Annotated in this window: 107 protein-coding genes, 3 tRNA genes and 1 other RNA gene (1 of these 111 running past the window's edge); 39 read left to right on the top strand and 72 right to left on the bottom strand. The window is 48.8% G+C overall.

Annotated features, from left to right (window positions below):
• From dapA to GO013_RS07080, 14 genes are all read right to left on the bottom strand, one after another.
• A protein-coding gene (dapA, locus tag GO013_RS07145; RefSeq protein WP_163809618.1) for a 4-hydroxy-tetrahydrodipicolinate synthase crosses the window boundary here: on the bottom strand, positions 1 to 538 show its 5' portion. It extends 344 nt beyond the left edge of the window; only the first 538 of its 882 coding nucleotides appear in the window; the start codon lies at positions 536 to 538; the stop codon falls past the left edge of the window.
• A 36-nt stretch (positions 539 to 574) separates the two neighbouring features.
• Positions 575 to 1,279 carry a hypothetical protein gene (locus GO013_RS07140; RefSeq protein ID WP_203529439.1) on the bottom strand — a complete coding sequence of 235 codons (705 nt, stop codon included), beginning with the start codon at positions 1,277 to 1,279 and terminating at the stop codon, positions 575 to 577.
• A 157-nt stretch (positions 1,280 to 1,436) separates the two neighbouring features.
• Positions 1,437 to 1,712 carry an HU family DNA-binding protein gene (locus tag GO013_RS07135; protein WP_163809614.1) on the bottom strand — a complete coding sequence of 92 codons (276 nt, stop codon included), beginning with the start codon at positions 1,710 to 1,712 and terminating at the stop codon, positions 1,437 to 1,439.
• 136 nt (positions 1,713 to 1,848) lie between these two features.
• Positions 1,849 to 2,658 (bottom strand): MinD/ParA family protein, encoded by an 810-nt coding sequence (locus tag GO013_RS07130; RefSeq protein WP_163809612.1) that lies wholly within the window; start codon positions 2,656 to 2,658, stop codon positions 1,849 to 1,851.
• Between the two features lie 12 nt (positions 2,659 to 2,670).
• Positions 2,671 to 3,525 carry a GGDEF domain-containing protein gene (locus GO013_RS07125; RefSeq protein ID WP_163809611.1) on the bottom strand — a complete coding sequence of 285 codons (855 nt, stop codon included), beginning with the start codon at positions 3,523 to 3,525 and terminating at the stop codon, positions 2,671 to 2,673.
• Positions 3,503 to 4,622 (bottom strand): peptide chain release factor 2 gene (prfB, locus tag GO013_RS07120; protein ID WP_163809609.1). Its coding sequence is split into 2 segments (ribosomal slippage): positions 3,503 to 4,546 and positions 4,548 to 4,622, totalling 1,119 coding nucleotides; the frame shifts between segments, so codons are not numbered across the junction. The genes GO013_RS07125 and prfB overlap by 23 nt, the downstream gene beginning before the upstream one ends.
• Entirely contained in the window at positions 4,622 to 6,139 is a 1,518-nt protein-coding gene (lnt, locus tag GO013_RS07115) for an apolipoprotein N-acyltransferase (RefSeq protein WP_163809607.1), read from the bottom strand. The genes prfB and lnt overlap by 1 nt, the downstream gene beginning before the upstream one ends.
• 3 nt (positions 6,140 to 6,142) lie before the next feature.
• Positions 6,143 to 6,964: a hemolysin family protein gene (locus tag GO013_RS07110; RefSeq protein WP_163809606.1), complete on the bottom strand. Its 822-nt coding sequence runs from the start codon at positions 6,962 to 6,964 to the stop codon at positions 6,143 to 6,145.
• Positions 6,965 to 7,094: 130 nt separating this feature from the next.
• A complete protein-coding gene (gene mnmG / locus GO013_RS07105; RefSeq protein ID WP_163809604.1) occupies positions 7,095 to 8,978 on the bottom strand; it encodes a tRNA uridine-5-carboxymethylaminomethyl(34) synthesis enzyme MnmG in 1,884 nt (627 codons plus the stop codon).
• A 17-nt stretch (positions 8,979 to 8,995) separates the two neighbouring features.
• Positions 8,996 to 10,219, bottom strand: coding sequence for a M20 family metallo-hydrolase (locus GO013_RS07100; RefSeq protein ID WP_163809602.1), 1,224 nt, complete (start codon positions 10,217 to 10,219; stop codon positions 8,996 to 8,998).
• A gap of 101 nt (positions 10,220 to 10,320) precedes the next feature.
• Positions 10,321 to 10,608, bottom strand: coding sequence for a PxxKW family cysteine-rich protein (locus GO013_RS07095; RefSeq protein ID WP_163809600.1), 288 nt, complete (start codon positions 10,606 to 10,608; stop codon positions 10,321 to 10,323).
• 129 nt (positions 10,609 to 10,737) lie between these two features.
• Positions 10,738 to 12,087, bottom strand: a complete 1,350-nt coding sequence (locus tag GO013_RS07090) for an amidohydrolase (RefSeq protein ID WP_163809598.1) — start codon at positions 12,085 to 12,087, stop codon at positions 10,738 to 10,740.
• A 5-nt stretch (positions 12,088 to 12,092) separates the two neighbouring features.
• Positions 12,093 to 12,842, bottom strand: a complete 750-nt coding sequence (gene mtnP / locus GO013_RS07085) for an S-methyl-5'-thioadenosine phosphorylase (RefSeq protein WP_163809596.1) — start codon at positions 12,840 to 12,842, stop codon at positions 12,093 to 12,095.
• A 14-nt stretch (positions 12,843 to 12,856) separates the two neighbouring features.
• The gene (locus GO013_RS07080) at positions 12,857 to 13,375 is read right to left on the bottom strand and encodes an adenine phosphoribosyltransferase (protein WP_163809594.1); all 519 of its coding nucleotides are present in this window, start codon (positions 13,373 to 13,375) and stop codon (positions 12,857 to 12,859) included.
• 114 nt (positions 13,376 to 13,489) lie between these two features.
• On the opposite strand from GO013_RS07080, the gene rsmA reads away from it, so the two are divergent.
• The 9 genes from rsmA (at position 13,490) to cbiB (ending at position 22,669) form a co-directional block, all read left to right on the top strand.
• Positions 13,490 to 14,272, top strand: coding sequence for a 16S rRNA (adenine(1518)-N(6)/adenine(1519)-N(6))-dimethyltransferase RsmA (gene rsmA, locus GO013_RS07075; RefSeq protein WP_163809592.1), 783 nt, complete (start codon positions 13,490 to 13,492; stop codon positions 14,270 to 14,272).
• Positions 14,273 to 14,549: 277 nt separating this feature from the next.
• On the top strand, positions 14,550 to 14,822 hold the full coding sequence (locus GO013_RS07070; RefSeq protein ID WP_163809590.1) for an HU family DNA-binding protein: 273 nt from the start codon (positions 14,550 to 14,552) through the stop codon (positions 14,820 to 14,822).
• 14 nt (positions 14,823 to 14,836) lie between these two features.
• Complete coding sequence (locus GO013_RS07065; RefSeq protein WP_163809414.1) at positions 14,837 to 15,007, top strand: hypothetical protein; 171 nt, start codon at positions 14,837 to 14,839, stop codon at positions 15,005 to 15,007.
• A gap of 184 nt (positions 15,008 to 15,191) precedes the next feature.
• Positions 15,192 to 15,392: a 30S ribosomal protein S21 gene (gene rpsU, locus GO013_RS07060; RefSeq protein WP_163809588.1), complete on the top strand. Its 201-nt coding sequence runs from the start codon at positions 15,192 to 15,194 to the stop codon at positions 15,390 to 15,392.
• 2 nt (positions 15,393 to 15,394) lie between these two features.
• Positions 15,395 to 15,841, top strand: coding sequence for a GatB/YqeY domain-containing protein (locus GO013_RS07055; RefSeq protein WP_163809586.1), 447 nt, complete (start codon positions 15,395 to 15,397; stop codon positions 15,839 to 15,841).
• Between the two features lie 23 nt (positions 15,842 to 15,864).
• The gene (locus GO013_RS07050) at positions 15,865 to 18,162 is read left to right on the top strand and encodes a Smr/MutS family protein (RefSeq protein ID WP_163809584.1); all 2,298 of its coding nucleotides are present in this window, start codon (positions 15,865 to 15,867) and stop codon (positions 18,160 to 18,162) included.
• Between the two features lie 24 nt (positions 18,163 to 18,186).
• Positions 18,187 to 19,938, top strand: a complete 1,752-nt coding sequence (gene dnaG, locus GO013_RS07045) for a DNA primase (RefSeq protein WP_163809582.1) — start codon at positions 18,187 to 18,189, stop codon at positions 19,936 to 19,938.
• Positions 19,925 to 21,667 (top strand): RNA polymerase sigma factor RpoD, encoded by a 1,743-nt coding sequence (gene rpoD, locus GO013_RS07040; protein WP_163809580.1) that lies wholly within the window; start codon positions 19,925 to 19,927, stop codon positions 21,665 to 21,667. Before dnaG ends, rpoD begins: the two co-directional genes overlap by 14 nt.
• A 51-nt stretch (positions 21,668 to 21,718) precedes the next feature.
• Positions 21,719 to 22,669 (top strand): adenosylcobinamide-phosphate synthase CbiB, encoded by a 951-nt coding sequence (gene cbiB, locus GO013_RS07035; RefSeq protein WP_163809578.1) that lies wholly within the window; start codon positions 21,719 to 21,721, stop codon positions 22,667 to 22,669.
• A gap of 52 nt (positions 22,670 to 22,721) precedes the next feature.
• Here the strand turns inward: cbiB and proC are convergent, their stop codons facing one another.
• From proC to GO013_RS17525, 15 genes are all read right to left on the bottom strand, one after another.
• Positions 22,722 to 23,525: a pyrroline-5-carboxylate reductase gene (proC, locus tag GO013_RS07030; RefSeq protein WP_163809576.1), complete on the bottom strand. Its 804-nt coding sequence runs from the start codon at positions 23,523 to 23,525 to the stop codon at positions 22,722 to 22,724.
• Positions 23,525 to 23,947 (bottom strand): nucleoside-diphosphate kinase, encoded by a 423-nt coding sequence (gene ndk, locus GO013_RS07025; protein ID WP_163809574.1) that lies wholly within the window; start codon positions 23,945 to 23,947, stop codon positions 23,525 to 23,527. Before ndk ends, proC begins: the two co-directional genes overlap by 1 nt.
• Before the next feature lie 84 nt (positions 23,948 to 24,031).
• Positions 24,032 to 24,826 (bottom strand): ATP-binding cassette domain-containing protein, encoded by a 795-nt coding sequence (locus tag GO013_RS07020; protein ID WP_163809572.1) that lies wholly within the window; start codon positions 24,824 to 24,826, stop codon positions 24,032 to 24,034.
• Positions 24,823 to 25,722 carry an ABC transporter permease gene (locus GO013_RS07015; protein ID WP_163809570.1) on the bottom strand — a complete coding sequence of 300 codons (900 nt, stop codon included), beginning with the start codon at positions 25,720 to 25,722 and terminating at the stop codon, positions 24,823 to 24,825. Before GO013_RS07015 ends, GO013_RS07020 begins: the two co-directional genes overlap by 4 nt.
• A 118-nt stretch (positions 25,723 to 25,840) precedes the next feature.
• Complete coding sequence (locus GO013_RS07010) at positions 25,841 to 26,791, bottom strand: ABC transporter substrate-binding protein (RefSeq protein WP_163809568.1); 951 nt, start codon at positions 26,789 to 26,791, stop codon at positions 25,841 to 25,843.
• A gap of 129 nt (positions 26,792 to 26,920) precedes the next feature.
• Positions 26,921 to 27,898, bottom strand: a complete 978-nt coding sequence (gene fliM / locus GO013_RS07005) for a flagellar motor switch protein FliM (protein ID WP_163809566.1) — start codon at positions 27,896 to 27,898, stop codon at positions 26,921 to 26,923.
• Positions 27,899 to 28,234: 336 nt separating this feature from the next.
• A complete protein-coding gene (locus tag GO013_RS07000) occupies positions 28,235 to 29,224 on the bottom strand; it encodes a divergent polysaccharide deacetylase family protein (protein WP_239057776.1) in 990 nt (329 codons plus the stop codon).
• 278 nt (positions 29,225 to 29,502) lie between these two features.
• The gene (locus GO013_RS06995; protein WP_163809545.1) at positions 29,503 to 30,789 is read right to left on the bottom strand and encodes a S41 family peptidase; all 1,287 of its coding nucleotides are present in this window, start codon (positions 30,787 to 30,789) and stop codon (positions 29,503 to 29,505) included.
• Between the two features lie 53 nt (positions 30,790 to 30,842).
• Positions 30,843 to 31,946 carry a peptidoglycan DD-metalloendopeptidase family protein gene (locus GO013_RS06990; protein WP_163809542.1) on the bottom strand — a complete coding sequence of 368 codons (1,104 nt, stop codon included), beginning with the start codon at positions 31,944 to 31,946 and terminating at the stop codon, positions 30,843 to 30,845.
• 8 nt (positions 31,947 to 31,954) lie between these two features.
• Entirely contained in the window at positions 31,955 to 32,605 is a 651-nt protein-coding gene (locus tag GO013_RS06985; RefSeq protein ID WP_163809540.1) for an endonuclease III domain-containing protein, read from the bottom strand.
• 5 nt (positions 32,606 to 32,610) lie between these two features.
• On the bottom strand, positions 32,611 to 33,474 hold the full coding sequence (locus GO013_RS06980) for a 50S ribosomal protein L11 methyltransferase (protein ID WP_163809538.1): 864 nt from the start codon (positions 33,472 to 33,474) through the stop codon (positions 32,611 to 32,613).
• 195 nt (positions 33,475 to 33,669) lie between these two features.
• Positions 33,670 to 34,887: an aspartate aminotransferase family protein gene (locus GO013_RS06975; protein WP_163809535.1), complete on the bottom strand. Its 1,218-nt coding sequence runs from the start codon at positions 34,885 to 34,887 to the stop codon at positions 33,670 to 33,672.
• 18 nt (positions 34,888 to 34,905) lie between these two features.
• Positions 34,906 to 35,364: a dUTP diphosphatase gene (dut, locus tag GO013_RS06970; protein WP_163809534.1), complete on the bottom strand. Its 459-nt coding sequence runs from the start codon at positions 35,362 to 35,364 to the stop codon at positions 34,906 to 34,908.
• A gap of 131 nt (positions 35,365 to 35,495) precedes the next feature.
• A complete protein-coding gene (locus tag GO013_RS06965) occupies positions 35,496 to 37,103 on the bottom strand; it encodes a sodium:solute symporter family protein (protein WP_163809532.1) in 1,608 nt (535 codons plus the stop codon).
• Positions 37,104 to 37,247 (bottom strand): symporter small accessory protein, encoded by a 144-nt coding sequence (locus GO013_RS17525; protein WP_343219545.1) that lies wholly within the window; start codon positions 37,245 to 37,247, stop codon positions 37,104 to 37,106.
• A 519-nt stretch (positions 37,248 to 37,766) separates the two neighbouring features.
• Here GO013_RS17525 and GO013_RS06960 point away from each other — a divergent pair.
• From GO013_RS06960 to secF, 8 genes are all read left to right on the top strand, one after another.
• Positions 37,767 to 39,296 (top strand): glutamate synthase-related protein, encoded by a 1,530-nt coding sequence (locus GO013_RS06960; RefSeq protein ID WP_163809531.1) that lies wholly within the window; start codon positions 37,767 to 37,769, stop codon positions 39,294 to 39,296.
• A gap of 12 nt (positions 39,297 to 39,308) precedes the next feature.
• Positions 39,309 to 39,755: a 4Fe-4S dicluster domain-containing protein gene (locus GO013_RS06955; protein WP_163809529.1), complete on the top strand. Its 447-nt coding sequence runs from the start codon at positions 39,309 to 39,311 to the stop codon at positions 39,753 to 39,755.
• A gap of 9 nt (positions 39,756 to 39,764) precedes the next feature.
• On the top strand, positions 39,765 to 41,039 hold the full coding sequence (locus tag GO013_RS06950; RefSeq protein ID WP_163809527.1) for an FAD-dependent oxidoreductase: 1,275 nt from the start codon (positions 39,765 to 39,767) through the stop codon (positions 41,037 to 41,039).
• A gap of 24 nt (positions 41,040 to 41,063) precedes the next feature.
• Positions 41,064 to 42,161: a glutamine amidotransferase family protein gene (locus GO013_RS06945; RefSeq protein WP_163809525.1), complete on the top strand. Its 1,098-nt coding sequence runs from the start codon at positions 41,064 to 41,066 to the stop codon at positions 42,159 to 42,161.
• A complete protein-coding gene (locus tag GO013_RS06940) occupies positions 42,162 to 42,923 on the top strand; it encodes a hypothetical protein (RefSeq protein WP_163809522.1) in 762 nt (253 codons plus the stop codon). It abuts the gene before it with no gap.
• A 46-nt stretch (positions 42,924 to 42,969) separates the two neighbouring features.
• On the top strand, positions 42,970 to 43,320 hold the full coding sequence (gene yajC / locus GO013_RS06935) for a preprotein translocase subunit YajC (protein ID WP_163809520.1): 351 nt from the start codon (positions 42,970 to 42,972) through the stop codon (positions 43,318 to 43,320).
• 129 nt (positions 43,321 to 43,449) lie between these two features.
• A complete protein-coding gene (gene secD, locus GO013_RS06930; RefSeq protein WP_163809518.1) occupies positions 43,450 to 45,045 on the top strand; it encodes a protein translocase subunit SecD in 1,596 nt (531 codons plus the stop codon).
• Positions 45,046 to 45,055: 10 nt separating this feature from the next.
• Positions 45,056 to 46,117, top strand: coding sequence for a protein translocase subunit SecF (gene secF, locus GO013_RS06925; RefSeq protein ID WP_163809516.1), 1,062 nt, complete (start codon positions 45,056 to 45,058; stop codon positions 46,115 to 46,117).
• A 230-nt stretch (positions 46,118 to 46,347) separates the two neighbouring features.
• On the opposite strand, the gene GO013_RS06920 is transcribed toward secF, so the two are convergent.
• The 6 genes from GO013_RS06920 to GO013_RS06895 all read right to left on the bottom strand — a co-directional run bounded on the left by GO013_RS06920 (position 46,348) and on the right by GO013_RS06895 (position 51,319).
• A complete protein-coding gene (locus GO013_RS06920; protein ID WP_163809514.1) occupies positions 46,348 to 47,013 on the bottom strand; it encodes an adenylate kinase in 666 nt (221 codons plus the stop codon).
• Between the two features lie 99 nt (positions 47,014 to 47,112).
• Positions 47,113 to 48,123, bottom strand: coding sequence for a tRNA lysidine(34) synthetase TilS (gene tilS / locus GO013_RS06915; RefSeq protein ID WP_163809512.1), 1,011 nt, complete (start codon positions 48,121 to 48,123; stop codon positions 47,113 to 47,115).
• A 2-nt stretch (positions 48,124 to 48,125) separates the two neighbouring features.
• A complete protein-coding gene (locus GO013_RS06910) occupies positions 48,126 to 48,473 on the bottom strand; it encodes a hypothetical protein (protein ID WP_163809510.1) in 348 nt (115 codons plus the stop codon).
• On the bottom strand, positions 48,473 to 49,846 hold the full coding sequence (hemA, locus tag GO013_RS06905; protein WP_163809508.1) for a glutamyl-tRNA reductase: 1,374 nt from the start codon (positions 49,844 to 49,846) through the stop codon (positions 48,473 to 48,475). The genes GO013_RS06910 and hemA overlap by 1 nt, the downstream gene beginning before the upstream one ends.
• Positions 49,843 to 50,727, bottom strand: a complete 885-nt coding sequence (gene ccsA / locus GO013_RS06900; protein ID WP_343219542.1) for a cytochrome c biogenesis protein CcsA — start codon at positions 50,725 to 50,727, stop codon at positions 49,843 to 49,845. The genes hemA and ccsA overlap by 4 nt, the downstream gene beginning before the upstream one ends.
• Positions 50,642 to 51,319 carry a bifunctional precorrin-2 dehydrogenase/sirohydrochlorin ferrochelatase gene (locus tag GO013_RS06895; protein WP_163809506.1) on the bottom strand — a complete coding sequence of 226 codons (678 nt, stop codon included), beginning with the start codon at positions 51,317 to 51,319 and terminating at the stop codon, positions 50,642 to 50,644. Before GO013_RS06895 ends, ccsA begins: the two co-directional genes overlap by 86 nt.
• Here GO013_RS06895 and GO013_RS06890 point away from each other — a divergent pair.
• A complete protein-coding gene (locus GO013_RS06890; RefSeq protein ID WP_239057775.1) occupies positions 51,318 to 52,685 on the top strand; it encodes a glycosyltransferase family 9 protein in 1,368 nt (455 codons plus the stop codon). The two genes, GO013_RS06895 and GO013_RS06890, sit on opposite strands and share 2 nt — an antisense overlap.
• On the top strand, positions 52,678 to 53,949 hold the full coding sequence (locus GO013_RS06885) for a glycosyltransferase (protein ID WP_163809504.1): 1,272 nt from the start codon (positions 52,678 to 52,680) through the stop codon (positions 53,947 to 53,949). Before GO013_RS06890 ends, GO013_RS06885 begins: the two co-directional genes overlap by 8 nt.
• A gap of 55 nt (positions 53,950 to 54,004) precedes the next feature.
• Here GO013_RS06885 and GO013_RS06880 read toward each other — a convergent pair whose 3' ends face one another.
• The 10 genes from GO013_RS06880 to xerD form a co-directional block, all read right to left on the bottom strand.
• Entirely contained in the window at positions 54,005 to 55,228 is a 1,224-nt protein-coding gene (locus tag GO013_RS06880; protein ID WP_163809502.1) for a replication-associated recombination protein A, read from the bottom strand.
• Positions 55,225 to 55,965 carry an RsmE family RNA methyltransferase gene (locus tag GO013_RS06875; protein WP_163809500.1) on the bottom strand — a complete coding sequence of 247 codons (741 nt, stop codon included), beginning with the start codon at positions 55,963 to 55,965 and terminating at the stop codon, positions 55,225 to 55,227. Before GO013_RS06875 ends, GO013_RS06880 begins: the two co-directional genes overlap by 4 nt.
• Positions 55,966 to 56,013: 48 nt before the next feature.
• Positions 56,014 to 57,252: a diaminopimelate decarboxylase gene (gene lysA, locus GO013_RS06870; protein WP_163809498.1), complete on the bottom strand. Its 1,239-nt coding sequence runs from the start codon at positions 57,250 to 57,252 to the stop codon at positions 56,014 to 56,016.
• Between the two features lie 92 nt (positions 57,253 to 57,344).
• The gene (locus tag GO013_RS06865; RefSeq protein WP_163809496.1) at positions 57,345 to 57,791 is read right to left on the bottom strand and encodes a hypothetical protein; all 447 of its coding nucleotides are present in this window, start codon (positions 57,789 to 57,791) and stop codon (positions 57,345 to 57,347) included.
• Between the two features lie 5 nt (positions 57,792 to 57,796).
• Positions 57,797 to 60,403 carry a DNA mismatch repair protein MutS gene (gene mutS, locus GO013_RS06860; protein ID WP_203529449.1) on the bottom strand — a complete coding sequence of 869 codons (2,607 nt, stop codon included), beginning with the start codon at positions 60,401 to 60,403 and terminating at the stop codon, positions 57,797 to 57,799.
• Between the two features lie 45 nt (positions 60,404 to 60,448).
• Positions 60,449 to 61,600, bottom strand: coding sequence for a tetratricopeptide repeat protein (locus GO013_RS06855; RefSeq protein ID WP_163809494.1), 1,152 nt, complete (start codon positions 61,598 to 61,600; stop codon positions 60,449 to 60,451).
• Positions 61,601 to 61,611: 11 nt separating this feature from the next.
• Positions 61,612 to 61,959: a LapA family protein gene (locus GO013_RS06850; RefSeq protein ID WP_163809493.1), complete on the bottom strand. Its 348-nt coding sequence runs from the start codon at positions 61,957 to 61,959 to the stop codon at positions 61,612 to 61,614.
• Positions 61,960 to 61,969: 10 nt separating this feature from the next.
• Positions 61,970 to 62,458, bottom strand: a complete 489-nt coding sequence (locus tag GO013_RS06845) for an HIT domain-containing protein (RefSeq protein ID WP_163809726.1) — start codon at positions 62,456 to 62,458, stop codon at positions 61,970 to 61,972.
• A gap of 136 nt (positions 62,459 to 62,594) precedes the next feature.
• The gene (locus tag GO013_RS06840) at positions 62,595 to 65,282 is read right to left on the bottom strand and encodes a CBS domain-containing protein (protein ID WP_163809489.1); all 2,688 of its coding nucleotides are present in this window, start codon (positions 65,280 to 65,282) and stop codon (positions 62,595 to 62,597) included.
• 16 nt (positions 65,283 to 65,298) lie between these two features.
• Positions 65,299 to 66,222, bottom strand: a complete 924-nt coding sequence (xerD, locus tag GO013_RS06835; RefSeq protein ID WP_163809487.1) for a site-specific tyrosine recombinase XerD — start codon at positions 66,220 to 66,222, stop codon at positions 65,299 to 65,301.
• Between the two features lie 209 nt (positions 66,223 to 66,431).
• On the opposite strand from xerD, the gene GO013_RS06830 reads away from it, so the two are divergent.
• The 4 genes from GO013_RS06830 to GO013_RS06815 all read left to right on the top strand — a co-directional run bounded on the left by GO013_RS06830 (position 66,432) and on the right by GO013_RS06815 (position 70,974).
• A complete protein-coding gene (locus GO013_RS06830) occupies positions 66,432 to 67,598 on the top strand; it encodes an LL-diaminopimelate aminotransferase (RefSeq protein ID WP_163809486.1) in 1,167 nt (388 codons plus the stop codon).
• Complete coding sequence (gene folK, locus GO013_RS06825; protein WP_203529436.1) at positions 67,598 to 68,098, top strand: 2-amino-4-hydroxy-6-hydroxymethyldihydropteridine diphosphokinase; 501 nt, start codon at positions 67,598 to 67,600, stop codon at positions 68,096 to 68,098. Before GO013_RS06830 ends, folK begins: the two co-directional genes overlap by 1 nt.
• Before the next feature lie 23 nt (positions 68,099 to 68,121).
• Entirely contained in the window at positions 68,122 to 68,400 is a 279-nt protein-coding gene (locus GO013_RS06820; protein WP_163809484.1) for a YHS domain-containing protein, read from the top strand.
• A gap of 486 nt (positions 68,401 to 68,886) precedes the next feature.
• Positions 68,887 to 70,974, top strand: coding sequence for a tetratricopeptide repeat protein (locus GO013_RS06815; RefSeq protein ID WP_163809482.1), 2,088 nt, complete (start codon positions 68,887 to 68,889; stop codon positions 70,972 to 70,974).
• Between the two features lie 236 nt (positions 70,975 to 71,210).
• On the opposite strand, the gene GO013_RS06810 is transcribed toward GO013_RS06815, so the two are convergent.
• The 8 genes from GO013_RS06810 to rimI all read right to left on the bottom strand — a co-directional run bounded on the left by GO013_RS06810 (position 71,211) and on the right by rimI (position 76,178).
• A complete protein-coding gene (locus GO013_RS06810) occupies positions 71,211 to 71,972 on the bottom strand; it encodes an outer membrane beta-barrel protein (RefSeq protein ID WP_163809480.1) in 762 nt (253 codons plus the stop codon).
• Between the two features lie 296 nt (positions 71,973 to 72,268).
• Positions 72,269 to 72,355 (bottom strand) — tRNA-Leu (locus GO013_RS06805).
• A gap of 130 nt (positions 72,356 to 72,485) precedes the next feature.
• Positions 72,486 to 73,067, bottom strand: coding sequence for a pentapeptide repeat-containing protein (locus GO013_RS06800; RefSeq protein WP_163809479.1), 582 nt, complete (start codon positions 73,065 to 73,067; stop codon positions 72,486 to 72,488).
• Between the two features lie 203 nt (positions 73,068 to 73,270).
• Positions 73,271 to 73,357 (bottom strand) — tRNA-Leu (locus GO013_RS06795).
• Positions 73,358 to 73,372: 15 nt separating this feature from the next.
• Positions 73,373 to 73,714 carry a preprotein translocase subunit SecG gene (gene secG / locus GO013_RS06790; protein ID WP_163809478.1) on the bottom strand — a complete coding sequence of 114 codons (342 nt, stop codon included), beginning with the start codon at positions 73,712 to 73,714 and terminating at the stop codon, positions 73,373 to 73,375.
• A gap of 40 nt (positions 73,715 to 73,754) precedes the next feature.
• Entirely contained in the window at positions 73,755 to 74,510 is a 756-nt protein-coding gene (tpiA, locus tag GO013_RS06785; protein ID WP_163809477.1) for a triose-phosphate isomerase, read from the bottom strand.
• Positions 74,507 to 75,706 (bottom strand): phosphoglycerate kinase, encoded by a 1,200-nt coding sequence (locus tag GO013_RS06780; RefSeq protein WP_163809476.1) that lies wholly within the window; start codon positions 75,704 to 75,706, stop codon positions 74,507 to 74,509. The genes tpiA and GO013_RS06780 overlap by 4 nt, the downstream gene beginning before the upstream one ends.
• Before the next feature lie 19 nt (positions 75,707 to 75,725).
• Positions 75,726 to 76,178 carry a ribosomal protein S18-alanine N-acetyltransferase gene (gene rimI / locus GO013_RS06775; RefSeq protein ID WP_163809474.1) on the bottom strand — a complete coding sequence of 151 codons (453 nt, stop codon included), beginning with the start codon at positions 76,176 to 76,178 and terminating at the stop codon, positions 75,726 to 75,728.
• Between the two features lie 97 nt (positions 76,179 to 76,275).
• On the opposite strand from rimI, the gene GO013_RS06770 reads away from it, so the two are divergent.
• A complete protein-coding gene (locus GO013_RS06770; RefSeq protein WP_163809472.1) occupies positions 76,276 to 76,815 on the top strand; it encodes an NUDIX domain-containing protein in 540 nt (179 codons plus the stop codon).
• Here the strand turns inward: GO013_RS06770 and GO013_RS06765 are convergent.
• Positions 76,812 to 77,600, bottom strand: a complete 789-nt coding sequence (locus GO013_RS06765; protein ID WP_343219541.1) for an inositol monophosphatase family protein — start codon at positions 77,598 to 77,600, stop codon at positions 76,812 to 76,814. The two genes, GO013_RS06770 and GO013_RS06765, sit on opposite strands and share 4 nt — an antisense overlap.
• A gap of 69 nt (positions 77,601 to 77,669) precedes the next feature.
• A complete protein-coding gene (locus GO013_RS17230; protein WP_239057773.1) occupies positions 77,670 to 77,873 on the bottom strand; it encodes a DUF6485 family protein in 204 nt (67 codons plus the stop codon).
• A 279-nt stretch (positions 77,874 to 78,152) separates the two neighbouring features.
• Here GO013_RS17230 and GO013_RS06760 point away from each other — a divergent pair, with 279 nt between their 5' ends.
• Both GO013_RS06760 and gcvT read left to right on the top strand, forming a co-directional pair.
• Complete coding sequence (locus GO013_RS06760; protein WP_163809470.1) at positions 78,153 to 79,895, top strand: hypothetical protein; 1,743 nt, start codon at positions 78,153 to 78,155, stop codon at positions 79,893 to 79,895.
• Positions 79,896 to 79,916: 21 nt separating this feature from the next.
• Positions 79,917 to 81,002 (top strand): glycine cleavage system aminomethyltransferase GcvT, encoded by a 1,086-nt coding sequence (gene gcvT / locus GO013_RS06755; RefSeq protein WP_163809469.1) that lies wholly within the window; start codon positions 79,917 to 79,919, stop codon positions 81,000 to 81,002.
• A gap of 17 nt (positions 81,003 to 81,019) precedes the next feature.
• Here the strand turns inward: gcvT and GO013_RS06750 are convergent, their stop codons facing one another.
• Complete coding sequence (locus GO013_RS06750; protein WP_163809467.1) at positions 81,020 to 81,685, bottom strand: lysophospholipid acyltransferase family protein; 666 nt, start codon at positions 81,683 to 81,685, stop codon at positions 81,020 to 81,022.
• 159 nt (positions 81,686 to 81,844) lie between these two features.
• Here GO013_RS06750 and yedF point away from each other — a divergent pair, with 159 nt between their 5' ends.
• Positions 81,845 to 82,459, top strand: coding sequence for a sulfurtransferase-like selenium metabolism protein YedF (gene yedF / locus GO013_RS06745; protein ID WP_163809466.1), 615 nt, complete (start codon positions 81,845 to 81,847; stop codon positions 82,457 to 82,459).
• A gap of 9 nt (positions 82,460 to 82,468) precedes the next feature.
• Positions 82,469 to 83,224 carry a pseudouridine synthase gene (locus GO013_RS06740; protein ID WP_163809464.1) on the top strand — a complete coding sequence of 252 codons (756 nt, stop codon included), beginning with the start codon at positions 82,469 to 82,471 and terminating at the stop codon, positions 83,222 to 83,224.
• Here the strand turns inward: GO013_RS06740 and GO013_RS06735 are convergent.
• The 4 genes from GO013_RS06735 to GO013_RS06720 form a co-directional block, all read right to left on the bottom strand.
• A complete protein-coding gene (locus tag GO013_RS06735) occupies positions 83,221 to 83,913 on the bottom strand; it encodes an outer membrane lipoprotein carrier protein LolA (protein WP_163809463.1) in 693 nt (230 codons plus the stop codon). The two genes, GO013_RS06740 and GO013_RS06735, sit on opposite strands and share 4 nt — an antisense overlap.
• A gap of 13 nt (positions 83,914 to 83,926) precedes the next feature.
• Entirely contained in the window at positions 83,927 to 86,140 is a 2,214-nt protein-coding gene (locus GO013_RS06730) for a DNA translocase FtsK (RefSeq protein WP_163809460.1), read from the bottom strand.
• Positions 86,141 to 86,228: 88 nt separating this feature from the next.
• Complete coding sequence (gene efp / locus GO013_RS06725) at positions 86,229 to 86,786, bottom strand: elongation factor P (RefSeq protein ID WP_163809458.1); 558 nt, start codon at positions 86,784 to 86,786, stop codon at positions 86,229 to 86,231.
• A gap of 44 nt (positions 86,787 to 86,830) precedes the next feature.
• Positions 86,831 to 87,298 carry a type II 3-dehydroquinate dehydratase gene (locus tag GO013_RS06720; RefSeq protein ID WP_163809457.1) on the bottom strand — a complete coding sequence of 156 codons (468 nt, stop codon included), beginning with the start codon at positions 87,296 to 87,298 and terminating at the stop codon, positions 86,831 to 86,833.
• 108 nt (positions 87,299 to 87,406) lie between these two features.
• Here GO013_RS06720 and yihA point away from each other — a divergent pair, with 108 nt between their 5' ends.
• Entirely contained in the window at positions 87,407 to 87,988 is a 582-nt protein-coding gene (gene yihA, locus GO013_RS06715) for a ribosome biogenesis GTP-binding protein YihA/YsxC (protein ID WP_163809454.1), read from the top strand.
• Here the strand turns inward: yihA and GO013_RS06710 are convergent, their stop codons facing one another.
• Genes GO013_RS06710 through GO013_RS06700 form a run of 3 tightly spaced genes read right to left on the bottom strand, consistent with a single transcriptional unit; the run spans position 87,989 to position 90,492 of the window.
• Positions 87,989 to 89,137, bottom strand: a complete 1,149-nt coding sequence (locus GO013_RS06710) for an LptF/LptG family permease (protein ID WP_163809453.1) — start codon at positions 89,135 to 89,137, stop codon at positions 87,989 to 87,991.
• On the bottom strand, positions 89,134 to 90,300 hold the full coding sequence (gene lptF / locus GO013_RS06705) for an LPS export ABC transporter permease LptF (protein WP_163809451.1): 1,167 nt from the start codon (positions 90,298 to 90,300) through the stop codon (positions 89,134 to 89,136). Before lptF ends, GO013_RS06710 begins: the two co-directional genes overlap by 4 nt.
• A gap of 9 nt (positions 90,301 to 90,309) precedes the next feature.
• A complete protein-coding gene (locus tag GO013_RS06700; protein WP_163809449.1) occupies positions 90,310 to 90,492 on the bottom strand; it encodes a hypothetical protein in 183 nt (60 codons plus the stop codon).
• 144 nt (positions 90,493 to 90,636) lie between these two features.
• Between GO013_RS06700 and GO013_RS06695 the strand changes: the two genes are divergently transcribed.
• From GO013_RS06695 to thiM, 7 genes are all read left to right on the top strand, one after another.
• The gene (locus GO013_RS06695) at positions 90,637 to 91,428 is read left to right on the top strand and encodes an undecaprenyl-diphosphate phosphatase (protein WP_163809447.1); all 792 of its coding nucleotides are present in this window, start codon (positions 90,637 to 90,639) and stop codon (positions 91,426 to 91,428) included.
• Between the two features lie 101 nt (positions 91,429 to 91,529).
• Positions 91,530 to 91,606: transfer RNA gene (locus tag GO013_RS06690), tRNA-Met, on the top strand.
• 177 nt (positions 91,607 to 91,783) lie between these two features.
• Positions 91,784 to 92,752, top strand: a complete 969-nt coding sequence (locus GO013_RS06685) for an HlyD family efflux transporter periplasmic adaptor subunit (protein WP_163809446.1) — start codon at positions 91,784 to 91,786, stop codon at positions 92,750 to 92,752.
• A 17-nt stretch (positions 92,753 to 92,769) separates the two neighbouring features.
• Positions 92,770 to 93,705: an ABC transporter ATP-binding protein gene (locus tag GO013_RS06680; RefSeq protein ID WP_163809444.1), complete on the top strand. Its 936-nt coding sequence runs from the start codon at positions 92,770 to 92,772 to the stop codon at positions 93,703 to 93,705.
• Positions 93,702 to 94,835 (top strand): ABC transporter permease, encoded by a 1,134-nt coding sequence (locus tag GO013_RS06675; RefSeq protein ID WP_163809442.1) that lies wholly within the window; start codon positions 93,702 to 93,704, stop codon positions 94,833 to 94,835. Before GO013_RS06680 ends, GO013_RS06675 begins: the two co-directional genes overlap by 4 nt.
• A gap of 227 nt (positions 94,836 to 95,062) precedes the next feature.
• Positions 95,063 to 95,446, top strand: a transfer-messenger RNA (tmRNA) gene (gene ssrA, locus GO013_RS06670).
• 299 nt (positions 95,447 to 95,745) lie between these two features.
• Entirely contained in the window at positions 95,746 to 96,546 is an 801-nt protein-coding gene (gene thiM, locus GO013_RS06665) for a hydroxyethylthiazole kinase (protein ID WP_163809440.1), read from the top strand.
• Positions 96,547 to 96,775: 229 nt separating this feature from the next.
• Here thiM and GO013_RS06660 read toward each other — a convergent pair whose 3' ends face one another.
• The 8 genes from GO013_RS06660 to GO013_RS06625 form a co-directional block, all read right to left on the bottom strand.
• Entirely contained in the window at positions 96,776 to 97,738 is a 963-nt protein-coding gene (locus tag GO013_RS06660; protein WP_163809437.1) for a pentapeptide repeat-containing protein, read from the bottom strand.
• A gap of 273 nt (positions 97,739 to 98,011) precedes the next feature.
• Positions 98,012 to 98,761: a flagellar motor protein MotB gene (locus GO013_RS06655; protein WP_163809436.1), complete on the bottom strand. Its 750-nt coding sequence runs from the start codon at positions 98,759 to 98,761 to the stop codon at positions 98,012 to 98,014.
• A gap of 8 nt (positions 98,762 to 98,769) precedes the next feature.
• Positions 98,770 to 99,534: a flagellar motor protein MotB gene (locus GO013_RS06650; protein WP_163809434.1), complete on the bottom strand. Its 765-nt coding sequence runs from the start codon at positions 99,532 to 99,534 to the stop codon at positions 98,770 to 98,772.
• Between the two features lie 23 nt (positions 99,535 to 99,557).
• Positions 99,558 to 100,313, bottom strand: coding sequence for a MotA/TolQ/ExbB proton channel family protein (locus GO013_RS06645; RefSeq protein ID WP_163809432.1), 756 nt, complete (start codon positions 100,311 to 100,313; stop codon positions 99,558 to 99,560).
• Between the two features lie 3 nt (positions 100,314 to 100,316).
• Positions 100,317 to 101,432: a FapA family protein gene (locus GO013_RS06640; protein ID WP_163809430.1), complete on the bottom strand. Its 1,116-nt coding sequence runs from the start codon at positions 101,430 to 101,432 to the stop codon at positions 100,317 to 100,319.
• Positions 101,433 to 101,772: 340 nt separating this feature from the next.
• Positions 101,773 to 105,354, bottom strand: a complete 3,582-nt coding sequence (locus tag GO013_RS06635) for a PEP/pyruvate-binding domain-containing protein (RefSeq protein WP_163809428.1) — start codon at positions 105,352 to 105,354, stop codon at positions 101,773 to 101,775.
• A gap of 361 nt (positions 105,355 to 105,715) precedes the next feature.
• Positions 105,716 to 109,417, bottom strand: coding sequence for a pyruvate carboxylase (locus GO013_RS06630; protein WP_163809720.1), 3,702 nt, complete (start codon positions 109,415 to 109,417; stop codon positions 105,716 to 105,718).
• A gap of 69 nt (positions 109,418 to 109,486) precedes the next feature.
• On the bottom strand, positions 109,487 to 110,383 hold the full coding sequence (locus GO013_RS06625) for a biotin--[acetyl-CoA-carboxylase] ligase (RefSeq protein ID WP_163809426.1): 897 nt from the start codon (positions 110,381 to 110,383) through the stop codon (positions 109,487 to 109,489).
• A gap of 27 nt (positions 110,384 to 110,410) precedes the next feature.
• Between GO013_RS06625 and GO013_RS06620 the strand changes: the two genes are divergently transcribed.
• From GO013_RS06620 to GO013_RS06610, 3 genes are all read left to right on the top strand, one after another.
• On the top strand, positions 110,411 to 111,523 hold the full coding sequence (locus GO013_RS06620) for a tRNA nucleotidyltransferase (protein ID WP_163809424.1): 1,113 nt from the start codon (positions 110,411 to 110,413) through the stop codon (positions 111,521 to 111,523).
• A 212-nt stretch (positions 111,524 to 111,735) separates the two neighbouring features.
• Positions 111,736 to 113,817 carry a succinate--CoA ligase subunit alpha gene (gene sucD, locus GO013_RS06615; RefSeq protein WP_163809421.1) on the top strand — a complete coding sequence of 694 codons (2,082 nt, stop codon included), beginning with the start codon at positions 111,736 to 111,738 and terminating at the stop codon, positions 113,815 to 113,817.
• 9 nt (positions 113,818 to 113,826) lie between these two features.
• On the top strand, positions 113,827 to 114,894 hold the full coding sequence (locus tag GO013_RS06610; RefSeq protein WP_163809418.1) for a glycosyltransferase: 1,068 nt from the start codon (positions 113,827 to 113,829) through the stop codon (positions 114,892 to 114,894).
• Positions 114,895 to 114,911: 17 nt separating this feature from the next.
• Here GO013_RS06610 and GO013_RS06605 read toward each other — a convergent pair whose 3' ends face one another.
• Positions 114,912 to 115,307: a metal-dependent hydrolase gene (locus GO013_RS06605; protein WP_163809417.1), complete on the bottom strand. Its 396-nt coding sequence runs from the start codon at positions 115,305 to 115,307 to the stop codon at positions 114,912 to 114,914.
• Between the last annotated feature and the right edge of the window lie 36 nt (positions 115,308 to 115,343).

Here is a 115,343-nt window from a genome sequence, read left to right as displayed (position 1 = left end):
TTCCACACTGTTCAATGACTTGTGCGGCCTGATTCAAATTACCGGTTGCCTCTTTGACGGCGATTGCTTCAGGAACAGCGTCAACGATCATTTTCAGGTGTGCCGGCAACAAATTGAGCCCCGTACGACCTGGAACATTATAAATAACGAACGGCAAGGATACTTCAGCGGCAATAGCCTTGAAATGTTCTACAAGTCCTTGCGGAGTGGGTTTGTTGTAATACGGCGTAATTTGCAGAGCGGCATCGGCTCCGGCGTCTTTGGCCATCTGAGTCAGAGCGATCGCTTCCTTGGTTGAGTTGGAACCGGCTCCTGCAATCACGGGCACGCGGCCTTTTGCTTGCTCAACGCAAATTCGAATGATTCGCCCCTGTTCTTCATGCGTCAAGGTTGCTGCTTCACCCGTGGTTCCACATGGGACCAAGCCGTTAATTCCTTGCTCGATTTGCCAATCGATAAATTCTCTGTACGCTGTTTCATCGATTTCCCCATTCACGAATGGGGTCGAGAGGGCGGTATAGGCTCCTCTGAATTCCATAGTCATCTCCTTGTGTATCTGTAAACCGAATACGCACTACTCAAAAAAAGCAGCCACGTCCGGATTGTCAGCATAGGTGTCGTTCAGTCCTATTGAGGATGTGTTATAGTTCTTTGAGACGCTCCATGCAAACGAATTCTTGCGTGTAGGCCATTCGAATATCTGGACCTTGCAGAGACTTCGTCCTTTGTCATAAGGACGAACCCAAATACATCTGTCTTCAGCGAGAAGACGGCCATTGAGACCCGAACCACGGCCACTTCCCAAAAGCACGTCAGGGACATAACGAGAATTGTTCCGTAAATATTCATTTTCACCAAGCCACCCCCAATCGGATATTCCGACAACCAGTTGAACCTGTGGGGTAACCGATTTGATGGATTGTTCGATGTGCGTGATCAATTGTGTATTCGGGGTGTCCTCACCAGGAGGCAGGGAAGGAAATCGGACAAACGCGACTTTATCTCCCGTTTTCGTTGTCAGAAAAGTAACCGGTGCCTCGTCATGCGATTGTTGCCATGACGGACGCTGCATTCCTTTTTGAGCAAGTATGTCCTTTTCTTCTTTAGATACAAAACCGATGTCGTACTGCATGAACGAGTACGCCCGAATATGCGAACGAAGCACAGAGGTGGATGCAAGCGTGCCCTGAGGCCGCATGAATTCCCACGCTCCCGAAATGAGAAACAGCGATGGTGTGGATGCCCGAGCATCAAAAAAATACGTGGCCCGACGGGCCATGCCACCGAGGGTTTTACCTCCTCAGGATGGGCATGGACGTACCGAGCCATACGTATTTGCCGAATAAAGTAACGTCAGAACTGGATCTTTCGCCCACGCAGTTGCGCTCGCGAATATCCAGACTGCCACCAAAAGGCAATATGAAATTCGTCGCATCCTATTGGTTGATAAATTCTTTCAACTCTTTACCAGGACGGAAGAAGGGAAGTTTTTTAGGTTTGACCTGAACAACGGTACCGGTCTTGGGATTGCGGCCGGTATAGCCTTCATAGTCTTTTATCTTGAAGCTGCCGAAACCTCTGATCTCGACACGATCACCGCGCCGCAAGGCTTCTTTGACAGAATCGACGAAAGCGCCGACCACTTTGGTGGCCTCGTCAACGTGCATTTTTTTTTCTTCCGACAGAGCCTTGATTAATTCGCTCTTGTTCATAGTTTCCCCCTGAAACTTTGCTTGAATCGCACAGCCATGTTCAGGCTCTGCGAAAAAATGGAAATTATGTCACTCTCCAAAATTCTCACTAACTATGCCGAAAAATGGCTCTTTTCGTCAACCTTTATTTATCTTTTCATTCACTTTGAAATTTTTTCAAAATTGGTCGTTCCGCGATTCGTTCAGAATTGCCTTTTCGATATCGCATAATCTTTCTGGCAAGACTGAAAATATCCTTACTGGCCGGAGCGTTAGGAGCATATTTCATCAACGGCGTTTGGCGTCGCACCGATTCAACCAACGTTGTGTCTTGGTGCACAAAACCGAGGTTTTGCAATTCAATATGCAAAAAATTCTTGCAGGCCGCAGCAAGTCGATCGAATGTTTGTCGGGCTTCTTGCGCGCTTAAGGCTTGATTGACCACGACAAGAAAGTCCTTGATTCCATAGTGTGTGGTCAGAACTTTTATCATCGCGTAGCTGTCGGTCAAAGAGGTCGGTTCCGGGGTAATGACAACGACTCGAAGTTGAGCCAACGCTGCCAGTGACAAAACCGTCGGACTGATTCCAGCCCCGAGATCGAGCATGAGGTAATCATATCGTCCTGCTATGGTCAGGAGTTTTTTGAACAGAATATCTTGAACGTCCTCGTCCATTTCAACCAATTCAGGGACACCGCTGGTTGCCGGGAGCATGTCAAAACCGGATTCTATTGGAACGAGGACATCGGCAGCATCAACATCTGATTGAAGTAGATCCCGCAAATTCAGTTCGGGCGAAATGCCGAGCAGTACATCGAGATTTGCCAGACCAAGATCACAATCCATGAGGACGGCCGTATTATCAGCCTGCTGAAGGGCATATCCTAAATTGAGAACAATATTAGTTTTTCCCACGCCACCTTTACCGCTCATGATGGCAAGGCTGAGGGTTTTGTTTGTATTCATGGCCTATCTCCGTTATTTCCCGCCAAACAAAAATTGTTTTTCGTTTGCCTGGACAAGTGTTTCGTTTGGTACGTCATCCACAAAGGGCAATCGTGAGACTTTGACTTGATTCTTGCCTGCCGTTTTGGCTTCATAAAGGGCTTCATCCGCAAGATTAACAAGGTCTTTATCTGTGACGTTCATGGCCCCTTTGAAACAGGTAAAGCCGACAGAACAGGTGACATTAAATGATTTTTTCTTGTCTGCGGACTGAAATTCTATCTGTTCGAATTCATGTAAAAGCCGTTGTAAAAGTTGAGAGGCCTTCACCACCCCGGACCCGGCTAGAATCAAGGCGAATTCCTCGCCGCCAAAGCGTGCGGCAAGATCGTATCGTCTGGTTGAAGCCTGCAAATGGTCGGCAAATCGCGTCAACACCTCATCCCCTTTGGAATGACCATAGGTGTCATTGACCAATTTAAAATCATCAAGATCGAAAATAGCCAAAGACAATGGTGTTTTTGCCCGCTTTGAGCGTTCGATTTCAATATCCAGAATGCGGTCGAAAGCGCGTCGGTTCGCCACTCCTGTCAGAGGGTCATGATCGGTCTGATACGCTAATTTTTCCAGTGTTTTTTGAAGATTTTCAAGGTGTGGAAAAGGGGCTTTTTCGAGAGGAATTGTCATCCATTGCCGCAGGTCGTGCTTGGCCGCCAGCTCATTCCATCTTTCCTGAGAACAATTTTCGAGCAGACGAAAAATACAGATGCCGTTTGTCTCAGGGCACGGCTGGTGCGTCTGGTACAAACATCGCAACTGTTTCTGAAGTTCGGAAAGTTCAGTAACAAGAGCTTGTTCCGAAAAATTAATCTTTTTTTCCTTGGGCATGAATATACAATAGGTGGTTTCGGATCATTTCGTCCAAATCTCCATCCAAGAAAGCGTCAACATTGCCGCTTTCGCTGTTTGAACGGTGATCTTTGACCAAACGATACGGTTGAAGCGTATAGGTCCGAATCTGACTTCCCCAGGCAATGGCTTCCTTGGCTTGGTAATCCTGCCTGCGACTTTCTTCGATTTTTTGTAACTCCTGTTCGTAGAGCCGGGCCTTCAAGAGACGCAGAGCTGTGGCCTTGTTCCGATGCTGCGACTTCTCGTTTTGACATTGGGCCACGATACCTGTCGGAATATGCGTAATGCGGACAGCCGAACTGGTTTTGTTGACCGATTGTCCTCCCGGACCACTTGATCGGAAGGTATCCACCCGTAAATCTTCATCTTTGACGTCAATTTCAATATCATCATCCAAATCAGGATACACGTCAACCGAGGCAAAAGAGGTGTGTCGTCTGCCTGATGAATCAAAAGGAGAAATTCGAATCAATCGATGAACACCAGCCTCGCCCTTGAGCAGGCCATAGGCAAACAGCCCTTCGATCTGTAATGTGACGGATTTGACGCCAGCTTCTTCCCCGGCTTGAAAATCAAGCTGGGATACTTTGAACCCCTTGCGTTCGGCATATCGGTTGTACATGCGCAACAGCATCTCTGCCCAATCCTGGGATTCCACGCCACCGGCTCCCGGATGAATTTCAAGAATAGCGTTACTCTTGTCATGCTCAAAAGCGAACATGGTCGCCAGTTCCGTCCCGGCCAGTCGTTCTTTCAGGAGAAGAACCTGACTGTTCAAAGCGGCCAGCGATTCTTCCTCAGGGGATTCCTGTGCCAATTCAAGCCATGCTTCAAGATCTTCTTTGGCCTCGGCCAACTTTTCGTACATGTCAAGCTTGGTGGATAGTTGACTTTTTTCTTTGAGAACAGGTGTGAGGGCTTCCGGCTTGTCCCAGGCCCCGGGCTTGGAGAGTTCTTTTTCTATGGCATCAAGCCGTTCTTTGGTCTGGGCAAAGTCAAAGTCGCCCCCAAAGTGTTGTAAATTGATCCAAAAGATCGTGAGAAGCTGCTTTAAGTTCGGGATATTCTAACATTATTTTCTATTTCCTTTCTCTCGAATGGCTATGTAGCCGATAAATCCGAATGCGGCAATGGTCATGATATATATGAATATATTTATGCTGCCGACATTTTGATGATAAAATGTCTTTGCCGTGAGCGGAGCAACATTCAAGGTCACACTTTCAGGCTGAAATTGCGTCCCTTTGGCCGCGATTCGTCCAACTGGGTCAATAAACGCTGAAATGCCGGTGTTGGTACTTCTCGCCAACCAACGTCCTTGTTCAACGGCGCGCATGATCGCGAGGTTGAGATGCTGCTGTGGAGCAGAGGTGTCCCCAAACCACGCGTCATTACTGATATTCACAAGGATTGACGCACCCCGTTCAACTTGTTTCTGTGCCAATTCCGGGAATATGGCTTCATAGCAGATAAGCATCCCGAGGGAAATACCATTGACCTTCAAAGGATGGTTTTCTTTTCCCGGACGAAAATTCCCCGCAGCCTGAACCAACTTTTCAAAGGGCATCCATTCCTCAAAGGGCATATATTCCCCAAACGGGACCAAATGCTCCTTGTCGTAAAATTGCGTTGTCCGGCCAGTGGTATCCATGAGCCACGCTCGATTATGCAACTCATACGTATTGGTCTTCATATCAGTGACACGGTAGGCTGGCGACCCCGTTATAAGGGCGACATCAACCTCTCTGGTCAAGGTCTCGACCTGTGCGCGCAAGGGGGTCATGTTCTGCAAATAAAAGGGCATTGCCGTTTCTGGCCAGATTGCGAGAACCGGGGCTGATTGCTGAACCGCATCACGCGTCAATCGTGCATACTTTTTAACGGTGGTTTCCTGATATTCAGGAGACCACTTTTTCCCTTGATCCACATTTCCCTGAATCAATGAAATCGGGAAATCGGCAACACCGACATCGAAAAAAACTGTTCGATGCAGTCCGAATCCTGTCAGGCAAATTGTCAGGCAGAGGGCGAACCAGAGCACACTTCTGTAGGTGCTGAGCAACAGCAAGGCAACGGCTAAGGAGACGAACACGCCGGAAAGACCATACGCGCCAAGAATTGACGCGCCTTGAATGGCAAAAGGCCACGAGGCGAATGCTGATGACAGTGTGGTCCAAGGAAAGCCGGAAAATAGCGTACCAATGAGCATTTCCATGGTTGCCCAGGCAAAGCCTGCCGTTAGACAAAGAGGAACACCATCAATTTGTCGGCCTGCATGATACATTCCCAGCGAGAAAAGGGCGAAATACAGACTGATGAAAGCGGCCAAAAGGACGGGACAGGGCAGGGCCAGAAACCACGGTAACCCGCCATAGGTCTGGATGGGGATAACCATCCAGTAATAACACCCAGTGACCGCCAAAGTCCCGGCCAACCAGCCGTATTGGAAGGCCTTTCTACCGGATGTAGCCCGCAGAGCAATCCAGGTCAGCCCCAAAGGGAAGGCCAAGACTGCCGCAGGAAAATGGAATATAGGGTTGGCAAACCCGATCCACGCTCCGACAGTTGCGATAAGAACCAGTGTGAGCACGATTTACTCGTGAGCGAGAGGTTCAATTTTGATGGACCAAATCTGTCGATCATCCGCTTCCAACACCGTGAACCGTCGATTATCAAACGTGTAGAATTCACCTTGTTTCGGGATATGTCCCGCCATATCGGCGATATATCCACCAATGGAATCCACTTCTTCACTTTCGAGGTCAAGAGAACACCGTTCGCCGATTTCATCGAGCGGCACACGACCGGAAACAATATAGGATCCATCAGGAAATTCCTGAATCTCTATGGGGCGTTCCTGGTCATATTCATCAGCGATTTCGCCCACGATTTCTTCCAGAACATCTTCCATGGTGACCATACCGGACGTTCCGCCATATTCGTCCTGAACAATGGCAATGTGGAGTCTTTCTCGTTTGAGTGCCGCGAGGACTTCATCAAGAGGTTCCTCAACATGAACGAAAAAAGGCGGTCGCATGAGCGTATCAACGGGGGTGTTGTCCAATCCGAGCAGAAGCGGTTCCAACAAGTCTTTGGCATGAACCAGGCCAAGAATGTGGTCTTTGGTTTCCTTGAAAATCGGGATGCGGGAATGTGCTCCTTGAGTGGCGATGAGCGTCGCGATGTCCTTGACTGAGCTGCCTAGCTCGGCACAGACCATATCTGTGCGTGGAACCATGATTTCCTTGACCTGTTTTTCATCGAGTTCCAAGACGTTGAGCAACATGGAAACTTCTTCGCTTTCAAGCTCTCCATCAGCCTTGGCATCAAGGATATGTTCCTCGATTTGTTGTTCGTTTGTGCCGAATACTTTTTTGAAAATGGTAAAAAATCGACTGTCAGATCCTTCGTCCAAGACCAGACTCCTTAAAATGGGTTGCGATGCAAAGAATATTTGATAAAACGCACATTCGCGTTTTCTTCATACTATGCTTTGTATTTAGACAGAGAGTTGCTCAGTGTCAATACACCGAATCGATACCGTCCTACAAGAGTCCCATTTTTTTGAGATGGACTTCGAGACACGTCAAAGCCGCTGGCGTGATGCCGGAAATTCGGCCTGCCTGGCCCAACGTGATGGGTTGCACGGCTGTCAGTTTTTCAACAACTTCGCGAGTGAGTCCTGAAACCTGTGAATATTCAAGATCATGCGGCAAAGGGACGCTTTCCAAAGTTTTGAATTTGTTGACCAGTTCCGCCTGTTTGACCAGATACCCTTCATACCGAACCTGTGTTTCAGCTTCGCGCAGAACATCGTCTTCCAGATCGGCAAGGGCAGGATAGAAAACATCCAGTTTCTCTATCGCCATCTGTGGCTGACGCAGCAGGGCAGCTAATTCTACAGCCTTACCCGGGACAGAGGCTCCAAGATTTTCTATTATGGATCGCGTGGCCGCATTAGGCCGAATACGAATAGAGTGAAGTGCTTCCAGTGTTGTCTGGAGATGTGCTTGTTTCGTAGAAAACATGGCCCACTGGTCGTCATCAACAAGGCCCAGATCTCTTCCCAACGGAGTCAATCGCTCGTCTGCGTTGCCTTCTCTCAACAAAAGCCGGTGTTCGGCTCTGGAGGTAAACATCCGATACGGTTCTTCGGTGCCCTTGGTGACGAGATCGTCTACCAAAACAGCCATATATGCCTGATCCCTGGATAACAAGAACGGTTCGCGTCCTAGAAGTTGGTTGGCCGCGTTGATCGCTGCCCACAGCCCTTGGGCTGCGGCTTCTTCGTACCCGGATGTCCCATTGATTTGACCGGCGCAATAGAGGCCCGGAACTTTTTTAGTTTCCAGTGTCGGTTTGAGCTGGGTGGGCGGGACAAAATCATATTCAATGGCATAGCCCGGTCGGACTATCTGCGCATTTTCCAGTCCGACAATGGCGGCAACCATTTTTTTTTGGATATCAAAGGGCAGACTGGTGGGAATACCACTGGGGTACATTTCCGCGCTGTCCAAGCCCTCGGGTTCCACGAAAATTTGATGCCGAGTCTTTTCCGGAAATCGGGCCACCTTATCTTCAATGGATGGACAGTATCGAGCACCGGTTCCTTCAATAATTCCGGTGAACATGGGCGACCGATCAAAACCGGACCGAATGGCCTCGTGTGCCTGCTCGTTGGTATAGGTCAGATAGCAGGGGACCTGCGGCATGGGCACGGTCTTGTTTCGAAAACTGAACGGTGCAGGAGGAGTATCTCCCTCCTGCTTCTGCATTTTCTCGAAGTTGATGGAATCTTTCAAAAGTCTCGGCGTGGTGCCGGTTTTGAGTCGTCCCAATTCAAATCCCAGCTCCCGAAGATTGTCGGACAACTGGTTGGACGCAGGATCGCCCATGCGACCGCCTGTGATGTGCTCCAACCCAATGTGCATTAGACCATGCAAAAATGTTCCGGTTGTCAAAAGGACCGAGCGAGTCGGTAGCACTTCACCAAGTTCTGTTTTGACACCACTAACCCGTCCATTTTTGGTCAGAACGGCAGCACCTGTGTCTTGGAAAACCCACAAATTCTCTTGTGAGAAAATGGACCGTTGCACCACACGCATGTACTCGGCACGATCAATCTGGGCACGACTGGATCGAACTGCCGGACCTTTACGGGTATTGAGAAGACGAAACTGGATACCCGCGGCATCGGCCCATAAACCCATCATGCCACCAAGCGCATCGATCTCCTTGACCATGTGGCCCTTGGCAAGCCCGCCAATAGCCGGATTACAGGACAAGTGACCGATTCTATCTGCATTGATGGTCAACAGCAGCGTTTTCAGTCCGAGTCGGGCAGCGGCCATGGCGGCTTCACAACCGGCATGACCTGCTCCCACGACAATAAGGTCAAATTGATTCGGAAAAGGGGCTTTACGCTGCATTGAGTGTCCGTTTCGAGCTATTTGGTCAACAAAATATCACCAATGACTTTAGCATCATTAATGGTATTTTGAATGGATGCCCACTCGTTGGGCTGATGTGCGCAATGATTCAAGGTTGCCCAGACAACAGCCTGATAGTCCTTGCGGCGCAGGATTGCGGCAACAGTCCCGCCGCCAACACCGGCTGTACGCGGATTGTTGTTATACACTTTTTTGATGGATTGAATGGCTTTGACCACAATCTCACTGTCAACAGGTGTGGCCGGAGCGGCCTGTTCCGCTTGAACCATCTCATAAGAAATGGTGACACCGTGTCCCTTTTCGACTTCGGTACCAAATCCTTTGATCGTTTCCATGACATCCTGAATATCGTATTCCGGCATGACTCGGCAATCGATATAAAAAATATCACGGCCGGGAAGGGTGTTGATATTGGCGACATTCGCTTCTTTCATGGTCGGCTGAAACGTCGATCGTGCCGGATTAAAAATCGGATCTTCGGCATCATAAATTTTTTCCAGTTCCTTGACGCGCAAGATGAAATCGGAAGCCGCAACCAATGAATTTATTCCCTGATCTGGAGAGGACGCGTGGCATTGTTGTCCCTCAACAATAACCTTCAACCAAAACATTGACTTTTCAGCGACTTCGACCATTTCTGAAGACGGTTCACCGCAGTCCGGCACAAGAAAATAATCATTTTTTGAAAAGATATCTTCGTGTTCATTAACGAGATATTCAAGGCCGTAACCACTTCCCGTTTCTTCGTCGGCGACAAAAATCATTCCGTAATTCACTTCGGGGGTGACTTTCAGGTCAAGCAAGGCCTGCGCTGTCAACAGCGATGAAACAATACCCTGCTGATTATCTTCGACGCCACGACCAATCACCTTGTCGCCATCTCGGACAACGGTGTACGGATCGGTATCCCACAAGGTCAAATCGCCCGGGGGCACGATGTCGATGTGGGAGATAACCCACAACGTTTTTTGGGTGTTTTTGCCAGGAATGACAGCAACGACGTTCGGACGGTATCCACAGGAAACATCCGAAGCAGGAGCGTTGTATTCACGGATATCCTCAATGCCCATGGATTTGAGATGAGCGATAAGGAAATCAGCCTTATCTTTTTCTCCGTCTCCACCATTCATTGGTCCGAGAGCGGGGATGGCCGTAAGTCGTGTTTCAAGATCAACAACGGTTTCTGTCTGTTTATCCAGTTCGGCAAAAAGAGTATCCATGGCGAGCCTCCGGTTAATTTTCCAATAAAATAACCAATAATTTCATTCACAGAAACAAAAAAAAGGCGGGGACTTGCCCCGCCTTTTTTCAAAACTGTAGCCTAACGACCGCGAGCGGCACGCTTGGAAGCTTTCAGCGGGTTGACCTTGACCTTACCGGCCTTGTCAACTCCAGCACGAGCGTGGGTGGCAAAGTTGCACACACCCTTGCTCCACTTCTGCGAGGGCTGGGCATAGGTCGGGCAATACTTTTTATCTTCAAAAGTGACTATGCGCTCACAACCTTCACATTTTTCATCAATGGGTTCCATGATGACGCCTTTGTAAGTCAGACCGGCATCGGTCATGACAGCGCCGTCCAGGGAAACTGTAACGTTCTTTTTGGCCATTTGGTGACTTCCTCCTAAAAATAATGCGGCTCACGGGATGCCAGCGGCATAAAGATTTTATATTAATGCAAGAGCAGAATTCGATATGCACTCACAGTGGGTGTTGTCAAGTTTTTTACATCTTTTTTTTCATCGTTCGGCCTTGGACCGAACCCATTCAACAGCCCGAAAAGCATTGCGTTTCAAGGCTTGCATGTCGATTGTTCTAAAATCGCCATAGAGATACAAAATTTCTCCAGCGACCATGGTCATGCACACTTCCATCCCCGTGGCCGCATACACGGCATGGGAAACGGGCGAGAACATGGGGACGAGATTCGGGCTTGCCAGGTCCAACGCAATCATATCGGCCGGACATCCAGCTTCGATACGGCCCAGTTCCGGCCAGCCCAGACATTGAGCCGAATTCACGGTTGCCATATCCAAAACAGTTTGGGCACTCATTGCCGAAGCATCATTATGGCGCACCTTGCCAATCAAAGCGGCCAGCGCCATGTCTCTGAACATATTTAACTGATTATTGCTTGATGCGCCGTCAGTTCCCAGCCCGACTGTCACTCCAGCCTCTATCATCTTTTGCACCGGAGAGACACCAGAACAGAGTTTTAGATTCGAAGCGGGGTTATGAACCACATTGACTGCGTTGTCTGCAAGAGCCGCGATTTCATCATCCGTAATATCGACACAATGATGCAACGTGGTCCGCGCCGTTAACAATCCAAGCGAACGAAGCAGTTCAACAGGGCGTTTGCCATGTTTTTCAAGACATAGCGTTGTTTCAGCCGGGGATTCCGCCAAATGCACCTGCCACGGAACATCCAAAGCTTCCGCCAATTCAAAACTGGCCTGCAATTCATCAGGGTTCACGGTAAATGCGGCATGAGGGGTGACAGCGGTCCGAATACGCTCGTTGCCTTCATATCGGGCATCAAGTGCTCGAATTGTTTGCCAGCAATCCTCGGCAGTGGGAAAATGAGGGGATGGGAAATGGAAAAATCCTTCGCCCAAAACAGCGCGCAAACCTGTGTCATAGGCGGCATTTCCCGTGACATATTCATTGAAATAGCCATTAAGAAACGTGGTACAGCCGGTTCTGATGAATTCACAGCAGCCGATGTTCGCACCGATTTCCAAGAGTTCGTCGGTGAGTTGCGTCTCAACTGGCCAGATATGTTTTTCAAGCCATTCCATAAGCGGAAGATCGTCCGCAAATCCCCGAAAAAGGGTCATCGGTAGATGGGTATGACCATTCACCAGGCCGGGCATGAGCATTTTGCCGCCCATGTCCAGTCGCTGCGTCGGGCGATAGGTCGCTTCGAGATGGGGGTATTCGGCGACGGCAACAACGAGACCGTCCGTAATCGCCACGCCGGCGTCATGCAGGACTCGTCGTTCAGCATCTTGTGTCACAATGATATCCGCCCGAACGAGCAGGTCGCACGGACGAGGAAAAAGAACTGATTCTTTTGATTGATTCATGAAAACTACTGTATATTTTTAATAACTTCGACGAGCAGGGAGGTTACTTTTTCTACATTTCCCTGAAAGACTTCAAGAATCTCATCCCAGGTTACTGGAGCTTCATCTGTCTTCCAGCAATCGTAGTCCGTGGACATGGCTACAGCTGCGTACGGAAGACCCGCTTCATTGGCGAGGATGCATTCTGGCGCGATAGACATGTTCAGAACGTCTCCACCCCACATACGGAACATGTTGGATTCCGCCCGGGTGGAAAAACGAGAACCTTCAACTGTGATGACTGTCCCTTTTTTATGATGGGTCAGGCCAAGGGCTTCACAGGTCTGGTTGAGTTGTTCGCGCAGTTTCGTGTCAAACGGTTCAGCCATGCCGGTGTGGACTGCACCATGCGGTTCAAATTCCTCATAAAAGGAAAGAGGGCGTCGCCGGGTAAAATCAATGAATTGATCGAGAATGATCAAATGGCCACGATCAATTTCCTCTCGCAGGGAACCACAGGCGGTCGTTGCGAGAATCAGGGTGCATCCGGCATCTTTCAGTGCCTGAATATTCGCCCGATAATTGACAAAAGTCGGGGGAATCGTGTGTTCCCGTCCATGTCTGGCAAGGAGAACAACCTCTTTACCGGCAATAGTGCCCACTTTAAGCGGAGCGGACGGTGCGCCAAAGGCGGTTTCGACTTCAACGTCGTGTGCATCCTGCATCAGATCTGGGTTATCCAGTCCGCTGCCGCCGATAATGCCTATTTTGGTCATGATGTGTCCTTGTCTTATACTTCAATCAGAAAATCGTGATCCACGCCAGCTGCTTTCATGACTTTGTCGCCATCAAGGAATCCAAGTTGAATGACAAATCCGCAACCAACAATTTCTCCACCAGCTTCTTTGACGAGCTGCACCATGCCTTCCGCAGTACCGCCGGTCGCCAACAGGTCATCAATCATCAAAATCTTGTCACCTTCGTCAATAGCATCGACATGCATACATAAGGTGTCTGATCCATATTCCAAATCATAGGTGACGCAGCGATTTTTGAAAGGCAGTTTGCCCGGTTTGCGGACAGGAATAAAAGGAATACCCAGCTGAAGGGCCAAAGGTGCGCCAAAAATGAATCCCCGAGCATCAGCGGCCACGATTTTGTCAGCACCGCAATCTTTGTATTTTTCGTACAGTTGATCCATAACATATTTAAATGCTTCTGGATTGCTGAGAATAGGGGTGATATCGTAAAAAGTGATCCCTTTTTTGGGGTAATCTGGAATATCTCGCACATAGTGACGTAAATTCATAAAATCCTCCTAAAGAAATAGATACCGAAGACTCATACGTTTTGATTTCGGATGGTGTCAATGATGTTGCCAGACAAATGGTGTTCCGCTATCCATGGCACACGGAGAAAAGAAATGCCTGAAGAACAACTGAGACACAGGGCCAAGAAAAGTCTGGGCCAGAATTTTTTGAAAGATCCAAACATCTGTCGAAAAATCGTGGACGCCATCAGTCCCGGCGAAAACGATTTTATTATAGAAATAGGTCCGGGGCAGGGGGCATTGACTGAATTTCTTGTTGAAACCAATGCCCGCAAACTGGTCGCTCTGGAAATGGACAACGCCTTGGCCGAACACCTTGCCACCCGGTGGCCGATGCTTGACGTTATTCGAACTGATGCCTTGCAATTTCCTTGGGCGGAGCTTGAAGACGGTCCGCACAAAATCATAGGCAACCTGCCATATAATGTCGGGTCCAAGCTCATTTGGGATATTGTCAGCACAGTGCCGCACCTGGAAAGAGCGGTCTTTATGGTTCAACACGAAGTCGCGACGCGGTTGACAGCCAAACCCGGATGCAAGGCGTTCGGAGGTCTAACCGCATGGGTCAATAACTTTTGTGAGACAACCTATCTCTTCAAGGTGCCGCCCACGGTTTTTCGTCCTCAACCGAAAGTTGATTCTGCTGTGGTGCGGTTCGAGCCTCTTCCTGTGGAGGACAGGCCCGCCAATCCCAAAAAACTGGCTGAACTTATCAAGCTTTTGTTTCAGCAACGAAGAAAACAAATTTCGACCATTCTGAAAAAACGATGGAATGATTCCATTGAATCATGGTTCGAAGTCGAAGGGGTCTCTCCTCAAATTCGACCTGAAAATTTGACGCCAAAACAGTTTTCAAGCCTGTCAGAACGACTTTAGTTCGTTTTTTCACGATAATTTGGCCCTTCCCTATTGACTTGAATGGGAAAATACTGTTTTTGAATGAAATCACTCCGGGATAAAATCCCAGAAACCGTGATGGGACATAGGTTTTTTCGTACTAAATAAGCAACCGGACTGGACACAGGCCGAAAGTTCATTTAAAGGCGAAGGGGTGAGTTGTTGAAGGAAACAAAGTGTGATTGTCGAAAATTTCTTGGCACCACTTTTATCCCAGATACGTATAAGGAATTATTCCATTGAGGAGGAAGGACAGATGACAAAGGCTGAATTGGTTGTCAAAATCGCAGAGAAGGCGAACCTGACCAAAGCAAATGCAGAGCGTGCTCTGAATGCTTTTCTGGACACCGTCGAGGGGACGTTGGTCAAGGATGGCAAGTTGACTCTGACAGGTTTCGGCACATTTGTTGTCGAAGAACGTAAAGCTCGTGTGGGTCGTAATCCCCGCACTGGTGCCGAAATCCAGATTCCGGCTACCAACATTGTCAAGTTCCGTCCTGGCAAGATCCTCAAGGATGCCGTTAAATAATTGGAGATAGACGTATGATGATTCCTGGTGAAACCGTTCATAGCCCACTTTTTCAGGACCTGCCGTGGTGGATGCCTGATCACTTTGTGTTTTTTGGCGTTCTGTACGCAGTCCTTGGTGTTCTTGGCGTTGCCCTGACTGTCACTGTCCTCCAGTCCGTGCGTGACGCAAAGAAAGCGCAATAATAAGAAAACGTATTTCTGGACACTCAAAGGCCTGCCGAAGTCTCGACAGGCCTTTGTCATTGACAAGGATACGGGATGTTTTTGCATTTATCTGTTGCAATCCCGTTTTGATACGTATATGTAGTATCTCTTATTTCGCTGGCCCACGAAATTAACGGGCCGTTCACCGAGGAGGTGATTTACTTTGCCGGGTGTTTACTTTGACGATAATGACAATTTCGATATCTCCCTGCGTCGCTTCAAGAAGCAGGTTGAGAAAGCCGGGATCTTGTCCGAGCTGAAAAAACGTCAGCACTACGAAAAGCCGAGCGTGCAGAAGAAGAAAAAGAAAGCTGCTGCTAAGAAAAGGCTTGCTAAAAAAATGCGCAAGATGCGCAATATGTAGTTATGAGTCTGTCACAAAAAATAGACAAAGACTACATCGAGGCCTACAAGGCTAAATCGAAGGTAAAAATAGCCGTCTTGAGACATCTCAAGACGGCTATCAAAAACCGGATGGTCGATGAAAGGTCCGATAGTCTTTCCGATGATGTCGTTCTTGATCTCATTGCCAAGCAGGTCAAACAGCGCAAGGATTCCTTCGAGCAATACACCAAAGCCGGTCGAGATGATCTGGCTCAGGTTGAAGCCGAAGAGCTTGCCGCTCTTGAGACCTATCTTCCGCAAGCCCTGTCCGATGAGGACCTTGAGAAGGCTATTGATAAAGCAATAGCCGATCTTGGCGCGTCCTCCATAGCGGATATGGGAAAGGTGATGCAAGCTGTCCTCAATGCCCACAAGGGGCAAGTTGACGGCAAAAAAGCCAGCGGACTGGTCAAGTCCAAGCTTTCCTAACTTTCCAACCAAACGGCTCACAGATGGAGTCCAGAACATTCCACGTATTGGAGTTTCCCAAAATTCTTGGGGTGCTGTCCGGTTTCGCTGTATCAGAACCCGGGGCTTTGTCGTGTCAAAAAATTAAACCTTTTTCGACATTTGACGAAGTTCATCATGCCAGAATCCTTTTTGAACAGGCCGCTCAATGGGTCGGTGAATCTGGTTTCAAAATTCGCCCATTTCCTGAAATGGACGGTGTTTTTCCTCATATTGAAAAAGAACAGGCCGTGCTCGACCAAGATGCGCTTTTTGCGCTCAAGGTCATACTTGACCAAGCGAAGACCGCTCGGGATTCGCTGGATCGTTTCAAAGAGCGGGCTTGGGAGACACTGAGAGACACCATTTTTGCCGATGCGTGGCCCCAAAAAACCGTTTCGGGAATTGGTCGATGTCTTGATGTAGAGGGGCAGATTCGGGATGAAAGTTCTCCCGATCTTCTCGCTGTTCGTCAAGAAATCCGTTCCATTCATCAGCGGTGTACCAAACGCGTCAAGGATTTTGTCCTTCAGGAAAATATGGGGTCGGCCATGCAGGATGAATTCATGACAATTTCATCCGACCGCTATGTCTTGCCCATCAAGGCAAATTACAAAAATAAAACCAAGGGCATCATTCACGATTATTCTCAAACCGGCGAAACCTGCTATTTTGAGCCAATGTTTCTCGTGGAGACCAACAACCGTCTTCAGGAATTGAAACGAGAAGAACGTGAAGAAGAATACAAGGTTCTTCAATACCTGACCGCACTTGTTCAAGACGAATTTAATGAGGTCTTCGAGGCATACCAGGGACTCGTTTCCCTTGATGTCCTGATGGCCAAGGTCTGTCTTGCCGAATCATATGACGGGCGTACCATTGAAGTCGTTGAAGAAGGCTCGCCAAACCTTATCAAGGCGCGTCATCCGCTTTTGGCATTGACTGATGATGCTGTTCAGCCACTCAGTATTGAATTGTTGGACGGCCAAAAGGCCATGATCGTGAGCGGCGGAAATGCCGGAGGCAAGACTGTCTGTCTAAAAACCGTTGGGTTGATTGGACTCATGGCTTTTGCTGGATTGCCAGTGCCTGTTGCGGAAGGAAGCCGATTGCCTTTCTGGTCTGAAATTTTTGTCATTATGGGTGATGAACAGAGCCTTGAAGAAAATGTCTCCACATTTACCGCACAGATTCAGTATTTGAAGCGAGTGTGGAACAATGTGAATCATTCGTCGCTTTTCATCCTTGACGAATTTGGTGCAGGCACCGACCCAACGCAAGGTGCGGCCTTGGCTCAAGCTGTCATTGATTCTTTGGTCGAACGAGAGACAACGACGTTTACCGCGACCCATTTTCCAGCCTTGAAGGCGTATGCCATGGCCAATACGTCTGTCCGTGCGGCGAGTGTGCTGTTTGATCCAGGTACAAAAAAACCCTTGTTCAAATTGGCATATGACCAAGTCGGCGCATCCATTGCCTTGGATGTGGCCAAAGAACACGGATTGCCTCCTGAGATTTTGACCCGTGCGGAAAAATATCTGCTCTTGGATGGCTCTGATACGACATCGGTTCTCGATCGACTCAATGCCATGGCCGTCAAGAAAGAAGATGAATTGGACGCCATTGAAAAAGAACGGGGTAAAATCGCACAAAAACGGGCAAAATTGGAAATAGCGTTTGAAAAAGAGCGGACACAGTTGCTCCACGACATTCAAAATCGTGCACAGAACGTCATTAAAGAATGGCAAGCCGATAAAATCGGTCGAAAACAGGCACGAAAAAAATTGGCCCAAGTGCGTATGGACGTTGAAGAACTTGGTGGACAACAAAAAAAAGTTCCCACCTTTTCCTTTGCAGACATTGTCCCAGGACAAAAAGTGTCGTATTTGGCGTGGAACAAGTCTGGCACTGTGCTTGAAGTCAATGCCAAGAAGAAACAAGCCAAGCTGGATATCAACGGGGTCGCCATGTGGGTCAAAGCCGATCATCTCGGGTCGGTTGCAGCCAAGCAGAAGGGCCCGGCAAAGGGACCAAAGGCGACTCCTGTCACCCCAGATGACCTCGTGGTTGAAGTGGATATAAGAGGACATCGGGCCGACGAAGCCTTGAGCGAATTGGACAGAGCTTTGGATGGAGCCTTGCGCAAAGGAGCCGGAAAGCTTGAGATTATCCATGGTCGAGGCACTGGCGCATTGCGGCGAGAGGTACATGAATTTTTGAAATATTATCCTGCGGTAGATAAATACACTCTGGCACCTGAAGATCGGGGTGGAGATGGTATGACCGAAGTAAAACTCAAGTAATGAGCTTGAGTTTGGAGGCAGTTGGTGGACAGAAGCGGTGTTGAGGCCGTCAAGGCCCGTATCAACATTTCGGACATTGTACGCCGTTATGTGGACTTGAAACCTGTATCTGGCCGATGGATGGGGGCATGTCCTTTTCATCAGGAGACCAAGCCTTCCATGTCTGTCAATGATGACGAAGGCTTTTTTTATTGTTTCGGGTGTCAGGCCTCTGGCGATGTTATTGATTTTTATGGCCGTATCAACGGTCTTGATTTTCGGGAATCCCTGGAACAACTGGCCGCAGAAGCCGGGGTCGAGTTGTCCAACGTGCCGCATGATCCCCATGCCGCGGAACGAAAAGCACGGAAACAGAAACTCCTGGACATGCACGATGAGTCCAGTGACTGGTTCCAGCGCAATTTGCGTATGGCAGCTGGCACACATGCCAGAAATTATCTGGCAGACAGGGGCATGACCCAGGAAATGATCGAAAAATTCGGTCTGGGCTACAGCCCGGAAGATTGGCACGGTTTGGACAATTTTCTCAAGACAAAGGGGAGATTGCCTGAAGATGGCGTTGAAGCCGGACTTTTATCAAAAAATGATAAAGGGAATATTTACGATAGGTTCCGAGGAAGATTGATCTTCCCCATCCAAAATTTATCAGGTCGGGTTATTGCCTTTGGCGGTAGAATAATTACTGAGGGAGAACCAAAGTATCTGAATAGTTCGGATACACCCATCTACAAGAAGGGCGACCACTTGTATGGATTGAATTTGGCGCGGTCCACAATGACCCGATCCAAACGGGCCATTTTGACCGAAGGATACATGGATGTCATTTCATTGCACCAATTCGGGTACACGGATTCGTGTGGTGTTTTAGGCACTGCGTTGACGCCGGATCAAGTCAAACGGTTAACAGGATTTTGTTCACGCGTGGATTTGGTTTTTGACGGCGATGGAGCCGGTCGCAAGGCCGCCCTGAAATCGAGCAGAATGATTTTGCTTCAAGGGGTGGCCTGCAAGGTTGTTCTCATGCCGGACGGTGAGGACGTGGATAGTCTGCTTCAAACCACGGGAGCGGACGGATTCGAAGCGTGCATGGATGCCGCTCCGGACGGACTTGATTTTTGTATGACAACTCTGCGGGACACGTTTGCCCCCAGAGATATTGTGGCGTGGGCCAAACAGTTTTTATCGGATTTGTCCGATGCATCCTTGCGGGCGTATTATCTGCCCCGACTCGCTGGCGGACTTGGTCTGTCGGAGGCTGACTTCAGACGCGATGCCGGTGCTTTGCCACCGACACGCACCAGGCAACAGCAGCCTCAACGACGCCAACCAGCCACGCAGCAGCAAACGGGTATGCCCGTCGGCAAGGACGATGCGGATGATCGGTATTTTTTACGATTTCCAATCCAGTATCCGGACTATACCCCGGAACTGTCCAAAAGAGGATTTGATCGTATTCTTCATACTGATTGGGCAAAGACATTTTGGGAAAAGCTCGTGAACACGCAGCCAAGCCATGTAGCAAGCTTGCTGAATGAACAGGAAAAAGGCTTTTTTTATAGATGTCGCGAAGAAGTACGAATACATGGACTCTCTGGTCGAGATTTACTGGACGAATGGAAACATATCTGTAATAAAATCAAGTTTGGGCAAGAAAAGATGAATAAACGGCAGCTCACAGAGGCCATACGTCAAGCGCAACAGAATGGCGACACCAAACGGGCAATGGAACTCTTGGCCTTGAAGGAATCTCGCAGGAGGGACGATGAGCAACATTAAGGAAATCCAACAGATCAAATCACTGATCGCCGCAGGAAAGAAAAAAGGATTCCTGACGTACGAGGAGTTGAGCAAGGCTTTGCCTTCTGACTACAACACCCCGGAACAGTTGGAAGAAATACACGCCATTTTCGATCAGATGGACATCGCTATTGTGGACTCGGAAGAGACCCACAAAAAGATGAATCCTGAAAAGGAACTGGCTCTGGACGAAAAGGATGATGATTCTGCGGAATACGCTTCTCGCAGCACAGATCCTGTCCGCATGTATCTGCGTGAAATGGGAGCCGTTGGACTTTTGGATCGGGAAGGCGAAGTTGTTATCGCCAAAAAGATCGAAAATGGCGAACTGGATGTCCTGTACTCGTTGATTGAGGTCCCTGTCGCTGTCGAAGAACTGATCGGTGTCGGGGAAGACCTTGAAGACGGGCGGGTCAAACTCAAAGACGTGGTTAAAACCATTGAGGAAGACGATCCTTCCGAAGATGAAATGAACCAGCGTCAACGAGTTATTTTCCTGCTTGCCGAAGTCAAAGAATTGTACACCAAAAAACGCAAGATTTACGCAAAATTGGACGAGTGCGCTTGTCTTGATAAACGGGTGTACGGCATTCAAAAAGAAATTCTTGATTACAAAGAAGAAGTCGTTTCCCGTCTGCGTGATATCAAGCTGGAAAAGACTCTCATTGATCGTATCATTGAAACGGTCAATGACTATGTGCGCCAGATGCACAATTGTCAGCGAGATTTTTCCGCCTATATTCTCTCTGTTGGAAAAACCAAAAGTGAAATTGAAGAATTGTTCAGACAGGTCGATGATCGGGATATTAATCCTGTTGTCGCTGCTGACCAGTTGGGCATGACGGTTGAAGAGTTTTTCTCTTTCAAGGAAATGCTGGCTGGCAAGCTGGAAATCATGAAACGTCTTCAGGACAAATGTTGCCATTCAGTTCATGACTTGGAAGAAGTTCTGTGGCGCATCAAAAGAGGGAACAGGACAGCCTTGCAGGCCAAGCAGGAATTGATCCGTGCCAACTTGCGTCTGGTTGTCTCAATTGCCAAAAAATATACCAACCGCGGGCTGCAATTCCTTGATCTGATTCAGGAAGGAAATATTGGCCTGATGAAAGCGGTTGATAAATTCGAATATCAGCGTGGATACAAATTCTCCACCTACGCAACTTGGTGGATTCGACAGGCCATTACCCGCGCCATCGCGGACCAGGCCAGGACAATTCGTATCCCGGTGCATATGATTGAGACCATCAACAAGCTGATCCGAACATCTCGGTATTTGGTTCAGGAATTGGGTCGTGATCCTTCTCCTGAAGAGATCGCTGAGCGCATGGACTATCCGCTTGAAAAGGTCAAAAAAGTCCTCAAGATTGCCAAAGAGCCTATTTCCCTTGAAACTCCAATCGGTGACGAGGAAGATTCGAGTTTGGGCGATTTCATTGAAGACAAGAAGGCTACCGCTCCTGCCGAAGAAGTTGTGTCAACCAAGTTGGGTGAACAGATTGCCTCTGTCCTGTCCGATTTGACACCACGAGAAGAGCAGGTCCTCAGAAAACGGTTTGGAATCGGTGAGAAATCCGATCATACCCTTGAGGAAGTCGGCAAACTCTTCAACGTTACCCGTGAACGTATTCGTCAGATCGAAGCCAAGGCCTTACGCAAATTGCGTCATCCCGTACGAAGCGCATTGCTACGGTCCTATTTTGAAAACTAGCCTCTAACGGGCCGGGGAGAGGAATACCTCTTCCCGGTTTTTTTATACATCATGACCACATACGCACTCATTTTTATCATTCCCACTCTGGCCGTCATGCTTGACACCCTCTTTGGTGATCCCAAACATTTACCGCATCCGGTCCGACTCATCGGCGCGGGCCTGGAATGGTGCGAAAAAACAATTCGGGCATCCGGCCTTGATTTGCGGTTGGCTGGTTGGCTGACCGTTTTTCTGTTTGCCGCAGGAGTTTGGGGTCTTGTCGAACTCCTGATGAATATTCCGTATCTCGGCGTTCTTATCGGGCTTTATCTGGCCTATGCCGGACTTGCTCGCGGATGTCTGATCCGGGAATCCCGCAAGGCTCTTTCCCTTATCGAATCGAACAATCTCGACGCTGCTCGAACCGCAGTTTCCATGCTGGTCAGTCGGGACACCCGAAATCTCGATGCCGAAGCACTCCGTCAGACGCTCGCAGAAACTGTCAGTGAAAATCTTAATGACGGATTTGTGGCCCCATTGTTTTATCTCTGCCTTTTGGGTCCAGGAGGACTATGGGCCTATAAAACGGTCAGCACCATGGATTCCATGTGGGGATATAGAACGGAAAGGTTCAATGACCTCGGACAGGGAGCTGCCAAAACCGATGATATTCTTGCCTGGATTCCCGCACGAATTACCGCATATTTGATGCTGATCGCAGCAATTGGGCGCGGTTTGGATATTTCGTCGGCAAAAAAACAGTATAAAAATGATGCCAGGAAAATGGAAAGTCCCAATGCAGGATGGCCTATGGCCACTGCGGCTTGGCTCCTTCGCGGCCACATGGGTGGACCAACCGTCTATTTCGGACAGATCAAGGATAAACCAAGCCTTGGACCTGTCGGAAAAGTTTGGAATGCAGCCATGGCCCAACGGCTTATTACCCTGTGTGACCGGACCGGAAGTTTGGCAGCCTGGGTCTTTATTCCTGTTCTTGGGATCTGTTCATTGATTTTTTAAGACTTGAAAAAAAGCATAAAAAAAGGGACTTCAATTGAAGTCCCTTTTTTTATTACTTTTTACCGAGTTCGATACTTCGGTGATAGGCTTCGAAAACTCCGTCGATGATATCACCTCTGACGGCTTGACGATCAAAGTGCATAAGCGCTTGAACCGTTGTTCCGGCAGGAGATGTGACCATTTCACGCAGTTGTGTGATCGGGAGATCACTTTCGGCAGCCAATTTTGATGAACCAAGAAAAAGCCCTTCGACCATCTCGGTCGCTTGGACTCGAGTCAGACCGAGTGCGACACCGGATTCGATCATTGCTTCCATAAAATAGAAGACATAGGCCGGGCCGGAACCAATGACGCCGGTGAAGGCATCGAATTGTTTTTCCGGCAAAACGTGGACCTGACCGATTCCCTGAAACAGTGCAGGGACAAATTCTTTCATCGTTTTGGACAGATTGGCGTTGTCCAGACAAATAGCTGATACGCCTTGATTCACCAAGGCCGGAGTGTTGGGCATAACCCGCACCACAGCACATCGGTTTTCTGTCCATTGCTCGAATTGCGACAGGGCAAGTCCTGCACAAATGGAAATGAGACATTTGGACGTGTCCAAAGCATCCACGATTTCCTTGAGCACGGGTTCGGCGTGCTGGGGCTTGACGGCCACAATGATGTAGTCGCATGACAAGACTAGATCCCGTGCGCTTGTGTGCGCGACGAATCCATATTCCTTGCTCGCCCGAACCAGACTGTCCGTATGCAGGTCGAATCCATGCAGTTCGATATCATCACGCGAGGTCAGCCCTTTGAGAATGGCTGTCCCCATATTGCCAACGCCTATGAACCCGATAGAATGTTGCATTACCCCACCAGCTCGTCAGAATTGAAGAAGTAGGCAATCTCTGTCTTGGCAGTTTCAGCAGCGTCGGAACCGTGACAGGAGTTGTTCTGGATGTTCTGGCCATACGCGGCACGAATGGTGCCTTCGGCCGCATCGGCAGGGTTGGTGGCTCCCATCAGTGCACGGTATGCTTCGATGGCGTTTTCACCTTCCAGACAAGAAACAACTACAGGGCCGGAAATCATGTAGTCAACTAATTCGCCGAAGAAAGGACGTTCCTTGTGAACGGCGTAGAAGCCTTCAGCCTTGGCACGATCCATGTGGATCATTTTCATGCCTTTGATTTTGAGGCCTGAATCAGTGATCATTTTGAGAATTTCAGCGATGAGACCGCGACCCACTGCGTCGGGTTTAATGATGGAAAATGTTTGTTCGATAGCCATAATAGCCTCCGTCTTGTCAGTTTGTATGTGTATTTAGATTGGCAGATTCTGCCAGTTCTTGCCAATAGATGGTGTCGAGCACCCCTAGCTCAACAACATCCGGTCGGAGACCCCGTCTTCACCACGCAACTTCGAGAAACGCGATAAGAGATCTTCAACCTTGAGATTTTGTTTTTCTTCGCCGCAAATATCCACGACGATTTCACCACGATGAAACATGATGAGTCGATTTCCCATGGAAATGGCCTGCTGCATGTTATGCGTGACCATGAGTGTGGTCAGCCCTTGAGAACTGACTATTTCTTTGGTCAATTCGAGAACCATGCTGCCGGTTTTCGGATCAAGGGCGGCAGTGTGTTCATCCAGCAGCAGCAGGCGAGGGCGGACCAATGTCGCCATGAGCATGGTTAGGGCTTGTCGTTGTCCACCGGAAAGCAGGCCTGTTTGCGCCTTGAGCCGATCTTCGAGTCCCAGACCAAGTATGGACAGTTTCTCTTTGAAAAACTCCCGATCTAACTTTTTTACTCCACGGGAAAGCCCTCTGGTGATTCCCCGTTTTTTCGCCAAGGCCAGATTCTGTTCAATCGTCGCGTGTGCGCAGGTTCCCAGCAGCGGATCTTGAAAGACCCGACCAATCAGGCTTGCGCGTTTATATTCCGGCCATTTGGTAATATCGATTTCACCCAGAATAATTTTGCCGGAATCAATAGGGAATGATCCGGCCAACGCATTGAGAAATGTTGATTTCCCTGCACCATTTGAACCGATAATGGTGATAAAGTCACCGTCTTTCACTTCAAGGTTGACCTTTTTCAGTGCGGTCACCTCATTGACATCGCCCTTGTTAAAGGCCTTATTCATTTCTGTTATGGTAATCATGCGGCTCTCCTGGCGAGGAATGTGCGCTTTATTCTTGGGGAGACCAAAGCCACAACAACAATGAGTGCAGTGATAAGATTCAAATCGCTTGGTGTGATTGAGAATGATCCAAGCTTGAGACCAAGGGCTAAACCAATGGCAATTCGATAGAGAGCAGACCCGAGAAGTGCGGCAATAAGCGCGCGTCCAATGGTTTTATCTCCAAAAATCGTTTCACCAAGGATGACTGAAGCCAGACCGGCAATGATGGTTCCCACGCCCATATTCACATCGGCCGCTCCTTGATTCTGGGCAACCAGTGCGCCGGAGGTGGCAACCAATGCGTTGGACAATCCCACTCCAAAAATGATGACCGTGTCCGTGTTGACACCTTGACTGGTAATCATCTGCATATTGTTGCCTGTCGCTAAAAAAGCCAATCCCTGCTCTGTGTGTAAGAACCAGATGAGGATAAAAACGATCACCAGACAGATGCACAGGAAAAGAAGGGGGTTGGAGTAGGAGGGGGATAACCCTGTCAATTTCATGAACCAATCAACGACCGTTTCCTGTCCCAGCAACGCTATATTTGGACGTCCCATGATACGCAAATTGATTGAATACAGCGCAATCATGGTCAAAATGGACGCAAGCAGATGGAGTATCTTGAATTTGGTGTTGAGAATCCCGGTCACCATACCCGCGAGAAAACCGGCTCCGGCTGCCATCAGAATCGCAAGAAGCGGTGAATAGCCTGAAGTGACCGCAACCGCAGACACTGCGGCCCCAAGAGGCAGGCTGCCATCGACCGTCAGATCCGGGAAGTCCAGTACTCGAAATGTCAGGTAGACGCCGATGACCATCAGGCCGTAGGCGAATCCTTGTTCCAAGGCTCCAAAAAAAGCATAACTTGTCATTTTTTTCCCTCAATTCATCGAGAACCAAACAGAAATATTCCTGTTCCACAGGAAACGAAAAGGCGCGTTTGAGCAACGCGCCTTTTATACTTATTGGATAAAATAAGCAAATGCGAGACTACTCAATAATTTTGGATGCCCGACTCAAAACAGTGTCCGGTATGGTCACACCCATGGATGCTGCGGCCGTCGTGTTCACGTGCAGATTGAGATCATTGAGGAACTCGACCGGCATTTTGGAAGGATCTGCCCCATCGACAAGAATTCGGGCGACCATATCGCCAGTTTGCAGTCCCATTTTATAATAATCCACAGCCACTGCAGCAAGAGCTCCACGGGCGACGGAATCTACATCTGCAACAATGAGGGGAAGTTGATTTTGTGTGCAGACTTTAATAGCGGATTCCAAGGCGGAAATGGCTGTATTATCCGTTGGGATATAAATGACATCGCATCGTCCGATCAAACTTTGAGCCGCTTGATACACGCCGCTCGAGTTCGCAATGGTAGCCTCTTCGACCGTGAGCCCGGCCTTGGCCGCATTTTCTCGCAAGGCACCCACCGATGCCACGGAATTCGGTTCACCTGCATTATAAATGACACCGATAGCCTGAGTGGACGGAACAATTTCCTGAATCAAGGCAACATGTTTGTCCATCGGACTGAAATCCGACATGCCGGTTACGTTTGTTGCATTTGAATTTTGCAGATCCTTGACCAAACCGGCTGTCACTGGATCGGTCACACCGGTAAACACGATGGGACGATCATGAATTTTCTGTGCCGCAGCCTGTGCTCCCGTCGTGGCAATTGCCAAAACCAAGTCAGGCTGTTCTCCAATGATTTGGCTGATAATTTGTACATTCGTTGCTGCATTTCCCTGGGCAATATGGACATTGAATGTGGCATCAATGCCTTTTTCCTCAAGTCTGTCAGCAACACCTTTTCGCATGGCGTCGAGGGACGGATGCTCAACAATTTGCGTCACTGAAATAGTATATGATTTTCCGGCTAAAACGGTTGTTGCACAGAGCAACACCGCCAACAGAGACAACAGTATTTTTTTCATGAGACAGGCTCCTTCTCTCAAATTAAGGCAAAATTTGACCAATTGGAGCGCGCAAAGTCAAGCTGTTTCGTTCATTGAACAAAAAAAAGGCCGCATGGTGCGGCCTGTATCTGTTTGGGAGACAAGGAACTAGAAACGGATTTCCTCTTCCTTGATGACTTGAAAAGATTTGTTGCCCTTGACTCGACCAGGCAGTCCTTGAAATTTACGAATTCCTTCAATTTCCGCTTCAAGCAATTCATCCTCATCCGTATCCAAAAGAATGATGTCGCCTTCCTGAAGGTAAAGCAGCTGCCGCCCTGTGATGGATGTTCGGCCCATGCGAACGACCATTTCCACTGGCGTTTCCATCAGACGTTCTTTGAATCGATTGATCCAGACATGGTCCACTTCAAGCCGTTCAGACTGGAAAGACGCGTGCAATTTTGAACGAATAGGTTCCATGGTCGCATAGGGGAGACACACGATAAGGGAGCCAATGGCGTTTTCCAACTCGACCTCAAAGGTGACGACAATGACAACGTCAGACGGCGGAACAATGGCTGCAAATTGTGGATTAACCTCGGTCCGCACCAGCTCGATATGTACTTCGTGGACCGGCTTCCAGGATTCTTCCATATTTGCCAAAGCGATTTTGACGACGCGTTCAACGATCGCCTGTTCGATGGGGGTAAAATCACGCCCCTCAACCTTGGGTTGACTTCCCGCACCACCAAAAAAATTTTCAACCAGGGCAAAGACCAGTCGGGAGTCAACGACCAGCAGGGCGTTTCCGCGAAGCGGGTCCATCTTGAAAATAGAGATAGATGTCGGAACCGGCAAGGAACGCATGAAATCGCCGAATTTGGACATGTCGATCGAAATGGGGTTGATATCTACCCGTTTGCGCATGGTGTTGGCCAACGCATTCGTGCATAGACGAGCGAATCGATCGTTGACAATTTCAAGAACAGGCATTCTTCCTCGAATGATCCTATCCTGGTTTGCCAAATCAAATGCGACGATTCCGGTTTCATCCTCCGGAATCTCTGTCTCTGTTTCGACATCCCCACCGGAAAGTCCCCGGAGCAGTGCGTCAACTTCATCTTGTTCGAGGATTTTGCTCATTTGGAAAAAGCCTCATCAAAGCCGAAAATCGGCCATTTTTTTACCGGCGGTGCCGGAAATTTGAATACCTTCAATATACAAGCAAAAAACGAGCCGGACATATGAAATTGTCTCAGTCAAATCGGGAAATTGCTTCAATGATTTTGTACACGGGTGTGACGCCAGAGGCAATAGAAAGCCGTAAATCCAAGCAGAAATCTCTAGAAAATTTCATGATTTTTTCAAAACGACTATAAACTTCCTGCGTTAACTATCTTAAATTATTGTTTTAGTGTCGTTCAATCTGCAAAAACGTCCAATTTGTCTTAAAAAAATTCTTCTTTGTAATCTTAATGTCTATTGAGGTGTCATTCGGGAAAGGGGAATAACAAGAATTGCGGATTTTTTTTCAGCCTGCCATTTTTGCAAGGCGGCAAGAGTGGCCTTGTATGGGTGCCCGATCGCAATGGCTGATCCGCGACGCAGGGCGACCCGTTCGGTTTTTTTCAACTGATGGACAATCGCGTTTACGTCTTTGACATTATCTAAAAAAATATCTCGTTTATAAAATGGAATACCAACATCGGTTGCGGTTTGACGTCCGACGCTTTGCCCAGAGGTCATGCTATCCAGAAAGAACAGCCCACGACGCTTGAATTCTTTCAAAGCGATTTCCATACCGGGAGAAAACGCGGTAAATCGAGACCCCATATGGTTGTTTGTACCAATGGCACCGGGAATTTGTCGCACATTTTCAGCAATCTGTTTTTGAATTTGTTCAGGTGTCATGGAGACAAATAATGCGTCATCCCCGGGTTTGACTTTTGGATATCCACGCGGCTCCATTGGGAAATGAATAAGCAGATCATGCTGCGCCTTAGTGATGAGGTGAACTGAGTCCTTGGTATGGCTTGCGTGAGGCCACACGGCAAAAGTCAGCGGTAAATCAAGCTGCAACAAACCTTTGAGAACTGCAAAATTTTCTCCAATATCGTCTATGACGATGGCCATAATCGCTTTTTGCGAATTCGGGCGAGCAATGACTTCAGGAGTAGGGCGTAAAACCAGACGATGCGTAGGAAGACCGTTAATCTGGATACAAAGCTCATTGGCGTCTTTCTCAAGCAGAATGGCGTCGGGGAGGCGTTCAAAAAGATACCGCCGCAACGTGACCAAAAAACTGTTTTTTTGAGGGAGACGGGGAAGTTGCAAAACCTGATAATGGTAAACATGATCCCGTTCTTTACGAACTTCCACATCCACCAAGTCCAAATCATGCATCGAAATTTTTTGCTCTCGCAATGTCTTTAAAATGGCAAAATCCGCCTGCTTGACGAAATCTTCCATTTCCGCACTTTCTTCTTCGAATTCTTTGGGAATTGACGTTTGTTCAACGTCATGGACAAAGGATGCGTCTTCCTCTGTTGAAACAGCCGAAATAATTGGCGGTGGGGGAGTCTTTTCGGTCAGCAGAAAATACCCGAAAGAAACAAGCCCAAAAAAGGCAAGTGAAAAGAAGACAACAAGCGGACCGGGCCGATAGAGTCCCCGAAGGAATCTACCGAACCCGGTCTTTTTTTCTGTATTATCGGAAGGTTGATCATCCATAATACTAATTTTCCGGGCTATCTGATCTCTCTCAATTTGGGCAGGCTCTTGACCAGTTCCAATGCCATCCGAAGCTGGTTGTCTCGAGCGAGCATCTCCTTGGCTTTTTCGGCATCAGCATCCTTGCCGATTTTTGACGACTTTGTTCCGTTTTCCAGATGCCGGTTCAGGTCTTTCTCGCGGACCATGAATCGATCACGCATATCAGACACATCGTCCGTGCTGGGGATCACGAAGGGTATCCGCAAATCCGGCTCGATTCCCGTGGCCTGGATGGAACGTCCACTGGGAGTGTAGTACAATGCGGTCGTCAATTTGATGCCGGACCCGTCAGACATGGGGATAATTGTTTGCACAGACCCCTTGCCAAACGACCGTTCGCCCACGATGAGAGAGCGTTTGTGGTCCTGAAGGGCACCAGCCACAATTTCAGAGGCCGAAGCAGACCCCGCGTTGATCAATGTGACCAGCGGCACCTTGACTTCATTGGAATTCTTTGTGGCATAAAAGTCTTTGCGATCGGCTTCATTTTTGCCTTGAATATACACGATCGTGCCATCTTCAATAAAGGTGTCAGCCACGGAAACGGCCTGTCCAAGCAAGCCGCCCGGATTATTTCTCAAATCAAAAACAATGCCCTTGAGGGTGTGTGTTTTCTGATATTTTTCAATTTCTTCACGAAGGTTCCGCGTTGAGGACTCCTGAAATTTCGTTAATCGCAAATAGAGATACCCGTCTTCAAGAGACTGAGTCTTGACGTTCACGATGGGAATCGTGCCGCGTGTAATGGGAACTTCCACGGGCTTGTTGGATTCCTTGTGCAAAATAAGCAGCGTGACGATCGTGCCTTTTTCTCCACGAATCCGTTTGACAGCATCCATCAACGTCATGCCTTGTGTCGGCTCTTCATTGATTTCAAGGATAATGTCTCCCGCCAACAATCCCGCCTTGTATGCCGGAGTGTCCTCAATTGGAGAAACGACAATTATTCGTCCTTGATCCTGACTTATCTCGATACCGATTCCACTGAATTTGCCAGCTGTTTCAACCTGCATTTCTTTGAAATCTTCGGCAGAAAGATACGCGGAATGAGGGTCGAGCTGCTCAATCATTCCCTTGATGGAATTGTCGATGAGTTCTTTTTTAGTGATTGGCTTGACATAATTTCCTTCCACCAAATCCAAAATCTGGGAAAACCGTTTGAGCGATTCAAAATGGTTATCCCGGCCTGCCATGGTCGGGGCAGGAGCGATAGTCATGGTGAAAAGAAGAAAAAAAGTAACGATCCAAAGCGTGACGCGCATGAAAGCCTCCCGAAAAACGGAGTCCTAAATATTAAATGGATAACCCTCTATCATTATGAAGCGGTTAACCAATTTCTTGGATTAATTGGTTTTTGATGAAAACGCAATTCAAAATACAATCCCGGCCCATCGGCCTTGGGATAATAACCGACTTTCCCCAAGGGTTCATCTTTTTCCACTTCTTGCCCATTTCTAACAAACGTATCAGATAAATATGCATAAAGACTATAGTAATCATACCCGTGATATACAATAATCACATGACCAAAACCCCGAAGCGTGTCATTATGCACGACTTTCCCCCAAAAAATGGACTGAACGTTGGCTCCATCTGAGGTCTTGATTCCCAAGCCTCGAATAGGGGGGGTTGCCCGCAGGTTGAACCGTGAGACCAAACGCCCTTGCACAGGCCAGGGGAGTGTCCTTTTATAGACGGAAAATCGTTTGGTTTTCTGGGATTGCAGCTGATATTTCAATGTTTCAATCGTTGAAAGAATATCTGTCAATTCAGATTCGGTATCCTGCCGCTGTTTGCGAATTTTCCGCAGATTTTTCCGAAGCGCATAGGTGTTTTTCAGCAACCTGTCCTTGCTTTTATTGATGCTGGCGAGTTGTTTTTCAGCCTCGACTTCCAAGAGTTGTTGATGTTCAAGATTTTCTGCAATGTGTTCGGCATTTTGGCGAGCTTCATCCAGCTTGTCACTGGTCGCACCGTATATTTTTGCCAACCAGTTGAACCGTCGATCAAACATGGCCCAATTTTCCACTCCGTCGAAACGTCCCTGCGCAGAGTGGAGATGGATGGGCCACAATGTGTGCATCAGGCCAGACAGTTCAAAGGAAATCTGTTTTTTTTGCGCTTCAAGGACAAAATAGTCTTTTCTGGCCTTGTGTTCCTCTTTTCTGATCGCTTCCAGCGCGGTCTCCTGCAAACGTATTTTTCGTTGAAGGAATTTGATATCATGTTCAACACCCGAAATACGGGTCGAAATCTGACCGGCTCGACGCGTCAATTCCCGCACTTTTTTTTCATTATCGTCAGCACGCTGATGTTCCTGCATGAGTGATTCGTGCAGGGTTTCTTCTGAATCCCGAGCGTTGACCACACTCGGAATCAAGACGAGTAAAAAGAAAATAACGAAAAAAGACTTATACATTCGATAGATTACTCGAGAAACGGTTGCAGGGGGCATGTTCCGCAATCCCCCTGTTTCTTTTTACACCATTTTTTGCCAACGCGAACAATAAGCGCATGGTACTCGTTGTATACTGCCACATCTTGCGGCAAAACGTCCATGAAAAGCGATTGCAGTTCGTAATAATCAATTCCTTCAAAGCCAAGGCCATGTCTGAGCACCATGCGAGCGGTGTACGCATCAATGACAAATGTCGGAAATCCAAGGGCGTATAAGAGAATCGCGTCCGCTGTTTCCGGCCCGATTCCATGAATATTCAGTATTTTTGGACGCAGGTCATCCAACGAGAAGGACTTGAGTGTTTCAAAGGAATATGCTGCTTCCTCTCTCATGAAGTCGAGAAAGTTGAAAATACGCCGAGCCTTGATGTTGAAATATCCGGCGGGACGAATCAATTCGGCAAAACGCTCGATAGGCAGGGAATGTATGGCCTCAGGCGACATCACCCCTGCTTCTTTGAGAGTGTCTATCGCCTTTTCAACATTTGTCCAGTTCGTATTTTGGGTCAAAATGGCACCAATGGAAATCTCAAAAGGCGTTTCGCCCGGCCACCAATGACTGTCGCCAAGCGCGGTTCGCATGGCCTCGTACATTCCCAGAATCATCTTGGCGTGCGACATGGTTGTTATCTCGTGATATTTTTCCACACAAGGCAGACCCATTCTCCGTCCACAAAGCGTGTCGGCAGACCTATGCCGCGTCGATCATAAACTTCCGAAACCGCATCCGATTGTTTTTCGGCAAGTATTCCAGACAGGATGAGTGTCCCGCCTGGTGCTATATGGGGCAGGATATTCGGGGCCATGTCAATAAGCGGGCCAGATAAAATATTCGCGACGATCAAATCGAATTGTCGTTTTTCATCCAGACAATCGAGTGTGCCTACCGCCATTTCCACGGCATCTGCAACGTCGTTATTTTCCAAGTTTTCAATGGCACAAGGAATGGCAAGCGGATCATAGTCCAATCCCAAACCAGTCAACCCAGCCTTGGCCAACCCGATGGACAGGATGCCTGAGCCAGTCCCGAGATCAAGAAACGTCTGTCCCGGATGGATCATCTTTTTTTTCGCCAATGTACCGATGGTGCCAAGGCACAAAGACGTGGTGGGGTGGTGCCCTGTTCCGAAAGCCATTTTGGGTTCAATGACGATATGGGTCACACCGTTTTGTTCTTTTTCGCTGAGCCACGGGGGAAAGATCTTGAATGTGTCACCACACACAACCGGGGTAAAAAATTCCTTCCAGGTGTCAACCCAATTCTGTGATTCTTCTTCCGAGCAGGCAACGGTGGCTTCCGGGAATTGTGTCTGAAATTCCTGGGCGACCTGCCTGCCAAGAGAGTGGTCCTCTAGATACAGGGTCATTCGATGTCCAGCCTCAGTCGTGGATTCTTCCCATCCTTGTGAAATTTTTGTGGAAATAAATCCTTCGGCTTCGTCGGCCTGTTCTTCAGTGACTGTCAATGCAACTTTTAAAAGGGTAGACATGTCGTGTATCTCCAGTGATTGTATACGGCAAGGCCGGGAATCATGTCCCGGCCTTGTTGATGCTATAGAGTGTTGAAGTCTTTTAAAAAAACATTTCAGCAATTTCGCTGATGCCCGTGAAATGCCACTGGCTGCATGTGCTTTTCATAAGACGATCTATCGTTCGTGCGAAGCTACTCCCTCGACAGAGGGTGGTCAAGCCGACTGGATTGTGACGGACTGCAAAATGCCATCCAAAACGTCCATGAAGGCTCTGATGTCGTCTTTGGTGATGGTAAGCGGCGGAACCAGCCGCAGGATGTTCCCCTGAGTCAAATTGCAGACCATTTTTTGGTCAAGCAACGCTTTCCATACTTCGGCTCCAGGGAAAGTCAATTCAATGCCGAACAGCAATCCAAGACCGCGAGTTCCCGCGATTTTATCAGGATGTTTTGCTTGAATCTTCTGCGCCTCTTCAGCCGCAAATGTCCCCATTTCCCATGCTCGTTCCGCCATTTTTTCTTCAAGCATGATATCCAGCACCTTGGAGGCCACTGCGGAAACAACCGCTCCTCCACCAAAAGTGGTCGCGTGAGAACCAGGCGTGAATCCCTTGGCAACTTCATCAGTGCAGAGCACGGCCCCCATGGGCAATCCATTGGCCAAAGCCTTGGCTGACGTGAAAATGTCAGGCGTGATATTGTAATGCTGATGCGCCCACATCCGTCCGGTCCGACACACGCCGGTCTGGACTTCATCCACGATAAGAAGGATACCGTTTTCCTTGCACAACTGGACAACTTCATTGACATAGTCGGCGGGCAAGGGACGGACGCCACCTTCGCCCTGAACCATTTCCAACATGATGGCCGCCGTGTGGGAACCGATGGCTCCGCGCAAGGCGTTCATATTGGCAAAAGGAACCGTAATGAAACCTTCAGGCAGGGGAGAAAATCCGTCCTTGATAGGGCCAGTCTGTCCCGTTGCTGTGAGCGTGGACAGTGTCCGACCATGGAAGGACCGTTCTAATGTGATGATTTCATACCGATCTTCATTTTTGACTGTTCGCAGGTACTTCCGTGCCAACTTGATGGCGCCTTCATTCGCTTCTGCTCCGGAATTACAAAAAAAGACCTTGTCGGCAGCGCAGGTGCCTAACAACTTTTCAGCCAGCTCAAGCTGTGGCTCCTGGTAGAACAGATTGGAAACATGGACCATTTTTTTGGCCTGTTCAGCCATGACTTCGGCCAAATCTTCACGACTGTGGCCAAGACTGCATACCGCAATCCCGGCAAGAAAATCACGATATTCATTGCCGTCCAAATCATACAACCTGCAATCCTTGGCCTTGGACAGGGCCAGAGGATACCGGCCATAGGTGTGACAGAGAAGGGCGTTTTCCTTTTTGACTATTTCGTCGAATGTACAACTCATTATTTTGCTCGATATGGATTAATTTTTTCCTGTAGACCCGAATCCTCCAGCTCCTCTATCCGTGTCGCCGAGTTCGTCAACAGGGAAAAGGGTCGCCTGGAAAATGGGCATGAACACCAACTGTGCGATGCGCTGTCCGCGCTTGATTCGTCGCACCTTGTCCGAGGTGTTGAGCAGGGAAACCTTGATTTCTCCACGATAATCAGGATCAATGACTCCCACGCCCTGGCTGACGGTCAAGCCGTCCTTGGTGCCGAGACCGCTCCGGGAAAAAACATATCCGGCAATACTCGGTTCGCGAATCTCTATGGCGACACCGGCGGGAATGGCGGCCTTTTCACCGGGGCCGATTTCAAGCTCTTCGGTTTCAAGGCAGGCGCGCAGGTCGAGTCCGGCGGAATATTCGGTTGCGTAAGCAAGTGTGTTTTCATCCCAGACGGGGTGCAGGAATTTGACGTTGACATCGATCTTTTTCATGTTTTTTTCCAATCCTTTTGTTCGTGAATGTTTTTTTATGTGCGGAATGCGCGCGGCTGTCAATTACTCATAAAAAAAGGGTGCCGGATTGATTGTGCCGACACCCAATTCCTTTTTTTACTATTCAGATGTTAACGCAATCCTTTCCAACAGAGATCAAGATGCTTTTGTTCCATCCGTCGGGTCACAAGACTGATACCTATGGCCAAGGCAAGTGACACTGGCAAAGCCACGACATTGGGATCAACCCATTGCAGCAGCCACACCCATGAACCACTTGGAGCATTTGCGACCAAAGTAACCTGTCCGGTCAAAGCCTGACACAGTCCGATAGGCCCTGCTTCCTTGAGATGAATGAACAAAAGCCAGAACATCGAAAAAATGAAGCCTCCAACCATGGAGATTTTGGCAGCGATTTTCGTCATTCCTTTCCAATACAAGCCCAAAAGATAGATGGGCAGAAAGGATGCCGCGCACAGGCCGAAGAAAAAAGCGGTGGCACGGGCAATGACGCCGCCTGGAAGCAACCAGGCCCAGACCAACGTGGCAATAACCGCTACAGTCACTCCCAATCGATTGAGTTTCATGGACGAACCACTATTGCCAATGGCGACATGTTGTTCCAGAAAATCGCGGGAAAGCGAGGTTCCCCCGACATGATACTGGGAACTCATCGTGGACATTGCTGCCGCGAACATGGCAACCAGGAAGAGTCCTGAGAACCAACCCGGCATGATCTTATCAATATATAAAGGAATGATCTTGTCAAAGTTCCCGCCAGCCATGGCAAGGGATGTCTTCCCATATTCATTAAAAAAGACCACGTTGGACAATGCACCGGCAAGAAATGCGACCCCGGTCATCAGAAGAATAAACACGCCACCGATCGCCACCGCCCGATTGAGTTCCCTGTCAGACGGCACAGTCATGAATCGAATGGCCAATTGGGGCTGGGCCAAAACACCAATGCCAACGCCATAGATAATCGTTGTATAGATGGTGAGTCCAATGGGCGATTGCAGATGCGGTCCAGTTGTCCACCCCACCAGTCCGCCGTGTTGCAATTTTGTCGGAATAAGATGGATCATATCGGTCAAAGCCTGATGGGCTTCGGTCACCCCTCCGAGAATCGAGTAGGTGGTCACCATCAGAATAAGCATCATCGCGGCCATGATGGTCCCCTGAAAGGCATCCGTATACATGACAGCCTTGAGTCCGCCGGTAATCACATACATGGCGACGATGGCGGTCACGATGAGTAACCATGCGCCGTAGCTCACCGCAGGAAAAGCGACTTCAAGCATTCGAGAAATCCCGATAAGGACTGCCGCAGCATAGACCGGGATAAAGACAAAAATGACAACGCCGGAAAATTGTTGAATGAATTTAGAATGATACCGTCGTCCCAAAAGTTCCGGGAACGTGTGGGCATTCAACGCTAATCCCATGCGACGTGTCCGTTTGCCAAAAAAGACCATGGCAATGAAAATACCGACGAATATAGTCAAAAATGTGAGCCACAGTAATGACATGCCAAACATGCCGGAAACACCGCCAAACCCAATAATGGCCGAAGTGGAAACAAACGTTGCTCCATAAGACATGGCCAAGACGAATGGATTCATTCCTCGCCCGGCAAGCATGTAATCAGTCGATTGCTTCGTTCGTTTCCATGCGTGATATCCGAGAAAAAAAACAACACACAAATACACGATAATCCCGAGGATTTTCCCTTCCATCTATGTATCCTCCCCGGGAGTGACCACTTTGGTCGAATCGCCAGAATTGTTCCAATTGACAATTCCGTAAACAACACACAACACGGTTGCGCCTATACTCAACCAAAACGCCAATGCAATCTCGATACTGCCAAAACCCAACATCATGATGATGCCCCTCAGTGTTTGGGACCAGGTTCTAAACCCACGACACTCAACAAATAAGGGCCGTAAGCTTATCGCCTACGGCCCTTGTTTGTGATGTGGTATATCTTTATGATATTATACAGACACTCCAAGACCGTAGGCGCCGCTAAAAAAGCGAAAATCCATAAAAAAGAAAAAGCGCAGACGGTTTTTGGATGTGTTCATGCCTGTCTTATTATGAAGAGATCCGTAAAAAGTCAAGCAGAGCAAGGAAGAGCTCATTTTGAAATAACAATTTTCAGCAAAAGACTCAATTTCACACCTTGACAATATGGTTTCGTCTTTACCAATTATATACAAACACAATAAAAACAGTTAGTTGACTCTTTTCTTGACAGACAAGCACCGCATGTGGTTTTATATTTTATCTTCAGAGGAAGCTTTGATTTCCCTGAATTGTGAAAAGTTCGAAGCCAACTTCAAGTCAGCCAGTTCGCAGAATGACTTTTTTGGCAAAAACGCAAAGAGGTGTCAGTTTTGCTTTTTCAGCCTATCAACAAGAACTATCATGAATTTAGTATTGAACGGGATAAGGACCTGTGCATCAATTGCAAAGTCTGTGTCCGACAATGCTCGTATGAAGCGCATTATTGGGATGAAACCCGACAAAAGGTCATGCATGACAATACCAAATGTGTCGGGTGCCATCGATGTGAAGCGTTGTGCCCGACAGCGGCCCTGAATATTGTCAATAAACGCTCAGACTTCAGGACAAACAACCTGTGGCGGCCAGTGTTTTTGCAAAACATTTACAAACAGGCTGACACCGGCGGCGTCTTGTTGGCTGGAATGGGGTCCCCTGTGGATATCCCGGTCTATTGGGACCGTATGTTACTGGATGCAAGCCAGGTAACCAATCCTTCGATTGACCCGCTGCGAGAACCGATGGAACTCAAGACATTTCTGGGTGCCAAGCCCAGAAAGCTGGACATCTCAACGGATAAAAAAACCGGCAAGCCCAAGCTCAACACCAAACTTACACCGCAGCTTGAATTGGACATTCCGATCATGTTCGCTGCCATGAGTTTTGGGGCTATCAACTTCAATCTGCACCGCGCCATGGCCCGTGCGGCCACCGAAACAGGGACTGCTTACAACACCGGAGAAGGGGGGCTGCACAAGTCCTTATATAAATATGGCAAGAATACGATCGTGCAGGTCGCATCTGGACGTTTCGGCGTTCACCTCGACTACCTCAAAGCCGGTGCCGGTATTGAAATCAAGGTTGGCCAAGGGGCAAAGCCGGGGATCGGCGGGCATTTGCCGGGTGAAAAAATTAATGACATGGTGTCTGAAACTCGAATGGTTCCCATTGGTTCGGACGCAATTTCACCAGCCCCACATCACGATATTTATTCCATTGAAGACCTGCTTCAGCTGATTTACGCATTGAAAGAAGCATCTGAATACAAGGTGCCAATTTCGGTCAAGATCGCGGCGGTTCATAATGTTGCCGCCATTGCTTCAGGTATTGCCCGAGCTGGGGCAGACATCATCACTGTTGATGGTATGCGCGGCGGGACGGGCGCGGCACCAGCCATGATCCGCGACAACGTGGGCATTCCCATTGAACTCGCTCTGGCCCAAGTCGATCAGCGACTTCGTGACGAAGGTATTCGGAACAATGTTTCGATCGTGGCGGCCGGTGGCATCCGGTGTTCCGGCGACGTGGTCAAGGCCATCGCTCTCGGCGCGGATGCGGTCTATATCGGAACAGCCACGCTGATCGCGGTCGGATGCACCATTTGCGGTCGCTGTTATACCGGCAAATGTCCCTGGGGTATCGCGACAAACGATCCCAAACTGTCCAAACGGCAAAATCCCGATATTGCGGCAAAAAAGCTGACAAATCTGATCCGGGCCTGGGGCCACGAAATCGAGGAAATGCTTGGCGGCATGGGATTGAACTCCATTGAATCACTGCGAGGCAACCGTGACAAACTGCGAGGCGTCGGTCTTTCCGAGACGGAACTCGACATTCTCGGCATCAAGCACGCCGGTCGGTAAGCGGAGGATATTATGAAAAGAGTCTATCCTGATAAAGATTTCTGTATTGGGTGTCATTTGTGCGAGTTGGCCTGTATCACGGCGCACTCGAAGTCTAAGGACCTGATCGTGGCTTTTCGAGAAGAGCAGGCCTCAGACGGTTTGTCCCCCTGCAAAAAAGTCTTTGAAAAAGGGGACACCTGTGTGGCCATCAGTTGCCGTCACTGTGATGAGCCGTCCTGTGTGGCGGCGTGCATTTCCGGTGGATTGTACAAAGACCCCGAAACAGGCCGGACCGTATACGATCGCAATAAATGCGTGGGCTGCTGGTCGTGTTTGATGGCCTGTCCATATGGGGCTATTCGACGGCATCCACTGGAAAACAAGATCGTCAAATGTGACTTGTGCGAAGGCCGGGAAGAAGGGCCAGCCTGTGTTCAGGCGTGTCCCAACCAGGCATTGAAATTTGAGGAAAGGTAGGAAGCGAGCATGAAATACGTCATCATCGGCAACGGCATCGCTTCCATCGGTGCCATCGAAGGCATCCGCAGGGTAGATGCCGACAATGAAATTCTGATTATCGGAGCCGAAGACGCTCCAGCGTATGGCCGTCCGCTCATTTCCTATCTTCTGGCAGGGAAAATTGGTCCGGACCGGCTGACCTTGCGACCGCAGGAATTCTATAAAAAAAGCAATGTCTCGCTTAAACTCGGAACAACGGTGACCGCCATTGATCCAGAGAACAAGACCGTCACCACGGACGCAGGCGAAACCATTGCTTTTGAAAATCTGCTCATTGCCACGGGGGGACTTCCTTTTACACCGCCCATTCCTGGTTCTGACGGATCAGATGTCTATAATTTCACCAATTTGGCACACGCTCAGACACTGATTTCCAAAGCCCAAAAGATAAAAAGAGCCGTGGTCATCGGTGGAGGACTTATCGGGTTGAAAGCCGGTGAATCCCTGTTTGATCGTGGTGTTGACGTCACGATTCTGGAACTGTCTCCGCGCATATTGAGCCTCGCGTTTGATGAAAATGCCGCTTCACTTGCCGGGAAAAGACTTGAGGAAGTCGGTCTCAATGTCCGCTGTGGCGTGTCGGCAAAAGAAATTCAACGAGATGCGGATGGGCTGCTTAAAGGCGTTCATCTGACTGATGGCAACTTTTTGCAAACCGACGTGGTGGTTATCGCCATTGGCGTTGTACCGAACTATGGATTGGCCAAGGACGCCGGTATCGAAGTGGATCGAGGGATTCATGTGGATGACCACATGCGCACCACCGCAGAGGGCATTTTTGCCGCTGGTGATGTGGCCCAAGCCAAAGACCTGCTGTTTGGCGACGATCGCGTCATTCCCATTTGGACAAACGCGTATAATCAGGGTTTTTGCGCCGGGAAAAACATGACAGGCACTGATATCGAATTCAAAGGTTCACTCGCCATGAATTCCATCTCCTTTTACGGTCTGCCTACCATCTCCGTTGGAACGGTCAATCCACCTGAAGATGACACAGCCTATACGTCCGCCGTCACATTGGATGAAAAGAAAAAGAGCTATCGCAAATTGGTTTTTCACAACGATCATCTGGTGGGATACGTCCTGGTCGGCGATATCGATATGGCTGGCATGTACACGGCGTTTGTCAAATTCCAGATGCCCATTCCGGAAGAGACCAAAAAACAATTGCTGTCCGGCGAACCCGATGTCCTGATGTGGCCGGATGATTTCTTTCGGGAAACCTGGAACCCTGAAGCGTAAGTCTTGTTTTTTTGAGAGGATTATATGAAAGCCCCTGATAAATATTATGATTTTGAAAAGGATATCTCCGGTTGCGGAATATTCGGCGTCATTCACAAGAAACGCGGCTCGATCCCGGGCGAAATGCCCATTCAGGCCATGGCCTGTATGCACGATCGTGGAAATGGCCTCGGTGGTGGATTCGCCGCCTACGGCATTTACCCCGACCATGCGGATAAATACTGCTTTCACATGATGTGTGATGACGACGGCGCAATCAAGGGTTCCGAAGAAATGATCAAGAAATACTTTGATCTGCATTATTATGAACCCATTCCAACCCGACGGACGCTGGCGATTCCCAATCCGCCAAAGTTCAATCGGTATTTTGTGACTGTTCCCGAAAAACCGGACAATGAATTCTGGGAACTGCCCGAAGAAGACTACATCGTGGCAGTCGTCATGAAAATCAACACCGTTGTTCCCGGTGCGTTTGTCGTTTCAAGCGGTAAAAACATGGGCGCATTCAAAGGCGTTGGATTTCCAGAAGATATTGCGGAATTTTTTCGTCTTGACGAATACTCGGCATACATCTGGACCGGACATAACCGATTCCCGACCAATACGCCGGGTTGGTGGGGCGGAGCGCATCCGTTCACCATCCTGAACTGGTCCATTGTCCACAACGGCGAAATCTCGTCATACGGTATCAATCGCCGATATCTGTGTGAACACGATTATCTGTGTACCATGATGACGGATACGGAAGTCGTGGCCTATGAATTGGATATGCTCATTCGCAAACACGGTTTGTCATGGGAAATGACCGCCAAATGCTTTGCGCCGCCATTCTGGGATGAAATCGAACGTATGGATGACGAGGACAAGGAATTGTACACCGCACTTCGGGCTACCTATGGTCCCGGAATGCTCAACGGCCCGTTTGCCATTTTGGTGGCTGACAATACCCGTCTCATGGGGTTGAACGATCGCATCAAGTTACGCCCTCTGCTGGTTGCGGAAAAGGATGATATGGTCTTCATGTCATCCGAAGAATCCGCCGTGCGTGACGTTTGCCCCGATCTGGACAGAGTCTGGATGCCCAAGGCCGGTGAACCTGTCATCGTGGATCTGGAGGATTAAATGACACCCAACAAAAAAAAGGTGACCCTGACAGCAGGGCGGACTTATTATAAAGAATTCAACGAAAAGATACGGCAGCTTATCAATGAAGGGGTGACGGATTTCACCCTCAAGGAATGCAATGGGCAGCGGTATATTGCGACAGCATTGGAAGGCGACCTGACATTCGACGTCTACGGCGTACCGGGCCAGGATTTGGGCGCGTTCATGCGTGGGCCGAAAATTCGTATCCATAACAACGCACAGGATGGCGTTGGCAACACCATGGATAATGGCCGTGTGATTATCGAAGGCATTGCCGGTGATGTGATCGGATATGCCATGCGTGGCGGCGAAATATTCATCAAGGGCGATGTCGGCTACCGCGTTGGTATCCATATGAAAGCCTATCTGGATCAACAGCCGAAAATTGTTGTGGGCGGCAAGGCCGGAGACTTTCTCGGAGAATATATGGCTGGCGGAATTATTTTGCTCTTGGGCATGTTTTCTGATAAGTCTGATGCGCCTGTAGCGGGACGAAGTCTCGGGACAGGAATGCATGGCGGTGTAATCTATGTTCGCGGGACTGTTCACGAGAACCAACTCGGTCCAGGGCTGAATGCTCAACCCGTGAACTCAGAAGATTTGAATATTATTCAAGATCTGGTTACAGATTACGCCAACGAATTGAAGCTGGACAGCACGGAAATTATGAGTGAGAACTTTGTCAAGATTCGACCGTTCTCGCATCGGCCATACGGCAACCTGTATGTTCCCTGCTAGACAGTTCAAAACACTGCAACAATATTAACCTTTTCTGGAGGAACCTATGTTCTTCGATTCCGTAGCCTATGCCATGGCTCCGCCTGCGGGCGGTGGCGAGGCAGGCGGTCTGGGCAGCATTCTCGGCGGTCCACTGCCCATGCTGGTCCTTATGTTCGCCATTTTCTACTTCCTGCTTATTCGCCCTCAGCAAAAAAAGCAGAAAACCCATAGGGCCATGCTTGAAGCCCTCAAAAAAGGCGACAAAGTATGGACCAACGGCGGCATTCGCGGTTCCATCGTAGACATTGACGGCGACAACCTCACCATTGAGATTGCCCCCGACGTCAACGTCGTCATCAAACGCGGATTCGTCGCTGACAAAGACGGTGGCGCACCAGCTGCTGGCAAAAAGTAGGTTTTTGCAACCATTCTTTGACACACCCAAACGGATCGGACCACGGAAATCCGTGGCCCGGTCCGTACTTGCGTTTATCGTCAGGGTCGTGCAAAGAGGGTGCAAATAGTTCGTATTAAGGGAGTTTTCATGCAAAGTTTGCGTTGGAGAGCCATTGCGGCCCTCGTCGTTCTGGTGCTTGGACTGGCGTACATGCTGCCGTCCATACCAGGCGTCAAGGACTCGGCAATTGGCAAGATTCTGCCGGGCGACTCCGTCAACCTCGGCCTTGACCTCAAAGGTGGTATCAACCTCACTCTTGGAGTGGATATGGATACCGCCATGGATAACAACCTCGCCCGACTCGGCGACGACCTCAAAGCCGTAGCTCGCGACAAAGAAATTTTTGTTTTGCGCCCCAACGTTTTGAATGAATCGCAAATCGAAGTCGTGCTGCTCAAAAGTGAACAGAAAGACGCTTTTGAAGACGTCATCAACAAGTACACGCAATTCGCGATTGAAAACACGCATCTCATGGACGGCGGCAAGGAAAAGTATGTCCTTACCATCTCTCCTCAATATCGAAAGGATATTGAGAAGCTGACCATGGAGCAGGCCATCAAAACCATCCGTAACAGAATTGACCAGTTTGGTGTCGCCGAACCGGATATTCGCAGGCAGCAAGACAACCGCATTCAGGTGCAGTTGCCCGGTTTGCAAGATCCTGAACGCGCCATCAAAATCATTGGTCAGACCGCCCACCTCGAATTCAAAATGGTGGACGATGCCGCCGACGTTGCCAAAGCCCAACAGGGAATTCTGGCACCCGGTCGTGAACTGGCGGTCCTGCTCAAGAAATTGCCCAATGGCCAATATGCCGAATCTCCCATCGTCCTGAAACGGGACGCTGTCCTGACTGGTGAATATGTAACGGATGCCAAAGTCCAACTCGACAATTGGAATTCGCCGTATGTCGCTATCACATTCAATGCGCGGGGCGGTGCCATCTTCACCAATCTGACCACAGAAAATGTGAACAAACGGATGGCCATTGTTCTGGATGGCAAAGTTTATTCAGCACCAGTGATTCAGGAACGCATTTCCGGTGGCCGCGCATCGATCACCGGTCAATTCAACCGGGAAGAAGCTCGTGACCTTGCGGTTGTGCTTCGTGCCGGTTCTCTGCCAGCTCCGGTTGAAATTCTGGAACAGCGCAGTGTCGGCCCGTCCCTGGGACAGGAATCCATTGACAACGGCGTTATGTCTGCTTTCATCGGCATGGCCATGGTGCTCGGTTTCATGGTGATCTATTACAGCTTTGCCGGGCTTGTCGCGGATATCGTGCTCTGCCTGAACATCATGCTCATTTTGGCAGGTTTGGCGGCATTCGGTGCCACACTGACCTTGCCAGGTATTGCCGGTATCATTTTGACGATCGGTATGGCTGTGGATGCAAACGTCATCATTTTCGAACGTATTCGAGAAGAACTGCGACGCGGACTTTCCGCATCACAGGCTGTTGCTGAGGGATATGGCAGGGCGACCCTGACCATTCTTGATGCCAACGTGACGACCGTTATCGCAGCTGTGATTCTGTATCAGTTCGGTACCGGACCTGTTCGCGGCTTTGCAGTCACGCTGACCCTGGGTATCATTACATCTATGTTCACGGCGATTTTCGTATCGCGCATTTTGTTCGAGCTGTACTTGAAGAGCCGTTCCGATAGCGCCAAGCTGAGCATCTAAGGGGAAGACAATGGGACTTCAAATAATCAAACCTGATACAAAAATTGATTTCATCGGACTCAGGAAATTTGCCTTTATTCTTTCGGCAATCATCATCCTGGCCGGTGTTGCCTCTCTTCTCATCAAGGGAGGCCCCAAATACGGTATCGACTTTGCTGGCGGCATGATCGTTCAAGTGAAGATCGATAAAACAACAGACGTTGAAATGGTCAAGGACGCAGTCAGGGGAGTTGAACTGCCCGGCCTTGTCGTCCAGACACTTGGACTGGACGGGGATCATGAATACCTCATTCGTACCTCCAGCTCCAACATCACTTCGGAAGATGTCCGAAGTCGGGTGACCACGGCATTGTCTGACAATCTGGATGGAGCGCATTTCGAGATTCAACGTCTTGAAATGGTCGGTCCAAAAGTCGGAGCGGATTTGCGTACCAAAGCATTGGAAGCCCTGTTTTACGCAGTGCTCCTCATTGCCGTGTACATCTCCGGCCGGTTCGAACAGCGGTGGACTATTGCCGGAGTCATGGCCGCAGCCCTTGGATTCGGTGTCTACGGCATCGGGCTCCTTGGCTTGGAAATGGGCTGGCTGATTATCGCAGCCCTGATTATTACCGTTGCCCTTTGCTGGTATCTCAAACTGAACTACGCCCTCGGAGCCGTTGCCGCACTCATTCATGACGTTATCATTACGATCGGCATATTCTCCATACTCGGCAAGGAGTTCGACCTGACCATCATTGCGGCTTTGTTGACTATTATCGGATATTCGCTCAACGATACCATTATCGTGTTTGACCGTATCCGTGAAAACAACAACGCCCGTAAAGGCAACACCACCTTTGCCGCGGTTATCAACACCGCAGTCAACCAAACCCTGTCCCGGACAATCATGACCTCTGTCACAACCTTGTTGGTTGTCTTTTGTCTGTTCGTTTTGGGCGGTAGTGTTATCCATGACTTTGCCTTGGCCCTGCTCATCGGCGTCGGCGTCGGAACATATTCCTCCGTCTTCGTGGCAAGCCCGATCCTGTTGGGATTTGGCCCGAGTGCTCAGGAAACAAGCGAAGCATAGCTTCTATTCCATTCAATACCTAAAAGGGAAGGACCTGATGGTCCTTCCCTTTTTTCCGTTGTTGTCCCGCCATAAAGATGGTTTTACGACATGGTACACTCAATGTACAACGCTCCGTCCACCAGTCTCTTGTACGAAAACAGCTTCATTTGGCAAAGACACAGTCGATGCAAAAGAAAAAGCCTCTTCCACAACAATGGAAGAGGCCTTTTATTAATTGTAGAATAAAACTATACGAGCTGGCTCATCAGGTAATCCTTGATGGCGTCAATGGAGTCTTCTCCATTCAGTTCGATGAATTTGAAACCACCGTCTGTCATATTCTTGTAGAAATTGCAGGCAGCCATGGTGCCGGTCGTTTCATCATAATAAATGTTATGACGGACATCGATTGCAGCTTCGTCCTGATCGTCTTCACGAGCGGACAATGCGCCACCACAGACACGGCACTTGTCACCGTCAGGAGCAATAACCGGAATACCCACGTTGTTCGGATGATTCGGGTTGTTTTCACACAGACGACGACCCATGATACGGGCCTTGGCGATTTCACGTGGCAATTTGATTTCGATCACATAGTCAAGCTTTTCACCATCTTTCTGAAGGGCTTCCCACAATTTTTCGCCCTGAACCAAAGAGCGGGGGAACCCATCAAGCAACCAACCGTTTTTGGAGTTGGACAACACATCCAACACCATCGGGATGGTGATATCATCAGGAACGAGTTCGCCCTTGTTGATGAATTCTTTGGCTTTCATGCCGAGTTCGGTACCGCCACCAATGTGTTTCCGGAAAATAGCACCGGACTCGATGTGATCCAGACCATACTTGTCTTTGGCCAGGGTTCCCTGGGTACCTTTACCGGAGCCGTTAGGGCCGAAAATCAGAATATTCATAGTGTACTCCTCCTGATGATGAAAAAAACACAACGTCGCATACCAATTCAACACATTGTGCAAAAGATCACATGCTTTTATACCGGGGAAATGCGGAAGTCAATGGGTCGTCGAAAATATGACACCTGTTGCCACTATTTTCGCGACCTTTTCTCCGGGAAATTGAAACGTGGAACCAACACGCTTTTCCAACCACGCTTCATCGAGTTTAAACAGGGTATCAGCCAGGGCCTGTCCCGGGCCAAGCCGGTCAAGTGCGGCTTTGTACAATCGGAGACGGACTGCTTGGTGAGTGTTAAAAAGTCGTGTATTCTCAATGGAATCAGAAATATCAGCGGTCATTGATTTCCAATAATCCTGCTCAATGCGACCAATTTTCCACAATCGGCTCACAGATTGCCAAAAATTTGGATTTTCTTTTTGAATCAAGGGAAGAATGCTGTTTCGAACCCTATTTCGCGTCCAATTCGAGTCCGCATTGGTGGCATCTTCGCGCCATTGCACCCCTGTTTTAGTCACAAAGGCAATCAGTGTCGATTTTGGAATCATGAGCAAAGGGCGAATGAGTTGTCGCTGGGGATCAAACCCTGTCATACCGGACAAGCCGGGCCAGCCAGTACCACGGATAAGCCGCATGACAACGTCCTCGCTGAGGTCATCAAGCTGATGGCCAAGGGCCAGAACATTTGCGCTTGTGCTCTTTTTCACAGAGTCAAACAGAGCGTATCGAACCTGTCGCCCAGCTTCTTCGACTCCAAGATTGTGCTCTATTGCATAAGACCCCACATCACGGGAAGCCACAACGCATTGAATGCCAAGAAAATGACAAAAAGCATCACACCATGCCGCGTCATCTGCCGCTTCAGGTCGTAATTGATGATTCAAATGAACTGCGGTCAACGAATAGTCATTTCGTTGGGAAAGATAATGAAGAACCAGGAGCAGGGCGGTTGAATCAACACCGCCAGAAAAACCGACCAAGACATGTTTCCCCGCCAGATCCTGTTGCAATTCGCCAGTGATGAATTTCTCGACATACAGACAGAAATGCGCCCATTTGGGGAGCAAGTCCTGAAGCGTGTCAGGAAAATTCTCAGGCACGCTGAACATGGTTAGACAGCGACCTCCAGCTCATCAAGGAACTGATCCAAATAGTCAATCATGTGCGCGCGTTGTTCTGGTGTGGCGTAGGCAATGCAGGAACACCGCATTTTTTTGCGGCCCCGAACCAATAATTCCAATTTCAATGAATTTTCGTCTTCTTTTTCAAGACATTCAAGGGCCATGAAATAGGGACCACACTCAGTTTGATGGGCCTGTTGCTCTTTTTGAAGCAATTCCACTGGAAGGGGGAGATAATAAATTCCATCCAAAGCCCCTTTGAAACCGAGCTCGTCGAATGCGGTCATGACGGCCTGACACGCGGCATCACTCAAGTCTTCAATAAGATAACTCCGCATTATTGTTCCTTGTTTTTTGAGGCTTCAATGAGGTCACTGATGTCTTGCGATGAACACGTCTTGTTCTTTCGATCAAGGTGGGCTTCCGCTGGGATGGACTCATCATCCAGATTGAACATCCGGCGGGCCAAATCAATAAATCGTTCGGCAGCACCTTCTTCCTGTGTCCGACGTTTTAAAAAACAAATTGGCTCATGCATGGATTTGTGAGCCACCGAGAGAACCAGTGTTTCCAAAGCCTTTCGAGTGACGGCATCCACTGGACCTATTCGTTTCAACGTTTTGCGCAGTTCCCGATGCGCCACGTCTTCGGTCTTTTCCACCATATCCACAATGGTCGGCTGTAAATTCAATGAATGGAGCCAGTTTCCAAAAGTTTCGGTCTCATGATCAACGACCGTCAAGGCCTTGGCCGCTTCTTCATGGCGTTGTGCCATGTTGTCTTCGACAACTTCCTTGAGATCATCAATATCATAGAGATAGACGTTATCCAGAATATTGACATCAGGGTCGATATCACGGGGCACGGCAATGTCGATGAAAAACATGGGCTTGTTCTTGCGCCGCTTGAGCACGGCCTTGACGTCCTTTGCCTTGATGACCGCAACCGGGGATCCGGTTGAACTGATAACAATATCAACTTCAGGCAAGCGGTCCGACATGTTCTCAATCTGAATGGGTTCCCCACCAAGAGTGTCCGCCAGTTCCTTGGCCCGACTCAGTGTCCTATTCGCGATAATGACGTCTTGAACTCCGTTGCGTAACAAATGTGTGGCCGCCAGTTCAGCCATTTCACCGGCACCGACGAGCATGGCCCGAGTCCCTTTCAGGTCGCCAAAAATTTTTCTCGCCAATTCAACAGCGGCAAAACTGATGGAAACGGCACTGGACGCGATAGCCGTTTCAGTACGGATGCGCTTGGCGACGGAAAACGATTTGTGCAGCAACCGATTCACAATAGTTTTGGCCGTTCCCTTGGTGACCGCTGCGCGGTAGGCATCTTTGAGCTGACCGAGAATCTGAGGTTCTCCCATCACCATGGAATCCAGACTACTCGCGACTGTAAAAACATGCTTTACTGCTTCAAGCCCGGAATAATTGTAGGTATTCTCCCAAAGAAGCTCGGCTTTTCCTTTACAGATCGCGGCCCAATATTGAATGACGGCGTCCACGACTTCGCGTTCGGCATTGTTTTTGGCGACCACGATGATCTCCACCCGGTTACAGGTGGAGAGGGCCATACATTCGAGTACAGGACAGTGCGCCATCAGTCCTTGTTCGAAATTATCAATATCGGTCAATGCGAATCTTTCCCGGATATCGACACTGGCGGTTCGGTGGTTAAGCCCTATGAGAATAATCTGTCTATTCATGGCATGACTCGAAAAGTAATGGTGTGATGGATGAGAGAAATGCACATGCCGACAAAAACCCAGATGGCAAGGATTGCGGGTTTGCGTCCCCGCCAGCCAAGCACAATGCGTTGATGAAATAAAAATGCATAGAGAAACCAGACGGCTAAAGAGCCGATTTTCATGATATCCCAGGTAAAATGTTTATCGGGGGCAATCCAATACCAAAAGAATGTTGAGAAAAGTCCCAATGTGTACAAGGGAAATCCCACGGCAACCGCCCAGCGATTGACGGTATCGAACTTGTCCAAAGACGGTACAGCACTGCCCATGCTGGCGAGTCCTGCCTTGGTCTTCAGTTTTCGATTGTAATAAATAAAAGCAAATCCAGCCCCCAAAGCCATCATGAGCGCGCCAAGCGTCAACACCAGCGATCCGATATGCAACCCGAAGAAGAGGGCGGTCAATTGTGGAGGCATGATAACCCGGATTCCACCAAGGGCCATCGATGAGACAAAAAGCAGAAGTGCCAATGGTAAAGCCGTGATAGCCAGAAATTCAAGCCGCAAGCGCCACCATAAGAAAAAATAGATGGCCAAAACGCTCCACGCCAAAATGTTGAAATAGAAAGTCCCACCGCTCAAGGCCAATGGATCGCTTGCTAAAATGAGTCCTAAGTCAACGGTATTCAAAGAAAAACCGATGACAGCAAACCAAATTGCGATTCGTTTAAGTTTGGCATTGCTGGTGATTATTCCAGTCAAAAAAAGGACTGTACCCAATGCGTACAGTGCAATAATAAAAATATGGAGCGTATTAAATAAGCCCATCAAGCATCTCCGGGATGTTGTCGTACAACGGTTCGGGCAAAGATTCTTTAAGTATTTCTTTGGCAGCGTCAAGGTTCTTGTTCTTCAAAGTCTCCAACAAGTCGGAATTGACCAAAGAACGGAAAACCGCTGTATTAGACGTTGTTTCTCGATGAAGAGCAAGCATCAAGGGACGGACTCGTCCCAAGAGGGTCAACAACGCGGCATATTCATCGCCGAAGCTGTTTTGCAGGTCTCGACGAATGCGTTTGGCCATAGCTGGACTTTGTCCACCAGTCGAAATAGCCACAGTCAGGTCACCTTGTTTGACCGTTGCTGGAACAATAAAACTGCATTTTTCCGGCTGGTCGACCACATTACATAAAATATGCCGTTCAGCGCACAGGTCACTAATCCGTTCATTAACCGTCCCTGACGAAGTGCAAACGATAACCAGAAATTGTCCCTCAAGGTCACTTTCCTGGAATTCACGGCACACATAATTAACAGTTTTACTTGAACAAAGTGATTGTATGTATTCGTCAGCTTTACGGGTATCAATGATGGAGACAAAACCAGCCCCCGCATCGATCAAAGATCGAATCTTTCGCTTGCCGACATCGCCGGCACCGACGACAAGACACGATCTGTTTTCCAGATTTACAAAGATGGGATAGTATCGCATGGCTCTTGATACCGAATGCGCCGGAACAAGTAAAATGGGAATTGCCCGGTTCTTGCAAGATTCACTCAAGTTGCGCTACATTTCTGACGCCGTGAAAAAACATATGAAAAAATACCTTGTTATCCAACTGGCCCGTTTCGGGGATTTGATCCAGACAAAACGACTCATACAGAGCCTTGCTTCATGCCAAAATAGTGAAGTGCATCTGTGTCTTGATACATCGCTGGCACCGTTGGCCCGTTTGGTTTATCCGCATGTCATCATCCATCCAATAACCGCACATGGGACAGGAAGGAATGCTTCGACAATGCTCCAGCGTCTGTTGATTGACAACCGACAAACATTCGCTTCGCTTCAAGCTCTTGACTTTGATACCATTTATAATCTCAATTTTTCAGGACTCAATTTCCGATTGGCGGCGCTGTTTGACGCGAAAAAAGTCCGGGGATACTCATGGCGAAACGGACAGGAATGCACAGAAACATGGCCCGCCATGGCCATGCGATGGTCCTCTTTGCGACGGCTGGGCATCAACCTCATGGATTTTTGGGCCGGATATTGTCCAGAGAGGATCAAACCGGAATCAGTCAATCCTCCCGCAACACCGAAAGGGAACGGAATAGGTGTAGTGCTGGCCGGTCGAGAATCCAGACGCTCACTCCCTCCAACAACGCTTGCGACGATTGTTTCAACACTCGGAACCGTCCAAAAAACAGACTCGATCGTCTTGCTTGGCGGACAAACAGAGCAGGCAGCAGGGCACGCTGTTTTTAAAAATCTCTCTCCTGCGCTTCAAAAGAAGACCCGAAATCTTGCAGGCAAAACCGATTGGAATGATCTGGTCGAAATAGTTGATTCACTTGACGTGCTGATGACACCGGATACAGGGACCATGCACCTGGCTGCTCACTTAGGCACACCGGTGATGGCCTTTTTTCTCTCTTCGGCATGGTGTTTTGAAACAGGTCCGTATGGGGCAGGGCACACGGTCTATCAGGCGATAACCCACTGCCTTCCCTGTTTGGAAACTCGACCGTGCGAGCTTGACGTTGCCTGCCTCGCCCCGTTTGAATCGCCGGAATTCAAACGATTTCTCGTCACACGGAAAAAAGAACATCTCCCTGACAATCTCATTAAATTCCAGTCTGATTTTGACACGTTGGGACAAATCTACACGCCCTTAGCCGGAACAGACTCGGACACAGCTTCTCGAACGGTATTCAGAAATTTCATCGCACAATACCTGCTCAAAACCGGCACTCAATTCCAGGCAGACGAACAGGTATTCGCCCAAAGAATCCAACGGGAAAAAGACTGGATGACCCAAATGCAACATTTTGAACCCCATGGACATTGCAATGACTAATTTGCGTATTCTCGTCGTATTGCCGCTGTATGGCGGTTCTCTTCCCATTGGTCGATATGTGGCATCGGCTTTGAAACAGGATGGGCATCTGGTCGAAATATTTGAAGCTCCTGATTTTTATCCGGCATATACCGCGCTAAAAGATCTCAAGGTCACTTCGGACCGTTTGGATTATCTGCAAAACTCCTTGCTGAATGTGGTCAGCCAATCCATTCTCGCAAAGGTTGAAACCTTCGAACCCGATATGGTTTTATGTCTGGCACAGGCTCCACTCAATCGACAGGCGCTTAAACGACTTCGTCGAGATGGCGTTGCCACGGCCATGTGGTTCGTCGAAGACTATCGGCTTTTCACCTACTGGAAAGCCTTTGCACCACTGTACGATATTTTTGCGGTTATCCAAAAAGGACAATGCGTTGAAGATATTCAAGCTATTGGGCAGCCAAATGTTCTGTATTTGCCCCTTGCCGCCCAACCCGATTTTCACAGACCGCTTTCGTTGTCGTCCATTGAACAACGCAAATTCGGATCAGACATCTCATTCATGGGAGCAGGCTACCCAAACCGCCGGGAAGCATTTAAAGAATTGGTTTCTCATGATTTCAAAATATGGGGAACAGAATGGGATGGGGATCATGTGCTCGAACCATTGGTCCAATGCAAAGGCGCACGGATATCGCCCGAAGAATGTGTCAAAATTTTCAATGCCACCACCATCAACTTGAATTTGCATTCCAGCGTTCAGGCTGAGTCATTGGTCACAGGCGGCGATTTCGTCAATCCGCGCACATTCGAACTGGCGGCCTGTGGTGCATTTCAATTGGTGGACACCAGAAGTCTTTTGGGAGAAGCGTTTGAAAATAACGAACTAGCCACTTTCAACAGCATCAAGGAATTGACGGATAAAATTGACCTTTTCCTCAATGATCCCGCTGCTCGCACACAGTTCGCCATGCGGGGCAGGGCACGAGTGCTCAAAGACCATACATATGTACAGCGAATGCGGACACTCATTGATTTCACGACACACCGTCTTTCGGGATGGCCTCACCCCCGGTCAGACACGTCGCTTTTCGCCGCCGACTATCCCCCTGAACTTCAACGAGATATCAGAGCATTGATCGAGCAACTAGGCCTCCCGGACGATGTCTCTTTCAAGGATCTCATCTGGGCCGTGCGACAACAGCAGGGCAAATTATCGGATTTGGATACCGCATTACTTTTTTTGGATGAATGGCAAAAATTGTACACCTCGTCCTCATAAATAAACAAAAAAACGGCTCCCTCTGTTGTGACAGCGGGAGCCGTTTTCAATCATCTTATCGACCTCGACGAAATTGTTTTAACCATGCAAGCAGTTTTGGTTCTTCTCCCTGATCTTTCGGATGATAAAATTTTCGGCCTGTTAACTCGGTGGGAAGATACTCCTGATCTGCCCACGCCTTGGGGAAATTGTGTGGATAGAGATAGCCTCGACCATAGCCCCATTCCCGCTGGAGAGACGTGGTTGCATTCCGTAGATGTAACGGAACAGATTTCGGCCCGTTTTCCCGTACTTCCTTTTGCGCGGTTCGATAGGCCGCATAGGTCGAATTACTCTTGGGAGCCAGGGCCAAATAGACTGCGGTCTGAGACATGGGGATGAATCCTTCAGGCATCCCAATCGCTTCAACCGCCTGGTGGCAGGCCATGGCATGGCTCAGGGCATGGGGATCGCCAAGTCCAATATCCTCGGAGGCGGAGATAATCAAACGACGAGTGATGAACCGGGGGTCTTCACCGCTTTCAATAAGACACGCCAAATAGTACAAGGCCGCGTCAGGGTCACTGCCTCGGATGGATTTAATCAACGCGGAAACCAATTCATAATGAGAATCCCCGTCCCTGTCGCCACGAACAACAATTTCCGGCAACGATTCCCGCAAACAGTCCGGGCATCGTTTTTCCTTGGGCAACTCGGCAGTATATTCCAATAAATTCAATAAGGCACGGGCATCGCCACCAGCCATCGCAGCCAACATTTTATGACTTTCTTCTTCAAGCTCTACACTCAGCTCTTCCGCACCCCGTTGACTGACGTCAATTAATTCTTCACGACTCAACTGACGGAGCCGAAGCACATGCAACCGCGACAACAGTTGCCGAGTCACGCTAAAAGACGGATTTTCCGTGGTGGTGGCCAACAACGTGATTTCACCAGTTTCCAAAATGGGAAGGAAAAAATCTTGTTGCGCCTTGGAAAAACGGTGTAATTCGTCCAAGATAAGAATGTCTTGCCCGGGTAACCTTTTACGTAAGGAAGTCAGTCCGGCTTCAGGCGCACTGACCCGCAGATATTTTTTGCCGGTCAATTGGGCAAGCAATAAAGCCAATGTGGATTTTCCACATCCGGGAGGGCCAAACAGTAACAAGCTGGGCATTCTCTTGGATTTGGAAAAAGCCTCGATTCGATTTCTAATATGTCCTTGTCCAACAAATTCATCCAATGATGTCGGACGAATCCTATCCGCCAAGGGATGCGTTTCTTCTATTTCTAATTTCATGATGCTTCCTGTATACCAAACATGGCCAGACTGAGACAATAGGTGGCAGCCGTTTCCCAACGGAGAATCGACTGTCCAAATGTCACCGGCACGAAATTCGCTTGTATCAACCGCTGCGCTTCATCGTCGTCAAAACCGCCTTCCGGACCAATGACGACAAGTGTACGGCCTCGCGCAAGCATATCGGGCGACAAGCGTGTTGCAATCGAGTCTGATTCCCATGCGACAACAACATGGTCATACGAATCTCGCAAAGTGATCAAGGTGTCAATGCCGCCCGGAGCGGTCTGTATTTTCGGAAGAAATGTCGCTCCACATTGTTTGGCTGCCTGAATGGTTGTGTCCACCCACGCGTCTTTAACCGCAGCCGGGACCAAACCTTGACTGCGGTTTGCCTGCCAAAAAACAATCCCAGCCCCTTGAAGTTCAACACTTTTTTCTAAAAGATATTTGCGACGTTTGGATTTTCCCCAACCGATGGCCACGGTTATCCCATTGACAGGAGCAGCGTGTTCGTCAAGTTGAACAGCGTCAAGCACAGCGCGTCGTTTGCCAGCTTCTCGAATGGAAAAAAGTCCATCATGCCCTTGTCCATCAAAAAGACGAACGGTCTGATTCGGCACAGTTCGCAAAACCGTTCCCATATGGCGAGCCTCCGGCCCGTCCAAAACAACGGTTTCGCCGATTGCTGTCGGCCAATTCTGTGGGGATACGAAAAAAGAATTGAGTCTGGGCATCATGGGTCCTGCAATAAAAAAGCCGGGAGCGAACTCCCGGCTTTTCTTTTAGAGTTCGTTTGCAACAAGATCTTCATATGTTTCCCGTTTCCGGGCAACATGGACGGTATCCCCATCCACAAGCAACTCACAGGCACGGGGACGGGTGTTGTAATTCGACGCCATAGTAAATCCATACGCTCCAGCGGAGTAGACGACCAGTCGTTCTCCCTGATCCACGGCAGGCAACTCTCGATCTCGAGCAAGAAAATCGCCGGATTCACAAATGGGACCAACGACATCAAACGGTTTATGCTGACGACCACTGAGTTCGACTTCACCGATACGATGATACGAACCATACAAACTCGGACGAATCAAATCGTTCATACCGGCATCAACAATAAGGAAATTCTTTGTTGGGTTTGATTTCGTATATACCACTTTGGTCACAAGAATACCTGCATTCCCCGCAATAACACGGCCAGGTTCAAAAATAACCTTCAAAGGAAGACCCTGTAATTTTTCACTAAGAGCCTGACCAAATTCAGACGGGTGGGGCGGTTCTTCGGCATCATATGCAATACCCAATCCTCCGCCAAGATCAAGATACTGAATGATTATTCCCATTTTTTTCAATTGGGAATTGAAATGCAGCAATTTGTCCAACGCTTCAAGAAATGGCTCAATACTTGTGAGCTGTGAACCGATATGACAATCCATACCGACAGGTTCAACATGATCCATTTCTGCTGCGCGTTGATACGCTTTCAAAGAATTTTCAATATCCAATCCGAACTTATTTTCTTTCATGCCAGTTGAAATATACGGGTGAGTCTGCGGATCAACATCCGGGTTGATTCTGAAACTCACATTAGCTTTCATCCCCAATTCTCCGGCAACACTGTTGATACGTTCAAGCTCGGCAACGGATTCCACGTTGAACATCAAAATACCGGCTTTTAAAGCATCACGAATTTCCGAATCGCGTTTTCCCACTCCGGAATACACAATTTTCTCTGGCGAAACGCCGGCCTTGAGGGCTCGAAACAACTCGCCACCGGAAACGATATCCATGCCGGCACCCTCAGCAGCCAACAATTTAAGAATCGACAAATTCGAGTTGGCTTTGACGGAATAGCAGGTCAAATGATCCAACCCTTTAAAGGCGGAATCAAAAGCCTTGAAATGACGCCTGAAAGTAGCGGCAGAATAAATATACAATGGGGTTCCATACTCTTCGGCCAAAGCGGTCACACTGACGTCTTCGGCAAAAAGGACGCCGTCGCGGTATTCAAAATGATGCATATATGATCTCCTCAAAAATGATATGCTGTCTTTCTACACTGTCTTTGTGTGTATCATCCAATACTTTCCACATATCAAATGAAATCTTGAAATTATGGCACGGCCTGAAAGACATCGGTGTATTCAATCGGCATGACGGAGAGTTCACTTTTCCCGGCAACTCTGAATCGATACTCAATCCCTGGCTCAAGACCACAGATACTCAATTGAAGCGTCTGTCCTTTCAGATTGAATCCGTCCTGATCTCGGGTGAAATGAACCGCATTCCGGGGAACAAAGGGACATCCCTCACATCCTTGGCCCGGTGCTGTTCCAACCGCTTCATATTGCACACTGGCGCGCCAAAGCCGATGAGTGGCTCCGGTGACCGCTATCTGCAACAAAAGGCACTCATCTTGCCTGACTCCATCCATGAGCTTCAAACCAAAGGCGTCTTCACTGTTTACGGATGCAGGCCATTCCTTGCGGCCCAGAGCACACCCGGAAACAATGGTCAGAACACTGACAAGCACAAGGGTTCGGACAAATATTGTACGCATCCATCTTATCCTTTTATCATGTCTTTCCACTGATTGAGCAACATCAACGCCTGAATTGGCGTCATGCCGTCCACATCGAGATCGACGAGCTGCGTGATGATCGGGTGTTCGACCAATTTTTCAGGCACCTCAATAGGGGGCGCACCAAATCCGGGCAACAATGTCTGGGAAGCCCGTTCCACAGCACCCTTGGAATGAGTATCCTGCGACTTTTCTTCAAGCTTCGCAAGAATTTCCCGCGCCCGTTCAACAACACCGCGCGGCACACCGGCCAATTTGGCCACTTCAATACCATAGCTCCTGTCAGCAGGACCGGGAACAAGTCTGCGCAAAAAGACGATATCACCTTTCCACTCCTTGACCGCGATATTGAGATTACGCAATCCTTCAATCTTTCCTTCAAGGCTGGTCAATTCATGGTAATGTGTAGCGAAAAGCGTTCGGATACCACCACTGGCACGAGAGGAGAGTTCTTCTACCACGGCCCAGGCCAAAGAAAGTCCATCATAAGTGCTGGTTCCCCGACCTATTTCATCTAAAATAACCAGACTCCGTTTAGTGGCCTGGCGCAAAATTCGGGCAGTTTCCGTCATTTCAACCATAAAGGTCGAATGGCCTTGTGCCAGATTATCCGAAGCCCCAACACGAGAAAAAACCCGATCGGCCAAACCGATTCGTGCAGACTTGGCCGGAACAAATGAACCGATCTGCGCCATGATCGTCTGGATGGCGACCTGTCGCAAGACTGTGGACTTACCCGCCATATTTGGGCCGGTAATGAGCAAAATCCGTCGATCCTTGTCCATTTTCAGATCACCGGGGATGTAATTTGACGCTCCCATTGCCTCTTCGACAACCGGATGTCGTCCTGCTTCAATCTCGATTTCCATGCCATCATGAAGCACAGGGCGGCACCATTCGTTGACACGAGCTGATTCAGCCAGCCCTTGCCAATAATCCAGTGCTGCCACGATATCAGCCATGAATAAAAAACGTTGCCGAGCCTTGGCGAGAACCTCTCGCAACTCCTGAAATAATTTGTATTCCAGACTCTTGCGCTCTTCAGAGGCCGAGATGATCCGGTCCTCCATTTCCTTGAGTTCCGGGGTGATATACCGTTCGCTGTTGACGAGGGTCTGACGACGAACAAAATGCTCAGGCACTTGTCCCTTATAGGCTTTTGACACTTCGAAATAATAGCCAAAGACCTTGTTGAAACCGAGCTTGAGTTTGGGAATATCGTTGGTCTTCAATTCTTTTTCATGCAATTCCCGAAGTTTGTCTTCGCCATGTTCATTCAATTCAATAAACTCATCCAAATCGGCATTATAGCCTTTCTTGAATAATCCACCATCGGTGATGACCGGAGGAGGGCTATCGACAAATGCGGACTCAAGCAGTGTCGCCAGATCATCCATCGCATCCCATTTCTTGAATATCTTGCGTAACTCCGGGGCGGTTTCAAAGTTGTGCTTGATAAGACAGGCTTTGAGCACGGGCAGCATGGATAGACTTTTCCGCAGCGCAATAAAATCCTTTGGCATTGCCCGGCCAAGAAAAATTCGAGTGGAAAGTCGTTCCAGATCATACACGGAATTCAACGCATGACGGACATCGGAACGAAATTGGTCATGTTCAAAGAAAAAGGTCACGCAATCAAGGGTCTTTTCTATGGGAGAAAGATGTCGCCACGGTTGTCGCAAACGGGCTTCCAATAGCCGACCACCCATTGGTGTCAGCGTTCGGTCAAGAACATGCCACACTGTTCCCAGGCCGGTTTTACCATCAAGTCGTCGAAAAATTTCAAGATTTCTTTCGGTGATTTCATCGAGAAGAAGATGTTTTCCCAAATTCAACGGCTTGAATTCGCCCAAATGCCCAAAATTGCCTTTTTGCGTTTGCTCAAGATATTTCAGCAGAGCACCACAGGCGCGAACCAACTCATTTTTCCCACCCAATCCGAGACTTTCTAAATCAGGAACAGACTGCATTTCCAACACTCTGTTGGCTGAAGCCGAAAGATCGAAATACGCCCCAGTTGCAACACTGGTCACCTGTGCCCCCAATTCGGAAAATTGTGGCGGCACTTTTTTCCCTTGTGGGAGCAATAACTCTCTCGGACCAATTTTGGTCATCCATTGCCAGAGTTCCACCTCTCGCCGACTCGATAACCCAGCCCATTGACCCGTGGAAAAATCGAGCCAGGCAATACCACCGGCATCACGGGCATCATCCCAAAAAAGGGCACCAAGATAGTTGTTCGCCTTGGACGTCAGGTTGGAATCCTCCACAACAGTCCCCGGGGTGAGAACACGAGTCACATCCCGTTTCACCAACCCCTTGGCTTCCTTGGGATCTTCCACCTGATCACAGATGGCAATTTTATATCCTTTATCGAGCAATTGGCTCAAGTACGGCTCCACGGAGTGGTGAGGCATTCCGCACATGGGGATAGGGTTTTCATCATTGGGATTCCGACTTGTCAGAGTGATTTGAACAGCTCTGGCCACGGTTTCGGCATCTTCGAAGAACAACTCGTAAAAGTCGCCCATACGAAAGAACAACAGGCAGCCTGGATTCTCCTCTTTGAAGCGGAGATACTGCTCAAGCATTGGCGTCAGTTTTTTCTTTGCCACGATATATCTGGGAAGTTAAATTTATTCGGAAATGTCCGTGCGAAACGCAATGGAATGCCAGCTTCGACAACGGGGACAGTTGAAGAATAATTGGTCTCTCTTCAAGCCACACCGACGGCAGACAAAACGACGGACGTTCCGCGCGCGGTGAATGAAGAAAGTCAATTGTTCTTTATAGAACGGCGTCAATGTCTGGTCAGCCCGGGACAATTCAAACAACTCAAGTCGAGCCATCCAAAAATCTGGCAATAGCATCAATGCCTTTTCCAACCAATCCTGGGCGTCTTCAAATTCTTCAATACGGAGCAGGAACATGGCTCCGTAATACAAAAGAAGGATATCCGGATCCTGCCTTTCTATGACAGGGAGAATCGCATGGACCAACTTTTCATCAGGGCACACTCGAGACCACTCATGATCTTCGCCGAGTGATGATTCCTTGGCCTTTTCCGCTCGTCGAACCGAGAGGAACAGACCTTCAAAAAGGACAAACCGCAAATCAGGAGCGACCCGTTCCAATCCCTGACCAAGGATGTCCGCAACCTTTGTAGCGTTGCCGGTTTTATACGCCTGAACAATTTGTTCCAGCCACGCCTCGACAGCACCGGGATACGCACGAATCGCGTGACGCAAGGCTCGATGTGCCTGAGAGTTATTGCCATCGGCAAAACGGTCAAGTGCGAGTCGGACAAGATAATGGGCCTGAGGCAAGGGCAGATTCAATTGACCATAGGACTCGGCCGCCTTTTCAAAATCACCACGTTCAGCGGCCAACCGGGCCACTTCCTTGTGGATCGCCGTAGGATCCTGCCCATGAGAACGCGCTTCCTGAAAGGCTTTTTCCGCCCGATCCAAAAATCCGGCACGCCTGAAATCCCGGCCTAATTCAAACCAGGCTCTGGCCTTGAACTTTCGATCAAGACCAGGCCTGACAATAAGACTGTTTCGAATCTGGATGGCACGCTCGATTTCTCCTTGCGAGCGGTACAAACTGCCGAGTGCAAGGTAAATCTCAACCGCTTCAGGGTCATTTTTAACAACCTGACTGAGCTCTTCAATCGCCGCACGGGTGTCTTGAACCGGCAGAGAGACACCTCCGCCAGCTTCACGTGCTGCTTTGAAATTCTTGTCAAAGGTTGCGACCTTTTTGCGTTTAAAAAGCTGCCAACTCATACAATTCCTTATTATTTGTCTTCTTCGTTTTCAGAATACGGCTGATCGGCACTGATGGGCAGATTCCGCAGGGAATTCAATTCCTGCTCCAGGCTCGACATACGGGTCCGACACTCTTTGAGCTTTGAGCCTGAACGGAATTTATCAATAATGAAATAGACCATGGTCAACAGAGACCCTACCACAAAAGCCAACAGGATCAAGACACTAAAAGGCAGGGGGATGGAATGCAACGTCACAACATACGGTATGTCTAAAATCAACGTTAATTCCTGCTGTAACACTTCTATGTTTTGACTGAAGAAAAGAATGGAAAAAACAAAAAGAGCCAACAGAAACAGGACTTTGATAAAACGCATGAACATCTCCTTAAGCAGTTATTTCATCAAATAGCGGCTTGAGTTTGCTGTAAGTTGAATTCAAGTGCTCCGGGATAACCGTCGTTTCCCCGAAAACAGCCATGAATGAAGCATCTCCATTCCACCGAGGAACTATCTGAAAATGCAAATGCTGAGCGATTCCAGCACCTGCCGCCTCTCCCAGATTCAGTCCCATATTTATTCCCTGAGGGTTGAAAATTGTCTCGAGGACAGCTGTACAATGCCTGAGCCACAACATACAATCATTGGATTCTTCAAGCGTCAAATCCGTCAAATGACTGACATGCCGGTATGGCGTTACCATGAGATGCCCATTGTTATACGGGAATTTGTTCATGATGACAAAACAGTGTTTTCCTCGCGCCAGAATATATCGTTCTTCATCTTCAGACGAATCGTCTGGAATACAAAAAACACATTCATCCGGCTTGGGTCCAAGTATGTAATTCAGACGCCACGGCGCCCACAACACGTCCACCATTATCTTTCAATCCTTTGCGTCCGTTCTCGATCACACCAGCCGTCAGGCTGTCCCTATGTCAACGAAAACAAAGACACCATAAATATCGTTTTTTTCTACACCGCTTGTTTCAAGAGAGCAAGCCAGAAACACATCATTTTTCAGTAGAATTCTGTTCCTCGGTACGGTAATCTTCATACCTTTTTTGAGCAAAGGCCAACTGTTCTTCATAGGTCTCGACCTGATTGTCTATCCTGGCACACATGAGCGCATCAAGAATTAAGGCATAAATAGGACCTGGCTCAAGCCCCATCTTTAGCAAATCTTTACCGTCGACATCAATCTCGATATACCGCAACCGAGCGAGATATTGTGAAATATGGCGGCGGATATGTTCCTTTTGACTCCGTGCCATGAGAAACAACACGCCTTCCACGGGAAGCGGGTGCAGGATGGTATACAACTGACTGAGTTTAGATGAGCCTTCACGCCAACTCATAAGCTTCATCAGGGCGTCGCCGATCATATCACGCAACTGAATAAAATCTCGCTCTTCCTTTTTGGTAAAATGCAAACGGGTCGTGATCTGCTCGATATCCTTGTGTTTGATCCCCAATGTCATGCCGAGAATGTACAGTTTCCACGGCGTCACTTCCGGTTCCAGATACAACAACTTGTACCAACTATGGACCTTACCCAATTCCGTCAGAATCTGGACCCGATCTCGGGTCAATTTGAGGAGCGGATGAATGGCGGCCATGATCCCCAGCTCCTGCATCCTGACAAAACAGGCGAGCGGGTCATCTTCATTCATGATCCACTGCAATTCATGCATGACTCTGGTGCCAGACAATTTGCTGAACAGCTCCAGATTGAGCGCATTTTTTATCAGCCGCATGGTCTGTCCGCCAATGCGAAAATCAAAACGGCGTTCAAATCGAATAGCCCGCAAAATTCGTGTGGGGTCTTCGACAAAACTCAATGAATGCAACACGCGGATGGTTCGGTTTTTCAAATCCCGTTCTGCGCCGAAAAAATCAACGAGTTGTCCAAATTTTCCAGGATTGATCCGCAGAGCCAAGGCGTTGACAGTAAAATCGCGTCGATACAAATCCATCTTGATGGATGACAGCTCCACAGTTGGCAATGCGGCTGGGTATTCATAATATTCAAGCCGAGCGGTCGCCACATCCACCCGTTGACCGTCATCAAGAATGACCACGGCGGTCTTGAATTTGGAATGCGCCTTGACCCGACCTCCTGCAAGACTGGCAAATTTGCGGGCAAAGGCGATACCATCGCCTTCAACCACCAGATCAAGATCAAAATTGGGCCGACCCAAAAGGATATCGCGAACAAACCCGCCCACAGCGTATATTTCCCAGCCCAGACTGAGTCCAAGTTCTCCCGCAGTCTTTAAAAGTTCAAGCATTTTTTGTGGAAGACGATTTCGCACTTGCCCCACGATACTGCGTTCTCGACGTCGGTCCGGCAACAACGAATCCGGGATACGAGCCGGTTCATCAATCAGCATGTTCATCAAATCTGTTCGAGTGATGACTCCAACCAATACCTTATTATCAACGACAGGCAACATTCGCTGTCGATTGCTCAAAATGATCTCCATGACACGGTACAAATCCGTCTTCACTTCGACGGTATCAAAGGACCGGGTCATGTATTCACACAGGCTCACCTGTCCCAAATGATGCGAAAGAGCCTTGTCTGCGATCTTGTGTCCCATAATACCAACACATTCCATGGTCTCGGTCTCCACGACCGGGACATCTTTCAATCCATACCGGGTCATCAGCTCCACGGCATCCGCGATATTTTTGTCACTGCCGATAACAACAGGAGGGCGGGACATCAGCCCCTCGACCACGATTTGCGGATTAATCTGGGAATAGAACAGGGCAAACAGATCATCCCGCAATTCGGCCAGAGTCTTGTCTTTCACTGTGGCCGAAGCCGCAGCTTCATGGCCGCCACCTCCAAGCGAAGAACAGATCTGTCCGACGTTCACGTCAGGATTTCTTGACCGAGCGACCACATGAATCCGATCAGCCATACGGCCCAGAGCGAAAACCACCTTGATTTTTTCCATGTCCATCAATTTATGCACCAACAAGGCAAAATCCGGGACGAAACGGTCGGTGGAAATTTCAGTGATGATAACGTCAACACCATGGATATCATACGTCGTTGCATTTTTGAGCAAATCGCCGAGATACGTGACTTGTGCGGCAGACAGTTCCCGAGTCAGGAGTTCTGAGACTGCCTCGATATCCATTCCCTGCATCTTGAGCCAGCCTGCGGCCTCAAAGTCATGCGGGGTCGTGGTATTGAACGCAAAAGACCCGGTGTCTTCATATATGCCAAGACCGAGGAGGGTGGCTTCCTCTCGATTGACCGATAATCCCTGTTTCCGAATCTCGTCCACGATGATTGACGTTGTCGCTCCCCACGATCTGACCACACTTTTTTCCGCAGGCAAATCTTCTTCACTGTCAGGATGGTGGTCATAGACATGAATACGCAAATTGGGATTATCCAGCACGGGACGAACATGCGGAATCCGCGAACGCTGTCGGGTATCCACCACGACGAGCAATTCCACAGACGTAGGATCAATGTCCTTGAACGCCTTGAAATTAAAAAGATATATTGTGCTTTCAATGAAAAAATTCCGGAGATTTGTTTCCTGACTGCCTGGAAAAATAAGCACGGCATCAGGATATAATTTACTCGCGGCGACCATCGCGGCCAAAGCGTCAAAATCCGCATTGGCATGTCCTGTGATGACGATTGGTGCGGACAATTTCGGTGTTTTTTTACTCATTCTATTTCACTTCAGCCTACATTGAGGAGCGGGGATGATACCGCTGATGCAAACTTTTCAACCTGTTCGACTCCACATGGGTATAAATTTCCGTCGCACTGATATCCGCGTGCCCCAAAAGCAATTGGACCGTTCGCAAATCAGCACCACCTTCCAAAAGATGCGTGGCAAAAGAATGGCGGAAGGTATGTGGCGATATTGGTCGCTTTATCTGGGCCAATGTAGCAAATTTCTTGATGAGCTTCCAGACACCTTGACGGGTCAGCCCCTTGCCCGAACGATTCAAAAACATGAAATCTTCGACAGGCTTGAACGAAGGGCGTGTGAATTCAATGTATTGCGATAAATATTCCTGAGCGGTGTAGTGAATCGGAATCAGCCGTTCCTTGGCTCCCTTGCCAAAGATCTTGAGAAGTCCCACCTGGGGATCAAAATCCAACACTTTCATGGCGATCAATTCAGATACTCGTAATCCGGCCGCGTAGAGCAGCTCCAGGATAACCTTGTCCCGCATCCCAAGCTTTGTGGACGTGTCGGGAAGGGCGAGAATTCGAGAGATTTCCTCTTTTGTCAGAAATTCCGGAAGTTTTTTGGGTAATTTAGGATTTTCCAAAAGATGACCGGGGTCTTTCTTGTACCATTTTTCATTCACCGCAAAGGTAAAAAAGCCACGCAACGAGGACAGATGCCGAGCCAGTGAACGACTTTTCAAACCTTTGGCCCGCAGATACGTCAGGTATAAAAAAAGCGTTTTGTCAGAAAGATCTTCAAGGGAAAAAGATTTTTCGCTCAAAAACGTCAACAAAGAATGCAGGTCGTCGGCATACCCGGACAGACTATTCTCAGAGAGTCCTTTTTCGATCAGGACAAATTCCAGATACCGATCAACCCATGGATGCGTGACATTTTTCGATGATTTTTCAAATTTTTTGTGATTCACGAAAACACTCGGGTCATATTTATATATTTAAAGTATTGGATGATACCTTTTCAAAAAAGATACAGCCAGAAAGAATTTGAATATCTGGTTCCGCCACTCTCAAGAGTGCTACCAAGGGACCGCTCAAAGCGCAACAGTTCGGATTGACACCGGGTCAAGCCGCAATTATGAAAGTGTTTGTATTGAAGAAATTTAAGGAGAATTCATACATGTCTCATTTTACATTGGCTGACCGCCTTTCCTCGCTGCCCCCATATCTTTTCGCGGCCATCGACAAGGCCAAAGCGGAAGTGGCCGCCAACGGTATGGATATTATCAGTCTGGGAATTGGTGATCCCGATCTGCCCACCCCTGAATTCATCATTGAGGCGCTGTACGAAGGGGCGAAAAAGCCTGTCAATCACCAATATCCGTCCTATGTCGGAATGCCCGCCTATCGTCAGGCTGTGGCAGACTGGTACAAACAACGTTTTGACGTGGACCTTGATGCCCAGACAGAAGTTGTCAGTCTGATCGGTTCCAAGGAAGGCATTGCCCATTTCCCGTTGGCATATATCAACCCCGGGGACTTGGCTCTCGTTGCGACTCCCAATTACCCGGTTTACGGCGTTGCCACGGAATTCGCCGGTGGAGTTGTTGAATACCTGCCTTTGTTGGAAGAAAACGATTTCCTAGTCGACCTGGATGCAATCAGCAACGACACCTGGGCCAAGGCCAAGATGATTTTCGTGTGCTATCCGAATAATCCGACTGCCGCCACAGCGACCAAGGAATTTTATGATCGGCTGATTGAAAAGGCCCGGGAATTCAACGTCATCGTCATTTCCGATGCCGCCTACACGGAAATCTACTATGATCCGAAAAACCGTCCCATTTCCATCATGGAATGCGAGCACGCAAAAGACGTGTGCATCGAATTCCATTCCCTGTCCAAAACCTACAACATGACCGGCTGGCGCGTCGGCATGGCAGTGGGGAATAGTGATCTCGTTGCCGGACTGGGCAAAATCAAGGAAAATGTGGATTCCGGCATTTTTCAGGCGGTTCAGGAAGCCGGTATTGCCGCGCTTCGTCATGGCGAACCCCATGCGGAAAAATTTCGCGCCATCTACAAGGAACGCAGGGATGTGGTCAGCGCCGCTTTGAACAAAGCGGGCATCAAGCACCGTGTTCCCGACGCATCCTTTTATCTTTGGTGCAATGTTCCTGAAGGAAACAACTCGTCGGAATTCGTGACGAACGTTCTGAAACAGACAGGCGTTGTCCTCACACCCGGCAATGGTTTCGGCACGCCAGGGGAGGGATATTTCCGTATTTCCCTGACTGTCAATAACGATCTGCTTGAGGAGGCGGTATCCAGAATATCGAAACTATAATGTGCTATGTCAGCCTTGGCTCCAACGTCGGAGACACGGAAGACAATCTGAACGAAGCACTGATAAAGCTCGAAGACTATGGCGATGAAATTCGTCTCAGAGGCGTCTCTGAATACTACACGACCGAACCGCAAGGCGAAGTCACGGATCAACCATGGTTCACCAACCAGATAATCGGCCTTGAAATCGACGCTGAAATCTGGTCGGCACAGGGATTCCTGTCCACATGTATGGCCATTGAAGCAAAAATGGGCCGAGAACGATCCGTAAAGGGTGGTCCACGACCTCTGGACATGGATATTATCGCCTGGGGTGACGTCACCATGGAGATGGACTTTTTGACGTTGCCGCATCCACGGGCCAAGGAAAGGGCGTTTGTTCTGGTTCCTTTGAAGGAAATCGCACCGAACTTCATTTTCCCGGACGGAACATCCATTGATGCGGCTCTGGATGCCATCGAGTACAAACTCGATGGCCACACCATTTGGCAAAAAGCTTAAACCATTACATAAAGAGACATACCATGCTGAAATTCCTGGTCATTGGCGCAGCTATTTTCCTTGTTTACAAGCTCTTCATGGGAGACAAAAAGAAAAAGGAAATGAACAACGAAAAGGTCATCAAAGATAAAGTGGCCTCCGGTGAAATGGTCAAAGACCCGGTATGCGGCACCTATGTCGAAAAAGACAGCTCCATTCGAGTCCGGGAAGGGGACACGGTCCACATGTTTTGTTCCTATGAATGCCGGGACAAGTTTTTGAAGCAAATTCAGGCACCGAGCATCGAAAAAGACGAAGAATAAGCACCAAAACACATCACAAAGAGAGAAAGGCCCATCCCAGGGCCTTTTTTTTGGCCCAGGAATCCCCCCAGACGCATTTGCGCCCAAGTATCGACCAGCAATTCATAAAAACCCTCAAAACGACGCATATACGAAATGAGACAGTGAGTACGACTTATCAATAAGCACACGAAGAGTATAACGACAGAACCTCCGACGTTAAATTCAAATTAATATCGATATATCAAGTATTTATATATTTGTCTCATAATGTAAATTATGTAAACTTTTAACAAATTGAGACCGAATTGGCCATTTAAAATTGGTCCACCGATTGCCCCATTGTTTTTTGAACACATGGACAATCGCTATTCCCTTGCGTCTTCTTTTTTACGGCCTCAAAATGGGTTTTGTGTCATAAACTCCCCATTGAGAGTTTTTTTCGAGCCTGATACAGCTGTCGCATCAAAGACACTCCAAATAGCCGTTCTCGGCACTTGAGGGACAATGAAACTTTCACTCTCCTTTTGCGCTTCACTGCTCTGTTTATTTGTTTTCGGGACTAATAGTCTGGCCGCCCCACAACAAAGCTTTCAACAATGGCTTGAACATTATCGAGCTTGGGATCGGCTGGAAAAAGAATACGCTGCTGAAAAGACAGACGAAACACCCCAAGACGTTTTAAAACGGGCGCAGGTGTATCTCAATCTGAATTCTCCGGCTCAGGCTCTTGAAATCATTGAAATGACCGCTGCCTTCGACGACAAAAAACTCGAAGCCGAACGTCTGTGGATCGGCGGACAGGCATTCAGAGGTCTTGGAGACCTCTCCAAAGCGGTCCTGTGGTTTACCCAGGCCACACGGTTCATGGATGCATCAACAAGCAATAAACGGCTCAAAGCAGAACCACAACTTGAAACTATCTGGCATGATGTCTGGCTCAAAATGTATTGGTCCTATACGGCCAATCACACACTATCCCGAGCTTCTCAAAAGGAAGCCCTTCTTCAGGTTCTCTCTGTCGGGCAACAGGTTTGGAAAGATTCTTTCTGGGACAAGGCTCAGGTTCTTCTTGAAGGTAAGTCTTTACAATTAAAAGAAGAAAACAAGGAAAATACAGAAGTCACCCTGGCTCAAGCCCCTTTTCTCTCCGTTGACGAGACCAACATCATCGCCCAGTCCATGGCATCGGTTTCCTTGAGCAAATTTGAGGCTGCCAACAAACAGCTCGATCAGCTTTCCCTGGATCCTGTACGATTTTTTTGGAAAGCCGTGGTCCTTTTCCTTGAAAACGGAACACTTCCCGCTGACCTAGCCCCTTTTATTTCAGGCAATTATCTCAAAGCACACGCATTCTGGGCCGGCAATATGCTAGCTCCTTATTCTACATCTAAAGAGACATGGTTTCTCGGCAATCCTCATTCCGGGCCATGGAATCAATTCAAAAACAATTTGTTGGCCATGCCACTTGATGATGCCAATAAAGCTATTGATAATGAATTACGGTCCATGTTGATTTCCGAACAGACAACCGCCCTGCTTTCAAACTTCAAATTGGCGTTAACGCTCTCGAATGGGGATTTTTCCACAGCAAAGAATGTCTGGAATTCCCTGAATAAACGAACACTTCCGATTTCATTACAATTGGCAGGACTTCTTTCCTTCAAGGAAAACTTGAACAATGTTCTCCCCTCAAATCCCACTGAAGCCTATGCACTCTCCCCTATTCTCACAGCCCTGTCCGGAGCCGCTGGTCATGACATCCATCCATTGACAGAAGCTCCCTTCTGGATGGCGTTTTCTCCCAAGGAACTTGCTCAACTGTCAAACGAGCTATTCCCTTTGGACAAATTATTGTTGCTTGCCCACTGGCAGAAACGTTTCGAGAAAAAACCCTCCCAATCCTTGGCCAAACGTGCCGCATTCCTTTTTGAAAATGCATCATTCGGGATTCAAGGATTGCTCTATCTGGCCAACGACGCGGCCAAGGCAAAACATTTGCAGCTCAGTGCCTTTTACTTGAATAAAATCGAGGAACCAGCACTTCCGGCGAATCTAAAGGTATCCTGGTTGGATATCAAAACTCGCATTGAATTAAATGCCGGTCGACAGGGAGCGGCCTTGCAAACTTACCAGGATATGGTTGCAACGGGAGAACCGATCCCAGTCATGACTCGTTTGCGCATGGCCCTGCTTTATCAGCAGAGAAAGGATTACAAAACCGCACAGAAGGAACTTTTGGCCATGTGGGATGTCAAAGAATCCATGACAACCGCGTTGCAGGCAGAAACCCTTTTCTGGCTTGGCGAGGGAGAATACGGCATGCGTCATCCGGAAAAGGCCCTGGACTATTACCTCAAACTGGCCTGGCAGTATCCAAAGGAGAACATCTGGGCACTGACAGCGATGTATCGTGCTGCCCTGATTTACGAAAAGCGAGGCAAATACGACACGGCCAAACGGTTGCTTGGTACGGTTGTCCGCAATGCCGGTCGCAAGGAGCAGCGCGAAGCTGCCAAGGCACGCATTGATGCCATCGAAAAGAAAAGTGGCACGAAAAAGGCCAGCACAAGTGCTTTAGTCTACCCTTTCTGATTCCATTGTAACAATTCGGTTTCACACTGTTTGAACACGAAAACCCGATGCTCTTCAAAGAGCATCGGGTTTTTTCTCATTTATACAGAATGAAAACACACTTGAATCCTGTCTCTCGAAAATCCAAACGGATAAATGAAATCAAATGTCCAGAAACATGACCATGTATCCAGCGGCGCGTCTGTTGCTTCAACCTAGACGATAATCCGAAGAGGCCCTGAACGCCTATTTTTTTACTAGAATCGTTTGGATATACCGATGCACAGGCTGTGTTCGGTGAAGTCCAGGTCGTGTTTGAACCCGTCTTCCGGATAGCTTGCCAATCGAGAGTCGCCATCAATAATATTCGTGTAGGTGGAGAACAGGTATTCGGTTCTGACAGACCAGTCGTTCAGAAGCTTATGTTCGTAGCCGAGTCCTCCGATAAGCCCCAGTTTCCATGCTTCTTTATTGAAGTGTAGCGATTTGCCACCACCTTCTGTGTCGGTAAAGGTAAAGTCGTATTCAAAACGCCTGAGGATCGGTCCGGCAGTTATGTAAATCAGGGATTTCTCAAGGGCATAGCCTACGCGGGGCCGGATGCTGACTGCCCAGTCGGATTTGACTTTGGTGGTGATGGAAAAGGAGTCGGTGGGCAAGGTCAGGTAAGTAACATTTCCAGAGTGGTGGGTCTCGTCATACTTGCTCAAGGACAAATTTCCCTCGACCCCATATACAAATCTATCTTTCTGGCCGTTGAATCCAAAAAAAACGTTTCCGCTCAGATCGGAGCCGTACATATTGCGCGAGCCTTCCGGGTCCAATTGGTCAGGGTCAGTTGTGATGAAATAAGTGCCTTTCTGGGTCTGGACTTCAGGATCGGCTTTTCCCCAAGCTCCACCGATTCCAAACCCCACGTACTGCCCGTCCCAGGATGCGATGTCGTTGGATTGGGCGGCTGCAAAGCCTGCGTTGAAAATGACAAGAAACAGGATAGTGCTAACAGCGCGAAATCTCATGAACAACCTCGTATGCTGCTTGGTACAATGAAACGTTTATAAAAATAGGCCCAAACCACCTTTGAGATGATTACCCTATAAAGCAAAATTGAACAAACAAATTTATCTGCCCATGAGAACTGGTTCATCCCCAATGTTAGGGATATATGCGCTGTAGAATGGGGTCGTCGCCTTGCAGGTCGAACGCGTGGGAGCTGGGCGCACATGCGTTTTCGACGAAAAATCGAACGTGCTGACGGAGAAAAAGAGGAAGGCTCCCAGCTGTTTAGCTAGAAGCCTTTTGATATCCTTTTGGATGGTGCCGAGGGGGGGATTCGAACCCCCACGGAATTTCTTCCACTGCCCCCTCAAGACAGCGTGTCTACCAATTCCACCACCTCGGCGTCGTGCCGGAAAAGAGTTTTTGACTTATATCGAGAAAAAGTCAACAAAAAAATGAAGATACATTCATTTTTTTTTCATTTAACCCTGTTCAACGTCTTTTTTTACCTTTTTTGTCATAAATACATGCAATTATTTAAGAACAATTCCCAAATTAGCGAGCAAAGAAACAGCTTCTGGCAATGAATATTGTGTCTTATGAAGCGTATTGGTCGTCGAATTCATATAATAATTATATGCCGTAGTGAAATCCGCAAAACTCAAATCAGCTTGATGGAACTGGCATCGTTTCAAATCACAGTCATCAAACACCGAGTACCGCATTTTCACGCTGGAAAAAGATGCTTCAACCAACGAACAGTTCGAAAACTTGAATCGAGTGAGATTCATATCGGCAAAAAGGGAATTGTCCATGAGGCATCCGTCATACGATGCCGACAAAAATCCTCCTGTGCCGCTCCAATTCACCCCAAGCATCTTACAATCCATGAACCGGACACCCAAAAAAGACGTTGAAGGTATTTCGATCAGGGAGAGATTGCATCGAATAAATTCGCAATTGTCAAAAGAACATTCAACGAACCGACAGGATTGAAACGAGGAATTCGTGAATGTACAATTGTAGAATTCAACACCAGTCACGGTCTCGGTCTCGGTCAGTTTGATCTCTTCGAAAACCGTGTTTTCATAGGTATTGTCTTGAAAAAAAACCACAGTTACGCACCCACGGATTAGAGTTGAACAACTCCGCAATACTGTCACGAATGCCGGCAATGAGCCATACAAAAAAACGAGATGTGAACCACAAAAAACGAAATTGACATCACGTAAAGACAGGCTACGTCCATGATTGCCCCCCCCTCCCAAACCAAAAGAGGAAGGGTTGCAACCTGTTGGTTGCAACCCTTTTATATTCGTGGTGCCGAGGGGGGGATTCGAACCCCCACGGAATTTCTTCCACTGCCCCCTCAAGACAGCGTGTCTACCAATTCCACCACCTCGGCACTGTATGCTGTGAGCTATTCGCTCTTGGCGTCTCCAGTATCCTGGAACGTAATACCCGGCTTCACAGGTTCGGCCGGAGCTGTTGTCTCTACCGTGTCGCTTTGCAACATGATGGAGTCTTCATCAGCGACCTTGTTTCCACTCAGGATATTGTATCCCAATGACGTAACAAGGAAAACCGTTGCCAGACCTGCGGTGACTTTCACTAAAAGTCCACCCGCGCCGGAGCTTCCAAACATTGTACTGCTTCCGCCGCCGAAAATGACTCCCATCCCTTCGTGGCCGGATTGCAGCATTACTGCACCGATCAAAAAGATGCAAGCCAAAACATGAATGACTATGACCAAGGTATCCACAATTATATCCTTCTCTTATTCCACATTAACATGCGCTCTCTCAGGCCAAAGCAATCTGACTGAAGCTTTCACCGTCTAAGCTCGCGCCTCCTACCAATACTCCATCGACATTGTCAAGCGCAATAATCTCCGAGCAATTGGCCGGTTTGACACTTCCACCATATAATATCCTCATTTCATTGGCTTTTTTTCCAAAAACAGAAATAAGGATTTTCCTGACAAAAGCATGGGCATCTTCAATTTCACGAGGTCCAGCGACTTCTCCGGTACCGATCGCCCAAACAGGTTCATAGGCAATACTGAGTCGATTCGGCGCAATATCTGTCGGGACATCTTTCACTCCGGCTCGGATTTGTCTTTCGAGAACAGCCTCGACCGAACCGCCCTTTCGTTCTTCGATTTTTTCTCCGACACACAAAATGACGTTGAGTCCGTTGGCAAGTCCATACGCTGTTTTTTGCCCGATATACGCATCATCCTCACCCAGAATGTGCCGCCGTTCAGAGTGTCCCGTCAGCCCATATGAGGCCCCGGCATCTTCAAGCATTCCGGGAGAAATTTCTCCGGTAAAAGCCCCTTCTTCCGCACTATAAAAATCTTGACCGCCAACAAAAAAACCTTTTTGACCGGCCACAATGTCGGCCACACCTTTCAATGCGGTAAATGGCGGAAAAACGAGCACTTCCCTGTCATCAGAAAGGGCTGGAGCCGTCAGTTTGACCAACGCTTCCGCCGTGTCCCGGGCTTCGTCCCAAGTCTTGTACATTTTCCAATTGGCAGCCATGAGTTTTTTCATGAATTCAAGCTCTCCTTCAGTGCCGTGAAAGCGGGTAATTCCTTTCCTTCGAGAAACTCAAGGAAGGACCCTCCTCCTGTTGAAATGAAACTCACTTTGTCAGCGAGGTGCATGGAATGGACAACCGCGTCTGTGTCGCCACCTCCCACAATGCTCAATGCGTCATCAAGGTTGGCAATGGCTTCACACACTGCCTGCGACCCTTTGGCAAAGGCTGGTGTTTCAAATAATCCCATAGGACCATTCCACACCACGGTCTTGGATCGGGCAAGAACAACCACGAATCGCTTGATCGTTTCCGGGCCGATATCAAGAACGACGGCATCAGCAGGGATGGCGTCCGCAGCGCAGACTCCGCCAGCTTCAGTCGCACCAACCGAGTCAGCATACACATAATCCACGGGTAAATGAAGCCGTGACCCCATTGATTCCGCCTTGTCCATAATGGCTCGGGCGTTATCAACCAGATCCTTTTCCACCAAAGAACGGCCAACTTCGTATCCCTTGGCGAGCATGAAGGTATTCGCCATGGCACCGCCAATGATGATATCATCAACCTTGCCCAGCAGATTCGTCAAAATTCCCAGCTTGGTAGAAACCTTTGCCCCACCAGAAATACAGACATATGGTCGTTTGGGATCAAGCAGGGCGTCACCAAGAAATTCCTGTTCTTTTTTCAACAGGAAGCCACCGCAACTCGGGATAAATTGGGGAATATCCACGACTGAAGCGTTTTCACGATGGGCAACGCCAAACGCGTCATTGACATAGATATCGGCAAGTGCGGCAAGTCGTTGACCAAAATCGCCCCGCTCGGCCGCGGTCTTCCCTGTCTCTTCAGGATTATACCGGAGATTGTCCACCATCAAAACCTGACCAGGCTGAAGCACAGCCGCTTTTTCAACCGCGCTGGCTCCCAGCAGGCCGGGAATCAACTCGATGTCAACGCCAAGCAATTCCCCAGTGCGTTGCGCAACCGGAGCCAAAGAGAGTTCCGGCACCACCTGCCCTTTGGGTTTCCCCAAATGTGCGCAAATGATGATCGAAGCCCCTTTGTCCAACGCATATTTCAGCGTTGGGATTGCAGCCTGAATACGGTTGTCATCCGTAATCACGCCATTTTCAAGCGGGACATTGAAGTCCACACGAAAAAGCAATTTTTTCCCCGCAATCGCAACTTGATCTATAAAAAGCATTTTCTTCCTCGTTTCTCGTTCAATCTTTCGTTGGGAAATCATACCTGAAAAGTAACGCGTCTTCCTTGGTGTCCGGATAGTATTTTTTACGCACACCAATTTTTTTGTACCCGAATTTCCTATACAGTGACAAGGCTGGTTCATTGGATATCTTGACATCCAGAAAACTTTTCGTGATGTGATGCTCCTCGCATGCCGCCAAACTTTTCGCCAACAATTTCGCAGCCAAACCGCGCCTTCTGTACTGGGGACGGACTGCAATATTGAGAATTTCCATCTCGTCTTCAATCATTGAAAAAGCAATGTACCCGGATAAGACGGCACGGTCTCGAATGCCGAGCACGACAAAAGCCTTTCGCGACAGCCCCAAAAGAAACTGCTCTCGCGTCCAATGGTAGGCGAAACACAGGGCCTCCAATTCAATGAGGTCCTGCACATCCTTTTCTCCCAACACAACAACATCATCGTACATTCCAAACCTCATCGACCATTTTTGAACACTGGCAAAATACCTGTATCAAGTGTATACCGATTGCAGTGGCACATCATACACTCTTGGAGCCAACATCATGATTTTCAATAAAAAACCGCTCGGCACAGAACGTGATACCCAACCACTTGAAGTGGTCGACGCACACAATCGCCCGCTGGCAGTCCTTCCAAAAACAGCCATTCATCGCCAGCTTTTGAAGCACCGTTCGGTCCAAGTCATTGTCTTGGACCCCGTCGGCAAAATTTTTCTGCAAAAACGAAACACCATGAAGCCCTTTTTCCCCGGGCGATGGGATATTTCAGTCCGAACCCATCCCCGAGCTGGAGAAGCTTCATACGACGCAGGACTTCGCGCACTAAAAAATGAACTCAATCTGGACGTTGAACGCCTTCAATTCTTGAAGGAACTTCCGGCTGGGCCGGAAACTGGATTCGAGCATATCAGCCTGTATACCGTGCCCAAGAACACCCACCCAATCACACCCAATCCGGATGAAGTCGCTGAAGGATTTTATTATTCCCAGGAAGAACTCAATTGTCTGATCAAAGAATTTCGAGAACTTTTAACACCCAATCTGGTTGTTCTCTGGGAAACAGGGCTTCTCGCGACCCTTTAATCCTGACAAAGCAACGAGCTGATCTTCTCATGAAGCAATGTATTGGTTGCCAGTATCGACGGAGCACCCAACGAATACGGGGTATCCGCCGCGAATTCGCTGATCCGTCCTCCGGCTTCTTCAACAAGTAAAATTCCAGCCGCCGTGTCCCACGGATTCAAAGCACTTTCAAAAAAACCATCATACCGACCACATGCGATATATGCCAAATCCAATGCAGCAGCACCGGGTCTCCGCAATCCCTGCGTCACTGGCAAGACGGCCTTCAAATGAGAAAGGACCGTTTCCAGATGTGTTTCAATATCATATGGGAATCCCGTCGCAAGCAAAGCGTGTTCAAGATCGGATGTGCTCGAAACAGCGATAGGTTGACCATTCATGAAAGCCCCCCCGCCCTTGACGGCGGTAAAGACTTCGCCCAAAAGCGGAAGATTGATAACACCCAAGATCATCTGGTCCTTATGCCAAAGCCCGATGGAATTGGCAACAAACGGCAACCCGTGCGCAAAATTCGTAGTGCCATCAATAGGGTCGATAATCCAAGTACATTCTCCCGGGATCGTTGCGTTGGCCGTTTCTTCGGCCAAGAAATCCGACCCTGGCAAAAGAGTCCCAAGTGCCTCTTTCAACATGGTTTCAACGGCAAGATCAGTCTCAGTCACCAAATCAATTCGGCCTTTATACTGAATTTTCTTGGTTTTTTTTGCCGCTTCACACACCATGTCTCCAGCTCGATCAACGATCGGCAAAAGGTCTTCCAGCAGGTGTTGTCCATCAAAATGCACGAGTATCCCCTTATGATAAAAAACAGGGGCACATCGTTGTCACGAATCCCCCTGCACTCTCCTCGAATCTCAAACTCTCCGTCGAATGAAAAATTCCACAGACCGATTAAATGTCCGCTCTTCTTCTTTTGTAAAATAACACGCGGGGAGTTCCCCTCGCTGTCGATGATAATGCAAACACTCACAACACAGCCCATGCTTGTCACAGTCATCAGTGCATGTACAATACTGTTCGTTCAATTGTGCCCTGGGACATTGGTCTTTTTTTTTCATGAATCGCCTCGTTTAGTCGCAGAGTCCGACTGTATCCAGACTCCCTCAAAAGCACAAATCAACTACGTAAAAAAACAGAGAATGTCAATTATTCAGGACTATTGTTTCATTCCAATCAGACGATTTCAGTCAAAGGTGTCCTAAAACCACACGGAGTTGAAAGAGCTGGAATCATGTTCCTTATCATTGTATTTCATCTAATATCCCTATATAGATAAGAAATCGTTGCCTGAACGAGGCGCTCTTGTAATTATTGACCTGATCCCGGGACAACTCTTCATGTGGAAAAAAGCATTCAGCAAAGCACCTGATTTTCAAGAATCAGATGGTGAAACAGCCAAGAAGCGCACACTCAAGACGCTTGAAGACTTGAAGACATTTATTGACTTCAAACACATAAAGTATTGTCTGCTCAAACCGTATTTTGAAGTCAAAGACTATCCACTTGTCCAAGCGCGGGAATTGCTGCCATCTTTTGAAGTCGACCTGTATGAATACAAGGCATTACCTGGCTTTTCCATGGTCGCGTTTGAGCGACAACTCAACTCATTTCAAGAAGTCTTTCAATACGACGCCTTACATGCTCCCTCAGATTGGGAAGAGATGCAACGACATGATAATTGTACCATAGAAGAAAATGTTATTTCACATAATGTTCAGACCTTCCAAAGTCGTCTTTCAAAACGATATCATTCTGAATTCATAGATGAATTTGAAGGGAAAGACGTCTGCTCGATGGCAGCGTATCCCAAAATTCTCCCCTTTTTGCTGGAACTTGAACGCGCCCATGTGCTCGCGCATGACAGTTCCGGTGAATTTACTCTTCAAGGGGTTTACGCCTCTCTCCCCTCCAATCTGGACAGTGAACTCAAACAATTCGGACTGAGAATCGGCAAATTCAAACCCGGCAACAACCTCATGTACGAATGCAATCGCCTCTTCGTGTACCAGTTCATGATGGAATTGCATGGATTTCCCATTGTTTCGGAACGCCGCACGTCTTCAGCCATGTTTGCCATTCGCCTTCTCCGGCAAAATGAACGATTTATTGTTCGAGTACTGGGCCAAAGCGACCGAACGATCACGACCATGATGTCTCCGCCGCCCGGCACACCCAAAAAGTTGTTGAAATACCCACGAATCGAAAAAACCGCATTAGTCCAAATCAATGAGAATCAAAAAGACCTTATCGAATTGCTAAAGGATCAGGGCTTCTTCATTGACGACAAGAAGCATGTCGTCATTCTCAGAGTCATTTACCAGCAGCACGACTACAGTCCTAAAAACGTCCGGGAAAACCGTGCGTTGTCCGTACTCAAACAAGAAATCATTCATCCGATAACCGGACGGGTAAACGACAGCCTGAATATCATTCAAAATGTCCGAAACATGATTCTCCGTCTCAATGACATTGTCCGAGGTGAATATCGAATCCCCGTCAACTACAAGCGAACTGAAGTCATTACGGACACGGACACCCATGAAAGACGGCTCAAAGTACTTTTCATGTGGCTCTCCAAACACATGCACCGAATTGTTGATTATTCAGACAACTATTATTCTCAAATAGTACGCGTCCTTGACGGTTATCTCCTCGCACCTGATAACTATGACGTTTTCAATGACCATTACGCTTTGCATCAGGAAGTCTGGGCCAGATATGGTCAAATTCAGCAGGCGCGCAAGGTGCGTATCCTTGAAGATCTCCGCTACAGACAATACAAGGGAGAACATATCTCCTACCGTCGAATGCTCATACTCATGACGGAAATCCTCAGTGAGCTCAAATTTGAAATCGTTAATTACTTCGACAACCTCGTCGTAAAAGTATTGATTATTGGCAATGATGTGGTCTCGGATGCCTATCTCCGCAGAAAATACATCAATATCGATGAAAAAAGCCTTTCACCATATGGCCGAGATATCAGGAAGCTCTACCAAGAACTGGTCATGCTCCTCGATGAATTTCGGTCCATCAGAAAATCCCGGGTCGCGAGTAAACCGACTTCCGGCACCATCTAGCACCTCAAAAAGGAGTATACATTGGAATCTCTTGCTACAACACCGCTCTCAGAGTGGCATCGGGAAAACGGTGCCAAAATGGCCCCCTTTGCCGGGTTTGATATGCCAGTGCAATACAAAGGTATTATTGTCGAACACAAACACACCCGTTCCAAAGCCGGTATCTTTGACATTTGCCATATGGGTGAATTCAAACTGTCGGGGGCCGGAGCCAAAGCCGGGTTGAATACCGTTGTCTCTCATGATTTGGAAACCCTGGCACCCGGGAAATGCCGCTACGGTTTTTTGTTGAACGAAGCTGGTGGCATCAATGACGATCTCATCATTTATTGTCTCGCAGAAGACGAATACATGCTCGTGGTCAATGGAGCCTGTCGTCAAAAGGATTTCAACCACATTGCGGCCAATCTTCCAAAGGGCCTGACTTTCACGGATGTCAGCGATGAAACGGGTAAAATCGACATTCAAGGACCAGAAAGTCTGGATGTTTTGAACACCCTTCTTGGATCATCCTGGAATCATCTGAAATATTTCAACTTTGAAGTCACAGACTGTGCGGGTTTCCCCATGATTATCAGCCGAACGGGCTATACCGGCGAGCTTGGCTATGAACTGTATCTCCCCGCGTCCAAAGCGTTGGAAATATGGAAAAAACTTGCAGCAGATGACCGTGTCGAACCGATTGGCCTCGGCGCACGCGACACGCTCCGTTTGGAAATCGGCTATCCTCTCTATGGTCAGGACTTGGATGAAAACCACACTCCCAAAGAAGCAGGAGCCGGATTTTTTCTAAAAAAAGAAACAGAATATATTGGAAAATCTGGTCTGGCAGACGTCAAGGAATCACTCGTCGCCTTGAGCATCGACGGACGTCGTACCGCTCGCCATCATGACGAAGTCTTGTTGCCCAACGGTGAAAAGACAGGGGTCATCACCAGTGGTTCCTTTGCTCCCAGTCTGGGACATTGTATTGCTCTGGCCTATGTTCGGGCCGAAGACGCAGAGCAAAAGGAGTTCATTGTCAAAACGGCTCGTGCGGAATTGCCGGCGCATCAGTCGTCACTGCCTTTCTTCACCGAGGGAACTGCGAGACAAAAAACCGACTAACGTTCAAAGGGGGATGCTCAGGCGTCCCCCTCTCCTTCTTGATCCTTTCCCAAATCGAATAAACGACGCTCCAAGCGTTCACGTTCTCGCTTGAGCACGTCCTTCCCCAATTTCTCTTTTGTGACTTCCAGAGGTTCCCCAATCCGAAGCTGACAGGTGGCAAAAGGATAGGGAAGTACAAAGCGATCCCATGATTGAAATCGTTTCGCTCGATTGGCAAATGCTCGGACGGGAAGAATCTGCGCTCCAGTTTTTTGGGCGAGAAGAAAAATACCATTTTTCACGGTATGACGTGGTCCACGTGGGCCATCAACGGTAATCGCTCCCAAATATTTTTCTTTTAACATTAGATGCTTAGCCTTAATCAAGGCCTGAACACCTCCACGAGAACTCGAACCACGAACCGTGATATGCCCATTGCGTTCCAGAAACCTGGAGATAAGTTCTCCATCCTTGCTTTGACTGACCATAATGACAAATGAACAATCCACATTCTGAACATACGCGGCCAGCGGGAATAATTCACCATGCCACAAGGCAACAATGAATGGAGTGCCTTCTTTGCTCTTTTCCAGAAAAGCCTTCACATCGCCATCGACGTCAAAACGCAACGTTTTTTGCCATCCTTTATAAAGAGCGGAAACAAGTGGGACCAACCGCAATGGATCAATAGGTATTTTCATGATGCATCTCTCTCCGTTCTGCCTTCATAGCGACTCAAGGCAGGCAGGACAAGAAAAGATCCTGTATCAAAAAAATCTTTCCATGATTCAAATTAAATACAGTTTATCTATTTGACCTCTCACAGTTCCTGTGGTGCTCTTCCGTTCAAAGGAGAAATCATGTCCGAAATTTCACTCGATTGCCAGGGACTACCCTGCCCTCAACCTGTTCTGAAAACAAAAGAAGTTCTGGAGAATCAAGCCCCTGAACTGCTGACGGTCTGTGTTGACAATGAAGCGGCCAAGGAAAATGTTTCCCGCTTTCTGACAATGCAGGGTTACGACGTTACCTCGTCACATGAAGGGACTGAATTTACCGTGACAGCCCATCGATCCAAAACGGCTGAATGCGAAGTCTGTACCATCATGTCACATCAGGACATTGAAAATCTCGATGCCCAGAAAATCCTGGTTTTCATTTCCGCCGAGACCATGGGCACTGGCGACGACACACTCGGTTCCAGCCTCATGTTCAATTTCGTGAGCACATTGAAAGAACTCGGGACCGACTTGTGGCGTATTGTCATGGTTAACGGCGGCGTCAAGCTGGCAGTTGAGGGCAGCAAGAGTCTTGCAGCCTTGCAAGAGCTTGAAAAAGAAGGTGTTTCCATCCTTGTCTGTGGAACATGTCTGGAATTTTTTGGACTGACGGCCAACAAACAAGTGGGCGATGTCACCAATATGCTCGATATTGTCACGAGTTTCCAGCTTGCCACAAAGACCATTCATGTCTAAGAACAACGAATGCCCAATGAAACACATCATATTCGACTGAATAAATATATCGCCCAATGCGGAATATCTTCCCGTCGCGGCGCAGATGAACTGGTCTTCAATGGCCAGGTCTCCGTTAATGGAACCCTCGCGGATTCTCCTGGAATCAAGGTTGATCCACAGCGAGATTCCGTCACTGTCAGAGGGAAGAAAATAGCCCTCCCCGGCATGGGGACCACAATGACAGTCCTTTTGCACAAGCCCATTGAAACGGTTTCAACCGTCAAGGACCCGCAGGGACGCCAAACAGTTCTCGATCTGCTTCCAAAAGAAATTCAGAAGTTACGCCCCTTTCCTGTGGGACGGCTCGACTATTTTTCTGAAGGATTGCTTTTGCTGACCACGGATGGGGACCTGTGTTATCGCCTCACCCATCCCAAGTATCACCTGCCAAAAGTCTACCAGGTCACTGTACGCGGAACGATTCCGGCATCAGCGGCCAAACAGATGCGACAGGGAATGACTTTGCCTGAAGGTGACACTTTGGCTCCGGCCAAAGTTGAGCTCAAAAAACCGGTCGCTGGCACACAGCAAATGGAAATCACCCTGATTCAGGGGATCAACCGACAAATTCGCCGGATGTGCGATGAATTTGGTCTGACCATTCTTCATTTGAGACGGATCAAGCAAGGCCCGATACATCTGGCCAACCTCAAACGAGGCATGTGGCGAGAGCTGACATCCGGTGAACTCAAGACCCTGAAAAAAGCGGTAAAACTCGACTAGAATCCCTGCGTATTGTCTTCCACTTGAGTCCCTTGCGGGGGAACAAAAGTAAACATTTCAGGAAGCAAGTCCACATTCAAGGCAACGTTGGACAACGTAACTTCATTGCCATTGCCATAAAAATCCACAATCATGACCTGGCGAAGTAGGCCGGTGTCTGGTTCAACGCCAATAAAGGCCAGAACCATTCCCGGTTCCGCTTCCTTGGGAATTAATTGCAAAACCGTCAGGTCCTTTGCCCACCGTTCTCGAACAGCGGCAGCCCCTTCCCATTCGGTTTTGACCACAAAATCTTCCTTGATGTTGGCCTGTCCGGAAATGAACCGCAAAATCGTTTTTGAATCCAACAATTGAGAAACATTGTATTTGATGGCGAACGCTTCGTCCTCAACGTAGTTCCATGCGTGATCCGGCCCGACAACCAACAATTCCTTTGCCGGTTTTTGCGTCTCCCAACGAACCTGAGACGGCTGGCTAAACCAGATTTTCCCCGCATTGGTGGCCACGTCACCGCTGGCAACATTGGTCAATTCCTGCACAAAATCAGCCTTGAATGTTTTCAGGGTTTCATATCGTTGCTGCATCAGGTCAGGAAGTTCTTCAGGAGCAAGAGGCTCCTTTGCCACAGCAACAGATGCCAACACAAGACAACACACCAGTGCAACGCATGAAAAAAACACTTTATACATTCAATTTCTCCAATTATTCCGACTTGAGAACCTTGCGAGGTTTACTGCCTTCCTGAGGACCAAGAATTCCTTCGCTTTCCATTTGCTCGATAAAACGAGCCGCGCGGTTGAATCCAATTCTAAACCGACGCTGCAACAGCGAAATGGAGGCCTTACCCTGGGTCAGGACGAATTGAACCGCTTCGTCATACACGGGATCATCGGATTGCCCGGCTGGGCCAGCTCCATTCCCGCCTCCGGATTGCTGTTTCCAATCCGAAAAATCAAGATCGAATTCCTGCGGTACCGAATCCTTCCAAAACTTCACAACATGTGCAATTTCCGTCTCATCCACATACGCGCCATGCATTCGTTTCAGTTTGCCACCACTGGGCTTGAACAACATATCGCCCTTGCCAAGCAGTCGCTCGGCTCCAACGCCATCCAGAATGGTCCGTGAATCAAATTTTGACGTGACAAAAAACGAAATACGTGTGGGGAAGTTCGCCTTGATAATACCTGTCACCACATCCACACTGGGACGCTGTGTTGCCAGAATCATATGGATACCGGCAGCACGGGCCAATTGCGCCAGTCGAACAATGCACTGCTCGACTTCCTTGGCAGCCGTCATCATCAAATCAGCCAACTCGTCAATAATAATGACAAGATACGGCATCGGTTTCATGTGCTGAAATTCTTCGGGAAGCGATTCCCCCATGGACGCCAGCTTGGTATTGTATCCTTCAATATTACGGACGCCGAGTTGCGCCATTTTCTTGTACCGGCAATCCATTTCAAAAACAGCCCACTCCAACGCGCTTTTGGCAAGATTCATGTCCGTCACAACCGGATGCACCAGATGGGGCAATTCGGCATATGGCGCCAATTCGATCCGTTTGGGGTCAACCAGCAATAATTTCACTTCATCAGGACCGGCCTTGTACAAAAGGCTCAACAAAAAACCGTTGATGCCAACAGACTTACCAGCTCCCGTTGCTCCTGCGACCAAAAGATGCGGCATTTTTGCCAGATCTGCGACCTTGGTCGATCCATGGATGTCCTTTCCCAAAGCCATGGTCAATGGGGACTTCGAATTGGTAAACTCTTCGGACTCAATGACTTCCCGCAAATAGACCATTTCTCGGTCAATATTGGGAATCTCGATGCCCACGGAATCCTTTCCGGGAATGGGTGCTTCAATTCGAACGGATTCGGCCCGCAAGGCCAATGCGATGTCATCTGTCAAATTTTCAATTTTGCTGACCTTGATACCAGGCGCTGGTTTGAATTCAAACATGGTCACCACCGGACCAGGGACAACTTGTTGTATTTCACCTTGCACGTTGAAATCATTCAGACATTCTTTCAATCTCTCAGCCAAAGGCTGCAAAACTTCCTGTGTCTGACTCGTCTTTTTTGAAGCAGGAGGCGTCAAAAGTTCGGTTTCAGGCAATGCTCCATCACCGACTGAAACGGACGATGCGACTTTTGCTCGAGGTTGTGCCTTTGGTTGAGAAACCTTTTTCGGCTTGGTCGGGGACTTTTGCTCCAAATTAACAAACTGCAAATCCAGATCATCGGCTGTCTTTTGTGTTTTTTCCCGTCGGATCGAAACCTTGTCCTTTTTCCGTTTCTTCCGCATTTCCTGCCGCTTAAGGGCACCGTCACGGTATATTCCCCACCACACCAACAAACGGTTCCAAACCGAGGCCCAGGTAAAACCAATCACCCCTTGCAAAGAGACGATCGTGACAAAAAGCCATAACAGAAACGAACCAACTGGACGCAGATACGGCAAAGTGAATCGGGTGATGATCTCACGGCCGAAATACCCGCCACCTATCAGGCCATAGGCATCGTGCGGCACCGAGGAAAACCACGGATGCATGGCCCACGCTTCAAAGGCAACAAACAACCCGGCAAGCCCGAACCAACGGGTCGAGGACAGTTTCAATCTGGAAACGAATTTGGCCAATCCGAGATACAGAAAATATACCGGCCAGAATAACGCTCCGAGTCCAAAAATGGTCACAAGGAAACCGGCACAATATGCACCGGCATATCCGACCACATTTTGGACGGATGCCCCTGATGTCACCGCCTGATTGAAACTCGGGTCTCCTGGACTGAAGGAGAGAAGACTCAGGAAAAGGAACGCGGACATAAAGAGAAAAAACAACCCCAAAATTTCAGGGCCACGTCCTTTTTTGCCATGCTGTACTATTTTTTGCCGCTTTTTTGCCATGAACTCTCACTTTGTAAAAAAAGGTCCTGGACAGCACGCTGTCCACGACCCTTTTTACCCAATTTTCACAACGTGTTGCAAGTCCGCTTTATTCGCGTCCCAGATATTCTCCGCTGCGGGTGTCAACTTTGATCGTCTCACCTTCATTAATGAAGAGCGGTACGTTGATCTTCAAGCCGGTTTCAAGGGTGGCAGGCTTGGTCGCGTTGCTCACACGGTCTCCCTGGATACCAGGGTCGGTCTGGGAAACAACCAGACTGACATTGGCGGGCAGGTCAACACCAATCAGCTCACCATTATACAACAGGACTTTGACGGTGTCTCCTTCCTTGACGTATCCACCCTTTTCGCCAACGTTCTCACCAGGAACGTTCATTTGGTCATAGGTATCAAGATCCATGAACACAAAGTCTGTGCCATCTTTATAAATATATTGCATTTCAACAACCGCCATGTCCGGCTTTTTCACCTTTTCGCCAGAGCGAAAGGTCTTGTCCAGAACCTGACCCGTTCTCATATGACGGAGTTTCGTGCGCATCATGGCGCCACCTTTGCCCGGTTTGAAATGCTGAAATTCAACAATTTCAAAAGGCTTTCCGTCTATTTCAATCTTCAGGCCAGTCCTGAAATCTTTGGTTGCAATCATGTCTACTCCACAATGTTTACCCGGTCAGTCCGGTCATTTTCATACTATTTTTTGTCCTCAGTCAGACGTTCATAGACCGCCTGAACACCGAGGGCATACCCCAGAATGCCAAATCCGGCAATGACGCCGATGCACTGCTCCCCCATGAGCGATCGCTGCCTGAGGGGTTGATCGGTGCGCGCCCAAATGTTGCTGATATGCACTTCCACGCACGGAATATCAATCCAGGCAAGACAGTCGGCAATGGCGAGGCTGGTATGCGTATATGCCCCTGCATTGAACACAATGCCGTCAATGCCTTCTTCTTTGGCCTGTTCCAAACGGTCAATCAAACCGCCTTCGGAATTTGACTGAAAACGGGAAAGCATAATGCGTTCAGCCGCCTTGCCCATAATCTTATCAAGGAGGACAGGGACGTCATCCATGGTTTGAGAACCATAAATCTCTGGCTGTCGCTTGCCTATGTGCCCAAGATTCGGACCATTCAACAACAATATGTTGCAGTGAACCATGCCAATTTCCCTTTTTCTGTTTTTTTCTCTTCCTTGCCTTGACTCGCTCCGCAAAAATGACGAAAAGAGAGCCTTGATAAAAACCATCAGCAAAAGCGGTATTTCTTTATGAACCGAACCATTGAGTTAGTCAAAACAATATACGAAATCAAGCAGCTTGAACACTTCGAAGAAGCACAAATCGCCTTGGCGGGACGCTCCAACGTCGGAAAGTCCTCACTGGTCAATCGATTGGCTGGACGAAAAAAGTTGGCAAAAATCAGTTCTAAACCAGGTAAAACCCGGAGTCTGAATTATTATAAAGTCAACCCTGACGGCTATTTCCTTGTTGACTTACCCGGCTACGGTTATGCCAAATGCTCCAAGACAGAACGAGCAAAATGGGCCAAGCTCATCGAAGCCTACATGACAGAAACGCCACATCTGAAAGCGGTAGCCGTACTTCTGGACTCGCGTCTCAAACCGCAAAAAATAGATATGGAGCTGACTTCGTATCTGAAAAACCTGGGTATCCCGGTCATTCCCATTCTTACCAAGGCTGACAAACCCAAGCAGCGCGATCTTGCACAGCTGCAAAATCAATGGAAAGATATTCTTCAACAGGACAAAACCCCATTGGCATTTTCCAGCAAAACCGGCAAAGGTGAAGAAAAACTCTGGGATATCCTCAGCGAATACGCTCAGATATAGTCAACTTTGACGCACGTTCAGCCGCACGCCGCTCACCAGATCTCTCACAAAATGCTGAAACCCCGGCAGAGCAACCCAAGCCAATCGCAACGACGCCAACGCCCCCATTATGGCATTGCCAAGCCAGGCAGCCATGATGGGCGGCAAAACTCCCTTTTCACCCGCTGTCGCCCCGACAACATGCATCCCGTATTGAACAAAAATCAGGATCAATGCCAGCCCGATATTGGCATACATATTCTCTGAAAATGTAATCAACGTCAGGGCAAACAGCGCCATGACCACCATGGAAAAAGCATAGGAAAGCTTCCCATGCCAGACCGTCCGTAAAATTTCTACATTCGAGCCGGATTCCTGAAGTTTCTTGATCGCCTTCGACAACTCCAAAAGGGGGAGTTGCGCCTTGTCACCTTTGAGTTCCACGGCGGCATATGCCTTCAAATTTTGTCTGACCGAAAGGAATTGAGACAACCGTTTTACCTGGACAAATGTTCGAGTATCCAACTCCTGCACATCGAGCAGTCCCCAACCATTGTCATCAATCAAGGCCTTTTTGGCGGTCAAGATACGAATGAGATCCTGACTATCCGAGGTAAATTCATACACAGTGATACCGCTTGCCCGACTTTTCCCGGGATGAGCTTTGTCAGCAAGGACGATAAATGGACCGTCTCGAAACCACAAATTCTTGATCGTCAATTCGTCCAACTGCTTTTTCCGCACATCCTCTTTCCAGATTCGATTGGCTTCGTACTCGCCAAACACGCCAAGGAATTGAGAAAAAACCAATTGCCCAACACTCCAGATAATCGCATACATCACAAAAAAACGGATAAACCACGAAAAGGCGACCCCACCGGCTCGCAAGGCAAGCATTTCCCGCGATCGAGTTAACACGCCCAGTTGAATAACCATGGCAAGCAAAAAAATGGCGGGCATCAATTGGGACACGATCAAGGGAATTTTGACCACAAAATAAAACAGGATCGTTTCAGCACCCAGACCGGCTGCAATAAAGTCATCCAACCGATCAAAAATGTCGGACAACAGATAGATACCGGTCCCTACAGCCAGACAAATGGCCATCAGGTACACATTCTGCCGAATCAGGTAGCGACTGAGAACGCCAACGCCCAGGATATTCCTCATGCGCTCGCCCTCTTGTGAAACCGCAGATGCATAAACCAATGAACAAGTGTGGGCGTCCGCTCCTTGTTGGCATAGCGCATACCGACCAATGCCACAAAAACAAACAGGATATTCGGCGCCCATAATCCATATTCGGGAGGAATCGCCCCGGATTCCCCCATGCTCACTCCTACCGAAAACATTGTATAATAGACAAAGAACAGTCCCATGGACAAAAGGAGTCCATATTGTTGTTTTAATCCCCTGAACGTGCAGGCGATAGGGATAGCGAATATCCCGAGTATCAAACATCCGACCGGCAAGGAGATGCGCTTGAAGAACTCGGTATCAACCTTGCGGTAGAACCGTTCCCCGCGATCCGGGGCCTTGCTGTGATCCTTGCGAATGGCACTGAGTCGAGAAAGCGGCATATCCTTTGCCTTGTCCTCACTAAAATTGAACCCTCCGAGGAGTTTCCCCAAATCAAGCGTGATGGCGTAGGAACCAAATTTGAGGATGTTCAATTCGTCTCCGCTCTGGCGAAAGATATTGCCATTCTTGAAGGTAATCTTGATTTTTGCGGTCGCCGGAGTGGATTTGATCTGCGCTTCTGGAGCCACGACCACCACAGACGTCCCCTTGATGGATTCGTCTCGAACAAACGCGAATTTCAACTCACCTTTCTCATTATCAACCTGGTGGGCATAAAAGGTAATACCAGGAAATTCCTTATTGAAGACCCCCGGTTGCAAAGCGAATTTGGAATGTGTTCTGGCAAATTGATACAATTTGGTCTTGAACATATCCATTCCCCATGAAAGTCCCCAGACAGAGATGAACAGAGTAAACAAGGTACACAACGTACAAAAAAGCAACGGAGCGGGCAGCATTCGATACAGACTGACCCCGCTGGCCTTAAGTGCGGTCAACTCATTATCCGTGCTCATCCGCAAGAATGTCAGGAAAACACTCAACATCGTGGCGATGGGTGTAATGAGCAACAAGAAGAATGGCGTCAAATAAAAGAACAGCTGTAAGATATTGAAAAAACCAATATCCTGAGACAGGAACAGGGACCGGAGCTGCAACATCCTCCCCACCAGGATAAGTCCAAGCAGGCAGGAAACCGTCAAGCCGAAAAGCTTGAAAAGTTCAGTAAATATTTGTCGTTGAAGGATCTGCACAGACTGATTCTAATCCTGTTTTTTCGTGAAAAAACGCTGAAGGAATTCAACGTCCTTGGGAGAAAGATTGAAGCGCATGGCGGCTTCTTCAATAAACGAGGCAGGAACTGACTCCGAAGGAACATCGATTTTTTCGCTGACCCAGGCAATGGCTTTTCGTGTCTGTTCGCTTTGCGGCATGATGGTTGTCATAAAAAGAACTCCTGCAATTTGTATTCAAAGGTTCAATCAGATCAAATACACCAGCATCCAAAGGCTTGCAAGACACTCTTAGTTGGGCTAGGCCCAACGTTCAAGTCTGAATATCAACCTTTTTTTGCATACCGAGAGGCGCACATGGCACCATGGTACGTAGCGATCATCCTTGGCGTTGTCGAAGGACTGACCGAATTCCTGCCCATATCCAGCACCGGCCACCTCATCATCACTGGCCATTTGCTCGACTTTACCGGCCCGAAAGCCGAAACATTCGACATCGTCATCCAGCTCGGAGCCATTCTGGCCGTTGTTCTCATCTACTGGGATCGCTTTTTTGGCCTGCTCCGCCCGAATCCTACACAAAAATTTTCAGGATTCTACGGTCTCTGGCTGCTCTTTTTGACCTCTCTTCCGGCGTCTGTCGTGGGACTCATGACACATGGATATATAAAAGAGTTCCTGTTCAGCCCAACAACCGTGGCCATCGCCCTGGCTGCTGGTGCCATTATGATTTTCATTGTGGAAGGCATGGAAAAATCGGAACACGTCACGTCCCTTGATAAAATCACACCAAAAATAGCCTTGGGGATCGGCTGTTTCCAATGTCTGGCACTGTGGCCAGGGTTCTCCCGCTCTGCAGCAACCATCATGGGAGGCATGTTACTCGGCACCCGCCGGACTGTTGCTGCTGAATATTCTTTTATCGCGGCAGTGCCCATCATGTTCGCAGCAACCGGATATGACCTGCTCAAGAACTACACCTTGTTCGAAGGCGGCGACTTTCTCTTCTTGCTGCTCGGCTTTTTGGTGTCCTTTATTTCCGCCTGGCTGGCGATCAAGGGATTTATCTATTTGCTGGGTAAATTGACCCTCCGTCCCTTTGCCATATACCGGCTGGCACTGGCTCCTTTAATTCTCCTGTATTTGTAATATGTTCAAAAAAAACAGAAAAAATGAAAAAAAGTGAAATTTTCTCTTGCCAAGACCAAAGAGTCGATCTATAAACCGTCCTCGCTGAACGAAACAAATGTGGCGAGGTAGCTCAGTTGGTCAGAGCATGCGGCTCATATCCGCAGAGTCGGAGGTTCAAGTCCTCTCCTCGCTACCACGATTGAAATTCCCCCTGTAGATCACACGATCTACGGGGGATTTTTCATTGTGTCGTTCCAATTCTTCCCCCTCCCCCCAAAATACAGCGTACAGGCCGTGTTTTTTCCCGACAGATACATTGTTTTTTTTGTCAATCACGCGTAGCTTGATTCATAATAAACAAAGCCAATACATCATGATACACAAGTCATTTTTCATTTTTGCAGCAATACTGCTGAGTATCTCCTTCGGATGTTCAAACGACCCTGCGAACGTCTTCCAGGGGTATGTCGAAGGAGAATACGTTCTGGTCGCGTCTCCTCTTGGCGGCACACTGGAAGAACTGGCTGTCGTCCGAGGACGAGATGTCCCCCAAAACGCTCCACTCTTCACTCTGGAACGCAATTTCGAAAAAGCAGCGGTGAATGCAGCCATCCACGGTCTCCAGCAGGCACAGGACAATCTCTCCAACTTGGAAAAAGGACAACGACCATCCGAAATTGCTTCAATTCAGGCACAGCTCCAACAGGCGAACGCATCAGCGGCCCTCGCAAAAATTGAATACGACCGTCGCATCAAGCTCATTGCCGAAAAGACCATTTCCCAAGAGGAATTGGACCGATCAAAAAGCGACTATGAACAAAAAGTCCAACGTGTTCGACAGATAAATGCGGACCTGACAACCGCTCGACTCGGTGCGAGAAACGACGAAATCAGAGCCGCCACTGCTGCGGTTTTGCAGGCCCAGGCCCTTTTGGATCAGGCTCAATGGAATTACGATCAGAAAAATCAGACCGCGCCGCAATCCGCCTTTGTCTTTGATACACTATTCCGAAAGGGAGAATGGGTTCCCGCCGGACAGCCTGTGGTTTCTCTTTTGCCCGCCGAAAACATTGAAGTCCGATTTTTCGTCCCCCAAACCCTTGTCGGAAAAGTCCACCAGGGGCAAAAGGCTGTTGTCACGTATGATGGCGCGGACTCCCCGGTTGACGTCACGATCACATATGTTTCCCCTGAAGCCGAGTTTACCCCTCCCGTCATCTATTCCAGCCAGAGCCGGGCCAAGCTCGTCTTCATGCTCAAAGCCCGACCTTCGCCAGAACAGGCCCGGTCCCTTCATCCCGGGCAACCGATTGATGTGACCATCCCCAGCCTCCCTCAATGACAGCGACGGTATCTCGCATGTCCTCCGATATCATCATCGACGTTCAGGGATTAACCAAATCCTTTGGCCCCAAAAAAGTGGTCAACAATTTGGACATAAAAATCCGCCGGGGTGAAATCTATGGATTTCTTGGCCCAAATGGGTCGGGAAAAACCACCTCGATCCGTATGTTGTGCGGCCTGCTCAAACCCGACGCAGGATCGGGGACCTGCCTTGGCTACGATGTCATCAACGATGCAGCCCGCATAAAACCGCATGTCGGATACATGACGCAAAGATTCAGTCTTTATGAGGACTTGACTGTTCGAGAAAATATCGAATTCACTGCGCGGGTGTTCGGCCTCGCTGCACCTGCCAAAAAAGCCGACGAATGTATCGAGAGGATGGGACTCGGCCCCTTTGAAAAACAGTTGGCAGGCAATTTGTCCGGCGGCTGGAAACAACGGCTTTCATTGGGCGTCAGCACGCTGCATTCCCCCAAACTACTCCTTCTGGATGAACCGACCGCCGGGGTGGACCCCGGAGCCAGACGAGATTTTTGGGATCAGGTCCACACTCTCGCCTCACAGGGCATTACGGCACTCATCAGCACGCATTACATGGATGAAGCCGAACGGTGTCACAGACTCGCCTACATCGCGTATGGGACCCTACTTGCAACCGGAACCGTCACGGAAATGATTGATAACGCGGGGTTGACCACATGGACCGTCAGCCTGCCATCTGGCGAAAAAGGGCTGCATGAACTTTCGCTCCAACTCAAAAAAACCGCTGGCATCGATCAGGTTGTCGCCTTTGGCAACACGCTTCACGTCAGTGGGAAAAACGCCGAAATACTCGAACAAAAAATCCGCCCTTTTCAAAAAGAACCGTACACATGGACCCGCATTGAAACGAATCTGGAAGAAGTGTTCATTGACCTCATGCAACAAAGCAAGGGGGCATTGAAATGAACTTTTTCTCCATCAAACGATTCATCGCCATGGTGAGCAAGGAATTCATTCAAATGCGTCGGGACCGGCTCACCTTTGCCATGATGATTGGCATCCCGCTCATTCAGCTGATCCTTTTTGGCTACGCGATCAACTCGGACCCCCGCCATTTGCCAACGGCTGTTCTGTCTGGTGATAATTCCCAATTTTCTCGGGCTATTATCACGGGAATGCAAACAAGCACCTTTTTTGACATCACGCATCATCCACAAACTCGGGCCGAAGCGACCGAACTCATCAAACAAGGAATTGTTCAATTCGTCATCACCATTCCCGAACAATTCGGGCGTGATATCCTCCGCAACGCCCGCCCTGTACTGCTCCTTGAAGCCGATGCCACAGACCCCATGGCAACCGGAAACGCCGTGGGATCATTTCCTGAAATCATCCGCCGAGCACTGGCCAAGGAACTGAAAGGCCCGACCGCATCCCTCAATCAGGGAGCACTCCCGGTAGATATCCGAATCCATAATGATTACAACCCGGAAGCAGAGAGCCAATATAATATTGTCCCCGGTCTCATCGGTGTCATCCTGACCTTGACCCTTGTCATGATAACCGCCCTTGCCATCACCAGGGAATCGGAACGTGGCACCATGGAACATTTGCTGGCCACCCCTGTCAGTCCGCTGGAAGTCATGCTGGGAAAAATCATCCCGTACATTTTTGTCGGGTATGTGCAAATCACTCTCATCATTCTGGCGGCATGGCTGCTTTTCGACGTTCCCATGCATGGTAGCGTGACGTTGACCTTTGCGCTTTCCGTGGTCTTTATCGGAGCGAACCTCTCTGTGGGCGTGACCATTTCCACAGTGGTCAAAAACCAGCTTCAAGCGGTTCAGGTCTCCATTTTCTTTTTCCTGCCTTCCCTGCTCCTTTCCGGATTCATGTTTCCTTTCAGAGGAATGCCTCAGTGGGCGCAATACCTCGGCTCGGTCCTTCCGCTGACGCACTATCTCCGCCTCATCCGTGGCATCCTTCTCAAGGGGAACACCTTTCAGGAATCAATCCCTCATGTTTGGCCGATTCTCGTTTTCTGGATCATCATTGTTGCCATCGGTCTGAAACGCTATCGCCGCACGCTCGATTGACGATTTTCCGATTCGCCGCTTTTTTCGACGTATTTCTGGATACTTCCCTGCTCCAGCACTATAAAATTGTATTTTAGATATTTTCTAGACATTTTATAACATCCCATGAAACTGAAACTTTCAAAAAAAACACCTTCAGTGAGCCTTTTTTTTATTTCTGGAGTGAAATAGAGTTGCCAAACACGGCAAACTCCTTATATATCTTGTGTCCGCTTGTTCTTTGAAATGGGGGCGCACTGGTTTCGACGGGGATTGTTGAAGTCAAGGCTGCAGGTCGAGGTTGGTCGATGGCCTCGTAAAAATCGACCACAAGATAATTGCAAACGACAATTACGATTACGCAATGGCTGCTTAATTGCAGAGTTGCTATCTGACAACATAGTTTGTCACGATTCCTTTGTTGACGCCTTATAGGCAAAACGAATCGACAAATCATAGGGCTAGCATCACCTATTTGATCTTTGTATCTGATGCGAAACACTTAAAGACCTAGTTCGATGGCCGTCTGGCCCGGAGCAATCCATCGGGCGAATGTTTATTCCGGACCTAAACCTGTAGAAGCTTTTGCGGATCATTCTCGGACGGGAGTTCGATTCTCCCCGCCTCCACCATTTTTAGACCGACCTATACGGTTTCAAGAAAAGCACGAAAGCCCTTATTCTTCCGCGAAAGAATAAGGGCTTTCGTGTTTTTAGCGAAATTTACTGTGAGTCAAAGATTTCTTGCAGCCGCAAAGATCCTCCCCCTACGACAAACGCAAAAAAACAACGCAAGTAACGAAATCAACATTCAGTCTCTTAGAAAAAAGCAACTCTCGAAGGACATGTCACTGGACCACAACGAGCGTTCAGGATAAAAGCGTGAAGACGTTGATGAATAGTAGAGAAAAAGAACATATTGGAGCTGCATTATGACGCTACTTGCCCGGACCTGGGATATTGTTGAACGGATTCGTTCCAAAGCACCGCTTGTCCACAATATCACCAACTATGTGGTCATGAATAATACGGCCAATGCTCTGCTGGCTCTTGGCGCATCTCCTCTCATGGCTCATGCGCAGGAAGAAATGCAAGAACTGGCAGCCATATCCAACAGCCTTGTGCTAAATATTGGGACGTTGAGTGAGCCATGGGTTTCCAGTATGCTTGTCGCCGGAAAGGCGGCAAAGGCGGCATCCAAGCCGATTATTTTTGATCCGGTGGGCGCGGGTGCCAGTTCGTTCAGGACGCAAACCTGTACGAAAATTCTTCAAGAAGTTGCCCCGACCATTATTCGCGGTAACCCCTCAGAAATTATGGCGGTAGCTGGCGCGGACGGACAGACCAAAGGCGTGGACTCCATACACACGACACAAGCAGCAGAAACAGCGGCGGAATATCTTGCAGAACACTTTGATTGTGTTGTGGTCGTCAGCGGAAAGCGGGATATGGTGGTTTCCACCACAGAGACAGTATGGTTGCAAGGTGGGACGTCTCTCATGGCCAAGGTGACCGGCATGGGCTGCACCTCGACCGCCATTTGCGGAGCTTGTGCTGGCGTGGCCGACTCCGCGTTTGATGCAGCCGTGGCAGGCATGGCTCTGATGAAAACTGCGGGCGGAATGGCTGCCGCCAAGGCTGACGGTCCTGGCAGTTTTCAGATGCATTTTCTCGATGCCCTCTATTCGCTGAATAAAGAGGCCATAAGAGCAAATTGCACAATTGAGGGATAATGGACCGGCGGCCTCATCTTTTTGAAGCACACTTCGATAGTATGTGCCACTCTGACACTCCTCTTAGGTGGATGTTCACATATTTTTTTGACAGAATAATACCTCAAAATTATTTTCAATAATAAAATTTCAGGTCCAGAATTTGTCTGGGCCTTTTTTACCGCATGAGAAAAAAGGAAAATAAACAATCCCCGAGAGTCAGCAAAAAACCGAAATGACTAGAATCGTGTTATCCGCTTTGGCGAACCATTTTAGTAGCAAATAAAGTTATGAGGCCACCGAGCATGATGTAGCCAAGTATGACCTCAAGAGCCAACCAGACTTGACCAGCGGTGTTGGTTGGGGTCACATCACCGAATCCGAGGGTGGTAAAGGTGACTATACTGAAATAGTAAGGTGTAAACCAACCATCGGCCATTATTGGATTGCTGTAACTCATTTTCGGAGCTATGACTGTAAGCAAAGATTGCAGCTGGTCGGGAAGCCAACTCCAGACTGGATAATTGGCAAAAACAACACCGAAAAGGCAAGCAAAGACAAATGACCAGGCAGCCCATTGACCGATGGAACGTCCACAGTTGGAGGTCCATTTCCATATCCGATATTTCCAAGGATACTTTTCTTTAGTTTCCTCGATATAATCCAAATCCCGAACATGGCGGACAAACAGCTGACTGCCGTAACTACCTTGAGTGCTGATGCCCAAGCAAAGCATTGTATTGTCAATTTTCGTATTATGAACATAAGCATTGTTCAAATCCGTTCCCCTGAGATCTGCCCCTCTAATCTCCGCATTCTCAAGATTTGCATCTCTAAGGTTCACTTGTCGGAGATCAGCCCCTTTAAGATTCGCCAATTTGAGATTTGTTGTTTGGGATTTCTTCTTTTGAGTTTTTTTTTGCGAAGGGAAGGAAGACTCTGATCCAATTATCAATTTTTTGGTACTCGGAAGAGGCCCCCATCCCATATCCGCATTTTTAAGGTTCGCCTTTCTAAGATCCGCCTTTTCAAGGTTTGCTCCTCTAAGACTTGCTTCCATAAGATTTGCCCCCATAAAATTTACTTCCATGAGGTCTGCCCCTTGAAGGCCTTCACCTTCAAAATCAGGCTTTATTTCTGGATTGTCCTCCCTCCATTTATTCCAAGTCGCAACGCCTTGTTTCAAAATCTTTAAATGTTCAGGGTTCGCCATGGGAAATCCTCCAATGAGAGCATGCAATAGATAAACCGATTTTAAGGAACTTTGATCGTGAAACCGTTGAATTATCAACCAAAATGGCGACGTAGAACAGAATCCCCGCATAGACAAAGTTTATTTTCAAAAAAGAGACAAGGAACTAGCAATCTAGAAAACGTCTTCCCCCTATTCGCCTATATAAACAGGGAGCTACAATCAATTTTACGTATTTCCCTCTACATTCACCAAGGAAAAGCCTCGTCAAAAACGAGGCTTTTCCTTTTTTCATTACCACTTGGAGCGTCCGGGTGGCATATAGAAAAATTCGACACGGCGGTTGACTCGTTTGTTTTCTTCCGAAGTGCTGGGAAGGATGGGTTTGGCACTGGCGTATCCGACGGCCTTCATACGTTTTGCCGGGATGGTGGAATGGTGCAGGATATACCGGAGGCACCGGGCGGCGCGGGCTGCTGACAGCTCCCAATTGGAATTGTACAGCGTTGATTCCACATGCTCGCCATCTGTGTGGCCACGGATGATAAGGTTAAAATCGCTCTTCTCCATGGCATCAATGACAACCCGAAGCCCTTTTTGAGCCTCATCCGTCAATTCAATGCCCCCCTTGGCAAACATCACATGATTGCTCAAACGAAGCATCACACCTGATTTGTCACTACTCACTCGGGCCATGTGCGCCAAATCGTGCGCTCGAATACTCTTCTTGATCCGAGCACCGAGTTCGACAATCTGCCTGTTTTCCTTGACACTTCTTCGTTCGGAAAACCGCGTTTCAGCATAGGGCACCCCGGTGGCACCAACATCGTCAAATTGAACGCCGAGCGCTTCCTGCACAGAACCAATCATTGTTTTAAAATTCGCCACATCAGTGTTGGTAAACGACAAAAGCAAGACGAAAAAACACAGCAACAGCGTAACCATATCCGCAAATGTCGCCATCCACGGAGGAATGCCTGCATCCGGCTTTGGGGGATCAGAAGCAACCCCTTCCTGCTGTTCAATCGGTTCTTGTTCAGCCATGCTTTTCCCTACCACGCATCCCGTTGCGGCATATGAAGATAAAATTCAACGCGCTGATTCTTCAACCTATTTTCATCAGAATCATTGGAAACAGCCGGTCTCGTATCCGCATACCCGACCGCTTTGGCCCGATTGATTTCGATGCCGCCCTTATCAATGAGATAATTCAATGCCATGGCCGCACGAGCCGCAGATAATTCCCAATTCGAAGGATATCGTGGAGAAGAAATAGGTCTGTCGTCGGTATGACCTCGCACGACAATATTCAACTTGTAATCCTTCAGGACTTTCACAACCTTATCAAGAATTCGGTCTGCCCCATCCGCCAGATCCGCAGAGCCTGGACGAAACAAGGCAGCGGATTGGGCACTAAAAACCACGCCGTCCCTGTCAGCAGTGACGCCCATTCCCGCTTTCAATGCTATATTTTCATCCGCAAGCAACGACTTGATCCGCATGACCACACCAAGCAGTAACCGCTCATCATGCGATATGCTGGAGGCCATGTCCTTGACGGTTCGGCTGGTATTGAACTGAGCCATTTCATCCGAAACAGCCCGCACTTCCTTGACCCCAAAAGCTCCCTTGATCGATCCTAACGCATCGCGGTACTTTTGCTCACTCTGCTCGGCAAAAGACAGCAACAACACGAAAAAACACAACAAAAGTGTCATCATGTCCGCAAATGTCGCCATCCAGGGAGGAAGTCCATCCTCCGCCGGAGGCTCTTCCGGAGGTTTTCGCCTGAGAATTTCTTCTGCTCTATTCGCCACGTGCTCCTCTCAATAGACCGAAATTACACACTCTTTTTTCGTAAAGCAGGAGACAAAAAGGCCTGAAGTTTTTCCTTAACCACCGACGGATGATCTCCCCGCTGCAAAGAAGAAACGCCTTCAATCATGATTTGCATGAACAGGACTTCCTCACTGGACCGTTCTTCCAGCTTGGTGGCCATGGGCAAGAAAATACAATTAGCCAAAACCGAACCATAAAAAGTCGTCAACAAAGCCACGGCCATGGCCGGTCCAATGGAAGACGGATCGGACAGATTGGACAGCATGTTAACTAATCCGATCAAAGTCCCGATCATGCCAAATGCCGGCGCCATTGTTCCCATTCCCTTGAAAACAGCTTGGCCCTGCCGATGTCGCTGTTTCATGAATTCAAGCTCAATCTCCATGACAGACCGAACAAGTCCTTCACTCGAACCGTCAACAACAAGCATGACGCCCTTCTTGAGAAAAGCATTGTCAATCGCCACTTTTTCAAGGGCTATGATGCTTTCCTTGCGAGCTGTATCAGCCAGTCCGGTAATGAGATTGATAATCTCGATAGGATCATCCGACTTGAAAAGAAGGGTTTTCATGCCGACCTTGAACGCATTGATAACCACGCCAAGCGGAAACATGACAAACGTGACGGCAAAGGTTCCACCAATAACCACCACCACCGATGGAATATCAATGAAACCAGCAGCATTTCCACCCATGAAAATCGTCGTCGCCACCAGTCCGAATGCGCCAACCAACCCAATTAATGTTGCAATATCCATATATTATCTTTTAACTCTATTGGTGGAAGCACCAATTTTCACTTCATCATTATCGTAATAAAAATACACATCTTCCAAAAAATCTTGCACTTTCAAAAAAGCGGAACCAATACTTATTTCGACACCTGGCTTGACGATTCCCGGCACCAGAATCTTGCACTTCTCAAGGCGTTCCGTCGCATAAATTCCTTCCCACAACTTGACCTTCAAGGCCTTCAACAAATCGAGTTCCCGCAATGCGGACTCCAACAATGGTTCAAACTCGGCACGGAACTCGTCTCCCTTGTTCAGCACCTTTTCAAACGAAGCAATTTCGTCATGAAGAATCTTGATACGCTGATTGTACCGTTCATCGGCATGAAGCAAGGACGGTTTGTATCCCAAGACCAAGGAGGTGTCAGTATCCAATCCACCGCCAAGCTGACTCCCAACATAGACATATTCATAAACGCAAATATTCCCGCCTGTTAATCGATCCCCGACAGCCAACCGTTTCCCCGCATAGATGGTGCTATGCATGGCGGCTCCCTTGATGAGAATATCATTGTGAGCGACAAGCGTTGCGTACTCGCAATAGGCAAGTTTCAGATCGCGGCCGGCTTCAAGCTGCGCGGCCTTTCCACCCTTGACTCCCCCCATGCAATGAATGGTGCGAACCGCTTCGACCTGCGCGCCTTCAATCTGGCCTTCTATGGACATTGAGACAGCCCGGGCACTGAAGCCGGTTCGAATGGACCCTTCGACAACAATTTTTCCGATGAAATTCACATTTCCAGTGTGATAATCGACATCAGAATGTATAGTCAGGGTCTCTCGGACGACAATTTTACCCTCTTTGTAACACACGTACCCATCCACGGCGGCAAACAGTTTGTCCGCACATGTCGAACGAATACCAGTGCCGCGTCCGGCAGGGAAATCCATTACATCAAAAACAAATCGTGCATCACTGACATCAGCGGCATCCAGACAGACCCATTCCGCGATCACATCACCTTTCGAAACATTATTGACATAATGCAACTCATGATGGTTCACGCTCCCATCAGCCTGTTTTTCAGGCCTGAGCCTGGAAAAATCCCAATCAGGATCAAAATGATGTTTCAATAAAAACGGCATGAATTCTCTTGAGATGGCAAATTGCTAATCCGTTTATGAAACGGCTGTTTTCGAACATTTTTGTCAAACAAACTGTCTGATATTACATAATTTTTTGATATATTAGGAATCATATTCAAAATGGGGGGTAGCGTCAACGGCTATTGCTTACTATTGTTAAACATTTTTATTGTAAAACAGGTACTTGATGCCGCATAACTTCTTTCCTTTGCCTGGCGGCACTGCATATATCACCACCGAAAACGACACTCTTGTGTGCCTTTTTTTCGCAGTCCTTTCACCAAAAAAGAAAGGCCCCTCTCTAAAGAGGAGCCTTTCTCGGTATTCTATGTATTACGGACTACCATTGCTTTTTACGTTGTTCTTCAAGCGCGGCTTCCTGTTCCTCAAAGGAATCGAACCCGGCATGAACCATGGCATCTCTGACAGTATGGTGCCAATCCCAACTGGCGTAAATCACCGGTTTATGGAAAATGGACCGGAACTGTTCCATTTCTTGACGATAGAACTCTTCCTTCGGCGTTTCCATATGGTCACGAAGCTGCTCGCCAAAACGATCGAGTTCACCTTCGTACCATTCCATGAAATCTTCAGGCGATTTATATTTTTTCAGAATATGCCCGTAGCTGTTAACTTCGAGCAGATCCTGCAAATTCTGCATATGTTGCTTTTTAAGCCATTCACCCAAATCGCGGGTCTTGATATTTTGGGCTTCAATAGCGGCCAAATCCATCTTGGTCTGACAATACGTATCAGGAACAACAGAAGCGGACACAATCCCTGCAATGGCGACCAATCCGCGCAAGATGACGCTATTGGACACGCCCTGTCCGCAGAATCCGACCTTTTTACCGACTTTCTGCCCAGCGAAAATCGCGGACAAGATAGCCCAGACAACGGCAGGATCTTCTTCATCATAGATGTGTTGCAAACTGGCATTATCACGATCGGTCGCCAGAACCATCTGCGTCATATCATTGGACCCGATGGAGAACCCATCCACTTCTTTGAGGAATTCCTTGCACAAGACGGCATTACTCGGAATTTCCGCCATCAGGATAACCTTGAGGCCATCCTTGCCGGATTCCAGATTATGCACCTGTTTGAGATACCGCTTCATGGAGCGAGCTTCTTCCAACGTCCGGACAAACGGGAACATGATAGACAAATTCTTGCCGCCATAAATGCCCCGAGCGAGCTTGAAGGCTTCGAGTTCCCAATCATGGATATTCCGAGAGACACCGCGATATCCGATCATGGGGTTATCTTCATGCGCTTCAAACAACGAACCACCAAGCAAATTCCGATATTCATTGGATTTGAAATCAGTGGTTCTGTAGACGATATTGCTGCCATAAAAAGCCATGGCAAACAAAGCCAATCCCTGGGACAGGGTCTGGATATAATTTTCCTTGCCGGTGGTATAGCCTCGGGTTTCAAGAAGATGACGAATCCGGTCAGGCAATGTTGCCACTTCATCCATTTCGGATTTCAAACCCATCTTGAGAGCGACTTCTTCACGCAGGCGAGTAATTTTGTCCAAATATGCGCCAAATTCCGGCTCATCCTTCAAACGTTCAACAAACTCAGCCACCGTTTTTTCATGCTGCTGACGAATCTGCCACGCCTCGGACCGGGCTTCTGGTTCGGATTCGAGCATGTCATGGTATCCCAGCACCACGGCAACATGCGCTTCAGCGTCAATGGACGTCTTGAGAATATCAAGTCGTTCCGTTGCCAACGCAATGTGGTCATCCAATTTATGATCCATTTCGCGCAAACGGCGATGCATGGCCAAAACGGCATCCGTGCTCCGGGCACCTTCCTGTTCAGCCAAGGCTTCCATCTCATGCGTCAGCCCCGTAATAAGTCCGACGTATTCACGCAATTTGAGCGGCATGGTAATCAGACCGGACGCAAGCTGTTCCTTCATGACCTTGGTCAAACGCATATCCATCTGCTGGATTTTTTCTTCCACCAGATCATTCAGCGTATCCTTGTCATACGCCTCGAGTGCCATGGGATGCACACCAATATTGCCAAGCATGAACTCAGCACGAAGCAAACCAATTTCGAAATCAGGGACCTGACGAAGCCGAGACAGGAACAGAGCCTGACCGACATCAGCCAAAATCAAACCGACCTTGGTCTTGGTGGCCGGCAATTCCGCGACATTGATTTCGCCACCGACTTCTACCAGAGGCAACTCGCCACGATAGACTTTACCTCGTGAGCCATCGACCGTGACCTGCTGTCCTTCAAGTGACCGCAAGGCTTCGAGTCGCTGAATACCAATGATGGCCGGAATACCAAGTTCGCGAGAAGTAATGGCCGCATGGCTGGTGTCACCGCCCACATCGGCGAGAATGGCCGAAGCGATACGCATACCGGGAACCATGTCCGGATCAGTCCGCTGAGCGGCCAAAATGTCACCCTTGTTGATCTTGTTCAATTCCAGAGCGGAACGGAGATATTTGACTGTGCCCTGCCCTGCGCCACGGGAAGCCCCGTTGCCTTCGAGAATGACTTCAGCCGAAGCAATGGCCTTTTTGTCCACTTCGAGACGGCGCATGAAAATCGTATTGGGATGCAGTTCGATGTCTTCATTCCACCGAGTTTCAGGACGAGCCTGGACAAACCACAGTCGATCCGATTTGTCGATGCAGAATTCGGAATCCATTATCATGCCGCCATAGGCCTTTGAAATAGCTCGAACACCTTGAGCGACCATCTCAGCCTGTGCAATGGACAATGCCCAACGATACACTTCGTTACTCGGCACCTTGACCACTTGGGTTCCGCTGCCGTCTTCCCGGTAGATGATCTTCTTTTCCTTGCAGCCCATATACCGGATAACAACCTCACGGCTGCCATCGCGTTGGAAGACATAAAATTTGTCAGGAGTGACCATGCCGCCAACAACAGCCTCTCCCAAGCCATAACTTGCATCAATGGACACCAAATCATTCCGATCGGTTCCACGACAGCCTGTTGCCGTATCCGCACTAAACGCCGTTCCCGAAATCACGGGATTAATCATGCGCATGATGCAGACGGACAAGGACGTATGCTCAATGGCCCATTCCTTCTTGGCGAGTTCGGCAATAGCCACATCGCCGGTTTCCTCGGCCTTGGTAATGGCATCCAGAATGGCTTCACGGCGATAGGTCATGGAACGCAGGTTGTACGCGGACGCACAATCCCAGTGATACGCTTCCAGGCATTCATCCGCACCAACGATATTGAGATACGTGTCCTGCAAACCGGCAAAAGCTTTTTTGCGGCTGTCTTCACCTGCAGCAGATGAACGGACCGCAACCGGAACATCGTCAAGACCGGCTTCCTTACATATGGAAAGATAGGCGCCTTTGACTTCCTTGCCTATTTCAGCAGGGATATTGACGGAAAGGATGGCCGACTGGACCAACACCGAACGCATTCGAAGTTGATCAATACCCTCAGGAGATGTCGCAAACCCTTCAACAACGTTATTGATAAAGGTCCGCAGCTTGATCGGCGTGCCTGATTGTTTTTCAGACTGTTCACGAATCTTTTTGCCAACTTCACGAACAAACTGCTGTAAATATTCGGAATCTTCGTTAACGGCGTCTGAACTCCAATCAACCCGGTTGTATTCCTTATCAACCATTGAGCGGACAACAGCGGCGTTCACCTTGGTCTCGTCGAGGATATGGTGAAAGACATGCGATGAAATAGCCCTAAACTCAGGGGCCCGAATCCCAGCAACCTGACTGATGATTGCTGTATTATAATTCTTTCCACCGACAAGAAGTTCGGCTTCTTCACCGATCTTCTTAATATCGGCCCCATTCAGGACCAATTTTTTCTGGAGACTCTCAGTTTTTGCCCCGGCTTTGCTGGCAGCAGCCTTGGCGGCGGGCTTTTTCTGGGTCTTGGCCATCATTTCCTCCTGGAAATTCACTTTGGCGTTCAGGGAAAACCTCCCCTACCAAAGTCATTGTGACTTTCTACGATTACGATTCAACACTCTAAAAAGAACAATCAAGCCATGAGCTTCGAATACCCGCTTACAGTCTATCAGACAGGTTCGTCAATGAAACTATTGGTCAGACCATTGTACCAAAAAACCACTTTAAAGCACACATTTCAACGAAGAACAGCGACACAATTCGCACTGATATTCATAAAAAAAACAAGGCCGACAAGCACTTAATGCTTATCGGCCCTTATTTTCATTTCAAAGGCTTCTGGTCGTGCCATTTTTTAATGACTCAACCAATTTGAATGGTCATGTATTTTTCTTAGATTTTCTGTCCACACTGAGGGCAGAAATTGCAATCCTCACTCGGGACATCACTTTTGCATGTCGGGCAGACGCCAACTTCGGGTCCCAACTCGACGATCAACTCGCCTTCGACCACCGGAATCATTTTTTTGTCCTCGGTGTAGTTGGCGGATTTGATAACCCGTCTGACTGTTGCGTCAATGGGGGCAAGAACAGCTTTCTCCTGTTTCATGATGGAGATATTGAACAGTTCTTCACCGGCCTTGACCTTGTCACCTGGCCGAACATGCGTCACCCACAAATCACCGTTGCTAGGAGAACCGACATGATATTCATTCATCGGGTCCGCCATTTCAGTGGACTCCTTGCCGCCAACATCCGGCTCGGCAACCTTCACCTGATGACTCATGATCTCTGAATCAAGCGCATAACGAACAACGGCCATGCCGTTTTCATCCGGCTCGGAAATATCCAGAATACGCATCCGGTGCGGTTTCATGCAGTTGCCCTGGAATTGCAGGACTTCGCCCTTCTCCAACCCTTCAAACCAAACGTCAACCGGCAGATTGTTGATGTTGCCGAACTTCTCACAGAAATCGATGGTCGAAATGGCATCTCCAGGGTGGTTGAGATACATGACGAATTCCTCGTCTGTAGGATGCCGGTGCAATCGATTCTGTAATGCTTGCATCTCGACGTCCAAATCAACATCCACCAAAGTGGTCAACGGCGACTCTTCGGTCCGCTCCTTGATGGCAACTTCCCAGCCCTTGCCAAAAGCGGACTGGTAGACCCAATCTTCCGGGAAACCAAGTGGCATTTTGCCGAATTTCCCAAGTAACAAATTCCGGAAAGCATCATTTGAATCGCGATACAACGCGAGTCTGGCTTCCCGTTCATGATTGGTCAGGTCCTCTTCCTTGCACAGAGTCACAATATCCAGAACATTCAGTAACCGACGAACCTCGCGGGAGCCGCCACGCTTGTATGCTCCGGTGACCGCCAAGAATGCGGTATTCCAGGTAATTTGTGAACCAGGGGTCACATCGTGATACCGAACCACTTTCCGAGTTCCTTCAAGGAACTTGAGCATGTACGGTAACAGTTTAATATACCCCTGCTTCAAGGCACCTTCCTGAGAGGAAGATGTCGCACCGCCCGGCATTCCATGCCGAACCACATCGTGGTCAATTCCTTGGAAGTATGGAGCAGTGTATCTATCGTAATACGGCATGATCTGTTTCAACTTGAAGTTGGTCGAACGGATCATGTCTTTATCCAGATTGGTTTTCAGACCAATTTCATCTTCGATATACGCGGCCGTAGACAGAACTTCGCCCTGACCATACCAACGAACAGACGCACCAACAGCCACATCCACAATGTGCGCACCAGCTTCAGCGGCCGCACCCATGGTTGGGACAAAAAGCCCATCCGTATAATGACGATGACAATGAATGACCAACTCAGGGTATTTCGCTCGAATGGTCGCAATGAGTTCCCGCATGAATCGGGGCGGACACACGCCAGCCATATCCTTGAGACCGAGAATAATCATCTTCTCGGCCTGCTTCTTGGTCACGCCACCGGCCTCGGCACACATGGCGATAATGGAATCAGTCACTTGCAGGTACCGATCCACGCCAAAGCCCTTGGCCCACGACAAGGAAAGAGCGGGTTCAAAGATATTCCGATTCGAATTCATGGCAACCTCGGCAAAAGGCCGCATGTTTTCGACATGGTTCAGGAAGTCGAAACAACGGATAATCTCGTAATGCTCATTAATCATCTCGCCGGTCAACCGCATGACGTTCTTCGGTTGGGGTTTGTACCCCAGAACATTGGTGGACCGAACAAGAATCTGTTTTAATGTATTGGGTGCGAACTTGTTCCATTCCGCAGCTTCGGAAAATGGGTAGGTCATGTTGGCGAGCATGGCGACATGAAAGTGCGCCCCACCACCATTCTCAAGAGAGAAAAACCCACATTTGTCCAAAGATGGGCCGACAATACGATCTTCAGCCAGACGGAACCGGTTACCACTATTGGACTGTGTGATATCACGCGTGGTGGTATCGGTCATGTGGATGATGCCACTCTCCCGATCAGTCCGCAATGTGTCCAAAATGGCATCCCGATCCATACTCCGCGAAAAATGCGGCTCGAATCCCGACGACCTCTCAGGCGGTTCAACCAGCTCAAAACGGCCAACACGCTTGTCCTCACGACCACGATATTCGCCCAACTGGACATATTTGTTGTAGCCCAAGGCCGAAATCTCGGCCACAAGACGCATCATGCGCAGAAAATCCGGCTCACGATCCGAGTAATCCATAAGCTCGGTATAATTCTGACGGACAAAATTGGTGTCATAGTCCGCATCCACGAATTTTTGCTGATCGATGATTCTGCAATGGAAAGGAAGCGTGGTCTTCAGCCCCCCGATCATGTACTCGCGCAAGGAACGCTTCATCAAGGCAACGACCTTATTCCAGGAGTTACCATAAGAAATCAGCAAGGCGGCTGCGGAATCGTAGTTGGACGGGAAACGATAGCCATCTCCCACACAGGAATCGATACGAATTCCCTGACCACCCGGAGAAACATACCGGGTTATACGACCGGAATTGGGTTCAAAATTCTTTTGCGGATCCTCGCAGTTGATTCGGCACTGCATGGCCCACTGATACGGTTTGGTCTCTTCGTCATTGAGCCGCAACTTGGAACCGAAAGCAATGGCAATCTGTTCTTCAACCAGATCAATACCATACCGACATTCGGTGATACCATGCTCAACCTGCAAACGAGTATTTACCTCAATGAGATACGGCACACAATCGGCATCGACCAAGAACTCAACAGTCGCCAAGGAATGATATCCAACAGCTGACACGAGACGACGTGCATATTCCTTGAGCCGCGCACGCAATTCAGGCGTGTATTTCGGCCAGGGAGAAGGAGTGATTTCGATCAGCTTCTGATGATTCCGCTGAACCGAACAATCACGTTCATCCATACAAAATACATTGCCGTACTGGTCGGAAATGACCTGAATCTCGATGTGACGGACTGAAGTCAGCAATTTTTCGACATACAGACGCGGATTGCCGAAAGAGGCCTGCGCCAGAGCGGACGCCTTTGAAAACGCGTTCTCCAGATCCTCTTCCTGATAGACTTCATAAATACCACGGCCACCGCCGCCGCCTTCTGCCTTAAGCATGACGGGAAATCCGATTTCCTTGGCGATTTCGCGCGCTTCTGGAATCGAAACAGCCCCTTCGGACCCGGGGACCACCGGAACGTCCTGTTCGATGGCGAGTTTGCGGACCGCAACCTTGTTGCCCAAAATCCGCATCGGCTCCTGTTCGGGACCAATGAAAATAATTCCTGCTTCCTTGCATTTAGCGGGAAAGGAATCATCCTCGGCGCCAAATCCCCAGCCTGGATGAATGGCAACGACATCCTTGGCCTTGGCTTCACGAATGACCCGGTCCAGATCGAGATAAGCGCGAGGGTCGGAACCAAGCAAAAGCAGCTCGTTTGCTCCCGATGTCGCAGGGGAGGTTTTATCAACGTCGGTGGCGGTCATAATCGCCTTGGCGTTGAACATTTCAGTAATGGAGCGACAAATGCGCCGGGCCGGGATACCCCGGTTGGCAACAAGTATGCGCTTTCCTTTGACCTCTTCAAGTACCTCTTCAAAGGACTTTGGCTTCATGGAACTCACTGGTCTCCTAGACAAAAAATAAAAAAACACGGACTGGAACCGCCCCGCATTACACGGGATTTAGAGAGGAAAAATAGACCCTGAATACAGAACAATTTCTTCTCCACCACGCACTACAACGAGTCCCCCTTGAGGGGAAAGGCCCGTTATCACGGCCTCATATGAATCTTGGTTTCCCTCGTGGACCAGGACAGTCTTTCCCATCCAGGCCAACCTGTTCTCAATCATGCGAAGACATTGAGCAGGTGGAATCTCGTCGAGCATGACTGCATACACATTTTTGCCACGACTTACAAGGGTTTCAAGGAGAACCAAAGGCCCCCCGCTGAACGTCGAAAAGGCAAGCGTTCCAGCAGGGGCCGAACAATCATCACGCATTTGTCTGTCATCCGGGCACCCTGCGAGGTTCAACCCCAGCCCCAAAATCGTGATGCCCGCCCGTTCCTCGATCAGCATTCCACCGACCTTGCGACCATTTTGAAGAATATCATTCGGCCATTTGAGTTGTATGGACGCACCAAGCGACTGCAAAACATCGGCAAACAGGGAACCGACCACCAGTGGAAGTATTTGCGGTAAAATATCCCGCCACGGTCCGACTGAGGGAGGCTTTGGCAAAACAATGGACGCATGAACATTCCCCGGCAACGAGACCCAAGGGCGACGGAGTTGCCCCCTGCCGCCGTCCTGCACCACACTGAGAACCGCTCCCCACTCCCCCAAAAGGGAGTCTTCAGCCATTGACCGGGCCAACTCCATGGTCGTGTGGCAGGCAGGGAAAACAACCAGCGTTGAAGCACTTTCACACTGTGCCCGCTTGCACGTTTGTCCTGAAAAATCGGCGTTATCACAGACAGACCACGGCCCGAGCGACTCGATGTCCGCACACCATGAATCATGGGTTGCCGCTATCTGTTCCGGTGAACTTTCAACGAGGAAAATACCTTGTGGAATCATGAGTTACCTTATGTTATCGTATCGATTATGCACTTTTATCTTGCTGGCGGAGCTGTCCGCGACCTCCTACTCGGCAGGCCTATCCATGATCGGGACTACCTTGTCACGGGTACTTCCCGTGACGATTTCACCAACGCGTTTCCAAAGGCTCACGAAATTGGATTGGCCTTTCCCATTTTCATGATGGACGGGCTTGAATTTTCCTTTCCACGAGCAGAAACACTCTTGGAAGAATTAAAAGCCAGAGACCTGACTGTCAATGCTCTCCTGTTGGATGACGATGGAGAATTGATCTGCCATCCGCACGGATTGGACGACCTGAACAACGCCATCCTCCGCCCCGCTTCTCACGAGGCATTCCATATCGATCCACTCCGGGTCTATCGTGCCGCGCGTTTCTGGGCACAGCTTCCCGATTTCACCCCACATATGGAACTAAAAGACACCATGCGGGCCGTCGCAAAAACAGGGCTGCTTGCAACCCTGTCCCCGGAACGAGTTGGTCAGGAACTCATCAAGGCACTTTCGGCCCCGGCTCCCGGCAATTTTCTGCGATTGCTCGCGGAAACAGACTGCCTGTCGCCCTGGTTCGAAGAATTTTACGATGCCGCAACCATTCCCGCCGGACCTGCTCCGTATCACGATACGCATGTTCTGGAACACACCTGCCGGACCATGGACAGTCTGGCCGGAGACCCCATGACTGTATGGATGGGACTCTGTCATGACATTGGCAAGACAGCCACGCCCAAGGACCGCCTTCCGCACCACTACGGACATGATCGTGCCGGAATCCCACGCATCAAGACCCTTGTTCACCGGCTCAAGTTGTCCAATCGACACCTCACTGCGGGAATAAAAGCCGCACAATGGCACATGATTGCGGCCCGATATGAAGAACTGCGCGCCGGAACCAAAGTCGATCTTCTCATGGACACACATCTTTCAGAGACGTTGGAACCGCTTTTTGCCCTTGTTCTGGTTGATCAGGATAAAGATTATCGCAGCCGAGCCCAACGAAATCTCGCAACCATTCTCAAGGTGAAACTCAAACCAGAAGACAGGAATCTCGGAGCAAAATCCGGTGAAAAACTCAGGACTCTCAGAGCACATGCATTGACCCGTCGTTCAAGACAATAAAAGAAGACCACTTCACGGGAACAGCCAACTACCCCAAAAAACAGCATGTTGGCTCACAGCGTTTTGTATAAAAAAACACCCACGAAAGGCAGGAAAAAACTCGCACGCATATCCATTTCATAAACGCAATATGGCAAGACATTTACATTGATTCGTCTGCACAAACCCACTATAAGATGCTTCCGTCTATGGACTGCAATCAGGAGCTCGACATGCTACTTAATGAACACAAGAGCAAAATTCTCTTCACAAAAGCCGGTATCCCCACCCCCGAAGGCCTTGCTGTCTACCCGGGCGACGAAAACGACTTCAAACCAGAATTTCCACTGCCATGGTTCCTGAAATCGCAAGTCCTGACCGGAGGACGCGGCAAGGCCGGCGGTATTGTCAAAATTGACGACCCTGCGGATTTCCCGGCAACCGCACGAACGCTTTTCAACCTGACAATCAAAGGGCATTCAGTTCCCTTTATCCGCGTTGAGCCGGGGTCCTCCATTGAACGGGAATTTTATATTTCTCTCACGGTTTCCCGAGAACGCAAGAGCATTCTCCTGACAGTGGGTCGCGAAGGTGGTGTCGAAATCGAAAATCTCGGCCCGGACAACCTGCTCGTGCAAGAAATCAGGCTCCCCGGGGGACTTGCTCCGCACCAAATCAGAGCGGCTTTTTTCCATCTAGAGTTAAACAAAAACCTCTTAAAGGATTTTGCCACGCTCCTGACCAATCTTTTCAATGGGATGCTCGACAATGGGCTGCTCATGGCCGAGATCAATCCCCTGGTTCTCACCGCAGACCAACAACTTGTCGCGTTGGACGGCAAGGTGGAGATCGACGACAACGCAGCCGACCTGCGCCCGGAAATGGAAACATATTACCAACGGGAACACGCCTCGCCAGAAGAAAACACGGCCCGAGATGCCGGCCTTTCATTTGTCAAACTCCCCGGCTGGGTCGGCCTGATGGTCAATGGCGCAGGTCTGGCCATGGCGACCATGGACCTCCTCAACTTCTCCGACCTTCCGGCCAGCAACTTCCTTGATCTGGGTGGAGCTGCGGATCAAAAACGAATGGAAACCGCGCTGAAACTGCTGTTTGGCGACACGCAGGTACAAGCAATTTTCATCAACCTGTTCGGAGGCATTCTCTCCTGCGAAAAAGTCGCGCTCGCCATGCAAGGGGCACTTAAGGGAGCCGCTCCTCAAAAACCCATCGTAGTCCGTATGTCCGGCAAAGATGCCGACTCAGGCTTGCAGATTCTCAAGGATCTCAAGGTCAACGACCTCCATATGGCCAAGGATATGAAAGAGGCCATTGACATCCTGAACACGCTCAAACCGACACAGGCTCCCTCGCTTGAATTTCCGACTCCCATGGATTGCCCTGCCGGACAGACGCCCAAAGCAACTGGATACACCAGCGATGCACTCTTTGGCATTGACCGGGAGACCCCCATCCTTGTTCAGGGCATCACTGGACGCGAAGGCCAACTCCACACCCGGCTCATGCAGGAATATGGAGCGAATATAGTGGCCGGGGTCACTCCTTTCAAGGGAGGCCAAACCGTACTTGGCGTTCCGGTGTACAATTCTGTTGCCGAAGCCAAACAGTCACATACGATTGGGGCAAGCATTCTCTTTGTCCCACCGCAGATGGCGGCTGATGCCGTGTACGAAGCCGCTGCCAATGAAATTCCATGGGCCATTTGTATCACAGAGGGCATCGTGCAGCACGACATGTTGTCCACCTTTCATCAAATCGCCGATTCTCCCACTCGTGTTGTCGGCCCGAACACACCGGGACTCATCGTTCCCGGCACAACAAAAATCGGTATTCTTCCTTCGACACCTTTTATGCCCGGCCCTGTCGCCGTGCTTTCCCGCAGTGGCACTCTTACGTATGAAGTGGCCGATCGCCTGACCTCAGCCGGTCTGGGCCAGTCCTTGTGTGTCGGCATCGGCGGCGACCCGTTCATCGGTGTCAATTTTGTTGATATGTTTGAAATAATTCGAAATCATGATAAAACACGCGCCGTGGTCGTCCTCGGCGAAATCGGCGGACAGGCCGAAGAAAATCTGGCGGAATACGTTATGGCCACCGGATTCGACAAACCTGTCATTTCTTTCATTGCTGGCCAGACGGCCCCTCCCGGCAAACGACTGGGTCACGCCGGAGCCATCCTTGAAAAAGGCGGCGGCATTGAAAGCAAACTTACAACCATGAGCCGTGCCGGATTCGCAATCTGCCCAAGTCTTGAGGCCATTGCGGAAATGACAGCCAAGGCTCTGAATACATAGAGGTTTATCTTGAAAGTTTTGCTCCTTGATCTGGGAAAGATCATTCGTGGTGGACAGCGGCAGGTCTTTTACCTTGCCCGCTTTCTTGCTCGAACTCCCGGGTTTGAACCACTGGTCGTCATTCCTCAGAATTCCCCGTTAAAACCGCTCTTGGAAGAAGCCAATATCCCTTTGGCAGAAATACATTCTTCCAGCGACTATAACCCTCTCAACGTCTTTCGTCTGACGAGGTTGATCCGTTCATTCCAGCCGGATATCGTCCACACTAATGATGCCAAGGGAGCTTCTCTTGCCGCCATGGTTAAAAAGTTAAACAATCGCTTTAAGTTAATTCACAGTCGCCGGGTATCATACCCTCTCAAACCAGGGTGGAGCAAAAGCAAATACCTCGCTGGCGATGCGGTTGTCGCGGTCAGTCAGGAGATTCAGGAAATTCTTATTTCCTGTGGAATACCAAAGGATAAGACAACCACGATTCACAGCGGTATTGACGCTGACATGTATGAAAGGGAAAAAAGATCACACCCGGTACTGACGCTTGGCGCAGTCGGCGCACTGAGCGCACAAAAGGGATTCGGAGTGCTCATAAACGCTTTGAATGTCCTCAAAAAACATCCAGCAATGCCTGATTGGCAATGCATGATTGCCGGAGAAGGCCCGTTATTCCAAGAACTAAAACAACAAGCCGAAAAGCTGGATCTGGCCCGTTCAATTTTGTTCCTCGGCTATCAGGAAAGCCGCGTTGTCCTGCCGGAGATGGACGTGCTCATTATCCCTTCGGTTGACGGAGAAGGCTCAAACGCGGTCATCAAGGAAGGATGGGCAACACACACTCCTGTCATCACCTCGGACCTGCCGTCCAATCTGGAACTCGTGACGCATGAACACGATGGTCTGGTCTTCGAGAATAGAAACGCCGAAGAGTTGGCATCCCACATTGTACGAGTGGTGACAAACAAGAATCTGGCTGACACACTCGTTGCCAATGGTTCAGACACTGTCGCCAAGTACACGGACACCACCATGGCACACCATTACGTGACGCTCTACGAAAAGCTGACCGGTTCAAACGCGTAACCGGTCACGCTCCGACGTCAGACAAATTCTCCATCAAGCATCAAATGAGAAAAATAGCCTGCGACAAAGGCTCCGTAAAAAGGAATAAAATCTTTCGCGACGTCAGGCAATTGCATAAAGATCGGAATAGCGAGAATCGGCAGCGGCACGAGCAGCATGGCCCACCACGTATGGGTCCATCCTCGGTGAGACCCAATCGCCGGAAGCATTGAAAAAAGGCCAAACCAAGCAGCCCAGATATACAGTCCCCTGATAATCAGGACCACGTCAACGAGAGTAAAAACTGCATAATAGAAATTTTGTCCCTTGGAGTTCGTGTCCACATCTGGAAACAACGCTCCAAGGAGACATATATGGACCCGCCCATTTGGCAAGTGCTTTTTTGTTGGCAACGCAGAATCGAATGCTGTCATATATTCGGCCTATACTCTTGATATGGCCCTGATGGA

The sequence above is a fragment of the Pseudodesulfovibrio sp. JC047 genome (assembly GCF_010468615.1).
Taxonomy (GTDB): Bacteria; Desulfobacterota; Desulfovibrionia; order Desulfovibrionales; family Desulfovibrionaceae; genus Pseudodesulfovibrio.
The sequence above is the reverse complement of the archived record's forward strand: the minus strand, read 5'-3'. Positions and strand labels throughout refer to the sequence as shown.

Bases quoted from the DNA above. Each gene is read 5' to 3' on its own strand.
- GO013_RS07140 (WP_203529439.1), bottom strand. From the start codon at position 1,279: ATGGCCCGTCGGGCCACGTATTTTTTTGATGCTCGGGCATCCACACCA.
- GO013_RS07135 (WP_163809614.1), bottom strand. From the start codon at position 1,712: ATGAACAAGAGCGAATTAATCAAGGCTCTGTCGGAAGAAAAAAAAATG.
- GO013_RS07130 (WP_163809612.1), bottom strand. From the start codon at position 2,658: ATGAATACAAACAAAACCCTCAGCCTTGCCATCATGAGCGGTAAAGGT.
- GO013_RS07125 (WP_163809611.1), bottom strand. From the start codon at position 3,525: ATGCCCAAGGAAAAAAAGATTAATTTTTCGGAACAAGCTCTTGTTACT.
- mnmG (WP_163809604.1), bottom strand. From the start codon at position 8,978: ATGCAGCGTAAAGCCCCTTTTCCGAATCAATTTGACCTTATTGTCGTG.
- GO013_RS07100 (WP_163809602.1), bottom strand. From the start codon at position 10,219: ATGGATACTCTTTTTGCCGAACTGGATAAACAGACAGAAACCGTTGTT.
- GO013_RS07095 (WP_163809600.1), bottom strand. From the start codon at position 10,608: ATGGCCAAAAAGAACGTTACAGTTTCCCTGGACGGCGCTGTCATGACC.
- GO013_RS07090 (WP_163809598.1), bottom strand. From the start codon at position 12,087: ATGAATCAATCAAAAGAATCAGTTCTTTTTCCTCGTCCGTGCGACCTG.
- mtnP (WP_163809596.1), bottom strand. From the start codon at position 12,842: ATGACCAAAATAGGCATTATCGGCGGCAGCGGACTGGATAACCCAGAT.
- GO013_RS07080 (WP_163809594.1), bottom strand. From the start codon at position 13,375: ATGAATTTACGTCACTATGTGCGAGATATTCCAGATTACCCCAAAAAA.
- rsmA (WP_163809592.1), top strand. From the start codon at position 13,490: ATGCCTGAAGAACAACTGAGACACAGGGCCAAGAAAAGTCTGGGCCAG.
- GO013_RS07070 (WP_163809590.1), top strand. From the start codon at position 14,550: ATGACAAAGGCTGAATTGGTTGTCAAAATCGCAGAGAAGGCGAACCTG.
- GO013_RS07065 (WP_163809414.1), top strand. From the start codon at position 14,837: ATGATGATTCCTGGTGAAACCGTTCATAGCCCACTTTTTCAGGACCTG.
- GO013_RS07055 (WP_163809586.1), top strand. From the start codon at position 15,395: ATGAGTCTGTCACAAAAAATAGACAAAGACTACATCGAGGCCTACAAG.
- GO013_RS07050 (WP_163809584.1), top strand. From the start codon at position 15,865: ATGGAGTCCAGAACATTCCACGTATTGGAGTTTCCCAAAATTCTTGGG.
- rpoD (WP_163809580.1), top strand. From the start codon at position 19,925: ATGAGCAACATTAAGGAAATCCAACAGATCAAATCACTGATCGCCGCA.
- cbiB (WP_163809578.1), top strand. From the start codon at position 21,719: ATGACCACATACGCACTCATTTTTATCATTCCCACTCTGGCCGTCATG.
- proC (WP_163809576.1), bottom strand. From the start codon at position 23,525: ATGCAACATTCTATCGGGTTCATAGGCGTTGGCAATATGGGGACAGCC.
- ndk (WP_163809574.1), bottom strand. From the start codon at position 23,947: ATGGCTATCGAACAAACATTTTCCATCATTAAACCCGACGCAGTGGGT.
- GO013_RS07020 (WP_163809572.1), bottom strand. From the start codon at position 24,826: ATGATTACCATAACAGAAATGAATAAGGCCTTTAACAAGGGCGATGTC.
- GO013_RS07015 (WP_163809570.1), bottom strand. From the start codon at position 25,722: ATGACAAGTTATGCTTTTTTTGGAGCCTTGGAACAAGGATTCGCCTAC.
- GO013_RS07010 (WP_163809568.1), bottom strand. From the start codon at position 26,791: ATGAAAAAAATACTGTTGTCTCTGTTGGCGGTGTTGCTCTGTGCAACA.
- fliM (WP_163809566.1), bottom strand. From the start codon at position 27,898: ATGAGCAAAATCCTCGAACAAGATGAAGTTGACGCACTGCTCCGGGGA.
- GO013_RS07000 (WP_239057776.1), bottom strand. From the start codon at position 29,224: ATGGAAGATTTCGTCAAGCAGGCGGATTTTGCCATTTTAAAGACATTG.
- GO013_RS06995 (WP_163809545.1), bottom strand. From the start codon at position 30,789: ATGCGCGTCACGCTTTGGATCGTTACTTTTTTTCTTCTTTTCACCATG.
- GO013_RS06990 (WP_163809542.1), bottom strand. From the start codon at position 31,946: ATGTATAAGTCTTTTTTCGTTATTTTCTTTTTACTCGTCTTGATTCCG.
- GO013_RS06985 (WP_163809540.1), bottom strand. From the start codon at position 32,605: ATGTCGCACGCCAAGATGATTCTGGGAATGTACGAGGCCATGCGAACC.
- GO013_RS06980 (WP_163809538.1), bottom strand. From the start codon at position 33,474: ATGTCTACCCTTTTAAAAGTTGCATTGACAGTCACTGAAGAACAGGCC.
- GO013_RS06975 (WP_163809535.1), bottom strand. From the start codon at position 34,887: ATGAGTTGTACATTCGACGAAATAGTCAAAAAGGAAAACGCCCTTCTC.
- dut (WP_163809534.1), bottom strand. From the start codon at position 35,364: ATGAAAAAGATCGATGTCAACGTCAAATTCCTGCACCCCGTCTGGGAT.
- GO013_RS06965 (WP_163809532.1), bottom strand. From the start codon at position 37,103: ATGGAAGGGAAAATCCTCGGGATTATCGTGTATTTGTGTGTTGTTTTT.
- GO013_RS17525 (WP_343219545.1), bottom strand. From the start codon at position 37,247: ATGTTGGGTTTTGGCAGTATCGAGATTGCATTGGCGTTTTGGTTGAGT.
- GO013_RS06955 (WP_163809529.1), top strand. From the start codon at position 39,309: ATGAAAAGAGTCTATCCTGATAAAGATTTCTGTATTGGGTGTCATTTG.
- GO013_RS06950 (WP_163809527.1), top strand. From the start codon at position 39,765: ATGAAATACGTCATCATCGGCAACGGCATCGCTTCCATCGGTGCCATC.
- GO013_RS06945 (WP_163809525.1), top strand. From the start codon at position 41,064: ATGAAAGCCCCTGATAAATATTATGATTTTGAAAAGGATATCTCCGGT.
- GO013_RS06940 (WP_163809522.1), top strand. From the start codon at position 42,162: ATGACACCCAACAAAAAAAAGGTGACCCTGACAGCAGGGCGGACTTAT.
- yajC (WP_163809520.1), top strand. From the start codon at position 42,970: ATGTTCTTCGATTCCGTAGCCTATGCCATGGCTCCGCCTGCGGGCGGT.
- secD (WP_163809518.1), top strand. From the start codon at position 43,450: ATGCAAAGTTTGCGTTGGAGAGCCATTGCGGCCCTCGTCGTTCTGGTG.
- secF (WP_163809516.1), top strand. From the start codon at position 45,056: ATGGGACTTCAAATAATCAAACCTGATACAAAAATTGATTTCATCGGA.
- GO013_RS06920 (WP_163809514.1), bottom strand. From the start codon at position 47,013: ATGAATATTCTGATTTTCGGCCCTAACGGCTCCGGTAAAGGTACCCAG.
- tilS (WP_163809512.1), bottom strand. From the start codon at position 48,123: ATGTTCAGCGTGCCTGAGAATTTTCCTGACACGCTTCAGGACTTGCTC.
- GO013_RS06910 (WP_163809510.1), bottom strand. From the start codon at position 48,473: ATGCGGAGTTATCTTATTGAAGACTTGAGTGATGCCGCGTGTCAGGCC.
- hemA (WP_163809508.1), bottom strand. From the start codon at position 49,846: ATGAATAGACAGATTATTCTCATAGGGCTTAACCACCGAACCGCCAGT.
- GO013_RS06890 (WP_239057775.1), top strand. From the start codon at position 51,318: ATGGCTCTTGATACCGAATGCGCCGGAACAAGTAAAATGGGAATTGCC.
- GO013_RS06895 (WP_163809506.1), bottom strand. From the start codon at position 51,319: ATGCGATACTATCCCATCTTTGTAAATCTGGAAAACAGATCGTGTCTT.
- GO013_RS06885 (WP_163809504.1), top strand. From the start codon at position 52,678: ATGACTAATTTGCGTATTCTCGTCGTATTGCCGCTGTATGGCGGTTCT.
- GO013_RS06880 (WP_163809502.1), bottom strand. From the start codon at position 55,228: ATGAAATTAGAAATAGAAGAAACGCATCCCTTGGCGGATAGGATTCGT.
- GO013_RS06875 (WP_163809500.1), bottom strand. From the start codon at position 55,965: ATGCCCAGACTCAATTCTTTTTTCGTATCCCCACAGAATTGGCCGACA.
- lysA (WP_163809498.1), bottom strand. From the start codon at position 57,252: ATGCATCATTTTGAATACCGCGACGGCGTCCTTTTTGCCGAAGACGTC.
- GO013_RS06865 (WP_163809496.1), bottom strand. From the start codon at position 57,791: ATGCGTACAATATTTGTCCGAACCCTTGTGCTTGTCAGTGTTCTGACC.
- mutS (WP_203529449.1), bottom strand. From the start codon at position 60,403: ATGCTTGAGCAGTATCTCCGCTTCAAAGAGGAGAATCCAGGCTGCCTG.
- GO013_RS06855 (WP_163809494.1), bottom strand. From the start codon at position 61,600: ATGAGTTGGCAGCTTTTTAAACGCAAAAAGGTCGCAACCTTTGACAAG.
- GO013_RS06850 (WP_163809493.1), bottom strand. From the start codon at position 61,959: ATGCGTTTTATCAAAGTCCTGTTTCTGTTGGCTCTTTTTGTTTTTTCC.
- GO013_RS06840 (WP_163809489.1), bottom strand. From the start codon at position 65,282: ATGAGTAAAAAAACACCGAAATTGTCCGCACCAATCGTCATCACAGGA.
- GO013_RS06830 (WP_163809486.1), top strand. From the start codon at position 66,432: ATGTCTCATTTTACATTGGCTGACCGCCTTTCCTCGCTGCCCCCATAT.
- folK (WP_203529436.1), top strand. From the start codon at position 67,598: ATGTGCTATGTCAGCCTTGGCTCCAACGTCGGAGACACGGAAGACAAT.
- GO013_RS06820 (WP_163809484.1), top strand. From the start codon at position 68,122: ATGCTGAAATTCCTGGTCATTGGCGCAGCTATTTTCCTTGTTTACAAG.
- GO013_RS06815 (WP_163809482.1), top strand. From the start codon at position 68,887: ATGAAACTTTCACTCTCCTTTTGCGCTTCACTGCTCTGTTTATTTGTT.
- GO013_RS06810 (WP_163809480.1), bottom strand. From the start codon at position 71,972: ATGAGATTTCGCGCTGTTAGCACTATCCTGTTTCTTGTCATTTTCAAC.
- tpiA (WP_163809477.1), bottom strand. From the start codon at position 74,510: ATGAAAAAACTCATGGCTGCCAATTGGAAAATGTACAAGACTTGGGAC.
- GO013_RS06780 (WP_163809476.1), bottom strand. From the start codon at position 75,706: ATGCTTTTTATAGATCAAGTTGCGATTGCGGGGAAAAAATTGCTTTTT.
- rimI (WP_163809474.1), bottom strand. From the start codon at position 76,178: ATGTACGATGATGTTGTTGTGTTGGGAGAAAAGGATGTGCAGGACCTC.
- GO013_RS06770 (WP_163809472.1), top strand. From the start codon at position 76,276: ATGATTTTCAATAAAAAACCGCTCGGCACAGAACGTGATACCCAACCA.
- GO013_RS17230 (WP_239057773.1), bottom strand. From the start codon at position 77,873: ATGAAAAAAAAAGACCAATGTCCCAGGGCACAATTGAACGAACAGTAT.
- GO013_RS06760 (WP_163809470.1), top strand. From the start codon at position 78,153: ATGTGGAAAAAAGCATTCAGCAAAGCACCTGATTTTCAAGAATCAGAT.
- GO013_RS06750 (WP_163809467.1), bottom strand. From the start codon at position 81,685: ATGAAAATACCTATTGATCCATTGCGGTTGGTCCCACTTGTTTCCGCT.
- yedF (WP_163809466.1), top strand. From the start codon at position 81,845: ATGTCCGAAATTTCACTCGATTGCCAGGGACTACCCTGCCCTCAACCT.
- GO013_RS06740 (WP_163809464.1), top strand. From the start codon at position 82,469: ATGCCCAATGAAACACATCATATTCGACTGAATAAATATATCGCCCAA.
- GO013_RS06735 (WP_163809463.1), bottom strand. From the start codon at position 83,913: ATGTATAAAGTGTTTTTTTCATGCGTTGCACTGGTGTGTTGTCTTGTG.
- GO013_RS06730 (WP_163809460.1), bottom strand. From the start codon at position 86,140: ATGGCAAAAAAGCGGCAAAAAATAGTACAGCATGGCAAAAAAGGACGT.
- efp (WP_163809458.1), bottom strand. From the start codon at position 86,786: ATGATTGCAACCAAAGATTTCAGGACTGGCCTGAAGATTGAAATAGAC.
- GO013_RS06720 (WP_163809457.1), bottom strand. From the start codon at position 87,298: ATGGTTCACTGCAACATATTGTTGTTGAATGGTCCGAATCTTGGGCAC.
- yihA (WP_163809454.1), top strand. From the start codon at position 87,407: ATGAACCGAACCATTGAGTTAGTCAAAACAATATACGAAATCAAGCAG.
- GO013_RS06710 (WP_163809453.1), bottom strand. From the start codon at position 89,137: ATGAGGAATATCCTGGGCGTTGGCGTTCTCAGTCGCTACCTGATTCGG.
- GO013_RS06700 (WP_163809449.1), bottom strand. From the start codon at position 90,492: ATGACAACCATCATGCCGCAAAGCGAACAGACACGAAAAGCCATTGCC.
- GO013_RS06695 (WP_163809447.1), top strand. From the start codon at position 90,637: ATGGCACCATGGTACGTAGCGATCATCCTTGGCGTTGTCGAAGGACTG.
- GO013_RS06685 (WP_163809446.1), top strand. From the start codon at position 91,784: ATGATACACAAGTCATTTTTCATTTTTGCAGCAATACTGCTGAGTATC.
- GO013_RS06680 (WP_163809444.1), top strand. From the start codon at position 92,770: ATGTCCTCCGATATCATCATCGACGTTCAGGGATTAACCAAATCCTTT.
- GO013_RS06675 (WP_163809442.1), top strand. From the start codon at position 93,702: ATGAACTTTTTCTCCATCAAACGATTCATCGCCATGGTGAGCAAGGAA.
- thiM (WP_163809440.1), top strand. From the start codon at position 95,746: ATGACGCTACTTGCCCGGACCTGGGATATTGTTGAACGGATTCGTTCC.
- GO013_RS06660 (WP_163809437.1), bottom strand. From the start codon at position 97,738: ATGGCGAACCCTGAACATTTAAAGATTTTGAAACAAGGCGTTGCGACT.
- GO013_RS06655 (WP_163809436.1), bottom strand. From the start codon at position 98,761: ATGGCTGAACAAGAACCGATTGAACAGCAGGAAGGGGTTGCTTCTGAT.
- GO013_RS06645 (WP_163809432.1), bottom strand. From the start codon at position 100,313: ATGGATATTGCAACATTAATTGGGTTGGTTGGCGCATTCGGACTGGTG.
- GO013_RS06640 (WP_163809430.1), bottom strand. From the start codon at position 101,432: ATGCCGTTTTTATTGAAACATCATTTTGATCCTGATTGGGATTTTTCC.
- GO013_RS06635 (WP_163809428.1), bottom strand. From the start codon at position 105,354: ATGGCCAAGACCCAGAAAAAGCCCGCCGCCAAGGCTGCTGCCAGCAAA.
- GO013_RS06630 (WP_163809720.1), bottom strand. From the start codon at position 109,417: ATGAAGCCAAAGTCCTTTGAAGAGGTACTTGAAGAGGTCAAAGGAAAG.
- GO013_RS06625 (WP_163809426.1), bottom strand. From the start codon at position 110,383: ATGATTCCACAAGGTATTTTCCTCGTTGAAAGTTCACCGGAACAGATA.
- GO013_RS06620 (WP_163809424.1), top strand. From the start codon at position 110,411: ATGCACTTTTATCTTGCTGGCGGAGCTGTCCGCGACCTCCTACTCGGC.
- sucD (WP_163809421.1), top strand. From the start codon at position 111,736: ATGCTACTTAATGAACACAAGAGCAAAATTCTCTTCACAAAAGCCGGT.
- GO013_RS06605 (WP_163809417.1), bottom strand. From the start codon at position 115,307: ATGACAGCATTCGATTCTGCGTTGCCAACAAAAAAGCACTTGCCAAAT.